The 115,343-nt window shown below is 39.6% G+C and carries 113 protein-coding genes and 2 tRNA genes (2 of these 115 cut by a window edge); 61 read left to right on the forward strand and 54 right to left on the reverse strand.

Annotated elements, in window-relative coordinates; all coding sequences use genetic code 11:
- The 9 genes from BMZ55_RS05635 to ribA form a co-directional block, all read left to right on the forward strand.
- Nucleotides 1-470, forward strand: partial view of a lipopolysaccharide biosynthesis protein gene (locus tag BMZ55_RS05635; RefSeq protein WP_089819495.1) — the final stretch only. The gene continues 955 nt to the left of window position 1, outside the view; 470 of the gene's 1,425 nt are visible here — the last part of the coding sequence; the start codon falls outside the window, past its left edge; the stop codon is at nt 468-470.
- A 1-nt stretch (nt 471) separates the two neighbouring features.
- Complete coding sequence (gene dut, locus BMZ55_RS05640) at nt 472-903, forward strand: dUTP diphosphatase (protein WP_089819496.1); 432 nt, start codon at nt 472-474, stop codon at nt 901-903.
- A 73-nt stretch (nt 904-976) separates the two neighbouring features.
- Nucleotides 977-2,011, forward strand: coding sequence for a sugar phosphate nucleotidyltransferase (locus BMZ55_RS05645; RefSeq protein WP_089819497.1), 1,035 nt, complete (start codon nt 977-979; stop codon nt 2,009-2,011).
- Between the two features lie 68 nt (nt 2,012-2,079).
- Nucleotides 2,080-2,874, forward strand: coding sequence for a lipoprotein insertase outer membrane protein LolB1 (locus BMZ55_RS05650; protein ID WP_089819498.1), 795 nt, complete (start codon nt 2,080-2,082; stop codon nt 2,872-2,874).
- Nucleotides 2,871-4,454 carry a peptidoglycan DD-metalloendopeptidase family protein gene (locus BMZ55_RS05655; protein ID WP_089819499.1) on the forward strand — a complete coding sequence of 528 codons (1,584 nt, stop codon included), beginning with the start codon at nt 2,871-2,873 and terminating at the stop codon, nt 4,452-4,454. The genes BMZ55_RS05650 and BMZ55_RS05655 overlap by 4 nt, the downstream gene beginning before the upstream one ends.
- Before the next feature lie 32 nt (nt 4,455-4,486).
- On the forward strand, nt 4,487-4,690 hold the full coding sequence (locus tag BMZ55_RS05660) for a twin-arginine translocase TatA/TatE family subunit (RefSeq protein ID WP_089819500.1): 204 nt from the start codon (nt 4,487-4,489) through the stop codon (nt 4,688-4,690).
- Nucleotides 4,691-4,702: 12 nt separating this feature from the next.
- Nucleotides 4,703-5,314 carry a DUF4254 domain-containing protein gene (locus tag BMZ55_RS05665; protein WP_089819501.1) on the forward strand — a complete coding sequence of 204 codons (612 nt, stop codon included), beginning with the start codon at nt 4,703-4,705 and terminating at the stop codon, nt 5,312-5,314.
- Nucleotides 5,311-5,775 (forward strand): hypothetical protein, encoded by a 465-nt coding sequence (locus BMZ55_RS05670; protein ID WP_052252071.1) that lies wholly within the window; start codon nt 5,311-5,313, stop codon nt 5,773-5,775. Before BMZ55_RS05665 ends, BMZ55_RS05670 begins: the two co-directional genes overlap by 4 nt.
- Nucleotides 5,776-5,783: 8 nt before the next feature.
- Complete coding sequence (gene ribA / locus BMZ55_RS05675; protein WP_089819502.1) at nt 5,784-6,392, forward strand: GTP cyclohydrolase II; 609 nt, start codon at nt 5,784-5,786, stop codon at nt 6,390-6,392.
- Here the strand turns inward: ribA and deoD are convergent.
- Nucleotides 6,389-7,096, reverse strand: coding sequence for a purine-nucleoside phosphorylase (deoD, locus tag BMZ55_RS05680; RefSeq protein ID WP_089819503.1), 708 nt, complete (start codon nt 7,094-7,096; stop codon nt 6,389-6,391). The two genes, ribA and deoD, sit on opposite strands and share 4 nt — an antisense overlap.
- Nucleotides 7,097-7,204: 108 nt before the next feature.
- Complete coding sequence (locus tag BMZ55_RS05685) at nt 7,205-7,726, reverse strand: hypothetical protein (protein ID WP_089819504.1); 522 nt, start codon at nt 7,724-7,726, stop codon at nt 7,205-7,207.
- Between the two features lie 106 nt (nt 7,727-7,832).
- Here BMZ55_RS05685 and BMZ55_RS05690 point away from each other — a divergent pair, with 106 nt between their 5' ends.
- The 4 genes from BMZ55_RS05690 to BMZ55_RS05705 all read left to right on the forward strand — a co-directional run bounded on the left by BMZ55_RS05690 (nt 7,833) and on the right by BMZ55_RS05705 (nt 13,839).
- Nucleotides 7,833-9,572 (forward strand): glycoside hydrolase family 3 protein, encoded by a 1,740-nt coding sequence (locus BMZ55_RS05690; RefSeq protein ID WP_089819505.1) that lies wholly within the window; start codon nt 7,833-7,835, stop codon nt 9,570-9,572.
- 28 nt (nt 9,573-9,600) lie between these two features.
- Nucleotides 9,601-10,734: an N-acetyl-alpha-D-glucosaminyl L-malate synthase BshA gene (gene bshA / locus BMZ55_RS05695; protein WP_089819909.1), complete on the forward strand. Its 1,134-nt coding sequence runs from the start codon at nt 9,601-9,603 to the stop codon at nt 10,732-10,734.
- Between the two features lie 59 nt (nt 10,735-10,793).
- Entirely contained in the window at nt 10,794-12,074 is a 1,281-nt protein-coding gene (locus tag BMZ55_RS05700) for a DUF2851 family protein (RefSeq protein ID WP_089819506.1), read from the forward strand.
- Nucleotides 12,075-12,150: 76 nt separating this feature from the next.
- Nucleotides 12,151-13,839: a putative transporter gene (locus tag BMZ55_RS05705; protein WP_089819507.1), complete on the forward strand. Its 1,689-nt coding sequence runs from the start codon at nt 12,151-12,153 to the stop codon at nt 13,837-13,839.
- A 49-nt stretch (nt 13,840-13,888) separates the two neighbouring features.
- On the opposite strand, the gene yajC is transcribed toward BMZ55_RS05705, so the two are convergent.
- The 3 genes from yajC to nusB are packed head-to-tail and all read right to left on the reverse strand — an operon-like array spanning nt 13,889 to nt 15,624.
- A complete protein-coding gene (yajC, locus tag BMZ55_RS05710) occupies nt 13,889-14,215 on the reverse strand; it encodes a preprotein translocase subunit YajC (RefSeq protein WP_039341837.1) in 327 nt (108 codons plus the stop codon).
- A 12-nt stretch (nt 14,216-14,227) separates the two neighbouring features.
- Nucleotides 14,228-14,707 (reverse strand): DUF1573 domain-containing protein, encoded by a 480-nt coding sequence (locus BMZ55_RS05715; protein WP_089819508.1) that lies wholly within the window; start codon nt 14,705-14,707, stop codon nt 14,228-14,230.
- Nucleotides 14,708-14,718: 11 nt separating this feature from the next.
- Nucleotides 14,719-15,624, reverse strand: a complete 906-nt coding sequence (gene nusB / locus BMZ55_RS05720; protein WP_089819509.1) for a transcription antitermination factor NusB — start codon at nt 15,622-15,624, stop codon at nt 14,719-14,721.
- Nucleotides 15,625-15,793: 169 nt separating this feature from the next.
- Here nusB and BMZ55_RS05725 point away from each other — a divergent pair, with 169 nt between their 5' ends.
- Nucleotides 15,794-17,455, forward strand: coding sequence for an ABC transporter ATP-binding protein (locus BMZ55_RS05725; protein WP_089819510.1), 1,662 nt, complete (start codon nt 15,794-15,796; stop codon nt 17,453-17,455).
- 113 nt (nt 17,456-17,568) lie between these two features.
- Nucleotides 17,569-17,904 (forward strand): DUF3276 family protein, encoded by a 336-nt coding sequence (locus tag BMZ55_RS05730; RefSeq protein WP_039341849.1) that lies wholly within the window; start codon nt 17,569-17,571, stop codon nt 17,902-17,904.
- 87 nt (nt 17,905-17,991) lie between these two features.
- Here the strand turns inward: BMZ55_RS05730 and BMZ55_RS05735 are convergent.
- The 19 genes from BMZ55_RS05735 to topA all read right to left on the reverse strand — a co-directional run bounded on the left by BMZ55_RS05735 (nt 17,992) and on the right by topA (nt 41,734).
- A tRNA-His gene (locus BMZ55_RS05735) sits at nt 17,992-18,065 on the reverse strand.
- 35 nt (nt 18,066-18,100) lie between these two features.
- Nucleotides 18,101-18,820: a bacillithiol biosynthesis deacetylase BshB1 gene (gene bshB1, locus BMZ55_RS05740; RefSeq protein ID WP_089819511.1), complete on the reverse strand. Its 720-nt coding sequence runs from the start codon at nt 18,818-18,820 to the stop codon at nt 18,101-18,103.
- An 8-nt stretch (nt 18,821-18,828) separates the two neighbouring features.
- Complete coding sequence (locus BMZ55_RS05745; protein ID WP_089819910.1) at nt 18,829-19,503, reverse strand: hypothetical protein; 675 nt, start codon at nt 19,501-19,503, stop codon at nt 18,829-18,831.
- Nucleotides 19,500-20,369, reverse strand: a complete 870-nt coding sequence (gene rfbD / locus BMZ55_RS05750; RefSeq protein ID WP_089819512.1) for a dTDP-4-dehydrorhamnose reductase — start codon at nt 20,367-20,369, stop codon at nt 19,500-19,502. The genes BMZ55_RS05745 and rfbD overlap by 4 nt, the downstream gene beginning before the upstream one ends.
- Nucleotides 20,366-20,857 (reverse strand): acyl-CoA thioesterase, encoded by a 492-nt coding sequence (locus BMZ55_RS05755; RefSeq protein ID WP_089819513.1) that lies wholly within the window; start codon nt 20,855-20,857, stop codon nt 20,366-20,368. The genes rfbD and BMZ55_RS05755 overlap by 4 nt, the downstream gene beginning before the upstream one ends.
- 62 nt (nt 20,858-20,919) lie before the next feature.
- Nucleotides 20,920-21,414 carry an OmpH/Skp family outer membrane protein gene (locus tag BMZ55_RS05760; RefSeq protein WP_089819514.1) on the reverse strand — a complete coding sequence of 165 codons (495 nt, stop codon included), beginning with the start codon at nt 21,412-21,414 and terminating at the stop codon, nt 20,920-20,922.
- Nucleotides 21,415-21,460: 46 nt separating this feature from the next.
- The gene (locus BMZ55_RS05765) at nt 21,461-22,003 is read right to left on the reverse strand and encodes an OmpH/Skp family outer membrane protein (protein ID WP_039341861.1); all 543 of its coding nucleotides are present in this window, start codon (nt 22,001-22,003) and stop codon (nt 21,461-21,463) included.
- A 12-nt stretch (nt 22,004-22,015) separates the two neighbouring features.
- The gene (locus BMZ55_RS05770) at nt 22,016-24,550 is read right to left on the reverse strand and encodes a BamA/OMP85 family outer membrane protein (RefSeq protein WP_089819515.1); all 2,535 of its coding nucleotides are present in this window, start codon (nt 24,548-24,550) and stop codon (nt 22,016-22,018) included.
- A gap of 27 nt (nt 24,551-24,577) precedes the next feature.
- Nucleotides 24,578-25,327, reverse strand: a complete 750-nt coding sequence (locus tag BMZ55_RS05775) for an isoprenyl transferase (protein ID WP_089819516.1) — start codon at nt 25,325-25,327, stop codon at nt 24,578-24,580.
- Between the two features lie 3 nt (nt 25,328-25,330).
- Entirely contained in the window at nt 25,331-26,098 is a 768-nt protein-coding gene (gene porG, locus BMZ55_RS05780) for a type IX secretion system protein PorG (RefSeq protein ID WP_089819517.1), read from the reverse strand.
- Nucleotides 26,099-26,272: 174 nt separating this feature from the next.
- Entirely contained in the window at nt 26,273-28,744 is a 2,472-nt protein-coding gene (locus BMZ55_RS05785) for an exopolysaccharide transport family protein (protein ID WP_089819518.1), read from the reverse strand.
- Nucleotide 28,745: 1 nt separating this feature from the next.
- The gene (locus BMZ55_RS05790) at nt 28,746-29,615 is read right to left on the reverse strand and encodes a polysaccharide biosynthesis/export family protein (protein ID WP_089819519.1); all 870 of its coding nucleotides are present in this window, start codon (nt 29,613-29,615) and stop codon (nt 28,746-28,748) included.
- A 31-nt stretch (nt 29,616-29,646) separates the two neighbouring features.
- The gene (locus BMZ55_RS05795) at nt 29,647-30,768 is read right to left on the reverse strand and encodes a glycosyltransferase family 4 protein (protein WP_089819520.1); all 1,122 of its coding nucleotides are present in this window, start codon (nt 30,766-30,768) and stop codon (nt 29,647-29,649) included.
- A gap of 1 nt (nt 30,769) precedes the next feature.
- Nucleotides 30,770-31,900 (reverse strand): EpsG family protein, encoded by a 1,131-nt coding sequence (locus BMZ55_RS05800; RefSeq protein WP_089819521.1) that lies wholly within the window; start codon nt 31,898-31,900, stop codon nt 30,770-30,772.
- A gap of 19 nt (nt 31,901-31,919) precedes the next feature.
- The gene (locus BMZ55_RS05805; protein WP_233701909.1) at nt 31,920-32,915 is read right to left on the reverse strand and encodes a glycosyltransferase family 2 protein; all 996 of its coding nucleotides are present in this window, start codon (nt 32,913-32,915) and stop codon (nt 31,920-31,922) included.
- On the reverse strand, nt 32,912-34,447 hold the full coding sequence (locus tag BMZ55_RS05810) for a glycosyltransferase family protein (protein ID WP_089819523.1): 1,536 nt from the start codon (nt 34,445-34,447) through the stop codon (nt 32,912-32,914). Before BMZ55_RS05810 ends, BMZ55_RS05805 begins: the two co-directional genes overlap by 4 nt.
- A 60-nt stretch (nt 34,448-34,507) precedes the next feature.
- Nucleotides 34,508-35,584 (reverse strand): arginase family protein, encoded by a 1,077-nt coding sequence (locus BMZ55_RS05815; RefSeq protein WP_089819911.1) that lies wholly within the window; start codon nt 35,582-35,584, stop codon nt 34,508-34,510.
- A 79-nt stretch (nt 35,585-35,663) separates the two neighbouring features.
- Nucleotides 35,664-38,741 carry a T9SS type A sorting domain-containing protein gene (locus BMZ55_RS05820; protein WP_089819524.1) on the reverse strand — a complete coding sequence of 1,026 codons (3,078 nt, stop codon included), beginning with the start codon at nt 38,739-38,741 and terminating at the stop codon, nt 35,664-35,666.
- Between the two features lie 419 nt (nt 38,742-39,160).
- A complete protein-coding gene (gene topA / locus BMZ55_RS05825) occupies nt 39,161-41,734 on the reverse strand; it encodes a type I DNA topoisomerase (protein ID WP_089819525.1) in 2,574 nt (857 codons plus the stop codon).
- A 126-nt stretch (nt 41,735-41,860) separates the two neighbouring features.
- Here topA and BMZ55_RS05830 point away from each other — a divergent pair, with 126 nt between their 5' ends.
- From BMZ55_RS05830 to trpS, 7 genes are all read left to right on the forward strand, one after another.
- Nucleotides 41,861-42,343, forward strand: a complete 483-nt coding sequence (locus BMZ55_RS05830) for a DUF2062 domain-containing protein (RefSeq protein WP_052252073.1) — start codon at nt 41,861-41,863, stop codon at nt 42,341-42,343.
- A gap of 162 nt (nt 42,344-42,505) precedes the next feature.
- Nucleotides 42,506-45,994 carry an isoleucine--tRNA ligase gene (ileS, locus tag BMZ55_RS05835; RefSeq protein WP_089819526.1) on the forward strand — a complete coding sequence of 1,163 codons (3,489 nt, stop codon included), beginning with the start codon at nt 42,506-42,508 and terminating at the stop codon, nt 45,992-45,994.
- Nucleotides 45,995-46,047: 53 nt separating this feature from the next.
- Nucleotides 46,048-46,428, forward strand: coding sequence for a TraR/DksA family transcriptional regulator (locus BMZ55_RS05840; RefSeq protein WP_039341897.1), 381 nt, complete (start codon nt 46,048-46,050; stop codon nt 46,426-46,428).
- Between the two features lie 81 nt (nt 46,429-46,509).
- Nucleotides 46,510-46,758 (forward strand): DUF6576 domain-containing protein, encoded by a 249-nt coding sequence (locus BMZ55_RS05845; protein WP_089819527.1) that lies wholly within the window; start codon nt 46,510-46,512, stop codon nt 46,756-46,758.
- A gap of 2 nt (nt 46,759-46,760) precedes the next feature.
- The gene (locus tag BMZ55_RS05850) at nt 46,761-46,958 is read left to right on the forward strand and encodes a DUF2683 family protein (protein WP_039341903.1); all 198 of its coding nucleotides are present in this window, start codon (nt 46,761-46,763) and stop codon (nt 46,956-46,958) included.
- Complete coding sequence (locus tag BMZ55_RS05855; protein WP_039341906.1) at nt 46,958-47,596, forward strand: lipoprotein signal peptidase; 639 nt, start codon at nt 46,958-46,960, stop codon at nt 47,594-47,596. Before BMZ55_RS05850 ends, BMZ55_RS05855 begins: the two co-directional genes overlap by 1 nt.
- Before the next feature lie 63 nt (nt 47,597-47,659).
- Nucleotides 47,660-48,628: a tryptophan--tRNA ligase gene (gene trpS / locus BMZ55_RS05860; RefSeq protein ID WP_089819528.1), complete on the forward strand. Its 969-nt coding sequence runs from the start codon at nt 47,660-47,662 to the stop codon at nt 48,626-48,628.
- Nucleotides 48,629-48,669: 41 nt separating this feature from the next.
- Here trpS and BMZ55_RS05865 read toward each other — a convergent pair whose 3' ends face one another.
- The 6 genes from BMZ55_RS05865 to BMZ55_RS05885 form a co-directional block, all read right to left on the reverse strand.
- A complete protein-coding gene (locus tag BMZ55_RS05865) occupies nt 48,670-49,365 on the reverse strand; it encodes a YjjG family noncanonical pyrimidine nucleotidase (RefSeq protein ID WP_089819529.1) in 696 nt (231 codons plus the stop codon).
- Between the two features lie 25 nt (nt 49,366-49,390).
- Nucleotides 49,391-49,525 carry a hypothetical protein gene (locus BMZ55_RS11510; RefSeq protein ID WP_262493336.1) on the reverse strand — a complete coding sequence of 45 codons (135 nt, stop codon included), beginning with the start codon at nt 49,523-49,525 and terminating at the stop codon, nt 49,391-49,393.
- A gap of 40 nt (nt 49,526-49,565) precedes the next feature.
- Complete coding sequence (locus tag BMZ55_RS05870) at nt 49,566-50,156, reverse strand: RNA polymerase sigma factor (protein ID WP_039341912.1); 591 nt, start codon at nt 50,154-50,156, stop codon at nt 49,566-49,568.
- Between the two features lie 164 nt (nt 50,157-50,320).
- Complete coding sequence (locus tag BMZ55_RS05875) at nt 50,321-50,809, reverse strand: hypothetical protein (RefSeq protein WP_089819530.1); 489 nt, start codon at nt 50,807-50,809, stop codon at nt 50,321-50,323.
- 74 nt (nt 50,810-50,883) lie between these two features.
- Entirely contained in the window at nt 50,884-52,164 is a 1,281-nt protein-coding gene (gene metK, locus BMZ55_RS05880; protein ID WP_089819531.1) for a methionine adenosyltransferase, read from the reverse strand.
- Nucleotides 52,165-52,350: 186 nt separating this feature from the next.
- Nucleotides 52,351-53,304, reverse strand: a complete 954-nt coding sequence (locus tag BMZ55_RS05885) for a hydrogen peroxide-inducible genes activator (RefSeq protein WP_089819912.1) — start codon at nt 53,302-53,304, stop codon at nt 52,351-52,353.
- A 90-nt stretch (nt 53,305-53,394) separates the two neighbouring features.
- Between BMZ55_RS05885 and BMZ55_RS05890 the strand changes: the two genes are divergently transcribed.
- From BMZ55_RS05890 to BMZ55_RS05915, 6 genes are all read left to right on the forward strand, one after another.
- On the forward strand, nt 53,395-54,816 hold the full coding sequence (locus BMZ55_RS05890) for a catalase (RefSeq protein ID WP_089819532.1): 1,422 nt from the start codon (nt 53,395-53,397) through the stop codon (nt 54,814-54,816).
- 101 nt (nt 54,817-54,917) lie between these two features.
- On the forward strand, nt 54,918-55,685 hold the full coding sequence (locus BMZ55_RS05895) for an enoyl-CoA hydratase-related protein (RefSeq protein WP_089819533.1): 768 nt from the start codon (nt 54,918-54,920) through the stop codon (nt 55,683-55,685).
- Nucleotides 55,686-55,709: 24 nt separating this feature from the next.
- Entirely contained in the window at nt 55,710-56,165 is a 456-nt protein-coding gene (locus BMZ55_RS05900; protein WP_394332629.1) for a deoxycytidylate deaminase, read from the forward strand.
- Nucleotides 56,152-57,057, forward strand: a complete 906-nt coding sequence (gene xerD, locus BMZ55_RS05905) for a site-specific tyrosine recombinase XerD (RefSeq protein WP_039342689.1) — start codon at nt 56,152-56,154, stop codon at nt 57,055-57,057. The genes BMZ55_RS05900 and xerD overlap by 14 nt, the downstream gene beginning before the upstream one ends.
- Complete coding sequence (locus BMZ55_RS05910; protein WP_089819535.1) at nt 57,057-57,572, forward strand: NUDIX domain-containing protein; 516 nt, start codon at nt 57,057-57,059, stop codon at nt 57,570-57,572. Before xerD ends, BMZ55_RS05910 begins: the two co-directional genes overlap by 1 nt.
- Nucleotides 57,573-57,632: 60 nt before the next feature.
- A complete protein-coding gene (locus BMZ55_RS05915) occupies nt 57,633-58,313 on the forward strand; it encodes an RluA family pseudouridine synthase (RefSeq protein ID WP_089819913.1) in 681 nt (226 codons plus the stop codon).
- 37 nt (nt 58,314-58,350) lie between these two features.
- On the opposite strand, the gene BMZ55_RS05920 is transcribed toward BMZ55_RS05915, so the two are convergent.
- Both BMZ55_RS05920 and BMZ55_RS05930 read right to left on the reverse strand, forming a co-directional pair.
- Complete coding sequence (locus BMZ55_RS05920; RefSeq protein ID WP_089819536.1) at nt 58,351-58,905, reverse strand: hypothetical protein; 555 nt, start codon at nt 58,903-58,905, stop codon at nt 58,351-58,353.
- Between the two features lie 253 nt (nt 58,906-59,158).
- Complete coding sequence (locus tag BMZ55_RS05930; RefSeq protein WP_089819538.1) at nt 59,159-61,435, reverse strand: aconitate hydratase; 2,277 nt, start codon at nt 61,433-61,435, stop codon at nt 59,159-59,161.
- 193 nt (nt 61,436-61,628) lie between these two features.
- Here BMZ55_RS05930 and BMZ55_RS11535 point away from each other — a divergent pair, with 193 nt between their 5' ends.
- From BMZ55_RS11535 to BMZ55_RS05975, 9 genes are all read left to right on the forward strand, one after another.
- Nucleotides 61,629-61,970, forward strand: a complete 342-nt coding sequence (locus BMZ55_RS11535) for a DUF2752 domain-containing protein (protein ID WP_394332634.1) — start codon at nt 61,629-61,631, stop codon at nt 61,968-61,970.
- A gap of 38 nt (nt 61,971-62,008) precedes the next feature.
- Nucleotides 62,009-62,755 (forward strand): WG repeat-containing protein, encoded by a 747-nt coding sequence (locus BMZ55_RS05940; RefSeq protein ID WP_089819540.1) that lies wholly within the window; start codon nt 62,009-62,011, stop codon nt 62,753-62,755.
- 220 nt (nt 62,756-62,975) lie between these two features.
- Nucleotides 62,976-65,093 carry a TonB-dependent receptor gene (locus tag BMZ55_RS05945; RefSeq protein ID WP_089819541.1) on the forward strand — a complete coding sequence of 706 codons (2,118 nt, stop codon included), beginning with the start codon at nt 62,976-62,978 and terminating at the stop codon, nt 65,091-65,093.
- A gap of 109 nt (nt 65,094-65,202) precedes the next feature.
- Complete coding sequence (locus BMZ55_RS05950; protein WP_089819542.1) at nt 65,203-65,961, forward strand: HU domain-containing protein; 759 nt, start codon at nt 65,203-65,205, stop codon at nt 65,959-65,961.
- A complete protein-coding gene (locus BMZ55_RS05955; RefSeq protein WP_039341941.1) occupies nt 65,928-66,446 on the forward strand; it encodes an acyl-CoA thioesterase in 519 nt (172 codons plus the stop codon). The genes BMZ55_RS05950 and BMZ55_RS05955 overlap by 34 nt, the downstream gene beginning before the upstream one ends.
- A 9-nt stretch (nt 66,447-66,455) precedes the next feature.
- Nucleotides 66,456-67,391, forward strand: coding sequence for a 2-hydroxyacid dehydrogenase (locus tag BMZ55_RS05960; RefSeq protein WP_089819543.1), 936 nt, complete (start codon nt 66,456-66,458; stop codon nt 67,389-67,391).
- Between the two features lie 83 nt (nt 67,392-67,474).
- Nucleotides 67,475-68,734 carry a serine hydrolase domain-containing protein gene (locus BMZ55_RS05965; protein WP_089819544.1) on the forward strand — a complete coding sequence of 420 codons (1,260 nt, stop codon included), beginning with the start codon at nt 67,475-67,477 and terminating at the stop codon, nt 68,732-68,734.
- A 28-nt stretch (nt 68,735-68,762) separates the two neighbouring features.
- Nucleotides 68,763-70,439, forward strand: coding sequence for an Ig-like domain-containing domain (locus tag BMZ55_RS05970; protein WP_089819545.1), 1,677 nt, complete (start codon nt 68,763-68,765; stop codon nt 70,437-70,439).
- Nucleotides 70,436-70,894: a heme-binding domain-containing protein gene (locus BMZ55_RS05975; protein WP_089819546.1), complete on the forward strand. Its 459-nt coding sequence runs from the start codon at nt 70,436-70,438 to the stop codon at nt 70,892-70,894. Before BMZ55_RS05970 ends, BMZ55_RS05975 begins: the two co-directional genes overlap by 4 nt.
- A 79-nt stretch (nt 70,895-70,973) precedes the next feature.
- Here the strand turns inward: BMZ55_RS05975 and BMZ55_RS05980 are convergent, their stop codons facing one another.
- Genes BMZ55_RS05980 through BMZ55_RS05990 form a run of 3 tightly spaced genes read right to left on the reverse strand, consistent with a single transcriptional unit; the run spans nt 70,974 to nt 72,871 of the window.
- Nucleotides 70,974-71,297 (reverse strand): hypothetical protein, encoded by a 324-nt coding sequence (locus BMZ55_RS05980; RefSeq protein ID WP_233701910.1) that lies wholly within the window; start codon nt 71,295-71,297, stop codon nt 70,974-70,976.
- A gap of 5 nt (nt 71,298-71,302) precedes the next feature.
- On the reverse strand, nt 71,303-72,118 hold the full coding sequence (gene panB / locus BMZ55_RS05985) for a 3-methyl-2-oxobutanoate hydroxymethyltransferase (RefSeq protein WP_089819548.1): 816 nt from the start codon (nt 72,116-72,118) through the stop codon (nt 71,303-71,305).
- 39 nt (nt 72,119-72,157) lie between these two features.
- Nucleotides 72,158-72,871: a Crp/Fnr family transcriptional regulator gene (locus BMZ55_RS05990; protein WP_089819549.1), complete on the reverse strand. Its 714-nt coding sequence runs from the start codon at nt 72,869-72,871 to the stop codon at nt 72,158-72,160.
- 90 nt (nt 72,872-72,961) lie between these two features.
- On the opposite strand from BMZ55_RS05990, the gene BMZ55_RS05995 reads away from it, so the two are divergent.
- The 9 genes from BMZ55_RS05995 (at nt 72,962) to BMZ55_RS06035 (ending at nt 82,669) form a co-directional block, all read left to right on the forward strand.
- Complete coding sequence (locus BMZ55_RS05995) at nt 72,962-75,352, forward strand: heavy metal translocating P-type ATPase (RefSeq protein ID WP_089819550.1); 2,391 nt, start codon at nt 72,962-72,964, stop codon at nt 75,350-75,352.
- A gap of 116 nt (nt 75,353-75,468) precedes the next feature.
- Nucleotides 75,469-75,687 carry a cbb3-type cytochrome oxidase assembly protein CcoS gene (gene ccoS / locus BMZ55_RS06000; protein WP_089819551.1) on the forward strand — a complete coding sequence of 73 codons (219 nt, stop codon included), beginning with the start codon at nt 75,469-75,471 and terminating at the stop codon, nt 75,685-75,687.
- A gap of 1 nt (nt 75,688) precedes the next feature.
- Nucleotides 75,689-77,968 carry a cytochrome-c oxidase, cbb3-type subunit I gene (gene ccoN / locus BMZ55_RS06005; RefSeq protein ID WP_039341976.1) on the forward strand — a complete coding sequence of 760 codons (2,280 nt, stop codon included), beginning with the start codon at nt 75,689-75,691 and terminating at the stop codon, nt 77,966-77,968.
- A gap of 21 nt (nt 77,969-77,989) precedes the next feature.
- A complete protein-coding gene (locus BMZ55_RS06010) occupies nt 77,990-78,181 on the forward strand; it encodes a cbb3-type cytochrome oxidase subunit 3 (RefSeq protein WP_039341979.1) in 192 nt (63 codons plus the stop codon).
- Between the two features lie 15 nt (nt 78,182-78,196).
- Nucleotides 78,197-79,075, forward strand: a complete 879-nt coding sequence (locus BMZ55_RS06015; RefSeq protein WP_089819552.1) for a cbb3-type cytochrome c oxidase N-terminal domain-containing protein — start codon at nt 78,197-78,199, stop codon at nt 79,073-79,075.
- A 92-nt stretch (nt 79,076-79,167) separates the two neighbouring features.
- Complete coding sequence (gene ccoG, locus BMZ55_RS06020) at nt 79,168-80,616, forward strand: cytochrome c oxidase accessory protein CcoG (protein WP_089819553.1); 1,449 nt, start codon at nt 79,168-79,170, stop codon at nt 80,614-80,616.
- An 8-nt stretch (nt 80,617-80,624) separates the two neighbouring features.
- The gene (locus BMZ55_RS06025; protein WP_039341989.1) at nt 80,625-81,080 is read left to right on the forward strand and encodes a FixH family protein; all 456 of its coding nucleotides are present in this window, start codon (nt 80,625-80,627) and stop codon (nt 81,078-81,080) included.
- A complete protein-coding gene (locus BMZ55_RS06030; protein WP_089819554.1) occupies nt 81,071-81,814 on the forward strand; it encodes a sulfite exporter TauE/SafE family protein in 744 nt (247 codons plus the stop codon). The genes BMZ55_RS06025 and BMZ55_RS06030 overlap by 10 nt, the downstream gene beginning before the upstream one ends.
- 75 nt (nt 81,815-81,889) lie before the next feature.
- Nucleotides 81,890-82,669: a hypothetical protein gene (locus BMZ55_RS06035; RefSeq protein WP_143068754.1), complete on the forward strand. Its 780-nt coding sequence runs from the start codon at nt 81,890-81,892 to the stop codon at nt 82,667-82,669.
- A gap of 42 nt (nt 82,670-82,711) precedes the next feature.
- On the opposite strand, the gene serS is transcribed toward BMZ55_RS06035, so the two are convergent.
- The 10 genes from serS to BMZ55_RS06085 form a co-directional block, all read right to left on the reverse strand.
- Nucleotides 82,712-83,980, reverse strand: a complete 1,269-nt coding sequence (serS, locus tag BMZ55_RS06040; RefSeq protein ID WP_089819556.1) for a serine--tRNA ligase — start codon at nt 83,978-83,980, stop codon at nt 82,712-82,714.
- 62 nt (nt 83,981-84,042) lie between these two features.
- Nucleotides 84,043-84,540: a hypothetical protein gene (locus tag BMZ55_RS06045; RefSeq protein ID WP_089819557.1), complete on the reverse strand. Its 498-nt coding sequence runs from the start codon at nt 84,538-84,540 to the stop codon at nt 84,043-84,045.
- Between the two features lie 15 nt (nt 84,541-84,555).
- Entirely contained in the window at nt 84,556-85,803 is a 1,248-nt protein-coding gene (locus tag BMZ55_RS06050) for an oligosaccharide flippase family protein (protein WP_089819558.1), read from the reverse strand.
- Nucleotides 85,804-87,456 carry an asparagine synthase-related protein gene (locus BMZ55_RS06055; protein WP_089819559.1) on the reverse strand — a complete coding sequence of 551 codons (1,653 nt, stop codon included), beginning with the start codon at nt 87,454-87,456 and terminating at the stop codon, nt 85,804-85,806. It lies immediately after the preceding gene.
- 36 nt (nt 87,457-87,492) lie between these two features.
- Entirely contained in the window at nt 87,493-88,620 is a 1,128-nt protein-coding gene (locus BMZ55_RS06060) for a glycosyltransferase (RefSeq protein ID WP_089819560.1), read from the reverse strand.
- Between the two features lie 96 nt (nt 88,621-88,716).
- A complete protein-coding gene (locus BMZ55_RS06065; RefSeq protein ID WP_089819561.1) occupies nt 88,717-89,208 on the reverse strand; it encodes a hypothetical protein in 492 nt (163 codons plus the stop codon).
- Between the two features lie 42 nt (nt 89,209-89,250).
- A complete protein-coding gene (locus tag BMZ55_RS06070; protein WP_089819562.1) occupies nt 89,251-90,033 on the reverse strand; it encodes a (Fe-S)-binding protein in 783 nt (260 codons plus the stop codon).
- A gap of 69 nt (nt 90,034-90,102) precedes the next feature.
- Nucleotides 90,103-91,434 carry a 4Fe-4S dicluster domain-containing protein gene (locus BMZ55_RS06075; RefSeq protein WP_089819563.1) on the reverse strand — a complete coding sequence of 444 codons (1,332 nt, stop codon included), beginning with the start codon at nt 91,432-91,434 and terminating at the stop codon, nt 90,103-90,105.
- Between the two features lie 12 nt (nt 91,435-91,446).
- Complete coding sequence (locus tag BMZ55_RS06080) at nt 91,447-92,397, reverse strand: MlaD family protein (RefSeq protein ID WP_089819914.1); 951 nt, start codon at nt 92,395-92,397, stop codon at nt 91,447-91,449.
- Between the two features lie 119 nt (nt 92,398-92,516).
- Entirely contained in the window at nt 92,517-94,664 is a 2,148-nt protein-coding gene (locus tag BMZ55_RS06085; protein WP_089819564.1) for a peptidylprolyl isomerase, read from the reverse strand.
- A 235-nt stretch (nt 94,665-94,899) separates the two neighbouring features.
- On the opposite strand from BMZ55_RS06085, the gene lon reads away from it, so the two are divergent.
- From lon to BMZ55_RS06125, 8 genes are all read left to right on the forward strand, one after another.
- Nucleotides 94,900-97,302, forward strand: a complete 2,403-nt coding sequence (gene lon, locus BMZ55_RS06090; protein WP_089819565.1) for an endopeptidase La — start codon at nt 94,900-94,902, stop codon at nt 97,300-97,302.
- A gap of 248 nt (nt 97,303-97,550) precedes the next feature.
- The gene (gene pgi / locus BMZ55_RS06095) at nt 97,551-99,191 is read left to right on the forward strand and encodes a glucose-6-phosphate isomerase (protein WP_089819566.1); all 1,641 of its coding nucleotides are present in this window, start codon (nt 97,551-97,553) and stop codon (nt 99,189-99,191) included.
- 29 nt (nt 99,192-99,220) lie between these two features.
- A complete protein-coding gene (locus BMZ55_RS06100) occupies nt 99,221-100,105 on the forward strand; it encodes a bifunctional 5,10-methylenetetrahydrofolate dehydrogenase/5,10-methenyltetrahydrofolate cyclohydrolase (protein WP_089819567.1) in 885 nt (294 codons plus the stop codon).
- The gene (locus tag BMZ55_RS06105) at nt 100,098-100,730 is read left to right on the forward strand and encodes a 7-carboxy-7-deazaguanine synthase QueE (protein ID WP_089819568.1); all 633 of its coding nucleotides are present in this window, start codon (nt 100,098-100,100) and stop codon (nt 100,728-100,730) included. Before BMZ55_RS06100 ends, BMZ55_RS06105 begins: the two co-directional genes overlap by 8 nt.
- A gap of 34 nt (nt 100,731-100,764) precedes the next feature.
- Entirely contained in the window at nt 100,765-102,135 is a 1,371-nt protein-coding gene (locus BMZ55_RS06110) for an exopolysaccharide biosynthesis polyprenyl glycosylphosphotransferase (protein ID WP_089819569.1), read from the forward strand.
- 42 nt (nt 102,136-102,177) lie between these two features.
- A complete protein-coding gene (locus BMZ55_RS06115; RefSeq protein WP_089819570.1) occupies nt 102,178-102,930 on the forward strand; it encodes an MlaE family ABC transporter permease in 753 nt (250 codons plus the stop codon).
- Nucleotides 102,930-103,748, forward strand: a complete 819-nt coding sequence (locus BMZ55_RS06120; protein ID WP_039342041.1) for an ABC transporter ATP-binding protein — start codon at nt 102,930-102,932, stop codon at nt 103,746-103,748. Before BMZ55_RS06115 ends, BMZ55_RS06120 begins: the two co-directional genes overlap by 1 nt.
- Complete coding sequence (locus tag BMZ55_RS06125; RefSeq protein ID WP_089819571.1) at nt 103,732-104,349, forward strand: outer membrane beta-barrel protein; 618 nt, start codon at nt 103,732-103,734, stop codon at nt 104,347-104,349. Before BMZ55_RS06120 ends, BMZ55_RS06125 begins: the two co-directional genes overlap by 17 nt.
- 34 nt (nt 104,350-104,383) lie before the next feature.
- Here the strand turns inward: BMZ55_RS06125 and BMZ55_RS06130 are convergent, their stop codons facing one another.
- Nucleotides 104,384-104,707, reverse strand: a complete 324-nt coding sequence (locus BMZ55_RS06130) for a hypothetical protein (protein WP_089819572.1) — start codon at nt 104,705-104,707, stop codon at nt 104,384-104,386.
- A gap of 74 nt (nt 104,708-104,781) precedes the next feature.
- Entirely contained in the window at nt 104,782-105,591 is an 810-nt protein-coding gene (locus BMZ55_RS06135; RefSeq protein ID WP_089819915.1) for a M48 family metallopeptidase, read from the reverse strand.
- 163 nt (nt 105,592-105,754) lie between these two features.
- Here BMZ55_RS06135 and BMZ55_RS06140 point away from each other — a divergent pair, with 163 nt between their 5' ends.
- Nucleotides 105,755-106,288, forward strand: a complete 534-nt coding sequence (locus tag BMZ55_RS06140; protein ID WP_089819573.1) for a DUF4251 domain-containing protein — start codon at nt 105,755-105,757, stop codon at nt 106,286-106,288.
- On the opposite strand, the gene meaB is transcribed toward BMZ55_RS06140, so the two are convergent.
- Nucleotides 106,285-107,268 carry a methylmalonyl Co-A mutase-associated GTPase MeaB gene (meaB, locus tag BMZ55_RS06145; protein ID WP_089819574.1) on the reverse strand — a complete coding sequence of 328 codons (984 nt, stop codon included), beginning with the start codon at nt 107,266-107,268 and terminating at the stop codon, nt 106,285-106,287. The two genes, BMZ55_RS06140 and meaB, sit on opposite strands and share 4 nt — an antisense overlap.
- A gap of 144 nt (nt 107,269-107,412) precedes the next feature.
- On the opposite strand from meaB, the gene BMZ55_RS06150 reads away from it, so the two are divergent.
- From BMZ55_RS06150 to BMZ55_RS06165, 4 genes are read left to right on the forward strand one after another with little or no spacing between them, the layout of a single operon-like run.
- Nucleotides 107,413-107,733 carry a hypothetical protein gene (locus BMZ55_RS06150; RefSeq protein WP_089819575.1) on the forward strand — a complete coding sequence of 107 codons (321 nt, stop codon included), beginning with the start codon at nt 107,413-107,415 and terminating at the stop codon, nt 107,731-107,733.
- A gap of 5 nt (nt 107,734-107,738) precedes the next feature.
- Nucleotides 107,739-108,080 (forward strand): tRNA-binding protein, encoded by a 342-nt coding sequence (locus tag BMZ55_RS06155; RefSeq protein ID WP_089819576.1) that lies wholly within the window; start codon nt 107,739-107,741, stop codon nt 108,078-108,080.
- Between the two features lie 20 nt (nt 108,081-108,100).
- Nucleotides 108,101-108,799, forward strand: coding sequence for a 3'-5' exonuclease (locus tag BMZ55_RS06160; RefSeq protein WP_089819577.1), 699 nt, complete (start codon nt 108,101-108,103; stop codon nt 108,797-108,799).
- 13 nt (nt 108,800-108,812) lie between these two features.
- Nucleotides 108,813-109,139: an SUF system Fe-S cluster assembly protein gene (locus BMZ55_RS06165; protein WP_039342712.1), complete on the forward strand. Its 327-nt coding sequence runs from the start codon at nt 108,813-108,815 to the stop codon at nt 109,137-109,139.
- Nucleotides 109,140-109,173: 34 nt separating this feature from the next.
- Here BMZ55_RS06165 and BMZ55_RS06170 read toward each other — a convergent pair whose 3' ends face one another.
- From BMZ55_RS06170 to BMZ55_RS06180, 3 genes are all read right to left on the reverse strand, one after another.
- Complete coding sequence (locus BMZ55_RS06170) at nt 109,174-109,581, reverse strand: OsmC family protein (RefSeq protein ID WP_039342057.1); 408 nt, start codon at nt 109,579-109,581, stop codon at nt 109,174-109,176.
- A gap of 126 nt (nt 109,582-109,707) precedes the next feature.
- Nucleotides 109,708-110,115 (reverse strand): OsmC family protein, encoded by a 408-nt coding sequence (locus BMZ55_RS06175; RefSeq protein ID WP_089819578.1) that lies wholly within the window; start codon nt 110,113-110,115, stop codon nt 109,708-109,710.
- A gap of 17 nt (nt 110,116-110,132) precedes the next feature.
- On the reverse strand, nt 110,133-110,981 hold the full coding sequence (locus tag BMZ55_RS06180; RefSeq protein ID WP_089819579.1) for a hydroxymethylglutaryl-CoA lyase: 849 nt from the start codon (nt 110,979-110,981) through the stop codon (nt 110,133-110,135).
- Nucleotides 110,982-111,167: 186 nt separating this feature from the next.
- Between BMZ55_RS06180 and pepT the strand changes: the two genes are divergently transcribed.
- Nucleotides 111,168-112,427, forward strand: coding sequence for a peptidase T (pepT, locus tag BMZ55_RS06185; RefSeq protein WP_089819580.1), 1,260 nt, complete (start codon nt 111,168-111,170; stop codon nt 112,425-112,427).
- A gap of 215 nt (nt 112,428-112,642) precedes the next feature.
- Here the strand turns inward: pepT and BMZ55_RS06190 are convergent.
- The 3 genes from BMZ55_RS06190 to BMZ55_RS06200 form a co-directional block, all read right to left on the reverse strand.
- Nucleotides 112,643-112,716 (reverse strand) — tRNA-Asn (locus tag BMZ55_RS06190).
- Nucleotides 112,717-112,791: 75 nt separating this feature from the next.
- The gene (gene rseP, locus BMZ55_RS06195; RefSeq protein ID WP_089819581.1) at nt 112,792-114,129 is read right to left on the reverse strand and encodes an RIP metalloprotease RseP; all 1,338 of its coding nucleotides are present in this window, start codon (nt 114,127-114,129) and stop codon (nt 112,792-112,794) included.
- A 111-nt stretch (nt 114,130-114,240) separates the two neighbouring features.
- Nucleotides 114,241-114,639, reverse strand: a complete 399-nt coding sequence (locus BMZ55_RS06200; RefSeq protein ID WP_233701911.1) for a DUF6646 family protein — start codon at nt 114,637-114,639, stop codon at nt 114,241-114,243.
- Nucleotides 114,640-114,803: 164 nt separating this feature from the next.
- On the opposite strand from BMZ55_RS06200, the gene BMZ55_RS06205 reads away from it, so the two are divergent.
- On the forward strand, nt 114,804-115,343 hold the 5' portion of the coding sequence (locus BMZ55_RS06205) for an amidohydrolase (protein WP_089819582.1). 219 nt of this gene lie beyond the right edge of the window; only the first 540 of its 759 coding nucleotides appear in the window; it begins with the start codon at nt 114,804-114,806; its stop codon lies off the right edge, out of view.

Below are 115,343 nucleotides of genomic sequence, written 5' to 3' on the forward strand. Positions count from 1 at the left end.
CGCTTTTTATTCCAAATCAATCGTACTGGACGGCGATTGACATTATTCCGATTATCGTGATTGCGAACCTCTTTTTCGGAATTTATTACAACCTTTCCACGTGGTATAAAGTTACGGACCGTACTAAAATGGGAACGGTAATTTCCTGGACGGGCGGCATTATCACCATCGTTTTAAACCTTGTTTTGCTGAAAAAATACGGCTTCATGGTTTCCGCGTGGACGACTTTAGCCGCGTATTTCACGATGATGGTGATGTCTTATTTTCTGGGTCAGAAATATTATCCGATTCCGTACCGAATTAAAAAAATAAGTTTGTGCCTGGTTTTGCTCGTAGTTTTCAGTTTCATTTCGTATCAGGTTTTTGACGCGAATTTCTGGATCGGAAATTTATTTTTCCTTACGTTTGCGGGCATCATCCTTTATTTCGAAAAAGATTTTGTACTGAAAAAATTGAATAAAAAAGCTTAAAATGAAAATAAAAATCATCAATAAATCCAAAAATCCTTTACCGAAATATCAAACCGAACTATCGGCAGGAATGGATATCTCAGCAAATTTAACGGAAAACATTACCTTAAAACCGCTTGAAAGAAAATTAATTCCAACCGGATTATTTCTGGAACTTTCCGAAGGTTTTGAAGCACAAATCCGACCACGCAGCGGCCTTGCTATAAAGAACGGAATCACCGTGCTGAACGCGCCCGGAACGATTGATGCTGATTATCGGGGCGAAATTGGGGTTATTTTAGTAAATTTGTCCGCTGAAGATTTTACCATAAATAGTGGCGACCGCATTGCACAAATGGTTATCGCGAAATACGAAACCGCAGAATGGCAGAATGCTGATGCTCTGAACGAAACCGCACGCGGCGCTGGCGGTTTTGGAAGTACAAAATCTTAAAAATTAAATGATGAGGTTAATGCGAAACCGGTTTTCCGACGACGCTATTAGCTAAATAAAACCAATATATAAAATGAAAATAATAGTTCCAATGGCTGGGCGAGGTTCCAGATTACGCCCTCATACACTTACTGTTCCGAAACCTTTAATCCCGATTGCAGGAAAACCAATCGTACAAAGATTGGTAGAGGATATTGCTAAAGTTGCCGGTGAAGAAATCGATGAAATTGCTTTTATTATCGGAGATTTCGGTGATGATGTTAAGGAATCACTGATTAAAATTGCTGAGAATTTAGGCGCAAAAGGAAGCGTTTACACACAAGACGAACCGCTTGGAACCGCGCACGCGATTAAATGCGCTGAAAACTCCATGCAGGGCGATGTTGTTGTGGCTTTTGCGGATACTTTATTTAAAGCAGATTTCAAGCTCGATAAAAATTCCGATGGTGTTATCTGGGTAAAAAAAGTAGAAGATCCTTCGGCTTTTGGTGTGGTAAAACTGGACGATTACGGTTTCATTACCGACTTTGTTGAAAAACCTCAAACTTTCGTCTCAGATTTAGCGATTATTGGAATTTATTATTTCAGTTCTGCGGAAAAACTAATGAGCGAAATCAACTATATCATGGAAAATGATATTAAGCAAGGTGGTGAATATCAATTGACTACCGCTTTGGAAAATTTGCGGCAAAAAGGGGCAAAATTTTCGTTAGGAAAAGTTGACGACTGGATGGATTGTGGAAATAAAAATGCTACGGTAGAAACCAACGGAAAAGTTTTAGGTTACGAGCGCGAAAATGTTGCGGATTATCCGGCTTCTTCCAGCATCGTAAACTGTTTGATTATTCCGCCGTGCTTTATTGGTGAAAACGTAAAAATTTCGAATTCTAAAATTGGGCCGCGTGTTTCCATCGGGAACAATACCGTTGTCATTAATTCCAATATCGACAATTCATTAATTCAGGAAAATACGGTGATTGACCACGGAAATTTAAGCAATTCCATGATCGGAAACTCTGCACAATATTATGGTGTAGCGCGTGAGATTTCACTTGGCGATTATTCCGTTCTGGATTTTCTTTCGAAAGGTGACAAACATTTAATCTAAAAGAATTTTCCGCAAACGATTTGCGGAAAATTTACGTTCTTTAAGGAATATCTTAAACCGAATTCTGTATGAAAAAGTTTATTTTCCCTCTTTTAATATTGCTTTTAGCAGTTTCCTGTAAAACACGGAACGTTGCTGAAAAACCCATCAGCACAACAACGCCGCTGGAATCGCCGACTGCTTTTTTTAATAAAATTAAAGAAAAAACTGCCTTTGAGCAGCTAAAAATTAATTCAAAAATAACGGTAGAAACGGGTGCTTTTATTCCGCCTTTGGACGCTACAATTTATATTGAAAAAGACCAGAAAGTCTGGATTAATATGATTGCGATTTTCCTGAATGTGGGACGCGGAATTGCAACGCCGGAAGGAATTAAAGGTTATGAAAAATGGAACAAAACGTATATCCAATCGGATTTCACTTATCTGAACAATCTGTTGAATGTAGATTTCATCGATTATAACTCTTTTCAGGATTTGCTGTTGGGAAGAACTTTTATTCCGGTTAATTCCACTGATTTTCAGGTAACGAAAAATGCGCAGGGTTTTACCGTTAAAAGCATTAAAAACCTTCAGTTTAAAACCGACGGAAAAGTTTCCGCGTATATGGCTACACTAGATTACAACGAAAATGCGGATTTAGCAAAAGTTGCTTTGCAAAAAGCAGATGCGCCGGATTATCTGGAAGTGAGTTACGGAAACTGGGAAAATTTCAACAATATAAGATTGCCAAAAAATGTTAAAATTGTAATAAAAGGAAGCAAAAACAGTCAAATTTTAATAGAAAACACGAAATTCGACGATTCTAAAATGCAAACCCCTTATTGCGTACCGGAAAATTATACGAAAACTGAGATCAAATGATTAAAAAAGTAAGCTTTTTTGTAGCAATTTTTCTGTTCAGTTTTTTTTCTGCCCAGAAAAAAGAACAACTTCAAAAGCAGAACGCCGACCTTAAAAAACAAATTGCGGCAATCAATTCGAACTTAGCAAAAACGCAGCAGCAATCGAAACTTTCGATATCTTATCTGACAGAAGTTCAGAAAAAAATACAGCTCCGCGAAAAAGTATATACAAATACTCAAAAAGAAAAGCGTTTGATAGAGGATGAAATTTATCTTCGTCAGCTTGAAATAAACCGCCAGAACCGCGAACTTGCTGTACTCCGTAAAAACTATGCGGAAGTATTGGTAAAAGCGTATAAAAATAAAGGCGTACAAAATAAGGTGACTTTTATTTTATCCTCGAAAAATCTCGGTGAAGCTTTGCGCCGGGTTCAGTATTTAAAAGATTATTCTGATTATCAGGATAAAAAAGCAGCTGAAATCTCGAACGCAGCTAAAGTTTTGGAGCAGAATATTACATTGAAACAGAGATCGGTAAAGGATAAAGAAACCATCCTTTCTAACCAGCAAAAAGATCTTTTGACCATTGCAGCAGAAAAAAAGGCAAAAGAAACTTTGCTTGCTGAATTTAAGAAAAATGAAAGCCAGCTGACCGCAGAACTGAAACAAAAACAGTCGGAATCCAAAGCGCTGGAAGGACAAATCCGGTCTATTATTGCTGAAGAAATCCGGATTGCAAAAGCACAGGCGGAACAGCGGAAAAAAGAAGAAGCAGAAAAAATTCGCCTCGCAAAAATAGCAGCAGAACGCGAAAAAGCAAGAATTGAAGCTGAAAACCGCGCAAAAATGGAAGCTTTAGCTTTAGAAAAGAAAAAAGCCGACGACGAAGCGCGCCGTCTAAAAGAAATTTCGGATAAAAAAGCGGAAGAAGAAGCCAGCCGTGCGAAAATCGCAGCCGCTGCAGATGCGAAAAAAACGGACGATGCGCGAACGACAGCTGATGCTGAAAAAGCTGAAGCACGACGTTTAGCAGCCGCAAAAGATGCTGCTGCCGCTGCCGCAAATGCAAAAGCCGCAGCTGATAAGGCCGCCAACGCCAGAGCAGCGGAAGCCAACATGGCGAAAAAGAACGAAGACGAAAAGAAAGCTGCAGAGACAAAGGCCATGACCAATTATGGAGTCTCCTCAGCAGTTGGAAATAATTTCGCGAGCAACCGCGGAAAAATGGGCATGCCGGCGTACGGTACAATTACGCACCGTTTCGGTCGTCAGCCACACCCGGTTTTTAAAAATATCGTAGAAGAAAATAACGGAATTAAAATTTCCGTAAGTAAAGGCACCGTAGCAAAATGCGTAGCACCAGGAACAGTATCGCGCGTAGTAGCTTCTGCAGACGGCTCGAAAACCGTCATTGTGAAGCATGGCGATTACTTTACCATTTATGCTAACCTCGGAAGTACGATGGTTTCCGCAAATCAGCAGGTTTCTGCGGGCAGCCCAATGGGTGTTGTTGGTGCAGATTTCGACGGCACGTATACCCTTGATTTCCAAATCTGGAACGGCAGCAGCCCGGTTGACCCTTTAGGATGGGTGAATTAAAAAAATACTATAACTTTGTTTAAAATTATATAATGAACACAATAACAATACTAGCGCTTTCGTGGCAACACCTGCTTATCGTAGGTATCATCATTCTCATCTTTTTCGGTGGTCGCAAAATCCCGGAAATGATGCGCGGTTTAGGTTCCGGCATCAAAGAATTTAAAGATGCAGTAAAAGAAGACGATCCGAAAAAGCCGGAAGAACCAAGAAGTAATTCCAGCACGACTCCTTAAAATACAGCGCACATGAATTTTACAGATACTGCATGGAAAATCTTCAACCAATCGATTGATGACTATCACGTAGCAGACAATGTAGAAACTCCAGCAAAAAATCCTTACTCAGGAAATAGTTTGGAACAGCTTTTGTATGCGAAGAACTGGATTGACACCGTTCAATGGCATTTGGAAGATATTATTCGCGATGAAAATATAAATCCTACGGAAGCATTACAACTTAAACGAACGATTGACTCATCGAATCAGAAAAGAACTGATTTGGTTGAGTTTATCGACGGTTGGTTTTTAGACAGATATAAAAACATCACGCCCGCACCCAACGCGAAAATTAACACGGAAACGCCAGCCTGGGCAGTTGACCGTCTTTCCATTTTGGCATTAAAAGTATATCATATGAATTTGGAGACGACCAGAAAATCCGCCACCGAAGAACATAGAAAAACTTGTACAGCAAAGCTGAATGTTTTACTGGAACAAAAAAAAGATCTCACCGAAGCGATAGAAAATTTGCTTTTTGATATCGAGAATGGCGCCATTAAGATGAAGGTTTATAAACAAATGAAGATGTATAACGATGAAAGTCTTAATCCGATCCTTTATCAAAAAACGGAAAAATGATTAAATTAAGCTTCAGCTATATTTTAATTTTTTGCTTATTACTTTCCTGTACAGCAGATAAAATAAACTTATCTCCCGTCGGGAATTCTTTGGAATCCAGGGACTCCAGTGGTTATTCTTTCAGCGACCGCAAAAATCTTATCGTTTATTCTTCCGAAATTACCAATTTAGTTTCCTCCTTTCCTAAGTTCCGCAATGATGCGGTAAATGCGGAGGTGAAAGTCCTAAAATATCATATTAAAGATTACATCGGTGCGATGGAAGCTTATAACATCAATGGTTTAAATATCGCCGAACGAAATTTCGAAAAATCTTATAAAAAACTCCAAAAATTGCGGAAATTTTTAAACGCCGATGAAGATCAGGTTTTAAACCGCTATTTGGTTCGCCTCAAAACCAATATGACTTTGCTCGCAAGTGATATTTCGAAGGACTCCACTTCTATTTCTCCTAAAAACTAAAACTTTCCATGTTAAAAATCCAAGCAGAATCCAATGTGCCAACAGCGTACGGGGAATTCCGTATGATCGCATTTGCCGAGGTTGAAACCGACTGGATGCCACAAATGGCCATTGTTGCAAAAAACACCGACTTTTCTAAGCCTGTCAACGTAAGGTTTCATTCCGAATGCATTACCGGTGAAGTTTTTCATTCCAGAAAATGTGAGTGCGGACAGCAACTGGATGCCGCAATGAAATTCATTTATGAAAATGGCGGAATCATTGTTTATCTGCGTCAGGAAGGACGAAATATCGGCATCATCAACAAACTACGCGCTTATGCGCTTCAGGAACAGGGATTGGATACGGTTGAAGCAAATTTACAATTAGGTTTGCCGGCGGACGACCGCAATTTCAGCAGCGCAATTGAAATTCTGAACATTTTAAACATAAAAGAAGTAAATCTTTTAACCAACAATCCGGAGAAAATAAAAATGGTGGAAGAAAGCAATATCAAGCTGAATAAAAGAATTCCACTTCAGATGGATTCCACCAAAGAAAGCGCGAGTTACCTCAAAGTAAAAAAAGATTATTTCGGGCATCTTCTGGATGATGAAGATACAATTAATCCTTCTTAAATATTAATTGCAGCTTCCAAAGCTAGCTCAATCATTGGTTTCAATGAGCTTTCGCGTTGATCTGCGGAAATAAATTCACCTGTCGGAATTACATCTGAAACAGTAAGAAGTGTTGCTGCATTTTTGCCTAAATACTGGGCATTGGCAAACAAAGCAAATGCTTCCATTTCAACCGCAGAACAGTTATATTTCTTAGCAATTTCCGGAATTCCCGTGTTTTTACGGTAAAAAATATCGCTGGTGTGAATTGCAGTCGGTATTAATTTTAATCCTACAGTTTCTGCAGTTTCATTTAAAAGTGAAAAAATGTGGCCTGGAGGCGGTAAAATTTCTTCTTCAATTTCCCAGGCGTATTTTGCGTACGTAGATTCACTCGCAGCATTATTTACGTTCAGCACATCGAAAACTTTTAAATCTTCGGTATAAGCACCACATGTCCCGATTCTGATAATCGTGTCCACATCAAACTCGGTGAAAAGTTCGTAGGAATAAATTCCGATGCTTGGCGCGCCCATTCCGCTTGCACCAACTGAGACTTCTTTTCCTTTATAAAGTCCGGTAAAATATAAAATACTTCTGGTTTCGCTAACAAGTTTTACATCTTCCAGAAAATTTTCTGCTATATATCTTGCGCGGCGCGGATCGCCGGGTTGCAATACGGTTTTCGCAATTTCACCTTTTTTAGCTGCAATATGAACGCTCATCGTTTTTGATTTTAATTAAAGGTCTAAAGATAGTAATTCCCGAAGAAACGAATTTTCAAAAACAAAAAAAACCACCGTTTTGCGGTGGTTTTTAGAGAAATTGGTTGGTTACAAAGTTTTTACTTTGGAGTCATCAATATTATAAAATTTGATAACGCTATAGTAATCGTTGTAGTTTACACTTGCGTTTTTCATTCCGGACGAAGTTGGCACAAGCACCACACGGAAAGTCTGATTGTTCAGATATTCCGGAGTTGTGCTTACGTCATAATTTCCGTCTGCATAAATCTGAATATCATTTTTGGTAAAATCAAAGTCATAATCTAATTCCCGGCCGTTGCTTAAATAAATCGTACGTGGAATTAGCTGCCAGACTGGTGAACCATCTGTCCCGGTTCCCGCTTTTCTATAAATCAAAACCACATCTGTGTTAAACAAAGGCGATGTAAAATTTCGCGAAATAGTATATTGGTTATTGGCGTCTTTAACAAAATTGGTGGAATTGATGTCGAGAACAACACTGTAAGTATCATTATCCTGTACAAGTACATCATCATTTCTATCCGTACAGCTGGTAAGCGCTCCGAAACTGAAAATTCCCAAAAGCGCAACTAAAAAATATTTTTTCATCGTAGGTCGGTTTTAAATTTGTGAAACGAACAAGACAAGATGTATGCCAAGAAAAGATGAAGTTTAAAAATTAAAATATCGTATTTTTGTTCAACATATTCTTCGAATGAAAAATTTTCCCTGCTGTTTCCCTGTTTTTTTTCTTTTTTTCTCCTGTTTCAGTATCACCGGTTTTGCACAATATCAACCAAAAAATCTGTCCGCCGCAGATTTAAAAAAAGCAAATACCTGGGTTGAAAACTCGTACAACTCTTTAAGTCAGGACGAAAAATTAGGTCAGCTTTTCATCGTGGCGCTTTACACCAATAAAGACGAAAACCATATTGAAGGCGTCAGAAATTTGGTAAAAAACGAGCAGATAGGCGGATTAATTTTAATGCAGGACGATGCAGCGCGGGAAATTAATTTGGTTAATGAATTTCAGGCAAAATCCAAAATACCTCTGATGATCGGCATGGACGCTGAATGGGGACTTTTTCAAAGAATCCCGGCAGCGCACAAATTTCCGTGGGCCATGACTTTAGGCGCTATTCAGGACAAAAGTTTAATTACCGAAATGTCCGCAAAAATCGCGGAAGACAGCAAACGCATGGGCATCAACTGGGATTTCGCGCCTGTAGTTGATGTGAATACGAATCCAAATAACCCAATTATCGGTAACCGAAGTTTCGGTTCGGAAGTTCCGAATGTCGTCGCTTCCGCGCTCGCGTACGCAAATGGTTTACAGGATAACAATATTTTAGCCGCCATCAAGCATTTTCCGGGACATGGCGATACCGACAAAGATTCGCACCTGGATTTGCCTGTGGTTTCTCATTCTTTGAAAAGATTGAACGAAATAGAAATCGCACCGTTTAAAGCTTTGATGGATAAAGGAATTGGTGGCGTAATGGTCGCGCATCTTTACGTGCCGGCTTTGGAACCAACCAAAGGAATTCCGGCTTCAATTTCCAAAAATATCATCACTGGAATTTTAAAAGAACAGTTGGGGTACAAAGGTTTGATCATCACGGATGCGCTGAATATGGGCGCTGTCGCGAATAAATTTAAAGCCGGTGAACTGGATGCATTAGCATTTAAAGCCGGAAATGATATCATGCTTTTTTCGCAGGATGTTGCCACCGGAAAAAAACTCATTCAGCAGGCGATTGACAGCGGCGAAATTTCACAAAAAAGAGTCGAAGAAAGCGTTAAAAAAATACTTTTGACCAAATACTTTTTAGGTTTAAATAAATATCAGCCGCGAAATCCGGAAAACATTAATGAAGATCTAAACAATGAATCTCACCAGAAAATCGTGCAGAAAATGTACGCGAACGCCTTAACTTTGCTGAAAGACGACAAAAAACTTCTGCCGCTGAACTGCAAGGAAACTTATTATTACATTCCGTTGGAAGAAGCGCCGTATCAAACTTTTCTGGATGAACTTAATTTAAGCACAACGGTAATTCTTAAAAAACCCTCAGAAATTGGTGAAATTCCGGCAAATTCAAAAGTGATTGTCGGTTTTCACAAAGACAATTCTACCGCGTATAAACCTTATAAAATTTCTGCGGAAAGCAAAAAAATCCTTTCGGAATTAAGCAAAAAAACAGCCGTTATACTCGATATTTTTGGTTCACCTTACGCCTTGAGCGATGTTGATATTTCCGGAGTTTCCACCGTTTTGGTTTCCTACGAAAATAATGATGATTCCATGAAAGCGACAGCAAAAGCACTTTCCGGCGAAACCAGAATTTGGGGAAAATTACCCGTTTTAGTGACTAATAAATTAAAAGCCGGCGACGGCATTGAACTTAATCCGGCAGTCCGCACTATATACCCGCACGCAGAAAAACAAAACTAAAAATTTAGGTGATTTCAAAAACAAAACTATGAAAATCGGAATTCTATGTTATCCCACCTACGGTGGAAGTGGTATTGTTGCTACAGAACTGGGCATGTCGCTCGCCAACAAGGGCTACGAAGTGCACTTTATAAGTTCTGCTTTGCCCACGCGACTGGACATTACCAACCCGAATATTTTCTTTCATAAAGTGAATGTTCAAACGTATCCGCTTTTCCAGTATCAGCCGTATGATATCGCGCTTTCATCGATGATTTACCGCGTGGTAAATCTTTACAAACTCGATCTTCTGCACGCGCATTACGCAATTCCGTATGCTTACGCAGCTTTCACCGCAAAACAGATGCTGAAAGAAGAAGGTAAAGACGTTCCACTTGTCACCACTTTGCACGGAACCGATATTACTTTGGTTGGTCAGCATCCGAGCTACAAACATGCGGTGGAATTCTCTATCAATCAATCCGATACAATTACTTCGGTTTCTGAAAGTTTGAAAAAAGACACACTTCAGTTTTTTAAAATTACCAAGGAAATTCAGGTCATCACCAATTTTATCGATAACAGCGATTTTATCGGCAGCTCGAGTTGCCAGCGCAAACAATTCGCCGAGGAAGATGAAAAAATCCTGATTCACGTTTCCAATTTACGTCCGGTGAAACGCGTGGAGGAAGTCATGCAGATTTTCAAAAATGTTAATGCGAAGGTAAAATCAAAACTCATAATTATTGGCGAAGGTCCGGACATGGAAAAAATCAACCAGTTTCTGGAAGAAAATCCAAGCTTAATTGGAAAAGTCCGCCTTCTTGGAAAAGTAAATGATTTGTATAAAGTTCTGCAACTTTCCGACGTCTTTTTGCTCCCATCGGAACAGGAAAGTTTCGGCCTTGCGGCACTCGAAGCAATGGCGGCAGAAACGCCGGTTATCAGCTCCAATGCAGGTGGAATTCCGGAAGTGAATATTCAGGGTGAAACCGGCTTTCTGGCAGAAATCGGAAATGTGGAAGCGATGAGCAATTACACCATCAAACTTCTCAGCAACGATGAACTTTTGGCAACCATGAAAAAAAATGCCAAAGAACAGGCCTTAAAATTCGATTTGCGGAATATTTTGCCGCTCTACGAAAAAATGTATCAAGACACGCTGGACAACTTCAAAAAATAGTTATTTCACCTTTTTTATTCAAAAACCACTTTGTTACTTTGTAAGAAAGCGGATTCGGCATGAATGAAAAATTGCTGCAATATTTATGGAATTTTAAAATTTTCAACGATTTTAATTTCATAGATGTGGACGGTAATCCGTTGGAAATTCTTGATTTCGGTAAATGGAATTTCAATTCCGGGCCGGATTTTCTCTTCGCAAAAATTAAGCAAAAAAACCTTGTTTTAGCAGGCAATATTGAGCTTCATGTAAAATCTTCGGACTGGATTTTTCACCAACATTCTGGAAATCCGGAGTTTGAAAATATCATCGCACATGTGGTTTACATTCACGATGTGGAAATAGAAGAATTTACCGCGAAAAAAATACCAACTTTAGAACTGAAAAATTACATCGATGAAAATGTAATTGCGAAATACCAGGTTTTGTTGCAGGAAACGCATTTTATTCCGTGTGAAAAAATCTTTAATCCGGCTTTAGTTCCGTTTTATTTTGTCGAAGAAAACCTGCTGAAAAAGCTCGATGAAAAATCTGAAGAGCACGCGGAAGCTTTACAACTTTGCAAAAATAATTATGAAGAACTGCTGTTTCAGCAGCTTGCCTACGCTTTTGGTTTAAAGGTAAATGCGCACATTTTCAAGCAAATTGCTGAAAGCATCGATTTTTCAATCATCAATAAAATCCGGCAAAACCAGGTTCAGCTTGAAGCATTATTTTTCGGAATTTGTGGTTGGCTCGAAAATCCGGCGGATGAGCAAATGCAAATCTGGAAACGCGAATCCGATTTTATTCAAACTAAATTTTCACAAAAATTTGCCGTTATAACGCCTAAATTTTCACGTTTGCGTCCGCCGAATTTTCCTACACTCAGGTTATCACAACTTGCGGCGCTGTATGCACAACACCAGAATTTATTTTCCAAACTGATTCAGGCAAAAAATACCGAGCAATTATGTCAGATTTTTTCAAATATAAAAGCCAGCGACTATTGGGACGAGCGATTTAATTTTAATAAAATTTCGCCGGTTAAAGGGGAAAAATTTCTAACCAACGATTTCATCGATTTAATTTTAATTAATGCGGTTTTACCTTTAAAATATACGTATCTCAAAAATACGAATTACGCGATTGCAGAGGAAATTTTAGAATTTTACGCCAAAATATCGCCTGAGAACAATACAATTACCGTAGGTTGGAAATCTTTAGATCTAAAAGCGGAAAACGCACTTCAAAGTCAGGCTATGATTTATCATCATAAAAACTTTTGCCGGAAAAAAAACTGCTTAAATTGCGAAATCGGCCTTCAAATCCTAAAAAAAACGACATCGAAAACGTCCTAATTTCCTGTGATATAACTCAGCGGACAAAGATTGTTTTAAGAACTTTATAATCTTAATTTTACCTAAAATAATTTCCATGTTCGATTGGCTCAACACCCTTTTTCTCCCCGCGGAAAATCCTACTGTCACTCAATCAATCGTGGTTTTAATGCTTGCAATTGGCACCGGCGTTTTTTTTGGCCGCCTGAAGCTAGGGAAAATTTCTTTCGGGGTTTCTGCGGTGATGTTTATTGGATTGATTTTGGGACATTTCGGCTATCGGATTCAGGGTGAAATTCTTGATTTCATCCGGGATTTTGGACTTATTCTTTTCGTCTATGGAATTGGTTTGCAAGTGGGACCATCCTTTTTTTCCTCCTTTAGGAATGAAGGTTTAAAATTTAATATTCTTGCGGTTTCTACTGTTCTTTTTGGCGGTTTAATTACCATTATTTTATTCAAATTTACCGGACTGAAAATTGAAAATTTAGTAGGCATAATGAGCGGTTCCGTGACCAATACTCCCGGATTAGGCGCTGGGAAGAGCACCATTGAAGAGATTAAAAATACTTTTCCCAACAAAGTTTTTGATGATCCCACAATTGGTTATGCGATTACCTATCCACTGGGAGTTTTCGGAATTATCGGGACGATTATTTTTTCTAAATTTTTATTAAAAATTGATCCTGATCAGGAAATGCGAAAATTCCGTTTGTCTAAGATAAACTCAGAACTCCCTTTAGTTCACAAAAAATTGCGCGTTACCAATCCTGAATTTTTTGGAAAAACGCTGCGGGAAGTTTTGAAAGAATTCGGGAATGAGATTGTAGTTTCCCGCCTGAAACACAGCGGAGATGTAACGGTGAAATCGCCAACTTCAGATATGGAATTGCGTGACAGAGACGTACTGATGGTTGTTGGATTAGAAAAAAAATTAGACGAATTTATCGCAAAGGTGGGTCGGCTCTCCACCGATATATTCATAGAATCCGACAGTGAAATTCTGAAAAAATATATTTTCGTCACGAAACCTTCTGTGATCCACAAAAATTTGTCCCAACTCGATCTTTTTAACACCTACGATTTAAAGGTCACGCGTGTTTTTCGCGCCGGTCGGGAAATTTTACCCAGACCTTCGTTAGAACTTTTTTATGGAGATAAACTTCGCGTAATTGGTTCCAAAGAAGCCATTAAAGAAGTGGAAGAAATGATGGGGAACTCTGAGAAAAAATTATTAGAGCCCGATTTTCTCTCCTTATTTGGCGGATTATTATTGGGGGTTATTTTGGGTTCCATCCCAATTTTTATTCCATCTTTACCTGTTCCTATAAAACTGGGATTCGCAGCAGGACCGCTAATTGTGGCGCTCTTAATTTCACGATATGGTGGAATTTCGTTTATCCATTCTTACGTGAATAACGGTGCGATTTATTTTATGAAGGATTTTGGGATCTGTCTGTTTTTCGCAGCGGTGGGCATTCATGCAGGAGATGGATTTTACGAAAATTTTGTAAAATATAATGGCTGGATCTGGTTGCTCTACGGTTCTGCAATTACCTTTATACCGCTAATTACCATGGTAATTGTAGGAAGGTTTTTCATGAAAATCAATTACCTGCAACTCGCTGGAATTATGAGCGGAAGTTACACCGATCCCGCTGCATTATCTTTCAGCACGAATTTTTTGGACTCCGATATTCCGATCCAAAGTTATGCGCAAGTTTATCCCCTGGTGACGATTTTCAGGATATTTGTGGCGAGTTTGCTCATCTTGATTTTTAGCTAAAAAAAAGCAATCTCTTTCGGGATTGCTTTAAATATTTTGAACGAAATATTTATTTCGCTTCAGCGGAATTATCTGGAAAACGCTGTTGCGTAAAATCGCGTGAAATCGCAGCTTTTTCAAACTTCAGTTTCCCGCTTAATGTTTCGATAATCACGCCATCTTCCAAAATCTGCGCGATTCTGCCGTGCATTCCGGAAGTGGTTACAATTCTGCTCCCAACTTTAAGCTCTGCCTGGAAGTTTTTTTCCTGCTTTGCTTTTTTCATCTGCGGGCGGATCATCAGGAAATAAAATCCTACGAACATCAGCCCCATCATTACCATTGTTGGCATCATGGAACCTTCGCCGCCGGCCACTTGTAAAAAAATCGTTATCATAGTTTTTGTTTTTTATGGTTGAATATCTGCGGTAAATGTAAGCACAATCGGTGCTTTTTCTACGTTTGCATACACTTCTGCCTGTTTGTTCACCAAACCGTCAAAGCTTGAAGAATCAAATTTCAAAGTAATTTTACCTTTCTGTCCCGGTAAAATCGGTTCTTTTGTATAATCCGGCACAGTACAGCCACATGCAGGTTTCACCTGAGAAATGATCAGCGGGTTTTCGCCGGTATTGGTCACTTCGTACACATGTTCTTTTTGTTCCCCTTTTTTAATTTTACCAAAATCAAACTGCGATTCAGACAGCGCGATATTGGTTAAAGGTTGCGCTGGAGCCGTTTCAGACGTTACTGTTTGCGCATCTACAACCGGTGCTTCCATAGTTGCAGCATCCTGATCGATGACGAGTTGATCAGCTTTTTGATCTTTTGTGCAGCTGCTAAGGGTTAAAACCAAGGCAACAGGCAATACTTTTAAAAAATTTTTCATTTTATTTTCTGTTAGTTTCTATTGATATCTTTGGTGTATTTGTCTAAAATACCATTGATGAAAATATTGGAACGGTCGGTAGAAAACACTTTGGAAATCTCAATATATTCATTGATGATCACGCGCGCAGGCGTGAGCGGGAAATAATCAATCTCCGACATTGCGGTGATGAGGATTATTTTATCCAATAGTGAAATTCTTTCCAAATCCCAGTTTTCAAGCTTTGTTTCGAGCTTTTTTTCGGTTTCTTCCCAATGATTCAAAGTTTCTTTCAAAAGTCTTCGGGCAAAATTGCGGTCCTCTTCGTCTTTAATCATTTTAATTAAAGTGTGGCTCGACTCATTTTCCTTGAAAAAACCAATGGTTTTCTGAATCATGGAATTGGAAATGTGGAAATCATCAGCCCAACTCATTTCTTTTTCTTCCAAATGTTCGTGGAAATCCTCATTTTCCGCGATATAGCGCAAAAACAGTTTCCCGATGAACTTTTGGTCTTCTTCGAACGACGAAGATTCTTCTTTCATAAAATCCTGATACCGTTTTCCGGCGGTCATTCGCTGAAAGGTTTTTACGAGCAATTCATCATAAATATCCCATTTCAGATCCTGGTGCTTCGAGGTAAAAGACAAACGTTCGTCATTTTCTTCCAGCTTCAGCAGAACTTTATTGGTAATGAATTTCTGGTTCGGATTGGTGTCGTTTTCGGATTTAATGTATTTCTTTTTCCCGATTTCAATTTGTCTTTCCGCTAAATCTTTCAGAGCAACCAAAAAATTAAGCTGGTAAATGTACAAATGGTAGATTTTGTCGATTTCCGAGAACATATTTTTCTCCAGAACATCGAACTTTATGGGATTTTGGTGGTAAGAATACAAAGATTCTATAACTTTTTCACGAATTTGTCTTCTTCCTAACATTTCAAAGAGCTTTTATGCGTGCAAAGATAATAAATTATAGGAACTTCGCGTCGCAAGTTTTGCTTACGAGGACAAACTTTGAGACATGTTGGAAATATGCCAAATTTCATTTTCTTATTTTTGCAAAGGTTCTTGAAAGTAGAAAATTGCTGAAAACCGCCGTGAATTTATGAACGCACTAAAAACCCTTAACGTTTATTTCTGGAAACACAGAGTCCTTTTATTTTGGGGATTTTTGTTCATTATAGCAAGTAATTTTTTCAATATTTACAAGGTGCAGTTTGTGGGAAAATCTGTGGACGAAATTTCCAATACCACCAACCTTGGTTTTAACCGCCAGGTTTTAATTTATGTCGGCATCATTGTCGGCTCCTCCCTTCTCACGGGGTTTTTCACTTTTATGATGCGCCAAACCATCATCGTTGCCTCGCGCCGGATTGAATATGAACTGAAAAATAAAATTTACCGCCATTATCAGGAACTCTCCTTAACCGATTTCAAAAAAACAACGATTGGAGATTTGATGAACCGTTTGAGTGAAGACGTCGTCGCGGTTAGGATGTATCTTGGTCCCGGCGTGATGTATGTTGCAAACCTGCTGATTTTGCTGATTATTACTGCGATTTATATGCTGAATACGAATGTTCAGATGACGCTGTGGTCGCTTTTGCCGCTACCGATTTTATCTTTTGTAATTTATAAAGTAAGCTCGATTATTAATCAGAAATCGAAAATTATGCAGAAAAGCCAGTCTGCAATTTCGACTTTTGTTCAGGACAGTTTTTCGGGCATCAGGGTGGTGAAATTTTTTGCGAAAGAAAGCTACATCGAAAAGAATTACGGCACGAAGGTGAAAGATTATCAGGACAAATCGCTGGATCTGGCCAAAACCGAAGCGTATTTTTTCACCATCATTCTGCTGGTTGTTGGTTTGCTGAATGTCATTATTTTATGGATCGGCGGGCAGAAATATATGAACAACGAACTCTCGGTGGGAAAAATCGCAGATTTCTTCCTTTACATCAATATTTTAATTTTTCCGTTTTCAATGGTGGGTTGGGTAACTTCGGTGAATCAAAGAGCGGCAGCATCGATGGCCAGAATTAATGAATTTCTGGATATGAAAACCGATATTATCAGCACAACTTCAGACAAAATTTCAATTAATGGCGACATCGAATTTCGAAACGTGTCTTATATTTACCCAAATACCGGAATTAAAGCGCTGGATAAACTAAGTTTTAAAGTAAAAGCCGGAAAATCCCTCGCCATTATGGGAAAAACCGGAAGCGGAAAATCTACAATCGCTTTATTGCTTTGCCGGTTGATTGACCCTACTGAAGGCGAAATTTTGGTGGACGGCAAAAACCTGAAAGACATCAACCTGAAAAATTACCGCGAATACCTCGGTTTTATTCCGCAGGAAAGTTTTCTGTTTTCGGACACCATTGAGAACAATATTGGATTTTCCATCGATAATCCGTCGCACGAAAAAGTGGTGGAATATGCGAAAAAAGCGGATGTTCATAAAAATATCATCGGTTTTAAGGAACAGTACAAAACCATGGTTGGTGAACGTGGCGTAATGCTTTCCGGCGGGCAGAAACAGCGCATCTGTATAGCCAGAGCTTTAATTAAAGAACCAAAGATTCTTATTTTTGATGATTCGCTTTCTGCTTTGGATACGGAAACTGAAGAGAATATTCTCCAAAACATTGAAAATGAAATTCAAAGCTGTACATCGATAATTATTACACACCGCGAAAGCAGCGCAAAACGTGCGGACCAAATTTTAAATCTCACACCGCTCGATAACGTTTCTTTGAATTAAAATACAAATTCCTTATCGATAATGCATTATTTGCTAAATAATTAAAAATATATTTTGCAATCAAAAGAAATCTTTTATATTTGTTTTAATAAGATATGCAAAAACATCTACAAATGAATGATTACAAGGAAAGGCACGAGAACGAAATTTTTACCAAGGTTCTAAAGGCAGGACGGAGAACTTATTTCTTCGATGTACGCGAGACAAAAGCGGGCGATTATTACCTGACCATTACCGAAAGTAAAAAGAACTTCAGCGAAAATGGTGAAGCAAGCTTCGAAAAACATAAAATTTATCTTTACAAAGAAGATTTTAAAAGTTTCGAAGAAATGTTTAAAGATTCTACAGATTTCATCATAAGCAACAAAGGTGAAGACGTAATTTCGGAAAGACACGATAAAGATTTTAAAACCCGTACCTACACGATTGAATCTGAAGAAGAGATTTAAAAAAATAAGCATTCGGACTGAATGCTTATTTTTTTTGTTTAAATTTTGAAAAAAGAAAAACGCATTGAAAATCAATGCGTTTTTTTGGGTGGATGATGGGTCTCGAACCCACGACCTTCGGTACCACAAACCGACGTTCTAACCAACTGAACTACAACCACCGTTTGAGAGTGCAAATATAAGATTTTTCGATATACTACAAAATAATTCCATCGAAATTTTTGAAGGCCAGAAGCTTTTCTGTTGTAAAGCCTTCCGCGAAGTCTACGCCCGACAATCTGCCCAAATCCTGCGCGCGATATGTAAGACTTTCCAGGAAATCTTTTGTGGCGATCGGTGTTTCCGGTTCCGTAGATTTTGGATCGTAAAACTGGGTTTTATAGGCTAAACAAGCCTCGATTTTTTTCTCCATAAAAGCTGAAATATCCACGACAAAATCCGGCTCTATATTTTTCCACTGAATGTAATGAAAAACATGTTTTGGCCGCCACTGCGTTTGCTTTTCCCCTTCCGATTCAGTTTCTATTTTTACCAAACCCGCTAAAAAACACGCGTCTGAAACCAGTTTTGCAGCTTTTGCGTGGTCGGGATGACGGTCATCAATAGCGTTGGCGAAAACAATTTCTGGCTGGTATTTGCGTATTTTTTTCACAATTTCCAGTTGATATTCCTGAGTGTTCAAAATAAAACCGTCCGGAAATTTTAAATTTTCCCGCGCTGAAAGGCCTAAAATTTCGCTCGCTTCCGCTGCTTCTGCAGCGCGTGTAATATTGGTGCCCCGTGTGCCGAGTTCGCCCTGCGTAAGATCTACCACGGCAACCGTTTTACCTTCTGCAATTAATTTTGCTAAAGTTCCGCCGCAACCCAATTCAACATCGTCCGGATGCGCGCCAATGGCTAAAATATCTACTTTCATCTTAAATTTTATTTCTGAAAAAACTGGTAAATAGTGGTTAAGAATTGTGCGTATGATTTTTCAAGCTTCATAATGTCGCCGGATTTAAAGTGAATTCCGGCGCCTTGATTTGCATTCACCGAAAATCCCGAAAACTGAAAATACTGCACCGGCTGATCGTCCTGCGCTGATAATTTAATGCTGGAACCTAATAATTTTCGGGTGGAAACGGTATAAATTTCACCCGGAATTAATTGAAGCGTTGTATAAGTGCGCGGTGCCAAAACCACGTCTTTGTCGTCAAATGCGATGGTTTGCTTTTTATACGGCGAAGCGATGAAATAAACCAGGTTTTTTTCCTCCGGAAAATCTTTCGGTTCCGCGTAATACAATTCGAGTTTATAATGCATAGGATAAAATGTAGAAACCGTTTCATCGATTTGAACTAAAGGTTTCCAGGCAAAAGCATTAGCACCGATTTCTTTCGCTTTTTTATAAATCATTCCGAAAACTTTCGCATCATCATCAGAAAATCCCTGAACTTCAACTTCACCCAAATAAATTTTGGCGGTAGAATCGGCATTTATTTTATAAAAAACTTTGTCGGTGTTTTTATGGGTTTGCGCGACTTTGCTTAAAGTTACCTTTTGAGCAAAAGTGAAAACTGAAAAGCAAAAGCTTAGAAAGAAAAAAAACTTTTTCATTCCGCAGGTGTTTTTAAAATGTTGATACATTCTTCCAAAGAATTTTCCCAATGTTCAGGTTCCACGGCATAAAATTTTTCAATTTTATCCAAAGCCATCGTGCTACGGTGCGGACGTTTTGCTAAAGTGGGAAAATCTACCGTTTTAATAGCATTTAATTTAATTTTAGATTCAGAAAATTCCGCCATTTTGCTGGCGAAATCATACCAGGAAGTTTCCGGATAATTTGAGAAATGGAAAATTCCAAAAATTTGCCTGTTTGAGCCGATAATTTTCATTACTGCTTTGGCCAGATCATTGGCGTTTGTGGGCTGGCCGAACTGGTCAGCAACAATTCCAAGCTCCTCTTTTTGGTCAAACAGATGCAGCATGGTTTTTACAAAATTCTTGTTGAATTCTGAATACAACCACGAAGTTCTGATGACGATGGTTTTCGGATTATTTTCGAGCGCAAGCTCTTCACCGGCGCGCTTCGATTCCCCGTAAACACCTTGAGGATTAGTGAAATCATCTTCCGAATAAGAAATATTGGTTTCACCATCAAAAACGTAATCCGTAGAAATATGAATTAAAACCGTGTTGGAATTTTTGCAGGCTTCTGCGACATAACCAACTGCCACCGCATTTACCGCAAACGCTTTTTCTTTTTCGTTTTCAGCTAAATCAACGGCGGTATACGCCGCGGCATTTACACAAAAATCTGGTCTTAGATCATCAAAAAAATCGGAAACAGCAGATTCGTCGGTAATATCCAAATCTTCAGAACCTGCGAAATGGAAATCATAATCGCTGCTGTATTCAAAAGCAATTTTTCGAAAACAGTTACCAAGCTGACCATTTCCTCCTAAAATTAATATTTTTTTCATGATCTTAAAGCAATTTTATTTTGTTTTCTAAAGTATGCTACGCGGCTTTTAAAATCGGGTTCTTCCAAATTTACCAAAAACTTCATAAAAAGATTTTTGGTGTCGTCGGGATGAACGTCAGATTTGCGCGTTTTCATGTTGAAATAAATGACTGAAAGCCACAAAACGCTGTGAATTGTTTTGCCGTCTTCACTTTTCATAAGGATTTCAACCTTTGAAAGGCGATCACCAACTTCAATGGTTTTGCTGGAAATCTGGACTCTTGCATTGTAGCGAACTTCTTTTAAGTAGGCAATTTCATTTTGAATGGTAATCCAGGTACAGCCGGTTTTGCGCGTATATTCTTCGTAAGTAAAGCCGTAACCCGCTTCCACGTGGTCTTCACGCGCGTTGAGCATGTATTCCAGATATTTCACATTGTTCAGGTGACCGATGGGGTCGCAATCGCTGAAGCGAATTCGCACAAGACTGGAGATTTCTTTTTGCATGGTACAAAATTAAAAAAACCATCCCGGATAATCGGGATGGTTAGATTGATCAAGGTGATTAATTAAAGTCCGAGTTCTTTTTTCACTGCTGGTGTAGCATCTGGTCCACCTTTGTAGATTAATGCGCTACCGTCAATAATAAAATCGTAACCGTTGGCTTTTGCCACTTTTTCTACGGCTTTGTTTAATTTATCGATGATTGGTTTTACCGCGGCATCTCTTCTTTGAGCTAAATCATTCTGAGCAGTTTGCTGAATTTGTTGCAGGTTTTGTTGTTTTTTCTGAAGATCAGCTTCTTTTGCTGTTCTTTGAGCTTCAGTTAATTTCGCACCTTCTGCCTGATATTGCTGAACTTCTTTTTGAAAAGCTTCAGCTTGTTTTTGTAATTCGTCACCTTTAGTTTTGCTGAAAACATCCAAATCGTTGGTCATTTTTTTAGTTTCCGGCATTGCAGCTAATACAGATTCGTAGTCCATCATCGCCATTTTTTGGGCTTTTGCAACTCCTACAGTTAGAAACATCATTACTGCTGCAAATAATACACTTAATTTTTTCATAATTGGGGTTAAATTTATCGTTCGTTTTTGTTGTTTAAAAATTATTTTATTTCTTCTTTTTTTCTGCCGCTTTTTCGGGGGAATTTTTCAGCAGCAAATCTAAGACTTTATCGGTATAATCGTACTTTTTATCGAGGAAAATTACACTGATGTTGTTGCTTTTATCAAGAACTATGCCCAAGGTGTTTTTCTCTGATACTGTGCGTATTGCATTCCAGATTTGGTCCTGAAAAGGTTTGGTTAGATTGGAGCGCACATTGTTGATTTCACCCATGGCACCGAAACGGTTATTAATCATGGTTTTAATCTTTTTATCCAGATCATCCACTTCTTTCTGACGAAGTTTCAGTTGGTCACCAACGAGTAGAACTCTTTCGTTTTCCAGGGCTTCTTTTTTCTTGTCAAATTCTGTCTGAAGCGTTTGAATTTCATTTTGCCAGTTCGTGATCTGCTCGGTGAGCCGTGCTTCAGCATCTTTGTACTGAGGCAGTTTGTTCAGGATATAATTGGTATCTACGACACCTATTTTCTGTGCGCTTACCGTAAGTGTAAAGGCAAAGAGAAAAATTAACAGCTTAAACTTTTTCATCACTAAAATGATTTAGAGCGATTGATTCATCAGGAAGTGAGTTTTCCAGCCGGAAGGTTCAGAACCTGACAGTGTTTTATCAAAACCGTAGGCAAAATCAAATCCAATCAATCCAAAAGCGCCCATATACACGCGGATACCAAGTCCGGCAGAGCGTTTTAGCTGGAACGGATTATAGCTTCCGAAGGAATTATAAGCGTTTCCACCTTCAAGGAAAGATAAAGCGTAGATTTTCGCGGTTTGGTTCATTGAGATCGGATATCTTAACTCTAACGCGAATCTGTTATAAATTGTTGCACCACCATATGGCGTTACATCATCTATTGATCCACCGGAAGAGGAAGCGTTTTCATATCCACGTAGTGGCACAAGCTCGCGACCATCATATCTGCCTCCCATAAGTCCTGTACCACCAACATAAAATCTTTCAAAAGGCGGTGCTCCCAACTCTTTGTTATAACCGTTCAGGAAGCCCATTTCTGCAGTACTCCTTAATACCAGTTTACCTGCAACCGTGTTGTAAGAATCAGCTTTTAATTTCACTTTATAAAATTCCAGCCATTTGTATTTTTCAATCGGCTCCATGGTAGAATAATCTTTATCGCTGAAAAGACTGTACGGCGGCGTGAATTTTACCGAAGCTTCGATGTTGGAACCCATTGTTGGGAAAATCGGGTCTAAACCAGCAGAATTTCTGCTTAAACCAATATTAAAACTGAAGTTTTTCGCTGATCCATAATATTCCGTGGTGTTCCCAAACTGGAACGGATAATTTTGGAAATCGTAGCTCTGGTACTGGATTCCGGTATATAAAGAGAAATAATCATCCGGCCATCTTAAGAGTCTGTTCAGACCTGCGCTGGCGGAGAAGATATTTAGTTTTTGGGTCAAACCAAATTGGTCGCTATATCTTACCAAAGACTGGTTGACACCAATTGAAAGCGCTGTTGGACGTGTTCCGAATAACCATGGTTCTGTAAACGAAATACCATAGTTCTGGAAATATTGTCCCGCCTGCGCCTGAATTGAAAGCGTTTGCCCGTCTCCCTGCGGAACAGGTTTAAAATCCTTCAATTTCAAGAAATTTCTCAAAGAGAAGTTGTTAAATGTAAGTCCCAGCGTACCGATAAATGAGCCGCCACCGTAACCAGCCTGAAGCTGAACCTGTGAGGAACCTTTTTCAACCAGTGTCCAGTGAACATCAACAGTATTGTCCTGCGGATTTGGATTAATCTGTTGCCCAATTTGCTGCGGATCAAAAAACTGCATTCCGGCTAAATCGAAGTACGTTCTTTTGATATCGCTTTTCGAGAATAAACTTCCCGGTTTTGTACGTAAGGAACGCAGGATTACGTGGTCATGCGTTGTAGTGTTTCCACTCCAGGTTACACGGTTCCAGGTCGCTTTTTCACCTTCATTAATACGGATTTCCAGATTGATTGAATCTCCTACCACCGATTTTTCAATTGGCGTTACGTTGGAGAAAAGATAACCGTTGTTCATGTACAGCGACTTGATGTCTGAATCATCTTCTTTACCGCCGTCTTCACCAACTTTTTTATTAAATCCTACAGCGTCATAAATATCACCGGATTTATAGCCTAAAACTTTCTGCAAATAATCTGTGGAATAAGCCGTATTTCCAAGGAAATTTATATCTCCGATATAATATTTTTTACCTTCGTTCAATTTGACATTGATTTCAAATTGGTTTTGCTGGTTGCGCCACACCGAATCGGACACGATTTTAGCATCGCGGAAACCTAACGAACGGTAATAGTTGATCAGGTTATCTTTATCAGCTTCATACTTTTCCTCGATGAATCTGGAAGGTTTTAAAATACCTTTTATGCTGAAACTTTTCTGCTTTGTATCTTTAAAGGCTTTATTACGCAGTTTTCGGTCGGAAACGCTTTCGTTTCCTTCAAACTCAATATGGCTGATTTTGATTTTTTTACCTTTATCAACCTCAATGGTCCAGTCTACCAAATCAGGATCACCCGCGTTTACTTTATCCTGAATGGAAATTTTCGCATCAGCATAGCCTTTTTTAATATATTCCTGCGGAATATTGGTCTTTAAGGTCGAAATTAAATTCTGTGTGATTTTAGTTCCCGGTTTTAGATTGTTGTCTTTCGCCAGTTTCTCACTTTTTGATTTCCCAATGCCTTTTCCGGTGAATTTTACTTCACCTAATTCTTTAAGATCCTGAAGGTTAAAACGCAGAACTACCTGATCGCCTTCAATGCTTTGAACATAAACTTCAACTACGGAAAAAGATTGTTGATCCCAAAGCTTTTTAATCGCATTACTGATTTTTTGTCCCGGGATTTCCACGCTCTCATTTTTATTAAGACCGGTAAATCTTAAAATCTGAGCAGCGCTGTATTTTTTTACGCCATCTACGACAATGTCTTTCAGGATATAGGTGCCAGCTTCGTTTTGAGCGTAGACAGGATTGTTTTCCTGAGGCTGTTCGGGGGTAACCTGACCATAGAAATGTGCCGATGCCACAAACATGATGATGGGTAGGAATTTAAACTTCATTTTTTATCTTGCTATCTTTCTTTATAATTATTTTTCGTCCAGCTGCTCGCTGATTTTGCCGAATCTTCGCTCTTTACACTGATAATTGTAAACGCAGCGGTAAAAATCTTCCGCAGTAAAATCTGGCCATAAAATGTCTAAAAACTGCAATTCTGCATAAGCGATTTGCCAAAGCAGGAAATTGCTGATTCTAACTTCACCACTGGTTCTGATAAGAAGATCCACCGGTGGAAGGTCCTTGGTGTAAAGATGGTTTTCGAACAGTTCTTCATTGATGTCCTCTTCAGAAATTTCCCCTTCTTTTAGCTTTTTTCCTATTTTTTTTACCGCGTCCAAAATTTCCTTCTGCGAACCGTAGCTCAATGCCAAAACAAGGTTTCCCTTGTCGTTATTTTTGGTCATATCTACCAGCTGCATCATCTGTTCCTGAACGAGTGGCGGTAACTTTTTAATATCACCAATCACGTGCATGCGCAAACCTTTGCTGAAAATTTCTTCACCTTCCAGCAGAAGCGTTTCAGAGATTAAACTCATCAGCGTGTTTACCTCATCATCCGGTCTCTTCCAGTTTTCAGATGAAAAAGTGTAAAGGGTAAGATATGGAATGTGGAGTTCATTACAGGCACTTACGGCGTTCCTAACTGCCTGAATTGCGTGTTTATGACCAAAAGTGCGTTCTTTACCTCGGGATTTTGCCCAACGCCCATTGCCATCCATAATAATGGCGACATGTTTCGGTAAGTGGTCAGGATTTATTTTTTCTTTGATGGATTCCATTATCTAATCGCAATAACACGGCGGTCTGCCAAATGAATAACTAAGCCCAAGAGTGATGGAATTAACCCAATCTTTAGAATTTGGATTTCCTATTTCCCGGTCTTGTATAATGTCAGCTAATTGCTGCTCAGTAAGTGTATTATTGCCTATTTTTATATTTTTATCATCAACGCTGCTATAATCTATGGAGTCAGAAAAAGTTGCGCGGAACATCAGTTCACCAAAAAGTGCCCAATTGTAGTTAAATTTATATTTTAGCCCCGCTCCGAACGGAATTGCTAATGAAAGTGCCGAAACATAAGGGCCGTCCTTATTATCTTCAACGATAAACTGCGGCGTGCTGTGCAGCATTCCGCCCACACCGCCGAAAATGTAGGGACTCACAAGACTTTTGTGCTCCTCATTCACCGGAAAAAAATTATATTCAAACAAAACATCAGCTTCGTAAATCGAATTGCTGCCATCGAGATATCGGTTTCGTCGGTATAATTCTTTTGCGTGCGCATCTGAAAACTGAATATGGCTGTAACCAATATTCAAACGGACGGATTGATACGGATTGAAATTCCTGCGGTACAAAATTCCACCATAAAACGGAATACCAAGTTCGCGGTAATTACCCACAGGTTTTTGCAAAATATAGTTGGTTCTACCGATGTCACCAACCAAATTGCTCATTCCCAACTGAACACCGATTTCATGCCGCTGCCCTTTTACAGAAAACGAAATGAAAAAGAGCACAATAAAAAAGTATATAATTTTCTTTTGCATGAAAATTGGGAATCAAAATTTATAAATTGCTGCAAATATAAAACAATTTTACCTGAATGAAATTCTTAATATTTAGTTAAATAACCTCAAAAAAGCATAATTTTTAACGGCTATTTAAGGCAATTTTTTCGTTTTTTAATATTTAATTTAAAATTTTGCAATGTAGCTAAATCGCTATTTTTTGCCAAAAATGCCCCGAATTTTATTTCGGATTTTAATAATCGTAGGTTCTTCATACGTTGCATCTTCTTCAAAATAGCCGTAACCGTACCCGTAACCGTAGCCGTAGCCATAACCCTGCTTGCCGCCCTGGTAATCGTTATACACCAAACCAAGATTCTGCACCTCATTATTATGATACTTTTCGGTGATCATTTTCAGCATGTGCTTTTCAGTATATTCATGGCGAACCACGTAAATACTCGCGTCTGCGTATTTCATCAGTTCATAAGCATCGGCAACCAAGCCAACCGGCGGCGAATCAATGATGACAAAATCATAATGATTGCGCAATTCCTTGATAAAATTAATGCTTTTTTCACTCATCAGCAATTCCGAAGGATTCGGCGGTATTGGGCCCGAAGTCGCAACATGCAGATTTGGAATAGATGTTTGATTGATGATCTGGTCCATTTCCACTTCACCGGTCAGGTAATTGGAAATCCCGAATTTATTATTGATTTTAAAATCACCAAAAATTTTCGGTTTACGTAAATCCATCCCTAGCAGAATGGTCTTTTTTCCACTAAGACCTAATACCGAAGCGATATTGATGGAAACATAAGTTTTTCCTTCCCCACCAATTGATGAGGTAAGCAGGATAACTTTTGAGGTATCATCTTCTTTGTGCAAAAAGCGCAGATTTGCACGAATTCCGCGGAAGGCTTCAGAAATTGAAGAGCGCGGCTGTTCTAAAACCGTAAGGTTATTGTCATGAGAGTTTCTGCCGATAACACCCAAAAGCGGAATTTTTGTTACCTGCAAAAGTTCTTTGATGTTTCGGATACGGTTGTCGAGAAGTTGGCCAATTGCCAGAAGCAGTAGCGGCAAAAGCACAAGTCCTCCGATGATGATGTATTTTGCTTTTGCAATATTCGGTGCGATTGGTTCCTGACCTAAGTTTTTAGCAGCATCGATCACCGTGATGTCCGATTTATTGGTCGCTACGCGAATTTGTGTTTCGTTCTGTTTGGTTAAAAGCGTGTTATACGTCGCTTCAATCATATTATAGCCGCGTTCAGCATCCAGATATTTTCGCTCTTTCGCCGGATAAGACACCAGGCCAGCAGTGACCTGTGCAAGCTGGCGATCGATTTTTGCCAGTTCGCCAAGGTAAGTATTGTAATAGGTGCGTAAGGAGCCGTTCGAGTTTGTGCGTGCTTCATTAATTAAACGGTTTATTTCGCGCATCGGTTCGGAATTCGGGGTATAAATCAGCGCAAGTTCACGGCGTTTTGCATACAGATTTTTTAGCTCCGAAACTGTTGCGTCAAAAACGCCATCTTGTATGCCGGCCGCACTCATATTGATTAAACGGTCTAAATTCTGAGAAGCAAGTGAATTTTTGATGCTGTTCAGGGAATTAATCCTGGTTATTAGTTCAGCTTTTTTTGCGTCAAGTGCTTTAATTTCGTCCAAAGATTTTTCGTCGCGTTTTTCTACATCGTACAAACCTTCCGTTACTTTCATTTGGTTAAGAACCGTGGCGCTGGAATCTAATTTTTTCCGGATATTATTGAGGTTTTCTACCAAATATTTTTCGGTGTTTTTATCAACAGTATTCCGGTCTATTAAGCGCTTTTTTTGCAATTCATCTACCGAAGTGTTCAGAAAATTTACCGTTCCGTTCAGATTATAACCTTTTTTTGTAATGATCATGATGGAGTTGATTTCCTTGTCAAAATCAACCGTTATCGTGTTGAATAAATTGTTTACCGTTGAATTTACCGTCGATAAATTGACAATTATATTTTCGAACTGAATCGGGCTCGGCTGCTCATTTTTCAACAAACGGAAGCGCAGATTCGGTGCCACATACCATTCATTCAGACCAATGACTTTATTTTCAGGTCTCTTAAAAGGCGAAATAGGGCGGAAACTTTCGGTTTCGTAGGAATAAAGGTTCGTAGATTCACCTTCCGAAGGTAAAACCACTTCATAGCGGTTGCCGCCTTTGGGAATCAGGGTAATCGGATAATCAACCTGCTGCGGATAAGATTTATCGATTTCGAAAAAAACCGGCGAATCATATTTGTCCAGATAAGTTTGTTTAATTAAACCTTTTGTAGAATAGTTGATGTAAAGATCAAGCTGCTGAACCAAATATTCATTGTGCGAACGCGATAGCAGCATTTTTTTTAAATAAATTCCGTCCTGATTGCCGTTTTGCCCCCAAATAAAGTTGATGGACTGGTTCGGCGTAAAATAACTCGCGGTATTATTTGATACGCTTAGAGATAGATTAGATGCGTAAACACGCTGCGCGTAATACTTGCTGTACACCCAGGAAATCCCCAGACCAAGAGCGATCATCAGCACGAACCAATACCAGTTGCGCACAACCCGGCGAATGTAATGTTCTACATCGAAAATTGCGAAAGAGCCAATTTTACTTACGGACTGTGTGGTTTCTTTTTCCGGAATCATCTTACAGTCTGGTTAAAATTAGGTAAATAGACATTGCCGTGGTAATTACAGATACACCTGTGGTAAGCGTTTGAATAGGATCTTTACCAAAACCATTTAGGTTTTTAGAGCGTGTGTTCAGAAATATTTCATCACCGTTTTGCACCCAATAATACGGTGAATTCATGACATCTTCACGGGTAAGATCCACTCTCGCGATTTTTATACCTTCCGGAAGTTTGCGGTGAATCACAATATTAGTACGATCCACGGTTCGGTTTAAACCACCGTTTATTGCAAGTGCTTCCGTTAAAGTCAAGGTATTTTTATGCGCTTTTTTCTCGCCACTGACCTCAATAGTTTCCACATCACCAAGAATGTAATAGGTAATTCCGTCAGTATTCAGGCGAACTTCCGATTTTCCCTGCACGAAATTTTCGTCTACACGGCTTTGAATTTCCTGTGAAATTTCCTCTAAAGTTCGTCCTTCAGCTTTAATATACCCAATTCCGAAAACATTAATATCGCCTTTGGAATCCACTTTTAACCCATTAAAATAGAAATTGATGTTTCCACCGTTGTCTTTTGATTGCTGGTTGGAAACCGACATATTTGTCGGCGATTGCGCATTGGTCCTTCCTGTTCCGTCGCTAACCGTGGCATTCAAGCTGGAATAAAACTGCGCGGCATCACCTTTTGGTGTGGTTACAATGTTCAGGTTCAGCATATCATTTTTGGTGATACGGTAAACCGGAATATTATACGGCACCAAACCTTCTTCGTTAATTACCAAACTCTCGTTGGGCTGCATATACCGTACATCTTTGGACGAAATGCAGGATTGTAAAAAAAGGGCAAAAAAGAGGAGAAAAAACAGTTTAAATATTTTCATTAGCGTAAAAAGTGTTTGCAAAAATAACAAATTAATTAGTTTTCTGTCTGCTTATTAATATTATACGCGGAATACATGCTCCAATGAAACCTAAAGTTACCACAATCAACATTAAAAAATTAACGTTTATATGCCGGAAATAATAAGCGGTTCCCACAATAAATAAATAATACACCAAGATATAAAAGCAGGATCTGCGGTGTGTAAGTCCCAGTTCCACCATTTTGTGGTGAATATGGTTTTTATCAGCCACAAAAATCGACTGTTTGTTCCTAATCCGGATAACGATTACGTGAAGTGTATCGACGATTGGTAAAATTAAAATTGCAACAGCAATCGCGGGCGCCGTCTGCAAATAATATCGCGGAACGTCGGGAAGTTCTTTATCAATGAAAATATCCAGGAAGCAAATAGCGGTAAATGCCAGGAGAAATCCCATAATCATTGAGCCGGTGTCGCCCATGAAGACTTTGTTGTTCCGGTAATTTGACAAATTATAATAAAGAAATCCAATGACCGAGCCGATAATTACTCCGGACAAAACCACGAGCGGATAATTAAATTCGCCGAGGCGGAAATAGCTGATACCGAATAAGGCGCTGCAAATCACCGAATAACCTCCGGAAAGGCCGTCAATGCCGTCAATTAAATTAAAAGCATTGATAAGCAGAATAAAAGTCAGCATGCTGAAAATCACGCTTGCCGTATAGCTCAGTTCATAGATCGCAAAAACACCGAAAAAGCTTCGAATTCTTACATCGGAGCCTAAAACCATTAGCCCTGTAACTATTACCTGTGCCAAAAGTTTTTTATAAGCACGCATCACCACAATATCGTCCATCACACCGATATAAAGCAAAATGACGAGCGAAGCAAAAAGAAATTTATACAGTTCAAAAAGTTCAAAAGCAAAAATAGAAGCGCAAACGGCAAGCGAATAAAAAATAGCAATTCCACCCAAATTCGGGATTTTTCGCAAATGCGAACTTCGGGTTCCAGGTTCGTCCATCAGGTTTTTTCGGCGAGAAATCTTCACGATAGTCGGGATGCTGAAAAACGTCAGCAAAAATGAAAAAACCGTCCCCAGCACGAGCTTTGCCGCGAAGAGAGAAACACCCATGGATGCCAGTAGATCTTTTATCAGTTCATTCATCCTACCAGAGTACGTTTGTATATTTATCTATCGTGAAGGAACCTTTGTCGCCATTTCCTTTACCGAAGTAAAAAAACATTGCGATAAGGTAGGTCATAAATCCAAGATACAGAATTTGCCGGGTTCTGCCGCGTACCGCGTACACAATGCTCGTCATGCAGAACATCGTTACAAAAAACATATAGGCACCCGGAAGTCTTACCGCAAAAATCTCATTGGACCGGAAAAAATAAAACAGAACCAAGCCAAAAACCGCGAGATTCCGCATATATTCATACCACAAAACCTCATCGCAGGCACGTTTATCAAATCTAATTAAAATCGCGATAAAAATAAGTTTTACAATATCATTTAAGCCGGTTTCTACTTCAGTTCCGTAATATCGGTCGTCGAGATAGCCCGTATAGGCGCCGGAAAGATCGTCCGGAGCGATGGAGCTGAATAATCCGCCGCCCAAACGGTACAATTCCAATGGTGAAACCAAAAGCGCAATAATCAAAACCCAGAAAATCCGTTTGCTGTTCATCGGAATTTTTACAATCCAAAACGCCGGAATAAACGCCACCGAAGTTTTGTGAAAACCCAAAGCTATATACATGCAGACCAGAAACATCAGCAGATTTCGGTCTTTAATAAATTTAAATGAAGCAATACACACCGCAATGCCAAGTCCCTGGCGCATTTGCCCGGAATCCTCGAAAAACATAATGGGCATAAAGTAAAAAAGCAGCGCCAGAGCAGGAAACGCTACATTTTTGTAAATGGCGGTAAACTTCAGCGTTACCGCAATTAAGGCACAAATAAATGTGACCACAAAAAACGGCAAACCAAAATCAAAAACAAGTTTATTGATCAGTACGTAAATCCATTCTATTTCTTCCGCGTTCGGGCGGAAAAGTGCTTTGTCAAAAACGTCGTTATACGAGGTGTACAGCGAAAAACCCGCGAAAAGCGTGCGGTAAACCGGATAATCCGCGCCGGCATTCAAGCGCAAACCAACTGCAATGATGATTAAAACACCCGCAATCCAGATAAAAACGCTTTGTTTTTTCTCCAAGCGGAAAATCTCCCAGTAACTCGCAAAGGCAAGAAAGGCAAAGATTATCGCAAAAATCGGGTGTAGAATTGGCATCAAATAAAACAGCGGTTTATTATATTATTTTTTTAAATATCGGATAAAAGCCGGTGAAACAAAGGAAATAGTAGATTTTTTTCTTCAGCGGTAAAGATAGCAGATAATTTCTTCCAAATCTTTTGTAGCGCAAAATTTCTAAAAGCGAAATTTCATGCCTTTTTCTGAAGTTTTTCAACTCAATTTCCAATTGCTTAAAAACCGCGGAATCCTTCACAAAAGCCGTGTACGCAAGGAAAGTATACACACCTTCTAAAATCTGAAAATTTTTAAGTTCAGCTTTCCTCGAAGCATATTTTGAGGTTTTGAAATATTCCGAAACGTCTTCGACCGCGCGTAAAATATCAATTCCGTTTACTGAATGACTTTTAGAAATAGAACCGTTGCGTTCCAAATATTGATAATGAAACTTCTGCGTTTGGGCAATCACCGAACATTCCAAAAGAAGCTGCGGAATAAGCTGAATATCTTCGAAATGAATTCCTGTTTTAAAACGTTTGTTTGTAAAAAGCTCACGCTTATAAATTTTATTACAGGCAAAATAAGACAAATCGGAAAAGACAGAAAAATGCTCCTTTAGCTCGATATTTTCCGGCAGATGCGGAATTTGAATCAAATATTGAAGAACTTTTCCGTTTTCATTTACTTTTTGTAGATTACAAATCACCATTTCGGCGGCGTGCTTTTTTGCTAAACTGTACATTTCTTCAAACATTGTCGGCGAAACTTCATCGTCGCTGTCCACAAAACCGATAAATTCTCCGGTCGCACGATCTAAACCAAAATTTCGCGCGTCGCTTAAACCGCCATTTTCTTTTTGAAAAGCTTTAATTAAAAGCGGGAATTTTTGCTCAAATTCCTCGCTTATTTTTTGCGAACCATCGCTACTTCCATCATTAATAACCAAAATTTCGATGTTTTCTAAAGTTTGGTTGACCAAAGAATTCAGGCATTTGTGCAGATATTTTTCAACCTGATAAACCGGAACAATTATCGAAACAGCCGGCCTCATCATTGGTTTTGATTTTTTCGGTAGAGAAAATAATCCTTGCCAATCGGCCGGATTTTGTAAATCCATCTCAACATCGCCGGCGCTTCTTCATGAATTTTTTTAATCGGATAGATTTTTTCCAGATGATAATTCTGGTTGAAATTTGCGGAATCTTGCGGCTTTAAAGTATAAAAACGCGCGCCAACGTCCGGTTTTCCGGCAATCGTCAAAATATAATCGGGCTTAAAACGCTTAACCGAATTGATCCACCAGAACTTTTCATCTTTCAGCATTTCATCGTTAATTTTCGAATTCACCAAACCAACCTCATCGTAAGTGTAAAGTCCCGTATAGAAAGGAATGATACCCGCAGGTTCCAGAAAAATTGACTGCTCTGCGGCTGTTTTTTCTCGATTTATATCAGCGGCGATTTGCATTCTTTGGCGCTCTTCCATATATCCGATGGTGTACGACTGAATAAACTGGAAAAAATACAAAGCGAAAAAAAATGCCGTTAAAAGGCCAAATTTTAGCGTTTTTGTTTTTGTTTCTAAATGCAGAAAAAAGTACAGAATAACGGCGAATAAAAAGACTCGCGGCAACCAGTAATACCAATCGAAATATGCTTTGAAACCTGAAAAAATCGTGATTTTAATTAAAGCAAAAGCAGTGATGAAAAACAATATAGCTTTAATTAAAGGAGATATTTTTTTGTCACGTTTAATTTTAAACAAAATAAACGCGAGAAAAACCAGAAAAGCGAGGAAAATTAAAAATGTTAGGTAGCTGTATTTTTTAATTAAACCGCCGTAATACGCCCACTGCAGCATCAAAAATTCAAAGCTGTTATTTTGCAGCAGGTTTTTATACGCGATTTTTTTCGCCGTAATGGTGTGGTTGACAATTTCGCCGAAATAAAAATAATTAAAACCTACAACGCTGAAAAGGCCAAAAATTCCGCCTAAAAGCAGGTAAAAATTAAATTTTTTCTTTAAATAAATATCCGCCAAAAAGAAAAGCCCGAGGAAAATTACGGTGTCAATTCTCGTCCATAAAAGCAGAATTGGAAAAATGAAATACGCCCATCTTTTGCCTCGAAAAAGGCCAAAATAAATAAGACCGTTGTAGAGGAAAAATAAAATTCCGTATTCCATTCCCAACAGCGAAGCCGTGAGCGCCGGCGGCGTCATATTAAGAAAAATCACAAACAACACGCGAAAAACTGGCTGATTGCGGAATAAAATTTTAGAAAGCCACCACGAACCGATCGCGAACAGAATACTGCTGAAAATCAGCAGCGGATAAATGAAATTTTCACCAAAAACAACGTTGAAAAGCGCCGAGATAAAAACATAAAAATGGGTCGTAGAGGCGGAAATTTTTTCGTCACCATTAAAACCGATAACGCCGTAATTCACCAAATTTTTCGCGACGCGCCACGTAATAAAAGAATCTTCCTGAATATGTTTTGTGAAAAACATCGGCAGCTTAAAAATTACCGTCAGCAAAATCAGCCAAAAGGGATTTTCGGAAATTTTTGCTAAAATTCTTTTCATATTGGTGTGTTGCGGCAAAAGTAGGAATTTAAAATCATCAATGCGTTAAAGCGTTTTCGCTTATATTTTCAGCAATCTCGGATTAATGAAACCTTTTTTCGCCATTTCGTAATCGGTTTGCGCGCACGGTTTTAAGTTTCCGGCGTTTTCTTCAGTTCCGAAATACCACAGATCTGAAAAAGTTTCGCGCTGAAACGCAAATTTTTCTTCGCCAATCATCACCCAAAAAGTTTCAAAAGCTTTTTCAGTCGGATGTGATTTCTGGATATTAATTCCTTCGATCAAATGCCAGATCATCTGCGCCAAAAGCTGGTGATTCAGCTGGTTTCGCGAGCTGATATTGGCATTAAAAATACCGGCAGCTTTTAAATTCTGGCTCAGGCCAATTTCTTTCATATAAGCACAAATTTCACGGCGGTTCAAGCCGTTCACCTGCGGATTCACCGAGAAACCATCGCCTATACTTTCTACGGCATCGCAGTTTACGGTCACGAGATCAGCCTGGCGAAAAAACGGTTCGGTACGTTCACTGCTTCCCATCATTTCCGCAAGTCGAATCACATCAAAATCAACTTCGCGCATCAGTTTCACCGAATCGTTCGCATTCAAATGTTTTTGATAACCTAAATGGTGATAATTTTTCAGACTGAAATTTTTGGAACTTAAAATTCGGGACAGAAAGTTGGTTTCGGTTAAATTTTCACCGTCGTTATTTAGCGAAACTACATTTGAAATTTGCGTATAAGTAAGATGTTGCTGAAGTGAATTTAAAGTTGAAAAAAGCACGTAAGAAAGTTCGTTGCTGCCACCAACAACGACCGGAACTGCGTTTTTCTGCCGGCACATCGTGATAATTTCACCAAGTACGAAATGCGTATCCTGCTGCGTTCGCCCGGAAACCAAATCGCCCAGATCACAAATGGGAACTTCAAAATCGAGTTTTGAAAGTTTATACAGTTCTCTTCTAATATTTCTGAAATCTGCCATTTCCGCCTCGCCGTCGCTGATGCCGCGATAATCTGAGCAGAAAATCAGCACGATGCTATTTTCTTTTATTTCAGACGAAATTATGCTGCCAAGTTGCCACGGTTCGGCACTGATTTTTTCGGCGGGAATAAAGATATCTTCAAGATTCATAGAAGTTTTTTTGAATGAAAAACAAAAATATAAAAAAAGCACCACCAAAGGCGATGCTTTTCGTTATAAAAAAATTTAACTAACGTTTGATGATCTTTTTGGTAATCACGGAATTGTCTTTCATAACGATTTTCACAATGTATAATCCCGGAAGCAAATTACTTGCATTAACTTTATTGTCTTGAACGGAATTTTTCAAAAGCATCTTGCCGGTCATATCATAAATTTCCACCATCTGGCTGTCTTTATTTTTAATTGAAAACTCTGTGGTAAAAGGATTCGGATAAATCTGAACATCAGTTGTTGTAACCGTTTGCACGGGAGATTCAACTTTTGGCACTGTTACCTGAATTACTTTTTTCACGCGCGGTGTTCCTAATAAGCGCGTCACGTCTTTTGCGCAGCGGACGGACATTGCGGCTTGCGGGTAAACGCCGGTCGCAGTCTGCATTTTATCGTTCTGAAACTGCATCGCCAAAGCAAAACCGGAATTAAAATCTGCCATAGAAGCCGTCCAGACGCCTGAACGTTCAAACTTCAACTGGTTTTCACCAATTTCACCACGAATTCCGTCCGCTGGAAAAGCACCGATGTTAAAAACCGAATTTTCAAATTTCCAACCTTTGGTTCCTTCCACCTTTCCGGAATAATTTTTGGCAATATCCTGCCACTGATCCTGGATTACACCTGGTTTTCCATACGTGTCATTTTGATAACCGTTGTACCACGGCGAGTTTCCTTTGGAACCGGTGTACAGATTGGTAAAGGTTACATCCGGCACACGCCAGCCTTCCGGACACGGATCGAACGGTGATTTTACATCTGCGTGGCCCCATCTTTCAGCAGCTTGCGCACGGCCATCAGCCACCCAGTCACGAACTTCATTTAGATCATTATCATAATGGTTTCCGCCGTTGTAGATTTTACCGGTATTTTTTTGAAACAGAAAAATCAGCGGGTTTTGCACCGAAAATTTTAAATTTTCACTTACCTTTTTATTTTGCACGGAATTTTTGGAACCGTAATCTTGATATGCACTTGAAAAACGGTTTGCATAATCTGCGCTGCTTACTTTAATAAAATTTGCCTCTTCAGCAGCATTTTTTTGCGACGCAACCAAAACCTGGCTTCCATTTGCGAAAGACGGAAGCGGATCTTTTCTTCCCCACTGGTAGTGCAGACCGTTGGCTTTTCCAGACGAGAGATCGCTGCTTAGCGCACCTAAATTCCTGTCCATAAATTCAGTGGTCATTGACGGCAATTTTGTTGTACCTGTATTTTGGATGTTAAATTTAGCCGGAATTTGACTTTCGGTCGTGTATTTCACTGTGTTTTCCGTCGGGTTGTCTTTTGTCACCCAAATATGCCAGCTCCAGTAAACCGGTCCGTCCACGTCCCCGTTGTGAAGTGAAACCACCGCATTACCTTCGGTATTTGCGTTTGTGGTAACTTCAATAACTGAATTTCGAGCATCTGCTGCGTCCGGACGGATATTTACTTTAGAAATTAGGTTTTCGTTTGTTGTCCAAAGAACTTTTGCAACCAATTTATCCGAAGGCAACATTTCGCGCTGCGTCAATAATTGGTTATAAACCGAAAACGCTTTGTTTACGGGAATTTCCAGTTTTTGGTTTCCAGTAAGAATGTAAGAATTCGGGTTATCTAAACCTACACGGTAATTTTCTTTTTTATCAGAGAAATATTGCGTTGCAAAATCGCCGATGACTGCCATATTGGGATCGCGCATACACCGAACAGCGTTTCCGGTTTTTGTTGGGTTGGTTTCATTATTATAAATCGCATGCAAACCAACACTGGTGGAAGTTCGGTAGGGATCCGAAAGTATCGAGAACAGTCTCGCGCCATCATACGCAAAAGTTGCGCTCCACAATCCGCCGTTCGACTGATTATCCTGGAAAGTTACACCAACCGGTGCGCTCGGTGCGTTTGCATTTGGATAATACACGTACGCTCCGGGAACCGGCATGATGCCGATATTTCTTGCACCTTCTTGCGCATTTGTGAAATCCATTCCCAAACCGGGATATACTTTTATGCCTTTTAAACTGGTATTTTCAGCATCCGGGAAAATCTGGCGGTATTGCACATTGGAATCGTCATTTACCCCGCTGTTTTTTCGGCCGAAAAAAGATAGATTATTATTTTGAGTTTCGCGCCCGTAATATGAAGGCACGCGCCAGCCGCTGGGACACGGATCCAATTCAGATTTCAGCTCGTAGGAAGCACTTTCTTTTTTTAAAGTTGTGCTGGAACTGCTGGCGTTGCTGTTCTGTCCTTTCGCGTTATCAGACCATAAATCCCAGGTGACATAATCCGGGCTTGCACCTGCAACTTTATAACGGCTGCTGGAAAACCAGTTTCCGGTGTTATCGGTATTTACAATGTAGGTTAAAGGATTTTTGACGGCATATTCAATGTTTTTTTCAATTTCATCGAAAGGCCGCACTTTTACAGGAATAGAATTTTTCGAATCAACCTGCTTGTGTTTTAAAACACCCACTTCCCCACTGATTTCATAAAAAAAAGAATCTTTGTAAACCAAGGGCGGGAAAGGATCTTTTCTTCCCCACTGGTACATTAATCCGCCGCTTTTCTGCCATTGATCACCCAGAAAGCTACTGCTAGCGGCGCCCAGGTTGCGGTCCATATATTGAATTTCGACGGGATTTCCTTTTATATCAGTTTCGAAACCTTGGGTATACTTCACGCCGTTTTCGGGATTGTCTGTTACCCAAATATGCCAGCTCCAGTAAATGGTTCCGTTCACTTTAAACGCGATAACCGCATTGCCTTTTCCTCGGGCATTGTCTATGGAAACTTTGATTTTAGAAGAAGATGGACCGCCTTGCGAAACTATAGCAACATTCTGCACCAAACCCGGTACATCTTCCCAGTAGAGAGAAGCAGTTTGTGTACCTGCAGGAATTGGTGTGGAAATATTGTTAGCTTTTAGAAATTCGTAATCAGACCACATATCGTAGGCCTTTTTCACGGGGATTTCTATACCGCTAAAACCTTGCTGCTGTGCAAGATCAATATCGTAAATGTAACTGTTCGGGCCTTTCGCGGCGCTGGAAGTCTGAGCTGTTAGAACATGAGCAAAAAAACAAAATATTATTAAGGGATATTTTATCATCGTTAAAATAATTATTACAATTTAATTGTGCTAATTTTTTAACATCGTTTGTGTGTTTTAATAGAACATTTTGTTTTTTTTCATTTTTTGTGCGGGTCAAATATATAAATATTGGTAAAATATTAACACTATAAAAAAGAAGAAAAATGTTGTTTGAAGTTTGCTGTAAAAAGCAAATTGTCGATAGCTCCGATATAAGGTCTACAGCGCAAGAAATAGTGTGTTAAAGAAAAATTGGAAAAAGTTTTTGTTTAAATTTATTTAACCGAAATTAAACAAGCATTTGTGAATAAAGTCTAATTTTCACCAGCTAATAATCTAAAAAATAACGAGTTAAAAGCATGAAATTTTTAATTTCAAAAAAAATCTTCTGAAACAATCGCTTCAGAAGATTAAATTTTCGGCCTTAAAAGTGCATTTTATTTCTTTTTAGCTGCGGGCTTTTTAGCTGCGGGCTTTTTAGCAGCAGGTTTTTTAGCCGAGGGCTTTTTTGCGGGCGCTTTTTTAGCTTTGGTTTTGAAAGCGTTTTTATCTTGTGCGGTGATCCATTTTTTCACTTCATCCAAAGGAATTTCTGCTAATTCTTCAGCAGTATATTTTTCGTCTTTTTTGGTTTTCGGAATTTTAAACATTGCTTTTCCAAACTTAATAAAAGGTCCCCATCTTCCGTTTTCCAGGGAAATTTTCTCCTCCGGCCATTGCTGAATGTAGCGGTTCGCTTCTTTTTCCAGTTTTGCTTCAATCAGCTCCTTAATATCGTTTTGCGAAAGATTTTCGAAATCATAGCGTTTCGGAACGTTAATGAAAATCGACTGGTATTTAATAAACGGACCAAATCTTCCCGTTCCTTTCGTTACCGGTTCGCCTTTATAACTCGCAATTGGTGCATCGGCAATTTTCTTTTCTTCGATGATTTCTTCAGCTCTTTCCTGCGTAATTGAAAGCGGATCTTCACTACGCGGAATGCTGATAAAAGTTTCGCCCCATTTCACATACGGACCAAATCGTCCAACACCAATCGTCACGGTTTGTCCGTCGTACTCCTTTAGATCAAATGGAATTTTGAAAAGTTCCAGCGCTTCTTCCAAAGTGATGGTCGCGATATTCTGGTTGGCCATTAAGCTTGCGAAAATCGGTTTTTCTTCATCGTCCTGTTCCCCGATCTGAACCATCGGACCAAATCTGCCAATTCTGGTAAGCACATTTTTGCCGGTTTTCGGGTCTTTCCCTAAAATTCTTTCGCCGGTTGCGCGGTCAGCATTTTCTTCTACATCTTCTATTTTCGGATGGAAATCTTTATAGAAACCCTGCAAAACTTCTTTCCATTTTTCTTCGCCGTTTGCGATAAGGTCGAAATCTTGCTCCACTTTTGCGGTAAAACCATAATCCAGGATTTCAGCAAAGTTTTGGGTTAAAAATTCATTAACGACTTCACCAATATCTGTGGGTACAAATTTATTTTTATCACCTCCAAATTTTTCTGTTAAAATTTCCTTTTTCAGCTCGGTTTTTTCTAAAGTCATCTTTAAAATTTCCCGCTCCTGAGGCAAAATTTCACGTTTATCTACGTACTCGCGATTCTGAATGGTTTGGATGGTCGGCGCGTAAGTTGAAGGTCGTCCGATTCCCAATTCTTCCAGTTTTTTTACCAGGCCGGCTTCCGTGTAGCGCGTCGCCGGTCGCGTAAACTTTTCGGTGGCTTCTATTTTTCGGAAATTCAGCGCTTCGCCAATAGAAACTTTCGGCAATAATTTTTCATTGTTTTCTTCGTCGTCTTCCTCGGTTTTTAAAATTCCGTAGGCTTTCAAGAAACCATCAAAAATAATGACCTCACCTTGCGCCTCGAAATGATGTGGCAACTTTTGGTCACCGATTTCAATAACCGTTTTTTCAATTTTGGCATTCGTCATCTGCGATGCCAAAGTTCTTCTGTAAATAAGTTGGTACAATTTATTCAACTGAACATCTCCGATGGTTTTTACGGAAAAATCGGTGGGGCGGATTGCTTCGTGAGCTTCCTGCGCTGATGATGATTTGGTGGTATAATTTCTTGGGTTCGAATATTTTTCGCCATATTCGGCCAAAATTTGTGCTTTTGCCCCGTTAATTGCTTCCTGAGAAAGATTCACGGAATCGGTTCTCATATAAGTAATGTATCCTTCTTCGTACAGTCTTTGTGCAACGCGCATGGTCGCCGTAACGCCATAACCGAGTCTGTTGCTGGCTTCCTGCTGTAAAGTGGATGTCGTAAACGGTGCTGATGCGGTGCGCGTTCCCGGTTTTGTTTCAACATTCAGAACTTTAAAATCGGTTTGTTGACATTGCTTTAAAAATTCTTCAGCGTCGGCTTCTTTAGCAAAATCTTTTTTCAGCTTGGCTGCGATTTCCTGCTTTTCAGCATTCAGGAAAATTCCGTCAAATTTAAAGGTAGATTTTGGGGTAAAACCACGGATTTCCAGTTCGCGCTCCACAACCAAACGTACAGCTACAGATTGTACACGCCCTGCAGAAAGTCCCGTTTTTACTTTTTTCCAGAGAACCGGCGACATTTCAAAACCTACAATCCGGTCTAAAATTCTCCTTGCCTGTTGTGCATTCACCAAATTCTGGTCGATATTTCGGGGATTTTCTATCGCTTTTAAAATAGCGTTTTTCGTAATTTCGTGGAAAACAATTCGTCGTGTGTTGTCGTCTTTTAATTTCAGCTCTTGTGCAAGATGCCACGCGATGGCTTCACCTTCGCGATCTTCATCGGAGGCGAGCCAGACAATATCTGCCTTTTTTACAGCGGCTTTCAATTCAGCAACGAGCTTCTTTTTATCAGCAGAAACTTCGTAATCCGGGGTAAAAGTTTCCAGATTGATGCCCATGCCTTTTTTAGGCAAATCGCGGATGTGGCCGAAACTGGATTTGACCTCGAAATCCTTCCCCAAATATTTTTGAATCGTTTTAGCTTTCGCCGGTGATTCTACAATCACTAAATTTTTTGACATCCTCGAAATTTTTGCAAAAGTAGAAGTTTTTTTTTAATGACAATTTTTCCGACCCAGTTTCAGGCCAATGAAAACCAAAGTGGAAGTCCGAAAACCCTTACATTTGTTTCGAAGTTCGAGTTCTAATTGAAAAAATTCATCCAAAATACCATTCAAAGCCAGAAAATATTTTACCGGTATTTCCGGCGAAAAGGCCTAAAACGCTTTCTAAAAGAAAACGTTCTGGAAACCGATGGAACAAATGAAGTTAAAGCCAAATCTGTGGCACTGGGAATTTTCATCGGGCTTTCACCGTTTTGGGGTTTGCATTCATTTCTAGCGATTTCGCTTTCGGTTTATTTTAAAATGAATAAAATGCTGACTTTCATGTCATCGCAGATTACTTTTCCACCGCTTATTCCTTTAATTATTTTCGCTTCGATGATGGTTGGCGCGCCTTTCGTAGAAAACGGCACTTCGCTGGAAAACCAGACTTTTGACATGGATTTCATTAAAAATAATCTGGTGCAATACCTTATTGGAAGTTTCATCCTCGCGATTTGCTGTTCATTAATATTAGGATTTCTCTCCTATATATTTCTTCAAAAATTTAAACCACAGAAGAAATAAAACCGCAATTATGTAAAACGAAAAAATTTGCCCTTAAAGCAGCGAATTTTTTCGGCTTTCAAGCTCAAAATTTTAGTTTTCTCATCTACGAAAAATTTCCGCGAAAATCCTTATATTCGCAGACTTAATTAATGAGCTTCCAACGCTTTGAATAGACTGAAAATGAAGAAGTTTACCGAATATAAAAATTTAGATTTAACAGCTGTTGCCGAGAATATTACAAAATTCTGGGCAGAAAATCAGACTTTTAAAAAATCCGTTGAGATCCGTGACGGGCGGCCGGAATACGTTTTTTATGAAGGTCCGCCTTCGGCGAACGGGATGCCTGGAATTCACCACGTGATGGCGCGCGCGCTGAAAGATATTTTCTGCCGCTACCAAACTCAAAACGGAAAACAGGTTTTCCGGAAAGCAGGTTGGGACACGCACGGTTTACCTATTGAACTGGGCGTAGAAAAAGAACTCGGAATCACCAAAGAAGATATCGGCAAAACCATCTCTGTGGAAGCTTACAATCAGGCGTGTAGAAATGCCGTGATGCGCTACACCGATGTTTGGAATGATTTGACAGAAAAAATCGGCTATTGGGTGGATCTGGAAAATCCCTACATCACCTACGAACCGAAATATATGGAAACGGTTTGGTGGCTTTTGAAGCAGCTTTACGACAAAAATCTTTTGTACAAAGGTTACACCATTCAGCCCTATTCGCCGGCTGCCGGCACGGGACTTTCTTCGCACGAACTGAATCAGCCTGGAACTTACCGCGATGTTTCCGACACGACTGTAGTGGCGCAATTCAAAGTGAAAAAATTTGCCGATAAAGCGGCTAAAAAAGTTCCTTTCCTGAAAGCGGAAAGTTCAATCGATGCAGAAGAAATTGCAGGAGCTTCCTGTGGCGGCGCGTTGCATTGGGCGGAATTTGACACTAAAAAAACTTTAGTCGACACCTACTTTCTTGCCTGGACGACAACTCCATGGACTTTGCCTTCAAATACTGCTTTAGCGGTCGGAAGAGATATTGAATATGTTTTGGTGAAAACATTTAATCAATATACTTTCGAGCCCATCAACATCGTTTTGGCGAAAGTGCTTTTGCAGAAAAATTTTGGTAAAAAATATGCGGAAGGAAGCGAAGAAGATTTAAAAAACTACACTTCGGAAGCGAAAGTAATTCCGTACCAGATTTTAGCTGAATTTACCGGAGAAGAATTGGTAGGCTCGGAATACGAGCAGCTTATTCCGTGGTTTTTACCGGCTGAAAATCCGGAAGATGCTTTCCGCGTAATTTTGGGAGATTTTGTCACCACCGAAGACGGAACGGGAATTGTGCATATTTCGCCCACTTTTGGTGCTGATGACGCGCGCGTTGCGAAAGAAAGCGGCATTCCGCCGATGCTGGTAAAAGACGAAAATGAAAATCTGGTTCCTTTGGTAGACTTACAAGGCAGATTTGTAAAAGGCGGAAAAACACCGAAATTATTTGCCGGAAAATTCATTAAAAATGAATATTATGACAGCGGTTCCGCGCCGGAAAAATCCTGGGATGTAGAACTTGCAATTCTTTTAAAAACAGAAAATAAGGCCTTTAAGGTCGAAAAATATGTGCACAGTTATCCGCACTGCTGGCGAACCGACAAGCCTGTTCTGTATTATCCGTTGGATTCCTGGTTCGTGAAAATGACCGCGGTGAAAAACCGTTTGGTGGAACTGAATGAAACCATCAATTGGAAACCGAAATCCACCGGTGAAGGCCGTTTTGCAAACTGGCTGGAAAACGTAAACGACTGGAATCTTTCGCGCTCCCGATATTGGGGAATTCCTTTGCCGATCTGGCGTACCGATGATTTGAAAGAGGAAATCATCATCGGTTCTGTGGAAGAACTGATGGCGGAAATAGAAAAAGCAAAAAAAGCCGGTATTATGACCGAAAATCCTTTCGCAGGATTTGAAACCGGAAATATGTCGGATGAAAATTACGCGCTAATCGATTTGCATAAAAATATCGTTGACCAGATAATTTTGGTTTCGCCGTCCGGAAAACCGATGAAAAGAGAATCCGACCTCATCGACGTTTGGTTCGATTCGGGTTCGATGCCGTACGCGCAGCTGCATTATCCGTTTGAAAATCGCGAAATGATCGACGAAAGAAAAGCTTTTCCGGCAGATTTCATCGCGGAAGGTGTAGATCAAACGCGAGGCTGGTTTTATACGCTGCACGCAATTGCGACGGCGGTTTTCGATTCGGTAGCGTACAAAAACGTGATGTCGAACGGTTTGGTTTTGGATAAAAATGGCCAGAAAATGTCGAAAAGACTTGGTAACGCCGTTGATCCGTTCACCACTTTAGAAAAATACGGTCCTGACGCGACGCGCTGGTACATGATTTCAAACGCGAATCCGTGGGAAAATTTAAAATTTGACTTGGAAGGAATTGATGAAGTTCGCCGAAAATTCTTCGGAACTTTATACAATACCTACTCCTTTTTTGCGCTGTATGCGAATGTAGACGGTTTTAAATATTCCGAAAAAAACATCGAATTGCGCCCAGAAATTGACCGCTGGATTTTGTCTGAACTCAATTTACTGGTTAAAGATGTTACGGCGTTTTACGAAGATTACGAGCCGACAAAAGTTGCGCGCGCGATTAACAATTTCGTTAATGACAACTTAAGCAACTGGTATGTAAGACTTTGCCGACGCAGATTCTGGAAAGGCGAATATTCTGATGACAAAATTTCGGCTTACCAAACCTTATATATTTGCCTTGAAACCATAGCAAAAATTTCGGCGCCAATTGCACCATTTTTTATGGATCAGCTTTACCAGGATTTAAATAAAATTACCGGGAAAGAAGAAGCTGCATCGGTACATTTAACCGATTTCCCGACAGCCGATGAAAGTTTGATCGATCAGGATTTGGTGGAAAAAACGCATCTGGCGCAGCAAATCACATCGATGGTATTTTCACTACGAAAAAAAGAAAACATCAAAGTAAGACAGCCGCTTCAAAAAGTGATGATTCCGGTTTTGGATAAAAAAACAGAAGCGCAGATTTTGGCGGTTTCAGATTTGGTTAAACAGGAAGTAAACGTGAAAGAACTTCAACTCATCAATGCTGATGACGCCGCGGAGCTGATTGTAAAGCAAATCAAGCCGAACTTTAAAACACTCGGCGCAAGACTTGGAAAAGACATGAAAACGGTGGCAGCAGAAATAACCAAGTTTTCCGCGGAAGATATTTCAGCTTTAGAAAAAACCGGAAAAATTGCCGTTTTAGGCCATGAAATTTCTCTTGATGATGTTGAAATTTCCACGAAGGATATTCCGGGTTGGACGGTCGCCAGTGAAGGAAAACTCACCGTAGCGCTGGATTTAACTTTAACCGAAGAATTAAAAGCGGAAGGAATTGCGCGCGAATTTATTAACCGCGTTCAGAATTTAAGAAAAGACAAAAATTTCGAGTTAACAGACAGAATTTCAATTGAATTGCAAGACGATTGCCCGTTTAAGCGGGAAATAATGAACAATAAAGCATATATTTCTACTGAAGTATTGTCAGATAGAATAGAAATTGTAAATTCACTTTCAAATTTTGACGAAATAGAGATTGACGAGGTCACTTTCAAGGTTCAGGTTCAAAAAATTTAATATTTTTTACGGTGAAAACTTCAAATCACATAAACACAAATAAAAATAAAGCTATGACTGAGGACAGACAAAGATATAACGACGCTGATTTACAGGAATTTAAAGTATTAATTCAGGGGAAAATCGATAAAGCAGAAAAAGATTTAATGCTGATTCGCGAAAGCTTCATCAACGACCAGAATAACGGTACCGATGACACTTCGCCAACTTTTAAAGCTTTTGAAGAAGGCGCTGAAACTTTAAGCAAAGAACAGAATGCGATTCTTGCCGGAAGACAGGAGAAATTTGTGCGCGACCTGAAAAACGCCCTCATCCGCATTGAAAACAAAACCTACGGAATCTGCAGAGTTACCGGAAAATTAATTCCGAAAGAAAGGCTGCTTGCCGTACCACATGCGACCCTCAGCATCGAAGCTAAAAATATGCAACGGTAAAATTTATCATTTATAAAAAATGATGTACAAAGTACAATGTATTTCTATGCATAAAACTTTGTACATTTTTATTTAAAAATCATGGACACGGTTTTTATTTTGCTCGCTGTAGCGGTAATTTTTCTTTATTTCTTCCGGAAAAAAATCAAGGAAAAGTTCGTTCCGAACAAAGAAAAATATTACACCATTGATGACCGTTATAACGCAGAGAAAAAGCAGAGACAGGACGAAATTGATGCGATACTGAGCAAAATCGGTAAAAATGGTTTAGATGATTTGTCGGCCGCTGACAAAAACCGTCTCGACGAACTTTCAAAAAAAATAAATTAAAAATGGAATCTCTGATTGTACATCCGAAAAACCAAATGGAGCTGAATGCGCTGAAAAGCGTGATGAAGGAAATGGGAATTAAATTTGAAAAATTCCACACCAGAAATCTTAAAAATTTGCCCGAAAAGCCGGTAAAAAATTCGGTTCCGAAAAAAGAAAACAGCCCAACTTCCGCCAGAAAATATCCTAAGAAAGACTAATGAAGAAGATTGCCTTAATAACCATCATCATTTTATTAATAGACCAAATTTCTAAGTTTTACATCAAAACCAATTTCAGTTTGGGCGAAAGTGTAAGCGTTTTACCGGGCTTTAAACTGACTTTTGTGGAAAATCCGGGCATGGCTTATGGTTTTCATTTCGGTGGACTTCTCGGCAAATACATTCTTGTCATCATCCGCATTTTTCTTATCGGCGGCATGGTTTATCTCTTCAGCAAATGGCTGAAAGAAGGCACCAACAACTATTTGCTTATTCCGATGTCGATGATTTTTGCGGGCGCAATCGGAAATTTAATTGACGGAATGTTCTACGGAATGATCTTCGACAGCGGAACTTTTTATGATGAAAGCATCGGGCGCTGGATTGAATACGGCGGTGTTTCCAAGGTCGTACCTTTTGGTCAAGGCTATTCCACTTTCATGAAAGGCTGCGTGGTAGACATGCTGCATTTCCCGTTGGTGGACTGGAACGTGCCGGAAAGTTGGCCTTTGATCGGCGGAAAACATATTGAGTTTTTCAAATATATCTTTAATGTTGCAGATTCAGCAATTACTGCCGGCGCTGCTTTATTACTTATCTTCCGCAAAAAAGCGCTGCCAAACGGTTTGGATTTTTAGCGGCTAAATTGCCCAAAATTTCCGTTTTAGCTATTTTTGTTTTTACCATTTTAAACTTATTTCATGTCCAGAATACTAACCGGAATACAGGCCACGGGAACTCCACATTTGGGGAATTTACTTGGCGCCATTATTCCAGCCATCGAATTATCAAAAAAGGAAGAAAACGAATCTTTCCTCTTTATTGCAAATCTGCATTCTTTAACCCAAATAAAAGATGCTGCAGAACTGAAAAGAAACACCTATGAAATTGCCGCGGCGTGGCTTGCCTGCGGACTTGACACCAATAAAACTTTTTTTTACAGACAAAGCGATATCGCCGAAGTTTGCGAACTTTCCTGGTACTTGTCCTGCTTTTTTCCGTATCAAAGGCTGACTTTAGCACATTCCTTTAAAGATAAAGCAGACCGTGTAGAAGACGTGAACGCGGGACTTTTCACCTATCCGGTTTTAATGGCTGCAGATATTTTACTCTATAATGCTGAAGTTGTTCCGGTTGGGAAAGATCAGCTACAACACCTGGAAATGGCGCGCGACATGGGCGCACGTTTTAACCATCAAATGGGTGAAGTTTTCGTTTTGCCAAAAGCTGAGTTGCAGGAAGACACGAAATATGTTCCGGGAACTGACGGTAATAAAATGTCGAAATCCCGCGGAAACATCATTAATATATTTTTACCCGAAAAAGAGCTGAAAAAACAGATTATGGGAATTGAAACTGATTCCAAATCTCTTGAAGAACCGAAAGATCCGGAAACCGACAAGGTTTTTGCTTTGTTTGAACTTATTGCAAAACCGGAAGAAACCGCCGTTTTACGGGAAAAATATCTCACCGGAAACTTTGGTTACGGTCACGCTAAAAACGAATTGTTGCAGTTAATTTTAAAACGTTTTGAGCGCGAGCGCGAACTCTTCAATTATTATATGAACAATTTGCCGGAACTCGAACAAAAACTACAGGAGGGCGCGGCAAAAACGAAAGTGATCGCTGCTGAAACATTGCAGAAAGTCCGTATAAGTTTGGGCGTTTAGCAGCAAAAAAAGTCCTTTCCAAAAGCGGAAAGGATTTCTTTTTATAAAATTGATTTAATTTCGTGCAGTTGGCGTATCGTTTTTACGCCTTCGGCGGTGTATTTATCATCGAATACATCGAAGTAAATCACTTTTAAGCCGAAAGATTTTCCACCTTCAATATCGGCAATCCAGTCATCACCAATCATTATGGATTCCTCGATTTGCGCACTCGCTTTCTTCAGCGCATAATCATAAATTTCCGGTTTTGGTTTCCGAATGTTGATTTCATCGGCGCTTGTGATGGTTTTAAAATAGTTTTTAATACCGGAAAGTTCACATTTTTTCGCGGTTACCTCCTGAAAGCCGTTAGATAAAATATGCAGCGTATAACCTTTGTCGTGAAGATATTCCAAAAGATCAAAAGCGCCTTCTACCAGATCGTTGTAGTTGAGGATTTCATCTAAAAAATTATTTTCAAAAGTCTGTGCTAATGGAAAATCATCAATTCCAAAGAAAAGAAAAGAATCAAAAAAACGGTGTTTTCGCAGGTAATTTTTGTCGATTTCACCGTCGCGAATCTGTGCCCATAATCTTTCATTAATGGTAAAATATTCGCGGTGAAAGTCCTCAAAATTAAGATTATATTTTTCCTGAACCTCTTCTTTCTTAAATATCGCTTTCAGGGTAAGATAAGCGTTTGCGCGGTGATCCCAAAGTGTATTATCGAGATCAAAAAAAATGTGCTGAATTTTCATACAGCACAAATTTAAGGAAAATAGGTTAGTTTTTGGATACGATACGAATTTTAGAGACCGTTTTTAAAACCTGAAGGTTTTTAGAATATCTCAGTAAAAATTCAACGGTCATCTGTTTTGGTTTCAAAAGTTTTCCGTTTAAAGTGTAATCGTTTTTCATAGGCTTAAGTTTCACTAAAAACGCAGATTATTTCACTTTATTATCTGGTCAAACTTATTTGGTGTTCTTCCATTATTTTTCGCAGGTTGATGAGTGCGTAACGCACCCGGCCTAAAGTGGTATTGATGCTGGTATCAGTTTGTTCCGCTATTTCTTTGAAGGAAAGCGAATCGAAAAAGCGGAGTTTTACCACTTCCTGCTGATTTGGCGGGAGAAAGTCCAGAATTTTACGCAAATCATCCTGAATCTGACGAGAAATCAGCTGCTCTTCAATATTTTCTTCGTCAATGCTGATGAGATCGAAAATTGAATATTCTTCATTTTCGAAAGACGTTTCCGAAACTTTGTTGTGTTTGGCTTTCAGGCGGTAATGATCGATGATGAGGTTGTGTGCAATTCTCTTTGCCCAAAGCACAAATTTTCCCTCTTCATTGTACCGGCCTTCTTTCAGCGTTACAATAATTTTCATGAAAGTATCCTGGAAAACGTCGTTTGCCACGGTGTCATCCATTACTTTGTAGAAAATATAGGAGAAAATATCTTTCTGGTGGCGATCAATGAGAACCGCCAGGGCCTTTTCATTGCCATTTTTATATGCAGAAATCAGCCAACTGTCTGTATGTGTATTCATAACTCGTAACTAAAAATTTATGAATGATCGCAAACCTAAAAATATCAGGTTGGCTTTCTTCGTTATTAAAAAATCAGTAGAGTTATTTTACCATACTTTAGGTGTAAAAGTGAAGAGCTAATTTAAGCAAAAAGTTAATACTTTGTTAAAAAATTAAAAAATTTTTATTTTAACAGATCGTGAATCATTACAATAGGCACATTTACCGTAAAATTGATGTTTAAGCCTTCTAATTTTTTACCGTTAATTCCGTTTTTATCGAACGGAAAAGCATAACCTCCGGTTAAATCAATCAAACCAAACAGCGTAACACCAATTTTCGGTGCAATGTATTTGGTTGTTGCTTCAGCACCTGCTAAAAAATAATAAGCATGGTAAAGATCTACATTCCGCTCAAAATTTAGCAAAATATCACCCTGGATTTTCGGCAGCGCGGCAAATTTTCCATTGGCAACTCCGAACATTCCGGCTGCGCCAAGGCGAAAAATCATGTCATCGTTCTCCAAAAACAGCAGCCGTCCACCGAGTTCCGCAAAGCTCGTATTCTGGTAAACATAACCGGCGTGAACCATTTTATGTACCGTAAGCTGTGCTTTAACACTGCCCGCAAAAGCTGCTAACAAAAAAAAAGGGAGCAAAAATCTCTTCAACATTGGTTATGATTTTATATTGTGCATAAAGTTAAAAAAAATGCCTTAACATTTTTGTTAAAGCATTTTATATGATTTTATAAATTGAATTCCTTCTTTATTTCTTCTACTTTATCCAGTTTTTCCCAGGTAAAAAACTCCAGATCTTTTACGATTAAATCTTCACCGTTGGCACGTTTAAAAATTTTATCAGCAATATAATGCTCGCGTCCCATGTGGCCGTAGGAAGCGGTTTCCTGATAAATTGGATTTCTGAGTTTCAAATTCTGTTCGATTGCATAAGGTCTTAAATCGAAAATTTTCTGGATTTTGCCGGCAATTTCTCCGTCGTGCAAATCAACTTTTGAAGTTCCATAGGTATTTACATACAGTCCGCAAGGTTCTGCAACACCAATTGCGTAGGAAACCTGCACCAAAATTTCGTCAGCAACACCTGCCGCCACAAGATTTTTAGCAATGTGTCGCACGGCATAAGCCGCACTTCTATCAACTTTTGACGGATCTTTTCCGGAAAAAGCACCACCACCGTGCGCACCTTTACCACCGTAAGTATCTACAATAATTTTTCGGCCGGTTAAACCCGTATCACCGTGTGGTCCACCGATTACAAACTTCCCAGTAGGATTGATGTGATAGGTAATCTGATCATTGAAAAGCTCCTGAATAGCTCTCGGCTGCATGGCTTTAACCTTCGGAATAAGAATTTCGATAATATCTTTTCGGATTTTAGCAAGCATTGCTTCTTCGCTGCCAAAATCATCGTGCTGTGTAGAAACTACTATAGAATCAATTCTGATTGGTTTGTGATCATCCGAATATTCAATGGTAACCTGCGATTTCGCATCAGGACGCAGATATTTTATCGCATTGTTTTCTCGCCGCAAATTCGCCAGTTCTTTTAATATTACATGCGCTAAATCCAGCGCAAGCGGCATATAATTTTCGGTTTCATTGGTAGCGTAACCGAACATCATTCCTTGGTCCCCTGCTCCCTGCGAATTTGCACGGCTTTCGAAATCGTCGTTTTCAGAAACACGGTCCACACCTTGGTTGATATCGGGAGATTGTTCATGAATAGCGGAAATCACACCACACGAATCACCATTAAACATATATTCCCCTTTCGTATAGCCGATTTTGTTGATGACTTTACGCGCGATATCTTGCACGTCAAGGTATGCTGATGATTTCACCTCACCCGCCAAAACTACCTGGCCAGTAGTTACCAAGGTTTCACAGGCTACTTTAGAGGTTGGATCGTTTGCGAGAAAATTATCGATTAATGCGTCGGAAATCTGGTCGGCCACTTTATCCGGATGCCCTTCGGAAACCGATTCAGACGTAAATAAATAAGACATATTTCTTTTGTTTTTTTAATTAAAAAGTACGGGAAAAATACCTGGAATGATTGCAAAAGAAACTAAAAGAAAATCGGTTTTAGCATTTTTTACTGAGGTTGCAATCAATACAAATTTTTCCTCCTAATTGTGGCGCAAATTTACTCACTATTTACCGAAGCGCAAAATTTATCCGGATGTTAAAAATCATTGTGGCTTGATGACGGTAAATTCTTCAGGATTTTCATTGAAGCTCAGTTTTGACTTCAGAGATTCGGCGATGAACTGAATCATTTCATCTAAAATTTTCTGCTTATACGTCGGTTTGTAATAAATCATCGAAATTTCGCGGTACGGAAAAGGCTTGCGGAAACGTTTTACTTTTTCTTTTTGCTTGTCGGAAAGCTGCTCTACAGCAAGTTCCGGTAAAATGCTGATGCCGCCCAATTTATCAACTAGTTGTACCAAAGTCGTAATATTTGAGGCTACAAACTCCAGATTTTTGGGTGTCACCGTATTTTCTCGCAATTCACAAATATTTTCAAACTGCGTCCGCAGGCAGTTTCCTTCTTCCAAGAGCCAAACTTTGTGCACATCTATTTTTTCCGGAATTACAAAACTGTCTTCTTTCTGTTCTTCACTTATTTCGGCGGAATAAAGCATCAGTTCTTCATTGAAAAGAAAATCGTGGTAAAATTCGTCAGCTGCGGAGTACGGCGTTGAAATAATTCCCGCGTCCAGTTCTCCGGATTTCAAAGCTTTAATAATATTGTCCGTCGTCATTTCTTTTACATTGAGCTGAATTTTCGGATGATTTTTCAAAAAATCAAAGATTTCAGACGGTAAAATCGAGCCGGAAACTGTTGGAATAATGCCGAGGTTTAACTTTCCTGCCAGCACATTATTAAGGTCGTTCGCTTTGGTTTTTAGTTCATTAATGGCATCTACCACTTTTTTCGCTTCGATGATAAGCTGCACACCAACATCTGTGGTACGGATTGGATGCGTGGTACGGTCGAAAATTTTCACATCCAGTTCTTCTTCGAATTTCTGAATCATCGCACTCAAAGTCGGCTGCGTAATAAAACACGCCTGCGCCGCATTTCCAAAATGCTTAAATTTATCTACAGCGATAAGATATTCCAATTGCTGAATGTTCATACCATTAATTTTATCTATGCCAAATATACTGAGTTTTTGCCGGAATCCCATTAATTTTAGATAAATTTGAAGGCTACAATATTGCAAATTATGAGTATCAAGAAAATGGGCAATATAGCCCAGAATCCTTTCTACGACACCATCGACAGATCACGGAATATTCAGGACAATCCGATGAATGCTGCATCTAGTTTCCAAGAGCAGGACTTTCCGCAAATCTTACGCGGAACTATTCCGGAACGTGCACTTTTTACAAAAGGTACCGGCGCCTACGGAACTTTCACGGTTACCAACGATATCACTCAGTTTACCAATGCCAATTTATTTTCCTCGGTTGGAAAAATTTGCCGCTGTTTTGCCCGATTTTCTGATTTTACAAGTGAAAAAGGCAGCGCGGACACCAACAGGGATTCAAGAGGTTTTGCGCTGAAATTTTATACCGAAGACGGAATCTGGGATTTGGTCGGCAGCAACAGCCCGGTTTTTTTCATCAAAGAGCCCGCAAAATTTCCGGAATTTGTGCGAACTCAGCAGCGCTCGCCAATAACGAATTTAAAAAGCACCACCGAAATGTGGAATTTCTGCTGTGCAAATCCCGAAACGCTGCACCATTTGCTCATGTACTTTTCCGGCCGTGGAACGCCGAAAGGTTTTCGCCATTTGAACGGGTATGGTTCGCACACCTATTCGATGATTAATGCTGAAAACGAGCGCGTCTGGGTGAAATATCATATTAAAACCAACCAAGGCATTAAAAATCTCGTTCCAACACAAGCTGCTCAGCTAAAAAGCACGAACCCGGATTTTGCGCAGGAAGATTTCATCAATGCTCTGCAAAACGGTGATTTCCCGATATGGACACTTTATATTCAGGTAATGACGGAAGATCAGGCGAAAAACTTCCGCTGGAATCCGTTCGATGTTACGAAGGTTTGGTTTCACGATGAATTTCCGCTGATTGAAGTTGGTGAAATCGAGCTTAATGAAATTCCGTCTGATTATCAGTCGAATGTTGAAGAAGTTGCCTTTTCGCCGGCAAATTTCGTTCAGGGTTTAGGACTTTCGCCTGACCCAATTTTACAGGCCAGAATTGCTACTTACGGTGAAGCGCAACAGCACAGACTTGGCAGACACGCCAATTTGCTTGAAGTGAACCGCTGCCCGTTTTCACCGGAAAAAGACAAATCAGAAAAAAACGACCAAACAGCCCGGAATTTTTCTGAATTCGATAAGGAAGATGCTTTTCCCGAAAGCTTTTACAGCGAAAATGAAGATGATCACTTTACGCAGCCCGGTTTATTTTACACAAAAGCACTTCAGGATTATGACCGAATAGAACTTGTTCGAAATATTATCGAATCAATTAACGAAATCTCCGGCCTGGATCGCGAAGAAATAATAAACCGACAAATTTGTCATTTTTTCCGCGCAAATATTGAACTTGGAATGAAAATCGCAATGGGGTTGCAGATCAACATCGATGCTAATATGATGAACCACGCTGGAAGTTAAAAAAATTAACATAAATTATCATTTCGGTAATGATAACGCCTTCATTAAATACACTTTATTAAAAAATATTGTTTAATTTGCGAAAAACTCTTAATAACGCCATGTCCTACCAAAATATTAATGTAGAAACGGATCAAAAAACCGCCGTAATCACCATTAACAGACCGCAGAGCCTAAATGCGCTGAACGCCTTAACAATCACAGAATTAAGCAAAGCTTTAGACGAAATTGAACAGGATTCGAAGTTCAGAGTGGTAATTATCATCGGAAGTGGTGAAAAATCCTTTGTTGCAGGCGCTGATATTAAAGAATTTTCGGATTTCGGAACAAGCGCAGCTGAAGATTTAGCAAGAAACGGCCAGAACATTTTATTCAATAAAATTGAAAACCTCAGCAAACCCGTAATTGCCGCTGTTAACGGCTTTGCATTAGGTGGAGGTTTAGAGCTTGCCATGGCGTGTCACATTCGCTATGCCTCAGAAAACGCGAAACTTGGCTTGCCGGAAGTAACTTTAGGTTTAATTCCAGGTTACGGCGGAACGCAAAGATTGCCGAAACTGGTTGGAAAAGGTTTGGCAAACGAGATGATATTTTCAGCGAAAATGATTCCGGCGCAACGTGCAAAAGAAATTGGGCTTGTAAACGATGTTTTTTCTTTAGACGAACTTCTAGCGAAAGCAAAAGAATTAGCAAACCAAATCGCACAGAATTCACCCATGGGAATTGCAAAAGCAATTGAAGCGGTAAATAAATCAGACGGTGAAAACGGCTTCGAAACCGAGATTAAATCTTTCGGTGAACTCTTTGAAATGGCTGATAAAAAAGAAGGTGTTACTGCGTTTTTAGAAAAGAGAAAACCTTCATTTTAAGTAAAAAATTTAAAAGTTATACGTTTGGACGTAACAAAATTTGATTTAGCATATCTGGAAATGGCCGCGGTATGGTCTAGACTTTCCTACTGCAAACGAAAGCAGGTAGGCGCGCTGATTGTGAAAGACCGAATGATTATTTCCGATGGTTATAACGGAACACCTTCGGGATTCGAAAACTGTTGCGAAGACGACAACGGGAAAACCCAATGGTTTGTGCTTCATGCAGAAGCCAACGCGATATTGAAACTCGCCGGCTCTACGCAGTCGGCAAAAGGCGCCACATTATATCTTACGCTATCGCCTTGTAAAGAATGCAGCAAACTTATTTTACAGGCCGGAATACGAAAAGTGGTATATATTGACGAATATTCCGACGAAGACGGTATAGAATTTTTAAAAAATCATGGAATCGAGCTTTTAAGAGTGTCACATGATATTTTAAAGCAAAAAACACAAAAAAATGATTACCTGGGATGACAAAATCAAAGATTTCGAAACATTTTTAAAATTTGAACGAAATTTTTCAGAGAATACTGTAGATGCTTATTTGCGTGACCTGCGCAAGCTTCAGAATTATGCAGAATTTGACCTTGAAGGTGTTGGACCACTGCAGATTAGTTACGAAAACATTCAGGAATACCTTTATCAGTTTTCCAAAAAGAAATTCAGCGAAAGAACGCAGGCGCGTTGGGTTTCATCCATAAAAGCTTTCTTTAAATATCTTCTTGATGATGAAGTGCGTGCGGATAATCCCGCAACACTGATTGAAGGTCCAAAATTAGGACTTTATTTACCCGACACTTTAAGTTTTGTTGATGTTGAGCGAATTATAAAAGCCATCGACGTTACTACAGAACTCGGCAAACGAAACCAGTGTATGATCGAAGTTTTATACGGCTGCGGTCTGCGCGTTTCCGAACTTATCGATCTTAAAATTTCAAACATCAACTTTAAAGAATTATATCTGAAGGTTGAAGGCAAAGGAAACAAAACCCGTTTTGTGCCACTTGCTCGTTACACCGCCGACCTCATCAAAGATTATCACGAAAATGTGCGGTCGAAATATAAGGTTAATAAAAAATGCGAGGACATTCTCTTCCTCAACAGCCGCGGTTCTTCGATGTCGCGCGTTATTGTTTTCATCATCATTAAAGAATTAACCGAAAAAGCCGGCATCAGCAAGAAAATTTCGCCACACACATTCCGCCATTCTTTTGCCACGCATTTATTGCAAAACGGCGCCGATCTGCGCTATATCCAAGAAATGCTCGGCCATTCCAGCATTACAACCACCGAAATTTACACGCATTTGAAAAACGAAGAACTGCGTGAAGTGATCCTTAATTACCATCCGCGAAATATTTCCTGATGCAAAAGCTGAATTTTTGCCCAAAATGCGGCGAAAAAACCTTGCTTTGGGACGGTGAAAAAAAATGGAGCTGCTCTAACTGCGATTATGTGCTCTATCACAATGTTGCAGGTGCTGTTGCGGTAATTGTTTCACACAAAGACGAGATTCTTTTCACAAGGCGAAATCAGGAACCTAAAAAAGGCAAGCTCGATTTGGCGGGCGGTTTCGTGGATCCAAAAGAAAGTGCCGAAGAAACCTGTGTTCGCGAGCTTTTTGAAGAAATGAAAATTAAAGTAAATATTTCGGAGCTAAAGTATCTCGGAAGTTTGCCCAATGTTTACCATTATAAAAACATTGCTTATAATACTTTGGACCTCTTTTTCCGCTACGAAGTTTCCGAAAAATTCGATGTTAAGCTTGAAGAATCAGAAATTTCTGAGGTTATTTGGCTGAAAAAAACCGATTTGGATTTAAATGAAATTGCATTTGATTCACAAAGAGCATTTCTTGATAATTATTTTTTTACCGCTTAGACGGCATTTTTTTTACTTGTTGGTTTAGCGTAAATTTGAAAATTCCAAATGTTCATTTTTATGCAGGACCAAATCGTTTTCGAAGACAACCATCTTTTAGTCATTAACAAGAAAACCGGACAGCTCGTTCAGGGCGATAAAACCGGTGATCTTTCGTTACTGGACCTGCTTAAAAATTTCCTGAAAAAAAGAGACCAAAAACCCGGAAATGTTTTCCTCGGGCTGGTTCACCGCATCGACCGCCCAACTTCGGGTTTGGTGATTTACGCAAAAACTTCGAAAGCACTTTCCCGATTAACCCAGATGGTGAAAAACCGCGAAATAAAAAAAACGTATTGGGCAGTTGTACCGAAAGTTGAAATTCCGAAGGCACAAAGACTCGTGCATTACCTACAGAAAAACGAAAAAAACAACAAGGCAACGGTTTTTCCGAAGGTTACGCAAGGCGCTAAAGAAGCGATTTTGAACTACGAAATCATCAAAGTTTTAGATAATTTTCAACTTTTGGAAATCGATTTAGAGACCGGCCGTCATCATCAGATTCGTGCGCAACTTGCGAAAATCGGTGCGCCTATAAAAGGTGATTTAAAATACGGTTCACCACGCTCCAATCCAGACGGCGGAATTCATCTGCACGCTCGAAAACTGGAATTTCACCATCCCGTAACCAAAGAAAATATTACGATTACCGCGCCGGTTCCGGACAACGATGCCGTTTGGAAAGCTAGCGAAGAAAACTAAAAATTTACCGTTTTAGCGGCAAATTTTTCAGAATTAATTAATCGTATTGGGCTGCTAAAACCATGAGATCGCGGTAAAGCGGCTCCGAAGAATCGTAAAACAAACGGATCAGTTTTCGCATATGGTCCGCGCTCGGGCTTGGTGTTAAAAACACTTTCGCATACTGCGTATCTTTTTTGGTAAGCTCGTCGTGGTCTGCCTGATAACCTTCGATATAATCACCATCTTTGTCATAGTACAGCGTGAAATTATCAGGAATATAGCCGCTGTCTCCCTTAAGGATTCTTGCAGTTTCTGCAGCTTTTATGTTTACTACCAAATTATCGCTGTCCTTTGCTTTATCATACGTGAATTTGGCATCAAACTCCGCGATTTTGTAGGTAACGCCACCATCCATCGAGTAACGCACGCGAACAAGCGCCGCCACGTCGGTACGCATTGCAACTAATTTTTCCGATAACAAAACAAACTGGTAGTGCGTTCCGCTATTGGAAGTCCAGTTGTAAAAATCGGCGATATCAACCTTTTTCAGTTGCGCTGGAAATAAAGAAAAAGTCAGAAATAAGAGACCGAAGAGTAAAGTTTTCATCATATAATTATTAATTGCACCAAATGTATAAAAAAATGCAAATTACTGTGTAAATAAATTAAAATTAATTTTAATTCTGAATTTGAAAAAATTCGGCCCTTTAATGGCAAATTTTTTCGCTTTATTATTTCGAAAAGCTTGCTTTCCGAATACAATATTTCAGAAAAATTCGGTGTTTTAAGGGCAAATATTTTCAAAATCAAGACAAAAAAAACCGCCCAATTTCTTAGGAGGTTTTTAATATTTAAATATAAATTTAAGCTTGTCTAGCAGCTTCTGCAGCAATCAGATTTAAAGCGGAACCTGCGCGGAACCAGTCAATCTGCTGAGCATTGTAAGTGTGGTTCGTGACGATGAGGTCTTTAGAACCATCCGCGTGTAAGAATTCCAACGTTAAAGTTTTGCCTGGCGCAAACTGATCCAAATCAAGGAAATTAACGGTGTCATCTTCCTGAATTTTGTCGTAATCCGCTTCATTGGCGAAAGTAAGACCAAGCATACCCTGTTTTTTCAAATTCGTTTCATGGATTCTGGCGAAAGATTTCACCAAAACGGCTTTCACACCAAGATGTCTCGGCTCCATCGCTGCGTGTTCTCTGGAAGAACCTTCACCGTAGTTTTGGTCACCAACCACGATCGTAGGAATTCCGGCAGCTTTGTAAGCGCGCGCTACAGCAGGAACCTCTCCGTACGTGCCATTCAACGCATTTTTCACCGTATTGGTCTCCATGTTATACGCGTTGATCGCACCGATTAACATATTATTCGAAATATTATCAAGGTGTCCGCGGTATTTTAACCACGGTCCAGCCATTGAAATATGATCAGTTGTACATTTTCCGAAAGCTTTAATTAAAACTTTAGCACCGGAAATATTTTCACCATCCCAAGGTTCAAACGGAGTTAAAAGCTGTAGCCTTCCAGAGTCTGGACTAACCGCAATTTGAACGGAAGAACCGTCATCGGACGGCGCCTGATAACCGTTGTCACCAACATCAAAACCTTTTGCAGGTAATTCAAATCCTTTCGGTTCATCTAATTTAATCTGCTCGCCGGCGGCGTTTGTTAAAGTATCTGTAATCGGGTTGAAATCAAGTCTTCCCGCGATTGCAACGGCGGCAACCATTTCCGGTGACGCAACAAATGCGTGCGTATTAGGATTTCCGTCAGCTCTTTTCGCAAAGTTTCGGTTAAAAGAGTGGATAATGGAGTTTTTCTCGCCTTTTTCCGAACCTTCTCTGTCCCACTGACCGATACATGGTCCGCAGGCGTTGGTGAAAATTCTGGCTGATTCAAACTTTCGGAAAGAATCTAAAAATCCGTCTCTTTCAGCGGTAAATTTTACCTGTTCAGAACCCGGATTAATTCCTAAAATTGCGCGTGGTTTTACTCCTTTAGCAAAAGCATCTTCCACAATTGATGCTGCACGCGATAAATCTTCGTAAGATGAGTTGGTACAGGAACCGATCAATGCCCATTCTACTTCAATTGGCCAACCATTCGCTACGGCTTTTTCGTGGAAATCTGCAACAGGCGTTGCCAAATCCGGCGTGAAAGGACCGTTTAAATGTGGCGAAAGCACATCAAGATTGATTTCGATAACCTGATCGAAATACTGTTCAGGATTTGCATAAACTTCCGCATCACCAGTTAGATGATCAGCGATTTGGTCAGCAGCGTCCACGATATCCTGTCTTCCGGTTGCGGATAAATATCTGCGCATGGAATCATCATAACCGAAAGTTGAAGTGGTCGCTCCAATTTCAGCGCCCATATTACAGATCGTTCCTTTTCCAGTTGCAGAAAGAGATTGCGCGCCTTCACCAAAATATTCAACGATACATCCGGTTCCACCTTTTACGGTAAGGATTCCGGCAACTTTCAGGATAATATCTTTTGCAGACGTCCAGCCGCTTAATTTTCCGGTTAATTTAATACCGATTAATTTCGGCATTTTCAGTTCCCACGGCATTCCGGCCATTACATCAACCGCATCAGCACCACCAACACCAATAGCGACCATTCCGAGTCCGCCCGCGTTTACGGTGTGAGAATCTGTTCCGATCATCATTCCACCTGGGAAAGCATAATTTTCCAAAACTACCTGGTGAATAATCCCGGCGCCCGGTTTCCAGAAACCGATTCCGTATTTATCACACACGGAACTTAAAAAATTGAAAACTTCCGAGTTTTTATTGATACCTTCCTGCAAATCCGCTTCTGCGCCAACTCTCGCCTGAATCAAGTGATCGGCGTGAACAGTTGAAGGAACGGCAACTTTCGGTTTCCCGGCCTGCATAAACTGCAACAGCGCCATTTGCGCTGTCGCATCCTGCATGGCTACACGGTCCGGAGCAAAATCCACGTAGGAATTTCCTCTTTCAAAACTTTGTGTAGCGTCGCCTTCCCAAAGGTGTGTATAAAGAATTTTTTCAGCAAGTGTTAATGGCTTTCCCACCGCTTTTCTCGCAGCTTCGACCCGTGACGGATACCGCTCGTACACTTTCTTGATCATATCAATGTCGAAAGTCATATTGTATATTTTTATTGTAAAATTTTGAAGCTCAAATTTACAAAATTTTTAATGTATGGCGGCGCAAAGTCATTTAGAATAAATATAAATAAAATCTTTCTTTTCTATCTTTGAATTTTTAGCGAAATTTATTCACATTAAAAAATCAAAAAAAATGGCCGTTTTGCTCCAAAAAAATTTAAAACTGATCTTTATGCTCGTCGGCATTTTGCTGATAAGTTCGGTTTTCTATTTTTTTGCGCCTTCGGAAGATAGTTTTTATCCAAGCTGTGCTTTCAAAAATATTTCCGGCTTAAGTTGTCCCGGTTGTGGATCACAGCGGGCTTTTCACGAACTTTTGCATTTTAATTTTAAAGCAGCTTTCACTTTTAATCCGCTTTTTGTATTGGGAATTCCGTACGGTTTGGCGCTTTTAATTTCAGCAAAAATCGAAAACGAAAATGCAAGAAAAATTTTTAAAATTTTAACGGGTAAAAGGGCATTTTTTTTAATTTCGACGGTAATAATTGCTTATTTCATCTGGAGAAATTTATAATTGATTATTTTTGGTCGCTTATTTGCAAAAGCACAGCAATGACAAAATATTTTCTTTTCCTTTTTCTTACTTTTTCGGTGGCATTTTCAGCACAGAAAAATGTTATTCAAAGCAAAAAAATTGCCCCAAAAAGCACCGAAAAAATAAATGCTGACCGCGATCTTGCAAAAATTAATGATTCGGTAGCGGCTTTAATTCCGTACAAAAAAGATGGAAAGTTTGGTTTTGTTTCTCAATCCGGAAAAGTAATTATTGCGCCGGTTTACAGCAACGTTGGTTTTTTTACCGAAGACTGTAATCTACTGAATTCTCCAAATGAAAAAATCAGAAAATATGGTTCGGCGGAATACGCTTCGGTTCGGTTTAACGATAAGGATTACCGGATAAATAAGCACGGAAAACGCGTTTATTTCTTCAAAGAAGAAGATTTGGGTAAATGCCAGGCTGACTATAAGAAACAGCTTTTCCACGCTTTTATCATGAATTACGCCTACGGCATCATCGAGGACGCAAAGTTTAGAAATCCGGGCAATTACAACGATTTTACCATTTATCCGCAGTACGATTATCTACACATTCTGGAAGGCGACGACCTGAAAAATCCGATGATCATCGCGTCGCGGAATAATAAGTTCGGCATCATCGATGTTAATAACAACATCATCGTTCCGTTTCATTACAGCGACATCAAGAGAAATTACAGCTGGAAACTTGCGCGCCTCTTCGAAGTAACCACCGACGGTAAAAATTATTTCTACATCGACATTAACCAAAAGGAATATTGATTTTATTTCGTAGTTTTGCAGGAGAAATTTAAGGGGTGCTGTAAAAAGCTGAGATTATACCCAATGAACCTGGAACAGGTAATGCTGTTTAGGGAAATTACATGAGCTAATTTGGAATTTGAAAAAGTGGTAATTACCATTTTCGAATTAAAAAAATTTCAAATTAACACATTTTTTAATCGCCCCTTTTATTCCATTTAATCTTCAAAAAATTAATAGAATGAAAGGATTTATTTTTTTAGGACTTCTTACAAGTTCCTTTTACTCAGCACAAACCACCGTGCAGGATTCGCTGAAAACACACGACATTGAAAGCATTAACTTTCTGAAACGTCTGCCCGTCACCAAAGAAATCATCAACGTTGAAAAAGATTTAGCCACAAAAAATCTGGGGCAGGATTTGCCGATTTTGCTGAAAAATCAAATGTCGGTTATTTCAACCTCAGATGCCGGAAATGGCGTGGGCTACACCGGATTCCGAATTCGTGGCGTTGGCGGAACAGCAATTAATGTGATGATGAATGGCGTGCCGTACAACGATTCAGAAAGTCAGGGAACATTTTTCGTCGATGTGCCGGATTTGGCGAGTTCGGCGTCGCAAATTATCATTCAGCGAGGCGTGGGAACTTCTTCAAATGGCGTTTCCGCTTTTGGCGCAAGCGTGAATGTGATTTCGAAAAATCCGGAGGAAAAATTTTATGTGAAATCTGATAATTCTTACGGCTCTTTCAATACTTACAAATATTCCGCGGAAGTTGGCAGCGGAAAATTCTGGAAAAATCGCCTTTCGTTGATGGGCCGCTATACCAAAATCCATTCAGACGGTTATATCGACCGTGCATTTTCTGATTTAGATTCCTATAATTTTTCGGGGTTATTTGAGGAAAAAAAGACGAAAATCCGATTGCTGGCTTTTGGTGGAAAAGAACAAACGTATCAGGCCTGGAACGGAATCGACAAAAACACCTGGGAAACGACTCCGAAATTTAATTATTCCGGCGCTATTTACGATGAAAACTGGGAAAACATCGTTGGTTTTTACGACAATGAAACCGACAATTACCGCCAGAATCATTACCAGCTTTTGTGGCAGCAAAATTTTAATCCAAACTGGAATCTGGAAACCACTTTCCATTACACCAAAGGCAAAGGTTATTACGAAAATTACAAACAGGATGCGAAGTTTTCAAAATACAATTTACCGGATTTAACAGCTGATAATCAAACCGTTAAAAGAACTGATTTCATCCGTAAAAAATGGCTTGACAATGATTTTTATGGTGCAGTTTCTACGCTTTACGGTAAATTCGATCATTTGAATGTGAATTTTGGACTTGTGGGAAATCAATACGACGGCGAGCATTTTGGAAATGTCACCGGCGTTTTTTATCCGCAAATTTCCGAGCATGAATATTATCGAAATTCTTCGGTGAAAAATGAAGTTGCGGGTTTTGCAAAAGCGATTTTAAAGCTGAACCTTGTGGAATTGTACGGCGATTTGCAGCTTCGAAACATTAATTATGACACCAAAATCATACAGCAAGGTGATGATGAAGGCGTGGATTTAAATAAAAATTGGCTGTTTTTCAACCCAAAATTTGGAATTAATTACAAGCTCAATTCCGGCAAAATTTTCTTCTCTTACGCGCATGCACATCGCGAACCGAACAGAGATGATCTTTTTGCAAACCCGGAAATTCAGGCGGAAAAACTGCACGATTTTGAAGCAGGTTTGGAAAAAACGCTTGGTGCAGTTTCTTTCACCACGAACCTATATTATATGAATTACGAAAATCAGCTGGTTTTGAATGGAGAAATAAATGACATCGGTGAATTTATTCGCGTAAATTCGGGAAAAAGCTATAGAATGGGAATTGAACTGGGCGCGCTTGCAAAACTTTCAAAACAGTGGAATGTTTCGGGAAACCTCACTTTAAGCAAAAACGAAAACATCGATTTTAAAACCGAAACAGCAAACGGTTTTGAGAACCTTGGAAATACACCGATTTCTTTTTCACCGAACTTTATGGGAAATGTTTTAATCAATTTTTTACCAAGCAATAATTTCACTGTATCACTTCAAAATCAATATGTTGGCGAACAATATCTGGACAACACCAATAATAAAAATAACCGGTTAAACGGCTATTTTTTGACGGATTTCAATGCGAAATATTCCTTAGATTTAAAACGTACAGAAGTTGATTTTAAACTTTTGGTGAATAATATTTTCAACCAGAAATATGTGAACAACGGCTTTGTGTATGACGGAGCGCCGTATTATTTCGCGCAAGCGGGCACGAATTTCATGTTCGGTATGTCCTTCAAGTTAAAGTAAATACCAAAACGCAATTGCTGAAAGATAATTTTTTCGGTGCTAAAGACCGCCTTTTTCGCGGTTTTTTTTATTTGCATTACATTGTTCAAAAAACATAAATTTGCCCGATATGAATTTTTCCCAGCTTCTTCTCGAATTTTTAAAGAAAAATGGCAGCGTTTCTCTCACGGGTTTCGGTACGTTTTTTCTGCAAACAAGCAATGCAGCTCTCGACGAAGAGGAAAAAAACCTTTTGCCACCAGGAACTGAAATCGCATTCAATGCTTCAAAAAGTGAAAATCCGGAAAAATTCATCCGTTTTTTAGCAGCTGAAAAAAACATCAGCGAAAGTGCTGCGGAAGAAGAAATTTCGAAGCAAGTTGTCTATTGGAATTCTGCATTGGAAAAAAATGAAACGCTGAAAATAGAAAATATCGGCACTTTTTATCTTGAAGACAGCAAGCTTCATTTTTCCGGAAACCGGCTGGAAAATCTTTCACCGGCTTTTTTTGGTTTAGAAGAAATCAATATTTCAAAAATTAAAAAAGGCTTCCGAAGCGGCAAAAAACCGTACGCATTCGTGAGAACAATTGCGTGGCTTTTACCTTTAATACTTATCGTTTCGGGACTTACCTACATGGGAATTGAAAAGCCCGACATGATTTTCGGTAAAAAATCTGATCTCACCAATCCGCCAAAAAAGGACGTTTTAACCGTTAAAAAAAATAAACCGAAAGTTGATTCGGTTGCACCGGTTTTGGTACAAGATTCAACTTTAGCAGATTCCACAAAAACGATTGTTGCGCCCGTAAAACCGGCAAAAAAGTGGACTTCGAAATCAAACAAAAACTCTAAATGGAAAAAATCAAAAAAGCGTCAGAATCCTTAACGGTCATGACCAATATAGTTTTGCCGAATGAAACCAATTCTTTAAGAAATTTATTCGGTGGTGAACTTCTGGCAAAAATGGACCGTTGCGCGTCGATCTCCGCGGCGCGACACTGCGAAAGACGCGTGGTTACGGCTTCTGTAAATCACGTTTCTTTTGATTATCCAATTCCCGAAGGTGGTATTGTGGTTTTAGAGTCAAAAGTTTCGCGCGCTTTTTCCACTTCAATGGAAATTTATGTAGACGTTTGGCTGGACGATCCGATTAATCAGAAAAAAATTCACACCAATTCCGGTATTTACACTTTTGTTGCGGTAGACGAATTTAACCGTCCGATTCCAATTCCAAAGATGGAACCGGAAACTGAAATTGAAGTGGAAAGATTTAATGCTGCATTGCGTAGAAAAGAACTTTCCCTGATTCTCTCCGGCCGAATGAAGGCTGCTGATTCAATAGAATTAAAAAAACTTTTCGCTTCAAATTAAAATTTCCGCATGAAAATCCTGCTTTTAGACAAAAACCATCCACTGATTACGGAACAGCTTTCCCAAAATGGTTTTGCTCTGGAAGAAGATTTTTCCTCAACTTACGACGAAGTTTCAGCAAAAATTTCGGGCTACGACGGCATTATTATCCGCAGCAGAATTCCGCTGGACGCCAATATTTTAAAGCACGCGACCAAACTCAAATTTATTGCGAGAGTTGGCGCCGGAATGGAAAATATTGACGGTGATTTTGCCCAAAAAAATAATATTGCACTCATCAGTTCACCCGAAGGAAACCGCGACGCCGTTGCTGAACAGGTTCTTGGAATGCTGTTGGTTTTAATGAACCGATTATTTATCGCTTCAGAAGAGGTAAAAAACGGAATCTGGAAACGTGAAGAAAACCGCGGCGAAGAATTGCTCGGCAAAACTGTAGGACTTATGGGCTACGGAAACATGGGAAAAGCTGTAGCCAAAAGACTTTCGGGTTTTGGCTGCAAGGTGATATTTTACGATATATTGCCAAATATCGGCGATGAATTTGCGACGCAGGTAAGTTTGGAAGAATTACAAAATGAAGCGGACATCATCAGCCTTCACCTACCGATTACAGAAAAGACGCATTATATAATTGATGAAAATTTCATCAAAAAGGTCAGAAAAAATTTCTACCTCGTCAATACCGCACGCGGGAAAAATGTAAAAACTAAAGATTTAGTTTCGGCTATAAAATCAGGGAAGATAAAAGGCGCCGCGATGGATGTTCTGGAATTTGAAAAGTCTTCATTTGAAAATCTGGAAGCTCAAAATCCGGACTTAGATTTCCTGCTTCACTCCGAAAAAGTTTTACTTACACCGCACATTGCCGGCTGGACCATAGAAAGCAAAGAAAAACTTGCGCAGGTAATTGTTGACAAAATCTTAGCGCAGTTTCCGCGACCTTAACAAATGTTTATGATTTGGGTCTTAAGCAATTTTGGTAAAATCTCTTATCTTGCGGTGATTTTTTAAAGCAAAATCCTTTTTTAATGAAATTTTTCCGCCTTTTTTTCTGTTTTTTTCTTTTTTCTACCGTCGTAATTTCCTGTAATAAAGAAGGTTCAGATTCTCAAACTCAAGAAACTTCCCTACCCAACTTCGGAAATGTAGAGCTGGACAACATTTTCGAAGGAAAAGACAATAAGCTTGAGAATAAAGATTCTGTCGTCGCGGTTCTAGACCGATACTACAAAAAAGTGTGGGAAGAGGGTGGTTTATGGGGCGGTTTTTTGGTGGCAAAAGGCGATGAAATTCTGTATGAAGGTTACCGCGGATTTGCACAAGCCAATAATACAGAACCAATTAATGATACAGTCGCGTTGCATGTGGCTTCGGTTTCTAAAACCATCACGGCAATGGCGGCGCTAAAGTTGGTGGAAGCGGGCAAAATTAAGCTACAGGATCCGCTCACCAAATTCTTCCCGGGTTTTCCCTATCCAAAAGTTACCGTTTTCACTTTGCTGAGCCAGCGCAGCGGACTACCGAAATACGAGTATTTTATTGACAAAATTCAGCCTGCGCCAGCGGAAATGTCCAAGGAATATCTTTCAAATCAGGACATTTTAAATATGCTGATTAAATATAAACCCGATCTCGCGCGCGATACCGATACCGGTTTTATGTATTGCAACACCAATTTCGCACTGCTCGCGCTTCTGATTGAAAAAGTCACCCAAACTCCGTTTCCACAGGCGATGGATGAAATGATTTTTGAACCGTTAAAAATGAATCATTCCTATATTTTAAAGGAAAAGTATATGGATAAAGCGGCCAAATCTTTCTACCAACGCGGCCCGAGAGTCTATCCGTATGACCGGCTTGATTTGATCTACGGTGATAAAAATGTGTACACCACGCCGCGCGATTTGCTAAATTTCTCAAAAGCCTTATTTGCGAAAAATTTCCTTCGACCGGATTTAAAGGATCTGATTTTTGAGCCGTACAGCAACGAAAGACCTGGCGTAAACAATTACGGTTTGGGGTTCCGCATGAAAGTTTTCAATGAAGACGAAAAACTTACTTACCATAACGGTTGGTGGCACGGTACGAACTCGGTTTTCGGACATTTATTGAAGTCCCAGGTTACGATTATCGCCATTGGTAATAAATATTCGAGCAAAGTTTATACAGCGTTGGCGCTTTCAGGACTTTTTGAAAATTTCCCGTTTGAAAAGGCAAAAATTCAAAAAGAAATAAATGAGACCGACACTACCGCGGAAAAACTGAGCAACGCGGTGTACAGTGAATAAATTTAGTAATTTTGCAGAAATCCGTTACATGAAAAGATTTCTCTTTCTCTTACTTTTTGGTTTTCTTTTCACGTCGTGTGCCCGCGTGGGTTCGCCGGTTGGTGGTTCTCGGGACAGCATTCCGCCACAGGTAATCGGGAGTAATATTGACAGTCCGCGCACCAATGTATCGCGCAACATCAAAGAACTGCGCATTGATTTCGATGAATACATCAATTTAAAAGAAATCAGCCGCCAGCTTATTATTTCTCCACCGATCAAAAAAATTACCAAGATTTTACCTTCCGGTATCGCGAATAAATTTCTGCTCATTAAATGGGACGATACTTTACAGGAAAATACCACGTATAATTTCAATTTCGGAAATGCTATTGTAGATAATAACGAGGGAAACGCGCTCGGATATTACAATTTTGCCTTTTCTACCGGCGAAAAAATCGACAGTTTGTTCATCAGCGGAGATGTAAAAAAACTTTTAACCGACACCGAAAAAGGTGGTGAATCGAAAAATATTGTGGTCGGATTGTATCAGCAAAAAGACTCCATGGACTTCCGCCAAAAACCCTATTACATCACAATGGCTGATCCGGACGGCTATTTTGAACTGAATTATCTGGCGCCAGGAAAATATAGAGTTTTAGCCTTCGAAGACAGCAACGCGAATTCCGTGTACGATCCGGGGAAAGAGCAGGTCGGTTTTTTGGCTGAAAATATTAATCTGGACAAAAGCATTTCCGGGCTTCAACTAAGTTTGGTTCCTTCCCAGAAAAGCAACAAATATTTGGAAATGAAGGAAGTTCCGGGCGGAATTTTAATGACTTTTGAAGGAAATCCGGAGAAAGTGGATGTTTTATCTTTGAACGAAAAGCTCAAAGACTATAAAATAACGCACGCGCCAAAATCCGATTCGGTTTTTGTCTGGTTCGATGCAAATCAGCAAAATATTGGCATTGAAAGCAATGAAAATTTAAAATTCAGTTATGACAACGGAATAAAGCAGGACACGGTTTCGGTTTTCTACCGTTACAACACGAAAAACGAAATGTTGCTGAGCAACGCGCGCGGTAATCTCTTACCGCCGCAAAAAGATTTCATCATCCGCAGCAATTATTACATTAATGAAATTGCAGCTGAAAAATGGACGTTAGCCTTAGACAGTATTCAGCAGGATTTTACAGCGGAAATATCCAAAGAAAATCCGTTTGAAATACACGTAAAATCCAATTTTGCTGAAGGAAAAAAATATTCACTTTCCATTCCGAAAGAAACCGTTTCATCCTATTACGAAAGCTTAGCAAAATCATATCGTTTTGATTTTGAATCTGATAAGACCGAAAATTACGGTTCATTTTCTTTAACAATTATAAATGGGCCGGCGAAAAAATTCTGGACACAACTTATAAGTGCAAATGGCGAAGTAGCTTATTCAAAATACGGAACTGATCCAAATATCAATTTTTCGGGCTTAAAACCGGAAAAATATCAGCTTCGGATTTTGGTTGACGAAAATGAAAACGGCGTTTGGGACAGAGCAAATTTTGCTGAAAATATTTTCGCAGAACCTGTTTACACTTTCGAAAAAGCTGTGGAAATCCGGCCACTTTGGGAAATAAAAGAAACCTGGACATTGCCGACAAGCAGCGAAACATCAACTTCAGAAATTCCGGAAAAAATGCCAGAAAAGCCGGTAATAAATAAACCATGAAAGTTTTCCTCAACATCATTTATTGGTTTTTAATTGTAATCGCGCTGATACAGTTTATTCCGGTAAACCGCGTAAATAAACCTGTAGATGCGAAAGCTGATTTTGTTAAAATTTACAATACGCCGAAAAACGTGACGCAGATTCTAAAAAAAGCGTGCTACGACTGTCATTCCAACGAAACGGTTTATCCGGATTACGCGTACATCGCGCCCATTTCCTGGTCGATAAAAAATCATGTGGATGAAGGACGCGAACATTTAAACCTTTCAGAATGGGGAAACATCAATAAAGATTTGAAAAAAGATATGCTTGAAAATTCGGTTCATTCGGTGAAAGGTTACACCATGCCGATGCCGGGATACATTTCAAAACATCCGGAAGCCAACCTTACAAAAGCTGAGCGCACTTTGGTTGCAAACTATTTTGAGCAGATTTTAAAAACAAAAAACTATTAATCTTTAAAAGAAAAATAGTTTTTAAGTAAATTTATTTGCCGCTAAAAGCGGCAAATTTTTCGTTTTTATTAAACTGAATTTATCCGCGTGTTATTTTCGGTCTTGAGAAGATCGACATTAAAACACCGCCAAATAATCCGATGGTTTTAATAACCGCAACCTGAGAATCCGGACGCATAAAAGCGCCTACAATACAAAGTCCGGCGGCGATATACATCGGATAAATTAAATTTTTATTGGTTAAAGTCGGCGCTTGAAGGACAAAACTTGCCCCGATCAGCACGTAAAAAAGTCGGTGATACAGAAAATCATTGATATTCTGAGGGAACAGGTTAAAAAACCCGATGACGATACAGATTAACGCACCGATTGATAAAATACCCTGAAGGGTTGTAGTGTTCATGTTCATTAGTAACTTTCGTTTTGGTTAGGGAAATCTCCGGTTTTCACATCTTTTACAAAGCTGGAGACTGCGCCTGTAATTTCGGTATATAAATCGAGATATCGGCGGAGGAATTTGGGTGAAAAACCTTTGTTCATGCCGACCATATCGTGGTAAACGAGAACCTGACCATCGCAGCCCGCGCCGGCGCCAATTCCGATGGTTGGAATTGAAATGCTGTCTGAAACTTTTTGGGCCAAATCTGCCGGAATTTTTTCCAAAACCAAGGCGAAGCAACCCAATTCTTCAAGCAATTTCGCATCATTGATGAGCTTTTCTGCTTCTTCATCTTCTTTCGCGCGAACTTTGTAAGTCCCAAATTGGTAAATGGATTGAGGCGTTAAGCCGAGATGTCCCATAACAGGAATTCCCGCGTTTACGATTTTTGAAATTTCCTGTTCCATTTCTTTGCCGCCTTCAATTTTGACGGCGTGTGCGCCGCCTTCCTTCATCATCCGCACGGCAGATTCCAGCGCTTTTTCGGGATTGCTTTGATAACTGCCGAAAGGCAAATCGGCAACAATCAAAGCGCGTTCAATACCCCGCGTAACGCATTGCGTATGATAAATCATTTGGTCCAGCGTAATGGGCAAAGTGGTTTCGTGACCTGCCATTACATTTGCTGCGGAATCACCAATTAAAACCGCATCTACCCCGCCCGCATCCACCATTTTTGCAGTGGTGAAGTCGTACGCGGTAAGCATGCTGATTTTTTCTTTGTCGAATTTCATTTTTCGCAAAGTTTCAGTGGTGATTTTTTTTATTTCTGAGTGTACAGACATAATTTTCGTAATTGCAGGTTGAGTAACTTGCTGTAGTTTTTATAAAGTAACGTGACCAAGACGAACCAGTTTTTCGTGGTTCAAAATTTTAATATTCCGGCCTTCAACTTCGATTAATTTATCCTGTTTAAACTCCGAAATCAAACGGATGGCGCTTTCTGTAGCCGTTCCGATGATGTTCGCAATTTCTTCGCGCGTCAATGAAATTTTAATAAAACCTTCCGGATCTGTGCCTAATTTCTGCTCCAACAAAAGCAGAATTTCAGCAAGTCTTTCGCGAACTGTTTTCTGTGCTAAAAAGGTAACGGTATTTGAAGATTCTCCGAGCTCAAAGGCTATTTTTTGCAACATTACAAAAGACAGCGCGGGCATTACTTCCAATAAATGAAGAAACAGGTCCGAAGGTAAAAAAGTGGCTTCGATGTCGGTCATCGCTTCGGCGGCAGCCTGGAAATTTTCACCACAAAGAATGGCGCGGTAACCAATCATGTCGCCTTCTTTGATAAAGCGTAAAATCTGGTCCTTTCCGTAAACGCCCTGTTTAGATAATTTTGCGGTTCCTTTGTTCAGAAAATAAACGCCATCCGGTATTTCGCCGTCTTCAAAAAGGATCCCGCCTTTATGGAAATTAAGGGTCTTTTTTTGGGTTAAATAAGCGTTAAAATCTTCCGGTGATAAAGATTCTTTAAAGGTTTGATCATTAAAGACTTGCCGAAGCCGCTCCTCGATCATTGTATGTTTCTCTAAGGACATAGTTATATGACATTTATCAGCAAAAATAGGGTATTTAAGTGCCAGACCCAAATATAATTTTATAATTTTGCACCCCTAATAAAGATTACATTGTCAGAAAACTGTTTTCACTGCGGTCAGACGATTGACAGGGAGCGCATCACCTTCGATAACAAAGCCTTTTGCTGCAACGGGTGCAAATCGGTATTTGATATTCTGAATATGAACGATTTATGCAACTTTTATGAAATGAATAAAAGTTCCGGAATCCGGCCGAATGATGAAAATATCGCACAGTTTGATTATCTGGACACGCCCGAAGTTTTCACCAAAGTCACCGATTTTTCTGAAGGTAATACAACCTTGGTAACTTTTAAAATTCCGGTTATCCATTGTTCATCGTGCATTTGGCTGCTGGAGAGTCTTCAGACTTTGAACAACAACATTAACTATTCGCAGGTAAATTTTACCCGCAAAAACGTGCAAATTTCCTTTAATCATAATGAGCTGAAATTAAGCGACCTCGCAAAATTTCTGACCAATCTCGGTTATAAACCGGTTGTTAATTTAGAAACTGCAGAGAAAAAGGAGGAATTTTTAGATAAAACTTTGATTGTAAAACTCGCGATTGCAGGTTTTGCTTTTGGAAACGGAATGTTCCTGAGTTATCCGGAATACGCCGAACAGGTCATGGGAACTACCGATTTCTGGATGGAAACGTACAAAAATCTTTTCCGCTTTATCATGTTCCTGTTAGCGACGCCGGTCGTGTTTTATTCAGCTTCAGATTATTTTAAATCAGCCTGGTTTGGCTTGAAAAATAAAATTGTAAACATTGATGTTCCGATTGTTTTGGGAATTTTAATGCTTTACGGCCGAAGTATTTACGAAGTTTTAACCGACTACGGACCGGGATATTTCGATACGCTGTGCGGACTGTTATTTTTCATGCTTTTGGGCAAACTTTTTCAGAAAAGAACCTACAGCGCTTTGTCGTATGACCGCGATTACAAATCTTTTTATCCCATTGCGGTTACGAAAATCGATTTTAATGGAGAACAGAAAAATATCCTGCTAAACGAGCTAAAAATTGGTGATCGCATCATGGTGCGAAACCAGGAAATTATTCCGGTGGATGTGATTCTTATTAAAGGTGAAGGAAACATCGATAACAGTTTTATTACCGGTGAAAGTGCCTCCATTCCTAAAGAACCAGGCGATAAAATTTTTGCGGGCGGAAAACAAATCGGTTCTGTTCTGGAACTGGAGGTGATAAAAACCGTGAACCAAAGTTACCTTACACAGCTTTGGAATAAAGAAGCTTTCAAAAAGTTTGAAACCGGACTGGACACCATTACGAACGATATCAGCAAATATTTCACTTTTATCATTCTGGGAATTACTTTGCTTGCAGGCATTTATTGGGCGCAGGTTGATTTCGAAAAAATGTTTCAGGTTGTGGCTGCGATTTTAATTGTGGCTTGTCCGTGTGCGCTTGCGCTTTCGGCACCATTTACTTTAGGCCATATTATGCGGATTTTAGGCCGGAATAAATTCTACGTAAAGGATACGCTGACTATTGAAAAACTGGCAAAAATCGACACGCTAGTTTTTGATAAAACCGGAACAATTACGCACAATAAAGAAGCTAATATCAGCTATGAAGGGGAAACGATTTCAGAATTTGATCTGATTAACCTGAAAAGTCTATTGAAAAACTCAAACCATCCGCTTTCGAAAACTTTATACCAGCATTTGGAAGTGGTTGAAGAATATCTGCCGGTTGAAAATTTTGTGGAAACAGCCGGAAAAGGTTATTCCGGAACTGTTCGCGGAGAAATTTATAAAGTTGGTTCGGCGTCGTTTAATAATCAACCTTCAAAAAACCTGGAAACAGCGGTCTATATTTCAAAAAAAGACCGTTTTATGGGGAAATTTATTTTCACCAATGAATACCGTGAAAATATGTCGGAAATGTTCGCGCAGCTGAAAAATTTTCCGGTTCATATTTTAAGTGGTGATAATGCTTCTGAAGAAAGTTCGCTAAAAAGTTTAGTGCCGAATATCGCGGGAATGAAATTCAACCAAAGCCCGGAAAACAAGCTGAATTATATTAAAGAACTTCAGGAAGAAAGTAGAAAAGTGGCGATGTTGGGCGACGGTCTGAATGACGCCGGCGCGCTGAAACAAAGTAATGTAGGAATAGCTGTGGCAGACGATACGCATTCATTCACGCCGTCGTCGGACGTGATTATGGCTGGAGAAAAAATGCGCTTTTTAAAGGATTATTTTGATTTGTCCAAGGACGCAATAAAAATCGTAAAATTTACGTTTGGAATAAGCTTCTTTTACAATATCATCGGTTTGAGCTTCGCAGTAACGGGTCATCTTTCACCTTTGGTGGCAGCTATTCTGATGCCGATCAGTTCGATTACAGTGGTAATTTTCACCTCAGTTGCAACGTGGACGCGTTCCGGTAAGTACTTTAAAACCAATAAATAACCCGGAAAAAAAGCAGTTATTTAGAAGGAATTTAAATTAACAAAACTTAACATCAGGTGAGGAATATCATAATTTTTAAGTAAATTTGACCGACATATTGCCTAAATTTGCAGGAAATGGAAATATTGTATTTAATGATTCTTTGCAGCGTTACACTTGCTGTAATTTTTCTAATCATTTTTATAATAAGTGCAAGAAAAGGGCAGTTTGAGGATGATGAATCGCCGGCGGTACGAATACTGCTAGAGTCGGAAATCATAAAAGAAAACGGAGAAAAAGAGAAATCTCAGCCGGAAAAAGAAAATAAAAATATAGAAGAAAAAGAGATTAGTTAATATGGAGACACAAAAGTTTAGTTATGATAATAACATTGTGCGGGCCTTTCTTTATGCAACCGTAGTCTTCGGGATTATTGGTTTTTTGCTGGGACTTACCGCCGCTTTAATGTTATTTTACCCCGAACTTCCTGAGTATTTCTTTGGGACAGATGATGCTACCATCGTCAGTTTACAAAGCGGTAATCTTCAGGGTTTAATTAATACCCATGGCGCTTTCGGTTTCGGCCGTATCAGAATGCTGCACACCAGTGCTGTAATTTTTGCCTTTGTTTGTAACGGCTTTTTCGCCGGTGCATATTACTCTTTGCAGAGATTATTGAAAACCAGAATGTACAGCGACACTCTTTCCTGGATTCACTTCTGGGGATGGCAGTTGATGATCGTAGCAGTGGTTATTACATTCTTAATGGGGATCAACACTTCAAAAGAATATGCAGAGCACGAGTGGCCAATTGATATTTTAATTACTGTTATCTGGGTTGTTTTCGGAATTAACATGTTCGGAACAATCATCAAAAGAAGAGTTAGACACTTATACGTTGCTATTTGGTTCTATTTAGGGACCTGGGTGGCAATTGCGATGCTTCACATTTTCAACAACTTAGAAGTTCCTTTATCTTTCGCAGGTTGGAAATCTTACTCAGCTTACGCAGGTGTTAAAGATGCTTTGGTTCAGTGGTGGTACGGCCACAATGCGGTAGCGTTTGTATTGACAACGCCAATCCTTGGTCTAATGTATTATTTCTTACCAAAAGCAGCAGACAGACCCGTATTTTCATATAAACTGTCGATTATCCACTTCTGGTCGCTTATCTTCGTTTATATCTGGGCAGGACCACACCACTTACAGTATACTGCAATTCCTGGTTGGGCTCAGGCTTTAGCAACCGGTTTCTCCATCATGCTTATTGCACCGTCTTGGGGTGGTATGCTTAACGGACTTCTTACATTAAGAGGTGCGTGGGATAAAGTAAGAGAAAACCCTGTATTAAAATTCTTCGTAGTAGCAATTACCTGTTATGGTATGGCGACTTTCGAAGGACCTTTATTGGCTACAAAAACATTAAATAAAATTGGTCACTATACCGATTGGGTTATTGGTCACGTTCATGTCGGAGCTTTAGGCTGGAACGGTTTCATGACTTTCGGGATGATTTATTACCTCCTGCCAATTATGTGGAGAACCAAACTGTGGTCAGTAAAATTAGCTAACTGGCATTTCTGGCTAGGTACTTTAGGAATTATTTTCTATGCCGTGCCTTTATATATCGCTGGATTTACGCAAGGTTTAATGTGGAAACAGTTTAACCCAGACGGAACTTTAGTTTACAAAAACTGGTTAGATACTGTAACAGCGATTATCCCTTACTATCAAATGCGATTTGTGGGTGGTTTCCTTTACATTTCCGGAGCGATCCTGATGTGTGTGAACCTTGTTGCTACCGTAAGAAGCGGATCATTCCAGAAAGAAGTTCCTGCAGAAGCACCAGCTTTAGCAAAAATCAGCAATAAAAGAAAAGAAGGCGAAGGACTTCACCTTTGGATTGAAAGAATGCCGACTTTGCTTACAGTACTTTCATTTATTGCCGTTGCAATCGGAGGTTTCCTGGAAATTGTACCGACACTTACCATTAAAGAAAACGTACCGACTATAGCCGCGGTAAAACCTTATTCACCACTTGAACTGGAAGGTCGTGATTTATATATCCGCGAAGGCTGTAACTCTTGCCACTCGCAGATGATCAGACCATTCCGAGACGAGGTTGTCAGATTCAACGGTAAAAACGGGCAATATTCCAAAGCAGGAGAATTTGTTTATGACAGACCTTTCCTTTGGGGTTCTAAAAGAACAGGTCCGGATTTGCACCGTGAAGGTGGTAAAAACCCAAGTTCATGGCACTATAAGCACATGTTGAACCCTAGAGTAACTTCTGCAGGTTCCATCATGCCAAGATATCCATGGTTGATTTCTCGTGACCTTGACCGCAGCCAGATGGTAGCTAAAGTTGAGTTGATGAAGAATACATTTGATGTTCCGTACACACAGGCACAAATTGATTCCGCTGACTCATGGGCTGATAACCAGGCAAGCGCTATTGTGAAAGAAATTTATTCTGAAGCAGCTGACGTTAAAAAAGCTTATGAAGATAAAAAAGCCGCTGAAGGAGCCAATTTTACTCCTTTGGAGAAGAAAGAAATCGTAGCCTTGATTGCTTATCTGCAAAGACTTGGTACGGATATTAAAACAACAGAGATTAAAACGGCTAGCACCAATTAATATCAATTAAACTGCATTGTCATGATACCGCAGAGTGTAAAAGATATATTAGCAAACGGCGATAATGTTGGTCTTTACCAGACCATCGCCATGATATTGTTTATCATATTTTTCTTAGGTATTGTGTTCTACGTTTTTTCCAGACCGAAGAAATACTACGAAGAAGAAGAGAATGCACCTTTAAACGATGATATTGAAGATAAAGATCTTTAGAAAAACTAAACTATTATGAAACAAAGAACACCCGTATACATTACCATACTTGTAATTCTTGTGATTTTATTCATCATTTATTACATGTTTGTGCAGGACTCCTCTTTCCTTTCGTCACCATATTTTTGGGGAACGGTAGCGATTGCAATCATCTTATCCATGATTCACAACACCATTGGAGATTTGATAGAGAATGACATGTTCAAAAAGCTGACGCTGGATCAAAAGACAGAATATCTTTCGGTTAAGAAGCAACCTTACTTCAAAACTTTGTATGAAAGTGCCTTTAAAAAGCAATCGAATACTCAGGAGCAGGACATCTTAATTGACCATGGTTTTGACGGAATTATGGAGTTGGACAATCAACTTCCAAAATGGTGGTTAGGATTATTTTATGCAGGTTGCATTTATTGTGTAATTTATATGGTTTCATACTGGACAACAGATTTTGCACATCAGGTGCCGGAATACGACAGAGAATACATTGCGCAAACTGCAAGTATTGAAGAGTACATGAAAAACACTCCACCGCCAACAATAGAAAATGCAGTTTTCTCTCCGGATAATATTGCAGCCGGTGAAGAAGTATATAAAACCAACTGTGTATCTTGTCACAGTGACGGTGGAAAAGGAGGAATTGGACCAAACTTAACCGATAACAACTGGATTAACCAACCGGAGAAAACTTTATTTAAAAATGTCTTCCACATGGTGGAAAATGGAAGTCCGAATAATCCGGCGATGCAGGCCTTCGGTAAAAACGGTGTACTTACAGGATTTGATATCCAGAATGTAGCCGCTTATGTTTATCATATTAACCAGGAGCAATCACCTATTACACCTGCACAAGGTGGCGCAGCTCCACAGGGAACTACCGCCAACTGGGAGAAATAAACATCAAACAAAAACAACACTACTATGAAAACATAATTTGTTATCTTATACAACGGGATAGCGGATTATGTTTTTTTTAATTTGAGAAAAAAATGTCAGAAGAAAAACACTATAGAGGTGGACAGGGGCAAGTTGTAGAAGCTGAAACTTTCAGAGATTCAGTAGGTACAATGGAGCAGTCTGGTAAGCGGAAATGGGTTTTCCCACGAAAACCTAAAGGCCGCTATACCGACTACCGAACCTTAGTAGCCGTAATTTTATTATCATTATTTTTCGCCATTCCGTTTATTAAAATTAATGGCAACCCTTTATTATTACTAAATATCTTAGATCGCCAGTTTTTTATCGCTGGTCAGCCATTTTATCCTCAGGATTTTTTCATCCTGGCGATGGGCGCTATAACTTCTATCGTCTTTATCATACTTTTTACGGTGGTATTCGGGCGTATTTTTTGTGGATGGATCTGTCCGCAAACAATATTCTTGGAAATGATTTTCCGTAAGATAGATTATCTGATAGAAGGTGACAGAAACAAGCAGATGAAGCTGGACCGCCAGGAATGGAATGCGGAAAAAATAGGCAAAAGAGGCCTAAAATATTTTATTTTCGTAATCATCTCGCTGATCATTACTCACTGGATGTTTATGTACATCGTAGGACATCAGGAAGTTTTGAACATCATGCAGCAGGGACCGTTCGCTAACTTTTCGAACTTTTTGGTAATGATTCTTTTCACCGCTGCATTCTATTTTACATTTGCGTGGTTCCGCGAGCAGGTTTGTACTTTGGTCTGTCCTTACGGAAGACTTCAGGGCGTCTTGATAGACAAGCAGACTATCAATGTTTACTATGATTTTAAAAGAGGTGAAAACCGTTCAAAATGGAGAAAAGGTGAAGACCGCGCTGCCGAAGGTAAAGGCGACTGTATCGACTGTAACCAATGTGTAGTAGTTTGTCCAACCGGAATTGATATCCGCGACGGGCAACAGCTGGAATGTGTAAACTGTACCGCTTGTATCGACGCTTGTGACGAGGTAATGGTAAAAGTTGGTTTACCGAAAGGGCTTATCCGCTACGCAACCGAAGATGAGATTGAAAAGGAAGTGCCTTTCAAATTCACCAACAGAATGAAAGCCTACTCCGCTGTTTTAATTTTAATGGTCGGATTCCTTGGTTTTCTTTTAAGTAACCGCGGCGAAATGGAAGCGAAATTCATTAAACCTGCCGGCTCATCTTATTTTGTGCGTGACGGAAACATCACCAATATTTATAACTATACTTTCCTGAATAAATCTACAAAAGATCAGATTGTGACTGTTAAAATTATTGAACCTAAACACGGAAAAGTTACCTTGAGTGGAGAAGACAAAATAATGCTCAAAAAGGACCAAATAACCAAAGGGACAGTAAACATCAGTTTCCCCGAAAAAGAAGTCCAGGTTTCAAAACAAAAAGTAAAAATCGGCGTTTATGATACGTCAGGCAAATTATTGGATTCTTTCGACACGTATTTCGAAGGTCCATTTAAAATTCAATTTTAAGCAAAAAAATGTTCAAAAAATTCAGCTGGGGTCACGGCATTGTCGTGGCATTAGCATCATTCATAGCGTTCATCTTATTTATGATTCTTATTTTTCCGGAAGGACAGCAAAATTCAGAGCTGGTTTCCGACGATTATTATCAGGATGAATTAAGTTATCAGACCGTCATCGATTCTAAAAAAAATGCCGATTTACTGGCAGAAAAACCAAGTTTTCAGCAATCGCCAGCGGGAATTAAAATTTTGTTTCCTGAAACGCTTACACCGGAAAACGGTAAAGTAAATTTTGAATTATACCGCACGGATGATTCCAACCTCGACGTGAAAAAAGAACTTTCCCTGGACGCAGCTCACGCCATTTTAATTCCTGCAAAAGTAATTTCGAAAGGTTCCTACACTTTAAAAATCAAATGGCAGCAGGATAAAAAACCGTATCAGGTAGATTACGACGTGTTATGGAACTAGCGCTAATACTTTCGGCATTGGGGCTGGGCTTCGCCTCGGGTTTTCACTGCATTGGTATGTGTGGCCCGATTGCGTTGTCGATGGGATTGACCAAAAAACAGTCTACCAATTTCTACCTTCAAAATCTTACGTATCAATTTGGCAGAATTACCACCTATTCTATTTTAGGCGGAGTTTTGGGAATAATCGGTGAAGGATTTGAAATGGTTGGCTTCCAGCAATATCTTACCATCGCGGTGGGAATTCTTCTCATTTTAATGGCTGTTTTTTCCTTCGGCGGAAAAGATTTTGCTTCAAAATTGCCCTTTTTATCCGAATTTTTATTCAAAGTAAAAATGAAACTTTCCAAACTGCTTCAAAAAGCAGATTACCGTTCGCGTTACGCCACTGGTTTGCTGAACGGACTTTTACCTTGCGGAATGGTTTATATGGCATTAACCGCAAGTCTCGCTGCTGGTGGAATTTTACAGAGCGCAGGCTTTATGGCGCTTTTCGGACTCGGCACTTTACCGTTTATGTTTTTGGTGGTTTTAGTCGGGAATTTAATGACCAGTGCGCTGCGCCTGAAAATCTTAAAAATTGTGCCTGTAATGATGATTATTTTAGGAGGTTTATTTATCCTTCGCGGCATGGAACTCGGCATTCCGTACGTTTCGCCACAAAAAGCATCAATGCAGGTTATCCACAACAATTCTATCGAACATCAGCACGGCAACCACGAAAGTTGTCATTAAACTTCTGAATTTTAACCTGTTCCGTATTTTGGTATCTATTTTGAAGCTCAAATAAATAGATATAAAATCATGATGATGAAAAAAATAGGGCTTTGGCTTTCTGCAGTTGGTCTCATCGCGCTTCAATCCTGCTCCGTTAACACAGAAACTACATATTACAAAGATTCGGCGTCCAGCATGGAGTCGAATATTCTTATGGATAAAGGCATGCTCTCGATGATGAATATGATGAGCGGCGACCAGTCTAAACCTGCAGCTTTATCAAAGCTTTCCACGGACTGGAAAAGCTTTTACGATATACAAAAAGACAACCTTTTAACGCTGAATAAAGATTCCACCAAAGTTTTGCAGAAGATGTTTGTAAAACTTAACAAAGACAAAGGCGAAATCTACGGTGTTTCATTAAAATACGATAAACTTTTGCCACAGGAAGTGACATCGCTTTTAAGCCAAAGTAAAGAACTGAAAAGACTACCGCTCCAAAATATCGCGAAATGGAACGGCAACACATTAACCATTGATACCGATAAATTTAATTCTGCCTCATTTTTAAATACCATCGAAGAAAACGCAGAACAAAAAGAAATTAAAAATCCGAAAACAAAAAGCGATTCCATTGAAGCTTACGGCAGACAAATGGCGCAAAGTGTAATGGGGATGATGAAAATGTTTCCGGTAAATTTTTCCAGCACAATCAAATTTCAGAAACCGATAAAATCAATAGTTGGGAAGCACGATTTCGTTAAACAAATCGATAAGAAAACCATTCAGATCAACGTCCGCAGCGACGATTTGCTGGATGATGGCAAAAAACTCACCAACAAAGACAAAAAAATAATCGTCACAACAGAATAAAAAAAACCGCCTTATTAGGCGGTTTTTTTGATTTTATAAATTTTAGCTGATAAGGTCAAAACGCGCATATTCCGCGATTTTTGCCGGAATTTTTATTCCGCCTTCAACCTGATTATTTTCCAGAATCGCCGCCATAATTCTCGGCAACGCAAGTGCAGAACCATTTAATGTATGAACCAACTGCGTTTTTCCATCGCTTTTAAATCTGCATTTCAGGCGGTTTGCCTGAAAGTTTTCGAAATTCGAAACCGAAGAAACTTCAAGCCATTTTTCCTGAGCTGCGCTCCAAACTTCAAAATCGTAAGTCATCGCTGAAGTGAAGCCCATATCACCACCACATAACCTTAAAATACGGTACGGAAGCTCTAATTCTTCCAAAAGCGACTGCACATGTTTCACCATTTCTTCCAGTGCTGCGTAGGAATTTTCCGGTTTTTCCAAACGTACGATTTCTACTTTTTCAAACTGATGAAGACGGTTCAAACCACGGACGTGCGCGCCATAACTTCCGGCTTCACGGCGGTAACATTGTGAAAAAGCCGTGTTCTTTAACGGTAAATCTTTCTCCTCCAGAATTACATCCCGATAAATATTCGTCACCGGAACTTCCGCAGTCGGAATCAGATACAAATTATCTTCAGCCGCAAAATACATCTGACCTTCTTTGTCAGGCAATTGTCCCGTTCCGTACGCCGACGCTTCATTCACAACATGTGGCGGATTTACTTCCATATAACCTGCGTCCACATTTTTATCTAAAAAATACTGAACCAATGCTCTTTGCAAGCGAGCACCTTTATCCAAATAAACCGGAAAACCGGCACCCGCTATTTTTACACCAAGTTCAAAATCTATTAAATTATATTTTTTTGCCAATTCCCAGTGCGGAATTGCACCTTCGCCCAAACCTTCAACCTCGTGAGATTGGTAAATAATTTCGTTGTCGTCCGCAGAACTTCCGGCTTTCACCTTTTCGTACGGGATATTCGGAATTAAATATAAAATTTCCAGCAGCTGATTTTCTACATCTTTCAGTTTTTGCTGTAATTCCTGCGAATTTTCTTTGTACGCCGCGGTTTTAGATTTCGCTTTTTCAGCTTCCTCTTTTTTACCTTCTTTCATCAAAATCCCGATTTCTTTCGAAATTTTGTTCATTTCCGCTAAATTTTGGTCAAGTTCAAACTGAAGTTTTTTGCGCTGATCGTCCGCAGCAATTGCTTCATCTACCAATTCAGGTTGTTTGAAATTTCGTTTTTGCAAACCAGCAAGAACGCGGTCTTTACTTTCGCGTAAAAAATTTACTTGTAACATAAGCTAAAAAAAATTGAGTTCTAAAACGGAAAAAAACCGTCAGTAAGCGGCAAATTTACGTATTATTTGGAGATTTTTACCACATTCAGCGGCTGATCGGTTTTGGTAAATTTCAGCACGTTGTTATACCAGATTTTTGAAACCTGAAAAATTTCCGGCGTTGACTGATATTGAATTTTAAGCGTGTCGTTGGTAACAAAACTCGTGGAATCATTTATTTTTTTCGTGAGTTCCAGCGCAAGCTTCGATTCATAAATTTGAAATGCTGCGCTTGAATCGATGGTGATGCGTTTTGCATCAGCAATATATTCCAGGTAAGTTACCGTGTCTGCATCTTTTTTCAATGAAACACTAACCGGCGCGGTGTCGGTAACGCCATAAACATCATTTATTTTGATTTCGGTATAGGAACCGGGAATTTTCGAATTCAGCATGTCCTGTCCCGACGAATCAATATAAAGCTGAATAACCTGATCAATTCGCTGAATATTTTCGTCCTCATTCCGGCACGATAATACAGCAAAACCGCCAATCATCAGAATAAAAAAAAGATTTTTCATTACCACAAAGATAATTTATTTTAAATCCTTCCAGTAAAGATAGAAGCTAAAAGTTAGCAGAAATCCGCCAATCAGCATGCTTAAAGTCAAGCTTACCGCCATTCCCATCACGCCAAATTTCCCAACCAGAAAGAATGAAAAAATCAGCAGCAAAAGCAGCGTAAAAAATGAAATTACCGTATTGGCTTTCATTAAACCAACCGCAGAAAGCAGGTTTCCGTACAGGTTCCGGAAAAGGAGGTTCAGACAAAAGCCTGTGAGCAAAACGAAAAAAACAGGCGAATTAGCAGCATATTTTTCATTAAAAAATAAATTTACAATTTCGTGTCGGAAAACATATCCGACCAGTAAAATTCCTGCGCTTACCGGAATAAAAATTTTGTAATAATTGGTGATATAATTTTGAAGAAAGCTTTTGTTCCGAAAGTTTTTTGCAAGAAGCGGAAAATCACTCTGCATAAAAGCGAGCGCTAAAAATGTAATGTTTGCGGGAATTAAAATAGCAACTTTATAATTTGCGACTGCAACAGCATTCATCAGGAAACTTAAAAGCAAAACGTCAGCGGAAAAAAGCGTATCCGAAAGCAGCGCCGTGCCCGCTGAAAACAGGCCGTACCTGCTCATTTCCTTATTTTTAAATTTTGCCGAAGGCAATTTTAAAACAAAATTTTCACGCCTGAAATAAAAAAGTGCCACAAACGGTGTAAAAGCTATGGAAAAAAGATAACCGCGAATTCCAAAAAAATAGGTCAGAAACAGCAAAAAAATCAGTCCGACAATATTTACCGTATTTGTTAGTTGTGCAAACCGCATATTATTTCCGAAAATCCGCGCTTCCGACTGCAGATGATTCAAAAAATAAAAACCAATTAAGCGGATGGTAAAAAAGAGAAAAAACACCAGAATATCGTCGTATTTTTCAACGTAAATAAAAGCAACACCAAGAAAAATCACGCTCAAGAAAAGCTGCCGGTAAAAACCTTCTTTCAGCAAAAACGTGGAAAGCTGCTGCTTATCGAAGTCATTTTCCTGCAAAGAGCCGTAACGGAGAAGACTTTGCTGACTTCCGAAACCGCTGAAAGGTAAAAAAATAGCGAAAACCGAAGCCACAATGCTGATCATTCCGAACTCGTTTTCGGGTAATAATTTGATAATCACAAGCGAGCCTGCAAAAGCGCAAATTTTGGCAACCAAAAGCGATAAAAAAACGTGCTGTCCTTTATTTTTAAAAAAATCGCTGATAAAGAGTTGCAGACTTTCCACTTAAAAAAAGAGTTTGAAAATGGCCAGAATATTTACAGCTTGTGATTTTGAAAAAAAATCGCGCTGCGCGAAAAGTTCGGTAACATCCTTTTCCAGCTCCGGAAAACCGCTTAAACGGTGAATATTATTTTGAAAATATTCCGCATAATAACGCTGAATTTCCGGCTGCGAATCATAATAAAACTGATACGGATACATGCTGGATTTTGCTGGTGTTTTGAGCACTTTTTCATTTAAAATTTTAAAGCCGCGCTTTACAAAACGGTCGCCAAATTTCGTTTTCCAACGCGCATCGGGTTTTAGCAAAGTTCTTTCCCAGCGGTACTTTACGGCTTCGGGACAATATTTATTCAGCCATTCGAGATAGAAATTCTGATTATATTTCCATTTTTCCGGCAGCGAAATAGCAGTTTCCAGAAAATCTTTGGTCATAAACGGCGAAGTTTGATAGGCTTTTTGCTGAAAAACGTGCGCGCCAAAAATTGTTCGGTTAAAAGCTATGTTGCGGATCAAAAAAAGTTCTTCAGTTTCATAATTTTTCAGCGTTTCATGAAGCGAATTTTTGATTTTTGGCAGAAATTTTCGGTTTACCACCAATTTAAAATCCGAAGGTTTTTTGCGGAACGGAGCGGAATTAAAACCGCCCAAAACGCCATCGCCAATCTGCCCGCTATGAAATAAACCGAAGTTTTGATATTTTAAATTTTCCATCGCGTGCTGCACGTGAATGGCGCCGGTGTACAAAACCATTCCTTCCGACAGCGCCGTCAACTCATCGATTTTTTTTAAAAAACTTCCGCCATCTAGAGGAACAAATTCATAATTTATTTGCTGCTCCTGGGCTATTTTTTTCGAAATCGTGTGATCAAAATATTTTGATTGTGAAAAGCAGAAGGCGCGGTCAGGTTTCCGGTGATTTTTCAAGGCATAAAACATCGCAATGCGACTGTCCAAACCCCCACTTAAAAGACAGAGATGATTTTTACCAAGCTCGCTATCTTTTTCATATTCCAACCGAACGGATTCTGAGAAAACCTCGTGAATCCTTTCCAGCGCCTGTTCTTTGCTGCCGCTGAAAGCCGGAATTTTGGCTAAACTGAAATATTCGCGTTCGACAAGTGAAGTTTCGGAAAAATCGATTTCCAGAAAATAGCCATCCAGAAGTTTTTTTACCTGCTTTACGGGCGTTTTTCCTTCAGTTAGATTGGTGAAACACAGCAGCTGATACAGCGACTCAACATCAGGTTCGACATTAAAATGGGAATTTTTTAATGATAATGTCAGCCGCTTTAAATCGGTATCGATGAAGATCTGATTGTTTAAAAAAATGTAGAAAACACGCTGCGTAGAAGTGATATTGGTAAAAACCAAAAGTTTTTTCCTTTTTTTATCAAAAAGAAAACCACGAAACTCACCTTCAAAAACTGAAAAAAAATGCTCTTTTTGCCCGGAATAAATGTTGTGGATGAGCGCCTCAAAATCTTTTGCGGCAAATTGCTGAAAAAGCTTTCTCCTATTCAGCAGAACACCATCAAAAAGAAAATCAAAAGCCTCGGCTTGAAAGTAAAAATCGTCATAATTACCACCTAAAAAAGAGCTGATTTGGATATTTTGCGGAGCAACAGAAATGGAAAAACCTTTCGCCATGAACATTTTTGAAAGATAAATTTAAATCAATTTTTCTATGTTTCAGCGGCCCTGCAGAATTTTCCGGTAAACTTCATCAAATTTGCGCGAAATGGTTTCCATTGAAAAGCAATGCTCAATGTATTGGTGTAAAATTTCCGGTTTATCGAAGTCGATTTTGTTCAGAAGTACGCTTTTCATCGCATCGTATAATGCGTCTTCCGAATTTTTAATCAGAATACCATTTCTTCCATTTACAATCTCTTTAATACCGCCGACATTTGTCGCAATAACAGGCGTTCCAGAAGATAAAGATTCCAAAAGGACGCACGGAAAATTTTCGTAATCGCTGAAAAGTACAAAGCAACTGCTTTCGCGCATTTTCCGCGCAACTTCTTCAATTTTTAAAGTAGAAAAAGTTTTTACAAAGTCTCCGGCTTTATGCCTTGAAATAATTCTGTTTAAATTTTCCACCTCTCCGTCACCACCGATGTGCATTTCGAAATTGGTAAATTCCTTACGGAGCTTTAAAGCTGCTGCCAGAATTTTTTCCGGGTTTTTCAGTTGTATTAAATTTGAAATGTGGAGAAAAGTAAATTTCTGCGGATGATGTTTTTTCGGCGGAAAAACATTCATATTTACCACATTTTCCACCACATGAGAACAGCGCGTAAATCCCAAAATTTTCATATCATTTTGCAAACTTTTGCTTACCGGCAAAATTGCTGAGGCATTTTTTGCAATTTGGTGTGCCAGAAAAACTTTTAATTTCGACCTTTTAGCACGGTTAATTTCTAAAAATCCGGACCAGTGTTCGCTAACAACGAAAGGAATATGATGTTTCCGTTTAAGATAAACGGCAAAAAGCATGGAATTGAAAAGGACATTAGCATGCACCAAATCCGGTTTTTGCATCTGGGAAAAACCTCTTTGGTAAGCTTTCATGCGCCGGAAAAAATTCCGGGCTGGATTGATGGATTTTTTGTAATAAATAATCAGCGTACGGATGCCGTTAACCTGCTGATCATCAATAATATAACGTTCTTTTTGCGCACAATCACCGATAGCATGCAAAACTTCCACGTCGTGCCGAAGCGCGACTGCTTCTGCATGTCTTTGCACAAAATTTCCATTTGTAGGTTCCAGCTTATTTGGAAACCAGGAGGAAATAAATAGAATTTTATGGCGCATAGCACAACTTCTAACGTAAATTTAAGCAATTAATTGCACAAAAAACCCTTTGGACAACTTTATGTCAAAGGGTTTCAGCTTTATTTTTTTAAATGTTTAATCTACATAGATTCCGGCCCAACTCCTTTTCAGCGGCAAAAGAAAATCGCTTAAAAAAGCCACATAGGTATTTTTGGAAAAATCGAAAACCTGAATGTTCTGAGAAATTGTACCGGTTTTTAAACCTGTTCTAAAATCCTGGAGTTTCAGGGTCTGAATTTCACCATTCTCCACAAAACTTGCTTTCATTCGGTCGAATAAGCCGAGGTTAAATTCCGCATCGATTTCGCGCATTACACCGCCCAACTCATCGATAGAACAGCCTGAAGCGGCTTCTTTTTCTTCATCTACAGAAACAACGATAAACTGATTTTTTTCGATTTTAAACGAAGCGGACAAAGGTTTGCCGTGCGCAGCCCAGGTTGCAAGAAAATCAAAAAGTTTTTCAGTGATTAATTTGCTTTCTTTTGCGGTCAGCTGTCGTGACGCGGGATAAATTATAATTCGGTAATCGTTGGTTTCAACGATATTGGATTCTTCTATTTTCATTTCTTTTGATTTAAAAAATTAGCCGTTATAACGCCCGATTTTTTATAAATCTTCAGCTTCAGCTAAAAGTTCGGCGATGTCTTTAACCTGAACTTCGGTGTTGTTAAAGTGCTTTACACCGTCGGTAATCATGGTGTTGCAGAACGGGCAGCCAGTCGCAATAATATTCGGTTGTTCAGCTAAAGCTTCTTCGGTTCTTTCCACATTGATGTCTTTATCGCCTTTTTCGGGCTCTTTAAACATTTGCGCACCACCGGCGCCACAGCACAATCCATTGGATTTGCATCTTTTCATTTCCACCAACTCCGAATCGAGTTTTTGCAGCAACTGACGCGGTGCTTCGTATTCACCATTTCCGCGACCAAGATAACACGGATCGTGGAAGGTAATTTTTTTACCAGCGAATGTTCCTCCTTCAATTTTTAGACGGCCTTCTTCCATTAATTTTCGAAGAAACTGCGTGTGGTGCATCACTTCGTAATTTCCGCCGAGACCCGGATATTCGTTTTTGATGATATTAAAACAATGCGGACAAGCGGTAACAATTTTTTTCACGCCGTAACCGTTCAAAATTTCGATGTTGGTTAAAGCCATCATCTGGAAAATAAATTCGTTGCCGGCACGTTTTGCAGGATCTCCGTTGCAGGATTCCTCCTGTCCGAGAACCGCAAATTCTACCCCTACTTTGTGCAAAATTTTGCATAATGCCTTGGTTACTTTTTTCGCGCGGTCATCAAAGCTTCCCATGCAGCCCACGAAAAATAAGACTTCCGGAGCTTTACCTTCGGCAGCATATTCTGCCATTGTTTTTATTGTGAAATCCATGTTATAGTTTACCAGTTTTCAGCACGTGAAAAGCGAGGATTTTTTCGGTGCTATTTTCTAAGATTTTTGTTAATTATCATTTGCCCAGTTCAGGCGGTCGGCTTGATTATACTGCCACGGCGCGGCATTATTTTCAATGTTTGTCATCATCAGGTTCAGTTCCTGCGGCGCGGCGGACTGTTCCATTACCAAAAAGCGACGCAATTCCACAATAATTGATAACGGGTCGATAAGCACCGGACAGGCTTCAACACACGCGTTGCAGGTTGTACAGGCCCAGATTTCTTCGCGCTGAATATGATCGTCTAATAATTTTTTACCGTCATCGACAAACTTCCCGTTTTTATTGATGTTTTTACCGACTTCTTCAATACGGTCGCGCGTATCCATCATAATTTTTCGCGGCGAAAGTTTTTTTCCGGTAATATTTGCCGGACAAACCGCGGTGCATCTGCCACATTCCGTGCAGGAATACGCGTTGAGAAGCTGAACTTTATGCAAATCGAAAATATCACTTGCTCCGAATTTTTCCGGAACCGCATTCGCATCTTCTTCTGCAGGTGCGGCGTAAGGATCCGCATTTGGATCCATCATTAATTTAATTTCCTTGGTTACGGAATCTAAATTATTGAATCTTCCAAGCGGACCGAGTTTCGCATACCAGGTATTCGGGAAGGCCAAAAGAATATGAAGATGTTTGGAATAATACAGATAGTTCATGAAGAACAAAATGCCGATGAAGTGAAACCACCACGCGCCACGTTCTAAAAACATCAACGCTGAATCGCTAAAATTTGCCAAAAGAGGGGCGAAAAAAGATGAAGAAACGGGGAAGCTTCCGTGTGCGGCATAAGCGTTGCGCTGCTGTAAAAGCCAATCTGAAGAATTCATGGTGAAAAATGCCATCATCAAAGCAAATTCAATAATTAGAATCCAGTTGGCGTCGTTTTTCGGCCAGCCGAAAAGTTCTTTCATTGTTAATCTTCGTACTCCATAGAAATTTCTTCTAATGAAAAATATTACCACGGCAATAATCACCAAAAGTGCTAAAATTTCTAAAGTTGCCGTAAAAGCAGAATAGAAAGAATTGCCCATTATACCGGCTAAAAAACGGTGTGTACCGAAAATACCATCGATAATGATTTCCAGAAGTTCAATATTGATAATGACAAAACCTACATATACGATGACATGTAGGATTCCCGCAATTGGACGTTTGGTCATTTTGCTTTGTCCCAGTGCTACGCGCGCCATGGTTTCCCACCGTCTTGGCTTTTGGTCGCTTCGGTCTATTTCCCTGCCTAACTGAATATTTCGATAAATTTCTTTTAAACTTTTAAAGAAAAGTCCGAAGCCAACAACAAGTGCGACAAAAAAAAGAATATTGTCAATATATTCCATAGGAAAAAGGTTTTAGTCTTTTGTATTCTTACCGAAAACCGAAAAGTTCAGATATCTTTTTGGATTTGCTTTTAAATCTTCCACCAATAAATTGAGATTTTCAGCAGTTTTATTTAGGTTCTGGTAAAGTTGCTCATCTTTTGCCAATTTACCAAGACTTCCTTCACCATTTTGTATGCCGCTAATAACACCGTTTAATTTATCCGCCGTTGTGCTGAGTTTATCGATGGTGTTGTTTAGTTTTTGAACGTCTACCGCATCGGCAACCTGACCGTATTTATCGATTGCTGTTTTCGCACTGATAGTTGCTAAATTCGCGTTATCCAACATTTTTTGGATGCGTGGATCGTTATTCGCTAAAAGTGCATTGGTCTGCTGCGAAGTTCTTTCAAAAGCCGTCACCGTTCTATTAAGATTGGTTAAAAGTGCATTAATTTGCTGACGGTTTTGATCATCAACGAGTTGGTTAGCATTTGTGACTAAAGAATCTACTCTTTTCAACACGACCTGCACCTGATCTTTCACCGGACCTACCTGTGAGGAAATGCTGTTCAGCATAGAAAGTTTGAATTCGCCGGCTAAAGTATCACCATCTTTTGCCATCTCTCCGCCATAAGCTAAATTCACGCGCATTTGCTTGCCAGACATTAATCCGGGTTCGAAAATTTCCAAGGTAGATTTCTTGGAAAACTCAAAACTGTCGTCAACGAGGACTTCAACTACGAAGTGTATCTTCCCGTCGGCTTCCGTAATGGGAATGATGTTATCCACCTGCCCAACTTTCAAACCGTTAATAGAAACGGGGTTTGAGGCTTCTAAACCTTCGACATTATCAAATTTTGCGTAGAAAATATTATCGGTGGTAAAAAGACTTTTACCTTTCATAAACTGGAACAAAAAGACAAAGCCAACAATGGCGAGAAGTGCGATGAGACCAGCTTTTATTTCTTTTGTGAATTTCACTTTTGTGTATTTTTTATGCGACAAATATAGCATATTTTAAATAAAGTGCTGTGAAAACCATAGGTTCTAAAAACACAAAAAGCGACCGTAAAGTCGCTTCCTATGTATGTTACAAAGTCTTACTGTTGAGCTGAACGGTTGTAAAGTTCAATTCTGTAATCTTTAATCTTCGCATTGTCCTGTAGGCTTTTCAGGAAAAACTGTCCAAATTGCTGGGAATTTTGTCCTGCGATCGCTTCAGCCATTTGCTTCACGTCGCCCGGTTGTTTGTTGATGCTTTCACCTTTTTTCCAAACTACATAAACTCCGGTTAAACCTTCAACTGGTTTGGATAATTTATTTTTAGCTACACCAAACGCGGCGCCGGCAACTTTCGGCTCCATTGCACCGTTCACCTGAGGATTCAGCATATTTACCTGTGCAGACTGTTTGCTGGCTCCGAAAAGTTTTGCGATCTGGTCTAAACTTGAAGCATTAGCGTTGTTAATTTTTTCGGTAATTTTCTTAGCCAATAACTGGTTTCTGATAATTGGTTCCACCTGGTCGCGCACTGCTTCCGGATCTGCAGAACCTGCGTCCTGAATTCCGTTTACATAAGCTACAACTCTATCTCCTGTTCCTTCGACAGTGAAAATATCTGTATCACCTTTTTTTGTGTTTTTGTTAAATGCCCACGCGATGATATCTTCGTCTTTGTCCGTTCCAAGTCCCTGCAAAGTTCCCTGGAATCTGCCAACCTCTTTTGGATTGGTGAACATATAATTATTTTTCTTCGCTAAATTGGCGAATTCATTAAAGCTTTTACCCTGAACCTGCTGAATGAATTTCGTGGCTTTGGTATATACTTCGTTTTCCGTTTTATCCGATGGTTTGATGGCCTTAACAAGGTTTGCCACTTTATAACCCATGGCACCACTTTTCTTATCTTCGATATTGATGATGTGGTAACCGTATTGTGTTTCTACAACTGCTGTTGCACCTTTACCGTTTGTTGCTAAAAAGTTCAGATATTCCGGCACGAATGGCGTTTCCGGAGTTGTCCAGCCCACGCTTCCACCTTGAGCGGCAGAACCCGGATCAGCTGAATATTTCAGGAACTGTGCAAATTTTGACGGATCAGCTTTTACTGCATTTCCGATAGAATCAGCTAATTTTTTCGCTTCTTCTTTTGAACGTGTTTCTGTACCACCCGCCTGGTTTCCTTTATAAGTCACCAAAATATGTCTTGAAAGTGTAGAATCCGAAGGTTTTTTATCTAAAAGTTTAGATACTACATAAAAATTCTGCTCTTTATATGGACCAAAAGTTGTCCCGATCGCTGCGGTTGCAACTTTATCTTTAATTGCTGCCGGCAATTGTGCTGCAGGGAAATATTGTGGGTTGAAAGGCAAATCTGAATTCAAAGCAATGAACATTGAATCGTTTTTCGTGTTCACGAAATTTTCATTTCCTTCGCTTGTAGGGCTTCCAACGGTCATCAATTTGTTCATTTCCGCCTGCATCGCTGCGTCATCTGCTGCGCTTGGCGCTGCCGGGAAATACACTACACCAATGTTTCTGCTTGCATCTCTTTTAAATACAGTCGGGTGAAGTTTAATATAATCCGAAATATCTTTAGAGGTTACTTTAACAGGATTTTTCTGCGCGAAAGCTTCATAATCTACTTTTACAAAATCGATATCAGCAAGCTGATCTCTTTCTTTCATAATCTGCTCTGCTTCTTTTTTGCTTACGGTAATTCCGCTGCTTACATTAGCAAAAAGCTGGCGCGCCATCATTCTGTATTCGATGGATTTTCTGGTTTTTAACCAGTTATTGTATAATTCAACATTACTGGATTTCAGCTGCGTAACCTGATTTTTAATTTCCTGAATTTTAAAGTTTCCTTTTTCGTCAAAATTGTCTTTATTCTGGGCAAATAAAGGATCGAACTGAAGCTGGTTCCAGAACATATCTTCAGTAAGGGTAAGACCCATTTTTTTGAATTGCTGCTCGATCAGTTTAGACTGAACTAACATTTGCCAAGCCTGCTCTTCCAAACCTTTGGTAGGCTGACCTTGCTGCTGTGCCTGCTGCTGAAGCATGAAAAGCTGATCATCAAAATCTTCTTTAGAAATCTCCTGGCCGTTTACTTTACCATAAATTCCGGGTTGTGCACCGAATAATTTTTCCAGACTGTCCGGGTTCACCACGAAAGCCAACATTGCTACCGCTATAATTCCCATTAAAAGCCAAGGTCTATTTCTAATTTCTCCTAAAATTGCCATCTTTTTTTGTATAATTTTATCAGTGTGCGAAAATACACATTTTTAGCAGATTAGAAAAAAAATAAACTATTTATTTAAAAGCCCCAATCTTTCCTGTGCCAAATTTGTCTGCGTTTTTACGTGGCATAAACCTTGTCAAAATAAGGAAACCTTTTCGAAGGCCGAATTTTCTACCTCCGACGTAGAAGAAACTCCTATAAATTCTATTAAAAATGACAATTTGTCATTCAACCATATGACAGACTTTGAAGAAATGAAACTTGACGAAATTTTAGAAGACGGCTTCAGCATTGTAACTGAGGAAATAAATATAGCAGACATCGCCACCACCGAAGAAGAAGAAAACCAGCTGGTTTTCCCGATTTTGCCAGTACGAAATATGGTGATGTTCCCGAAAGTGATCATTCCGATAACAGCAGGACGGGAAATGTCCATCAAGCTTTTGGAAGAAGCCCAGAAAAACAATAAGCTCATCGGGATTTTAAGCCAGAATAATTCGGGTATCGAAAATCCGGAAACTACAGATTTGTACGAAATCGGGACTTTAGCGAAAATCATTAAAATCATTAAACTTCCCGAAGGAAATATTACCGCCATTACACGCGGTTTTCAGCGTTTTAAAGTAAAAAAATTCACGGCTAAAAGGCCATATTTTTTAGCGGAAATAGAAAAGCTGAAAGACGTTCCCACCAAAAAGAAAGAAGAGTACGAAGCTTTGCTTGAAAATATTAAAGCGCTTGCGCTGAAAATTATTGAGCTTGATCCAAACATACCGAACGCCGCGAATTTTGCGATAAGCAATATGTCGGATAATGAAGATTTATTAAATTTTATCTGCTGTAATGCCAATTTTTTGTCAAATCAAAAACAGAAGCTTTTGGAAGAAAAAAGCCTGCTGATACGTGCCGAAAAATGTTACACGCTGATGCACGACGAATTTCGCAAGCTGGAATTGCGCAGCCAGATTCACCAAAAAACCTCGAAAGATCTAGACAAACAGCAACGCGAATATTTTCTGAATCAGCAAATTCGCACGATTCAGGAAGAACTGGGCGGCGGTCCGGAATCTGACGTTGAAGAATTGCTGGACAAAGCCAAAAAAATAAAATGGAGCGAGGAAGTTGAAGAGCATTTCAAAAAAGAAATTAACCGTTTGCAGCGCCAAAATCCGAATTCTCCGGATTACAACGTGCAGCGAAATTATCTGGATTTTTTTACCGATTTACCTTGGAATAATTACTCGAAAGACATTTTTGATATCGCTAAAGCCGAAAAAGTGCTCGATAAAGCGCATTACGGTTTAGAGGACATTAAAAAAAGAATTTTGGAACACATGGCTGTTCTGAAATTGAAAAATAATATGAAATCGCCGATTTTATGTTTGGTCGGTCCTCCCGGCGTCGGAAAAACCTCACTCGGCAAATCGGTTGCGGATGCTTTGGGTAGAAAATATGTAAGATTATCGCTCGGCGGACTTCATGACGAATCTGAAATCCGTGGTCACCGGAAAACTTATATCGGTGCAATGGCGGGACGAATTTTGCAGTCCATTAAAAAAGCGGGAACCTCCAATCCGGTAATTGTTCTGGATGAAATCGATAAAATAGCGACCGGAATTCACGGTGATCCAAGCTCAGCTTTGCTTGAAGTTTTAGATCCGGAGCAAAACAATTCCTTCTACGACAACTTCCTGGAACTCGGTTATGATTTATCGAAAGTAATGTTCATTGCCACCGCAAACTCTTTATCTACCGTGCAGCGTCCGCTTTTGGACCGAATGGAAATCATTCAGATTGCCGGCTACACTTTAGAGGAAAAAGTAGAAATTGCAAAACGCCATTTAATTAAAAAACAGCAGGAAGAAAACGGTTTAGACACCAAATCATTTAAACTCGGAAATGCCGAGTTGAAACATATTATTGATGCACATACGTCTGAAAGTGGCGTGCGAAGATTGGAAAAACAAATCGCGTCAATAGCCCGCTGGGTTGCCTTGCAAACCGCAATGGAAAAAGAGTACAATGCAAAAATTTCCATAGAAAAAGTGGACGAAATTCTCGGCGTTCCGCGGCCCCGAAGTTTGGCGGAAATCTCCGATGTTCCCGGTGTCGTAACCGGATTAGCCTGGACGGAAGTAGGCGGCGACATCCTTTTCATTGAAAGTATTTTAAGCGAAGGCAAAGGAAATCTCACCATGACCGGAAATCTTGGGAATGTTATGAAAGAATCGGCGACTATCGCGTTGGAATACATTAAAGCAAAACACGACAAACTCGGCATTTCTGCAGAAGATATTCAGAAAAAAAACATCCACGTTCACGTTCCGGAAGGCGCGACACCAAAAGACGGGCCGTCTGCGGGAATCGCGATGTTAACCTCGATTGTTTCCAGCTTTAAAAATCAAAAAGTAAAACCTCATCTTGCAATGACCGGCGAAATTACCTTGCGTGGAAAAGTGTTACCTGTCGGTGGAATTAAAGAAAAACTTTTAGCCGCTGCACGCGCCGGAATTAAAGAAATCATCCTGTGTGAAGCCAATCGCAAAGATGTGGAAGAAATTAAAAAAGATTATCTGAAAGACCTCAAAATAAATTACGTAAAAACCATGAGCGAAGTCGTGGATTTAGCTTTAAAGTAAAAAAGAAAAAATGCCCTTTTTAGGGCGTTTTTTTATTTCAAAAATGAACTTTTTGGAGATAAAAATTACGGAAATGCAAAAGCTTAAAAATTTGCCGTTTTAGCACCGAAAAATTTAATTCTACATTTTTAGCAGAAGTAAAATGATAGAAAATCTCAGAACGTATTTTTTCCCGAGGTTTTATTTTTCCTTAAATTTGCACGACTTTATAATTCGCCGGGCTTTAATCACCATTAAAATTTAAAAAAATGTTGCCTAAAATAAATCCAACGCACACCACTGCCTGGAAAAATCTCACCAAACACTTTGCTGAAACCGATTTCGACCTTAGAACTATGTTCCAGGAAAATCCTGAAAGGTTTAAAGATTTTTCCGTTCAAAGAGAAAATTACCTTTTTGATTATTCAAAGAATTTAATTGATCAGGAAACCTTTGGATTTTTGCAGGATTTAGCTGAAGAATGCGACCTGAAATCTGCAATAAATGCCATGTTTAGCGGCGAAAAAATAAACGAAACCGAAGGCCGCGCTGTTTTGCACACCGCGCTTCGGGATTTTTCAGATAACGAAATACTGGTTGACAGCGAAAACATCAAACCTGCAATCAGAAAGGTTTTGGATCAGATGAAAACCTTTTCGGAAAAAATTATCTCGGGTGAACACACCGGATTTTCAGGACAGGAAATCACCGACGTGGTCAATATCGGAATTGGCGGTTCAGATTTAGGTCCGGTGATGGTTTGTTCGGCTTTAAAACATTTTAAAACACGGCTAAACGCGCATTTTGTTTCGAATGTAGACGGAAATCATATCGCTGAAGTGCTTAAAAATCTAAATCCGGAAACAACGCTTTTCATCATTGCTTCCAAAACTTTTACCACGCAGGAAACCATGACCAATGCAGAATCTGCAAAATCCTGGTTTTTAAAAAGCGGAAAAGAAACAGATGTTGAAAAACATTTTGTGGCACTTTCCACCAACGTAGAGGCGGTAAAAAAATTCGGCATTGCAGAGGAAAATATTTTCGAATTCTGGGATTGGGTTGGCGGCAGATATTCACTTTGGAGCGCGATTGGTTTAAGCATCGTGCTTTTCGTGGGATACGAAAATTTCGAACAGCTCCTAAAAGGGGCACACGAAACCGATACACATTTCCGAACAGCAGATTTTAAAGAAAATGTGCCGGTTTTAATGGCACTTAGCGGAATTTGGTACCGCAACTTTTTTGATGCCGGAACGTACGCGATTTTGCCTTATTCCCAGTATTTAGACCGTTTTCCGGCATATCTTCAGCAAGGCGATATGGAAAGCAACGGAAAATGTGTTGACAGAAATGGCGATTTTGTAGATTATGAAACCGGACCGGTAATTTGGGGCGAACCCGGAACTAACGGCCAGCACGCCTTTTACCAGCTGATTCATCAGGGAACGCAGCTGATTCCGGCAGATTTTATTGCTTATGCAAAATCGTGCAACGTAATTTCCGATCATCAGGAAAAATTATTGGCGAACTTTTTTGCGCAAACTGAAGCTTTAGCTTTTGGAAAAACGCCGGATGAAGTTCGGGCAGAATTAGAAAAAACGGGCATTTCAGGAGAAGAAATTGAGGAACTGGTAAACTTTAAAGTTTTTCAGGGAAATACACCGACGAATTCCTTTATTTTCGAGGAATTAACACCGTTTTCACTTGGCCAATTAATCGCGCTGTACGAACATAAAATTTTCGTGCAAGGTGTAATTTGGAATATTTTCAGTTTCGATCAGTTCGGTGTGGAATTGGGAAAAGTGCTTGCCGGAAAAATTTTAGCAGAATTGAAAAGTTCCGAGCGGGTAAATTCACATGATTCTTCTACCAACGGACTCATGAAATATTTTAAAGCGAAAAAATAAAGTTCTCATAAAAAACTAAAAGTAAAACCATGGCACAAATTCTCGACGGACTGAAAGTTTCCAAAGAAATAAAAGAAGAAATCCGCATCGAAGTTGAAAAAATCGTTGAAAACCGCAGACGTCCGCCACATTTAGTCGCTATTTTGGTCGGCAAAAACGGCGCGAGTATGACGTATGTAAATAATAAGATTAAGGACTGCCACGACGTGGGTTTCCGGTCTTCATTGGTGGAATTTCCGAGCACGGTTTCTGAAGCCGAACTGTTAGAAAAAATAGATGAGCTGAATAAATCCAAAGATGTAGACGGTTTCATCGTTCAACTGCCTTTGCCACAGCAAATCGATCAGGAAAAAATCATCATGGCAATTGATCCACGAAAGGATGTGGATGGTTTTCACCCGGAAAATTTCGGAAAAATGGCGCTTGAAATGGATACTTTTTTGCCCGCCACGCCGTTTGGAATTTTGACTTTACTTGAAAGATATCAAATCGATACCAAAGGAAAACATTGCGTGATCATCGGCAGAAGCAGAATTGTCGGAAAACCGATGAGCATTTTGATGGGAAGAAAAGATTTCCCAGGAAATTCTACCGTGACTTTAACGCATTCTTACACACCGCACATTGAACAATACACGCTGAAAGCTGATATCGTAATTACCGCGCTGGGCGATCCGAACTTCCTGAAAGGAAATATGATTAAAGAAGGCGCTGTTATCGTTGACGTGGGAATTACGCGCGTGGAAGACCAATCCGCAAAAGGTTACACGCTTGTTGGCGACGTAGATTTTGAAAGCTGTAATGACAAAGCAAGCTGGATTACACCAGTGCCGGGTGGCGTAGGCCCGATGACCAGAGCCATGTTAATGAAAAACACGCTGCTGGCTTACAAAACCTCAGTTTATAATGACTAAAGAAGAAGAAAATATTTTATTGAAAGAAGGTAAAATGCTCCCCGTGATGGAGCACTTTTATACCATTCAGGGCGAAGGCGCGCACACCGGAAAAGCCGCATATTTCATCCGTCTTGGCGGCTGTGACGTGGGATGTCACTGGTGCGACGTGAAAGAAAGCTGGGACCCAAATCTGCACCCGCTATTAAATACGGAAGAAATTGCCCAAACAGCGGCAAGAAATTGTAAAACTATCGTGTTGACAGGCGGTGAACCGCTGATGTACAATTTGGAATATTTAACCCGAAGATTGAAAGAGCTTGGCTGCGACATCCACATCGAAACTTCCGGAGCGTATGAAATGAGTGGACATCTGGACTGGATTACGCTTTCACCAAAAAAAACCGGCTTGCCAAAACCAGCGATTTACGAAAAAGCCAGCGAGCTGAAAATGATTATTTTCAACAATAACGATTTTAAATTTGCTGAAGAACAAGCCGCGAAAGTTTCGGAAAGCTGCGAACTTTATTTACAAAGTGAATGGAGCAAACGAAATGAAATGTACCCAAAAATCACGGATTATATTTTAGCAAACCCGAAATGGCGGGCTTCTGTGCAAACGCATAAATATTTGAATATTCCGTAAATTATAGTAGATTTACGAGTAGCTTTCGTTTGCAATGCAGAAAATCCGGTACTCGAGATATTTCCGACTTGTCTTTATACTGCTCGACATCCTGGTGATTTCGGCGGTTTTTATTTATTTCTATTTAAAAAATTACCGTGAATTATTTGCAGAATTCACATCGGAACAAAATATTCTTTCAATCACTCTACTGATTTTATTCTGGATTTTACTCAGTGGGCGCACCAAGCTGTATTCCGTACCGCGAACCATAACGTACACGCTTTATTTAGAAAGACTCGTAACGCATATATTACTCTTCATTTTCGGGGTGGTTTTGCTGGCAAAAGTCAGCAATAACGATTTTCTGAAACAGGACCGCGCGTGGATGGGACTGAGTCTGTTTTTCATTTTATTCTTTCTTAAATCAGCCATTTTTTTCGCTTTAAAATACATCCGAACTTTAGGCTGGAATTACCGGAACATTATGTTTCTAGTGGATGACACTTCGGCTAAAATGCTCAAAACCATTTTAAATGAGAGAAAAGATTACGGTTTTAGAAACTGGGAATATCCGCCGAGGGAAAATATAAACCTGCAAAATCTGGTCAGTTTCTGGCGAAAAAACGGGATTCACACCATGTATCTTTCCGCGGAATCCGCGGAATTATACCGCGATAAGGAAGATGAAATTTATGAACTTGCGGAAAAATATCAGGTTCGTATCAGCTTGATTCCGAGTGTCATCAATAATTTTTTTGAGTTTGACCTCAGCTATATCGAAACGCAGCCAGTTTTCGTACGGGTAAAATTCCCACTTGATAATCTGGTGAACAGTCTGATAAAAAGAACATTCGACCTGCTTTTTTCGGCGCTTGTTTTGTTATTTATCTGCAGCTGGCTTTTTCCTATCATTGCTGTTATGATAAAAATGGGCGATAAAGGCCCGATTTTTTTTGTTCAGAAAAGATACGGTTTTCATGACCGCATTTTTAACTGTATAAAGTTCCGCTCGATGCGCGTGAACGGCGAATGTACCACGAAAACCACCGCGCCGGATGATGACAGAATTACCAAAATCGGCAGATTTTTGCGCAGAACAAGCTTGGACGAAATGCCGCAGTTTTTCAATGTTTTAAAAGGTGAAATGTCTGTCGTAGGACCGCGGCCACACATGCTTTTAATTGATGATTTTTACAAACCGAAAATCGGTCGCTATTCCGTTCGAAGTTTGGTAAAACCCGGAATTTCCGGTCTGGCACAGGTGAACGGTTTGCGCGGCGACAATGGCGATATGGAAATTGCCATGCAAAAACGGATTTTGGCAGATAACTTCTACGTGAAAAAATGGACGATGAGTCTGGACATTGTAATCATCATCAAAACCATTATTTTGCTGATTGCCGGCGACAAGAACGCTCGCTAGAATTGATGAAATAAAAAAAATAAAAAACACTAATTTAGCCAAATGTTAAAAAATCTGTTCAGCCAAGTTGGCGCGTACTTTATACTTTTAGGAAAAACCCTGAAAAGACCTCAAAAGTCTTCGGTATTTTTCAAACTTTTGATGCGTGAGATTTACGATTTGGGCGTAAATTCTTTTGGTTTAACGTTGTTTACTTCCACGTTTGTTGGCGCAGTTGTCGCGATTCAGATGTATAATAACTTTTCCGCCTCCACATTTCCGATTCCGAATTCTTTTATCGGATACGCTACGAAAGTCGTTTTGATTCTGGAATTTGCACCCACGATTATTTCCGTAATTCTGGCGGGAAAAGTAGGTTCTTATATTGCTTCAAGTATTGGAACAATGCGTGTTACGGAGCAAATTGATGCTTTAGATATTATGGGCGTTAATTCACCCAATTTTTTGATTTTCCCAAAAATTTTAGCCAGCGTAATCTTCAATCCTTTACTGATCGCCATTAGTATCGTTTTCGGTATTTGGGGCGGTTATCTTGCCGGTCTCGCGACAGGAAGCTGGAGTAAAGCCGATTATATCACAGGAATCCAAATGTATATGCCCCAGCATTTTATTTGGTATGCGTTTTTCAAGACTGCAGTTTTTGCCTTTTTAATTGCGACAATTCCGGCCTATTTTGGTTATAATGTGAAAGGCGGCTCGCTGGAAGTAGGCCGTGCGAGTACGCAAGCCGTAGTATGGACGATTGTAGCGATCATCGTTATGAATTTAATTTTAACACAAATGTTCCTCAGCTAATGATTGAAGTAAAAGACCTAAAAAAGCAGTTTGATGAGGTAGAAGTTTTAAAAGGCGTTACTACAACTTTCGAAACGGGAAAAGTAAACCTCATCATCGGACAGAGTGGTTCCGGTAAAACCGTTTTCCTGAAGAGTTTGCTGAATGTTTATCAGCCGACGTCAGGTGAAATATTGTTTGACGGGCGTAACATCAATAAAATGTCGCGCGATGAAAAACAGTTGTTGCGTGCAGAAATTGGTACGGTTTTTCAGGGAAGTGCGCTTTTCGATTCAATGACCGTGGAAGAAAATATCACTTTTCCGCTGGATATGTTTACGAACCTTTCATTTCGTGAAAAAAAACGCCGCGCTTTCGAGGTAATTGGCCGCGTGCATCTGGAAAAAGCCAACCGTAAATTCCCGTCGGAAATTTCAGGTGGAATGCAGAAACGTGTCGCAATTGCGCGCGCAATAGTGAACAATCCGAAATATCTGTTCTGTGATGAACCGAATTCCGGCTTGGATCCTTACACTTCCAATATTATTGATGATTTGTTGCTCGAAATTACCAAAGAATATAAAACCACGACCATTATCAATTCGCACGATATGAATTCGGTGATGACGATTGGCGAGAAAATTGTATATCTGCGAAATGGTCTTAAGGAATGGGAAGGAGACAAAGATATCCTTATCAATGCAGGCAATAAAAATCTGATTGATTTCGTTTACTCTTCAGAATTATTTAAAGAGTTACGGGACTATTTCCTGGAAACCAACAAAACCTCTATTGAAAACGTTATAACAAAACCTCAAACAAATGAAAAAAATTCTTAGTACTGTTCTTGTTGGCGCTAGCCTTCTGAGCACTGCACAGGTAACATTCGCGGGAAAAGCAAACTTGCTTTTTAAAACGGACTCGCCAAGCTGGAAAAATATAAAAAGCAGCGCGGTATCTGCATACGACCAATCTGGTAAAAACAATGTTGGATTTAACGTAGGACTTTCAGCGAAAATAGATTTGCCAGCGTCGCTTTTTGTGATGCCGGAAATTTATTACACCACATTTAAAAACGAATTCACTGTTCCGGAAACTTCAACTACTATTGAAGCAAAAAGTAACCGCGTGGATGTGCCGGTGCTTTTAGGTTACCGACTTTTAGGTGATAATTTAGGCGTATTTATTGGGCCGGTTGCTTCATACAATCTTTCTTCAGACAACCAATACAACGATTTTAAAGAAAATGCACTAAAAGATTTCACTTTAGGTTACCAGTTTGGTGCACAGGTACAAATTCAGAAATTGATATTGAACGCGAGATATGAAGGCGCTTTTACTGAAGATCAAAGAGAGTTCATCAACAGCACGAATAACGAAGTAATTCGTTATGACAGCCGTCCGAGCTTATTTATGGTCGGAATTGGTTACCAATTATAGAATACCTGCTTTTATGCGGGAAAGATCCTCTGAATTAATAATTCGGAGGATTTTTGTTATCATCAGTAACGTAAGTTACATTTTGTTTTTTTGCCTGTTCAGCGGCTAATTTTTCTAGTTCTTCTTTTTCTTTCCGAAGCTGTCTCAGTTCGCGGCGCTTTTCTTCAGCTCGCAGCGCAGCGCCTTTGCTCACGTAACCTACAATTCCACCGATAATTAAACCAATACCAATTCCGGCGAGAATTCCCATTAAACTCATTGGTTCGAAAAGTTTTACCGCGGAAAAATCGGGCAACATGTAGTAAAGCAAAAATGCCAAACCTAAAAGCAACAAACCGATAAAAGATAAATTTTTCATAGCTGGATTTTAAAAGACCTTCCCAAATTTAGTAAAATTATGGGAAGGTCTGTTTATAAATGAATGTGTGATTTTTAAATTTTTCCGCCTGCAGCTTTATAATATTGTAAAGCTTTCGGCATGTGTTTCTCTAAATCTGCTCTTCGTGTATCCGGATTCGGGTGAGTTGAAAGGAATTCCGGTGGTCTGCTGCCGCTGGAAGCGCTTTCCATACGCTGCCAGAAAGGCTGAGCTTCGCGTGGATCATATCCCGCCATCGCCATCAGGTAAAGCCCCATTTCATCAGCTTCTAGCTCTTGGCTTCGTCCGTATTTCAAAAGGGCAACCTGCGCACCGATCGGATAAGCCTGTTGGAAAATTGCCGCCAGTTGTCCGTTAGAAATTGTACTTCCTAAAATTGCTCCACCATATTGAGCAACCATTGCCTGCGAAATTCTTTCGTTACCGTGACCTGCCAGGGCGTGAGAAATTTCATGACCTAATACCACCGCTAAACCTGTGTCAGTTTTGGTAATCGGGAAAATTCCGGTATAAACTGCCACTTTTCCGCCTGGCATTGCCCAGGCATTAATTGCTTTATCATCGATGAGGTTAAATTCCCACTGATAATTCGCGATATCTGCTTCACGACCGATACCACGGTAATAATTAGTCGCTGCATTTTTAATTCTTAATCCTACATTAGTTACGCTTTTCGCCTGACTTGTGCCCGAAACAACTTTAGCTTTAGAAAGCGTTTCGCGATATTGTTGTAAAGCCATCGCCTGGATTTCCTGATCGTTGGCTAACTGAAGAGTTTTTCTGCCGGTAATCGGGTTCGTAGTACACGCAAACATCATCACAGATACAATGCTGAGCCCGATGAATTTATTTAATTTTTTCATAGTGGTAATTGTTGATTTGTTTCCTTTAAACAATTTTTATTCCAAATGAAAATTAATAGAATTATTGCATAATTTTTGCTACCTGCTAATTTAAACGGCAAATACGCATAATTGCCGTAAAATATTGGAAAAACCAATACCTTTAAAACAAAAATATTCTCCTATGAAAAATTTAATTACAATCCTCAGCTCTCTATTTATATTTATTTTCTTAAGTTCGTGCGGTACACAAAGCACCATTCCTTCGGAAAAAGTGCAGAGTTTGGTGGAAAGCGGCGAGTTTACCTTTATGGCAGAACACGCAAATCCCACAAATTATGACGTAATCAAGATCATGAATTCCTTCCCGACCGGCGGTTCTTCGCAAATGTTGTCTTTGGACGCAGGCTACACCATCGAACTGAAAAAAAATGAAGTGGATGTCGTGATGCCTTATTTCGGCAGAATGTACACCTCATCGATGAAAAGCGATAATTCCTTTAGATTTACTTCGAAAGAATTTACGGTAAACCGTGCGGAGGGCTCCAAAGGCAGTTCTGTCTTTGTCATCATGCCTACCGACCAGCAAATCGTCACAAAGATTGTGATGGAAGTTTTCAAAAACGGAAAAACTTACGTTGCAATCCAGTCAACCGACCGACAACCGATAACCTACGACGGTTACATTACGGCGAACACGACTACAGCTGCTGATTAATTCTTCAGCAGCGTGTCCACAAATAATTTTGCTTCTGAACTTGGGTTGACTTCCAGTTCGGAAGCCTTTTTTTTATGCGAATCATACAACATTTCGCCGTCGTTGCCGGATTTTGTTTTCTGAAGAATAAATTGTTTTACCCAATAATCAAAACGTTTTTCCGCCTGTTTTTTCCGGGTTGCTAAAAACGAAAAATTTGCCATTTTAAGGGCAATAAATTCCTGAATCTTTTCATAGACCGATTCCAAACCTTTGTTTTCCAGCGCGGAACCAAGCAAAACGGGAACTTTCCAGTTTTTCTCTTTTTCGGGCATGAAATGTAAAGCGCGTAGCAGTTCTATTTTGGTGTTTTTAGCAATTTGATGGTTTTGGTCTTCAACTTTATTAATGAAAATCATATCCACCATTTCCATAACGCCGCGCTTAATTCCCTGCAGTTCATCGCCGCCGCCTACAATTTTCAGAAAGACAAAAACATCGGTAATGTCCGAAACCAAAACTTCGCTTTGCCCCACGCCCACGGTTTCAATCAAAATATAATCGTAGCCGGCAGCTTCACATAAAAGCATACTTTCAAAAGTTGCGTTGGCGATTCCGCCTAAATATCCGGAAGTTGGACTCGGACGGATAAAAGCGTTTTTTTCGCGCGCCAATTCTTCCATCCGTGTTTTATCACCGAGAATTGAACCTTTATTCAGCGAAGAACTTGGATCGATGGCGAGCACGGCAACTTTTTTACCTGCTTTAATGGCAATTTTTCCGAAATTTTCAATAAAAGTAGATTTTCCAGCGCCCGGCACGCCCGTAATTCCCACACGGACGGAATTGCCGGTAAACGGCATTATTGCCGTCAAAATTTCTTCCGCCTGATCCCGATGTTCCGGCTTTTTACTTTCAACCAAAGTGATGGCTTTGGCGAGCAATCTTTTGTCGCCAGCACCCAAACCGTCGATTAATTGGGAAGTAGAAAAGGTTTTCATCTACTTCAAAAATACAAATTCTTTTCAGAAGAAATCGGGCAGTTTTGGTTTTCAAAATATTTTAAATGTTTGTTCAGTACTTCAAAAATTTAATTTAAAATGAAAATCGCTATTTTTGAAAGACTGATAACATAAAATCTAAAAATGAATAACATTAATAATTTAAAAAAAAACACCTTTAAACCGGCAATTTTTTTAGCTTTTGCTTTTGCTGTAACCGCAACTACCATTTCGTGTACGCCGAAAGTCCAGGCTGAAGAGGACCGAAAATTTTCCACGGAATATTTAGCGCAGGGACAAACGATTTTTCAGAATTCCTGTGCAAAATGCCACGATTTACCAGATCCTTCGGAACATTCTGCCGAAGCCTGGACCGGAATTTTAGCTGAAATGGCACCGAAAGCAAAACTCAATGCAACTCAACACGAAATGGTGTACAATTATATTATTTCCGCAAGAAATTAAAAAAAATGACCAAACCTGAAATCACCTGGGCAGATTTTGAAAAACTGGACATCCGAACGGGCACCATTACGGCGGTCGCGGATTTTCCGTTGGCGAAAAATCCGGCTTATCAGCTTGAAATTGATTTCGGCGAGTTGGGAATTAAAAAATCTTCAGCACAGATTACGGAACTTTATACCAAAGAAAATCTCATCGGAACACAAATTCTTGCTGTGGTGAACTTTCCGAAAAAACAAATCGCGAATTTTATGAGCGAATGTCTGGTGCTCGGGATTTATGGTAAAAACAAAGAAGTTATTTTGGTTTCACCAGCACAAAAAGTTGGAAACGGCTTGTCTCTCGGATAAAATATTAAAAAACGCAGATTATGATTCAAAATATTCCTTTAGAAAAGATTCTATTTTTAGATATTGAAACCGTGCCGCAGGTTGGCCATTGGGACGAGCTGCACGAAACTGACCAATATCTTTGGGACAAAAAAACGCGTTTCCAGCGGAAAGAAGAGTTTTCTCCTGCGGAATTTTACCACGAAAGAGGCGGAATTATGGCGGAATTCGGAAAAATTATCTGCATTTCGGTGGGAATTTTAGAAAAAAGCGAAAGACTTCTGATCAAAAGTTTCTACGGCGACGATGAAAAAAAGCTGCTGGAAGAATTCGGTGAAATTTTCAACCGACCAAAATTGCGTGACGTGGTTTTATGCGCACACAATGGTAAAGAGTTTGACTTTCCGTGGATAGCGCGTCGCTTTTTAATCAACGGAATGCAGCCGCCGACACCATTTCAGCTTTACGGCAAAAAACCCTGGGAAATTCCGCATCTGGACACGATGGAACTGTGGAAGTTTGGTGATTACAAATCTTTTGTCTCGCTGGAACTTTTAGCACATATTTTCGGAATTCCAACACCGAAAGATGACATCGACGGTTCACAGGTTTCCTCAATTTACCATATAGAAAAAGACTTATTTAGAATCGTTCAATATTGTGAAAAAGATGTCTTAACTTTGGCAAATGTTTTCCGGCGCATGCGTCAGGAAGATTTATTAGACAAAATTGGAAGCTAAAGTTGAAATAAGAATGAAATATACAGACGACCAGATAGCCGAAATTGGCGAAAATATTATTGTAAATCTTAAAACCGTGTACGACCCGGAAATTCCGGTGGACATTTATGAACTGGGACTTATCTACGACGTACAGATTTCCGATGAAGGCGCCGTAAAAGTCATTATGACTTTAACAACACCAAACTGTCCGGTAGCGGAAAGTTTACCGGCTGAAGTAAGGGAAAAAGTCTCCGAGGTTGAAGGTGTGAAAGAAGTTGACCTCGACCTTACTTTCGAACCAGCCTGGAACAAAGATATGATGAGTGAAGAAGCCCGCTTCGAACTTGGAATGATTTAAAAAAAAAGCCGCTAAAAGCGGCTTTTTTTGTGATTTATAAATGTCCGTATTCAAACAGAACAGTTCGTTGAACATTCGGGTGAATGGAAAGCGCCACCGGGCAATTTAAGGCCGTTTCTTCGATGAATTTCTTTTCATTCTCCGTATAATTTCCAGGAAAACGCACGATGCAGAAAATGGTGCCGATTCTTTTCGGTTGCGGATGCGTAGATTTTTTCAAGTCGCATTTCGCGCCGGTGATATCAATGCCACGTTCTTTTCCCAAAACAGCCACTGCCATCAGCATGGACTGTCCCAGCGAAATACCAAATAAATCCGAAGGTGAGAACATTTCAGAAGTTCCGCCTTCCCGCACGGGCGCACAGGTAATGATTTCGGCGCCGGATTTTTCATGTTTCGAAACGATTTTTTTATCGCCCAAATAAGTAATTGTTGATGTCATAGCAGTGTTTTTTGTTCTTATAAAGATACCAAAATAAAACACGCTTTGTTCTAAGAATCACCTAATTAATATCATAAAACCGAAAAATCTGCCGCTTTAAGGGCAAATTTTTTAATTTTAAAAATCTCAGCTGTCGTAGGTGAAACTGATGGTTTTCTTTAAATCTGAACTCAGCGACAAAGCCACCGGGCAGTTGTACGCTGTTTCTTCGAGGAATTTTTTCTCATCCTCGCTGAAATTTCCTTTTATGTGAACATCGCAAACGATTTCTGCAATTTTTCGCGGCTTCGGGTTCATATTTTTCTGAACTTCCGCATAAGAACCATCGATTGAAATTCCGCGGTCTTTACCTAAAATCGCAATGGTTGTCAGCATACATTGCGCTAAAGAAGTCGCGCAAAGATCGGTTGGTGAAAACGCTTCACCTTTTCCGTGGTTATCTGTCGGCGCATCAGTATAAATGATGGTTCCGGACTGTAAATGTTCGGATTCGCAGCGTAAATCGCCGGAATAAATAACTTTTGAAGTTGCCATAATTTTAAAAAATTTGGTTAAAAATGGAAGATATTTTTGGCTCTGTTAAAAGCGCTTTCAAAATTGAGCAAATTCAGCGAATGATCAATCTTTTCGGAGGCCATAAAATTAATGATTTGCTCAGTCGGCATATTTCCTACGAGTTCGTCATTTGCCATGGGACAGCCGCCGATTCCTTTAATTGCTGAATCAAAACGGCGACAGCCATTATCGTAAGCGGCTTTTAATTTTGAGTAAGAATCCTGATATCGGTTATGGAAATGCGCACCGAAATCGATGTGCGGATATTTTTTTGGAATTAATGAAAAAAGCTGTGCAATTTGCTCGGCAGTTCCCGTTCCCGTAGTGTCGGAAAGCAAAATATTTTTAATGCCGATATCGCTGAAACGCTGCGCCCATTTATCAATCTCTTCCGCGGTCCAAACATCGCCGTACGGATTCCCGAAAGCCATTGAAAAATAAACGTTTAAAATTCGGCCGTCTTTTTCCAGAAGCGCCGTAATCTTTTTGATTTCATTAAAGGCTTCTTCGCGGCTTTTATTGGTGTTTCTGTGTTGAAAAGTTTCGGAAAGTGAAAACGGAAAACCCAAAATATCTACGGATTGATGTTTCAAGGCCTTTTCGGCGCCGCGAAAATTTGCCACAATCACCGAAAGTTTGGTGTTGGAAATGCTTTTATCGATTCTGTCCAAGACCACACCGGAATCCGCCATTTGCGGAATGCTTTTCGGCGAGACAAAACTGCCGCAGTCCAGCACATCAAAACCAACCGCCATCAGCGCATTAATATAGTCGATTTTGGTATCGGTCGGTATAAAATCTGGCCAACCTTGCATGGCGTCGCGCGGACATTCGGTTAAAAACATTTTTCCTTTTTGGTTTTCTCAAATATACCAAAACTTTAAAAAACGGCTAAAAAAACCCGGAAAAAATTTTAATAAGCTGAGGATGTATATTTTAGGAAAGAAATACGCTGAAGCGCAGCAAAAATAATTCCTAAATCTTGGGCGGGGCTCAACCTAAAATTTTAACTTTGTTAAAAATACTTTATAATGACAAGCATCGATTTTAATCTTGACTGGAAACTGAAGCTGCAAAACCGCTTTATCACTTATGCAAAAATATATTCTACCAGCGATCCGGAGAGCGAATTCACGCCATCAACTCCGCAACAGTGGGACATTGCGAACTATATTTTTGAAGAACTGAAAACCCTTGGTTTAAGCGATGTTTCGATTGATGAAAACGGTTATATTTATGCCTATGTTCCTTCAAATCTTGAAAATGATGATGAACCTGTCGTAGGTTTTATCTCGCATTATGACACCTCACCAGACTTTAATGGAAAAGATGTAAAACCGCAAATTTGGGACGATTACGACGGAAAAGATCTGGTTTTAAATAAAGAAACCGGTTTTACTCTTTCACCATCAAAATTTGAAACGTTAAAAGATTATATAGGGAAAACATTAATTACCACCGACGGAACTTCATTGCTTGGCGCTGATGACAAGGCCGGTATTGCCGAAATTGTAACCGCCGCGGAATTTTTGCTTGCACATCCGGAAATTAAGCACGGAAAAATCGCTATTGGTTTCACACCGGACGAGGAAATCGGGCGTGGCGCGCATAAATTTGATGTTGAAAAATTTGGTGCTGAATGGGCGTATACCATGGACGGTTCTGAAGTTGGTGAGCTGGAATATGAAAACTTTAATGCTGCCGGCGCGGTGGTGAAAATTCACGGACTGAGCGTTCATCCGGGATACGCTTATGGTAAAATGGTAAATTCCGCCCTTTTAGCGGCGGATTTTATTAAGATGTTGCCGGAAAATGAAACACCGGGAACTACGAGAGAATTTGAAGGTTTCTACCATTTAATGGAAGTGAAAGCGGACATTTCTGAAGCGAAACTTCAGTACATCATCCGCGATCATGACAGCGAAAAGTTTGAAGCACGAAAAAAATTCATCACCGATCAGGTAGCAGAATTTAATAAAAAATTCGGTGAAGGAACGGCAGAAATTGAGATTAAAGAGCAATACCGAAATATGAAGCAGCAGTTTGAAGGAAAAATGCACATCATTGATATTGCAGAACAGGCTTTGAAAGACGCGAACATCGAACCTAAGATCAAAGCTATTCGCGGCGGTACAGACGGCGCACAGCTATCTTATATGGGTTTACCTTGCCCGAATATTTTCGCGGGTGGCATGAACTTCCACGGACCATACGAATATGTGGCGCTGGAATCCATGGAAAAGGCGGTGAAAGTGATCATCAACATCGCGAAAGCGGTAAAGAAGAAATAATTTTAAATAATATCTTCATGGGGAAACCTTCACCTTTTGGTGGAGGTTTTTTTGCCTTAAAAACATTCTTTTTCAACCACAAAAGGCACGAAGAGTAATTTTCAGGCTGCCTAAGAGAAGAACAAAACGGTTCGCGCAAAAGAACTTAAAGCTTTTAATTTGGCAGTTTAAAAGTATATAAAACAAAAAGCCATCACATTTCTGTGATGGCTTTGCTCCTCTTCTTGGGCTCGAACCAAGGACCCTCTGATTAACAGTCAGATGCTCTAACCAACTGAGCTAAAGAGGAGTGTTTCTCTTTGCTGTAAGCGTTTGCAAATATAAAAACTTTTTTAATTCTGCCAAAATTATTTCAGATAATTTTTTAGAATTTTCCGGTAATCCATTTTAAAATGTCATTTCCAAAAATTAGCACCATTAAGCCCAGTAAAAATATCACGCCGATCATTTGCGCGTTTTCCAGAACTTTCTGCGGTACAGGCTTGCCCGTGATCATTTCCCAAAGCGTAAACATCACATGCCCGCCATCTAATCCCGGAATCGGAATTAAGTTAAGGAACGCCAACCAAACTGAAAACATGGCAGTAAAACTCCAGAAAAACTCCCAATTGATGGTTTCCGGCATCTGCTTGATGATCCCGATCGGTCCCGAAACTTTCTTATAACCTTCGGTTTTGGTATTAAAGACAATTTTAAACTGCTTGATCTGCATAGTAAGCACATCAATTGTTCTGGTTAATCCGCGCGGAATTGCTTCTGCCCAGGTATATTCTTTTTTAACGCGTGTTTTTTCGAATTCCTGCTGGATGATCGAGCTGTCTGCACCAAAACCTAATTCACCTTTTGCATCGACTTTTAAATCGATGTTTTGCTTCGCGTTGTTTCGTTCAATATTTAATTCAACATTCTGATTTTTATGCTGGGAAAGCTCAGAAACCAGTTGGTCGAAATACTGAACCGATTTACCGTTAACTCCAACAATTTTATCACCTTTCAGCAATCCAGAGTTTTTCGCTGCACCATTTGGTAATAAAGAATCTACAACAACCGGAAATCTTGGTCCGAAATAGGCTTTTGCTTCGTTATCAGCCAAAATTTCGGCAACGCCGTCTTCATTTACCGGAAAAGTAACTTCTTTGCCATCGCGCAAAACTGTCACTTCATTGGCAAAAAGCATATTTATTGTGGAGGTTTCCATTCGGTCTGCCTTCTTTCCGTCAATTTTTAAAATTTTATCGCCGGTTTGCAAACCCATTTTTTTGGCAGCCGGAGAGACTGAAATTCCGTTTTCAAATTTAGAATTTTGGTGGAAAGTTTCGCCTTTAAAATAACTTAAAGAAGAATAGATCAGCCACGCCAGAAAAAAGTTTACGGTAACACCACCCAGCATGATGATCAGTCGCTGCCATGCCGGTTTACTGCGGAATTCCCAAGGTTCTGCTGGTTTTTTCAGCTGCTCGGTATCCATACTTTCGTCCACCATTCCCGCGATTTTCACGTAACCGCCAAAGGGCAACCAGCCTATACCGTATTCGGTACCGCGGATTTTAATTTTTGCGAGGGAAAACCAGGGATCAAAAAAAAGATAGAATTTTTCCACCTTGGTTTTAAAAAGTTTGGCCGGGATAAAATGTCCTAATTCATGAAGGACCACCAGAATTGAAATACTGAGTATAAATTGAAATAACTGAATTAATGTCATTGATAATTTTTAATAATATGTAAAGATTGCGAAGGTACGAATTCTCAAAAGTATGCCAAAAGAAAAAGGCTCTCAAAATGAGAACCTTTTGTCTGAATTATCGTGCGTTTGCTATAAGTTAAACGAAACCCCAATGCTTCCGTTATTTCCAGCTTCAAGATAAAGACCGAAATTGTCGTTGAAGAAATATCTTACCCCCACGTGAGCACCAAAGTAAGTACCGCTTTTACCTAAAAGACCTAAATCAATACCTGGATAAATGTCCCAGTTTTCCGGTAAACCAAGTGGCTCCTGTAGGTGAAAGTTCAAACGACCGAATACACCGAAATCATCATCTGCATACTTATCGTTGTTATGATCGAAAAAGAAATTCGCACCAGCTCCCAAAGAAATGATGTTAGACAATCCATAATCGTAAGTTCCCGTAATACCAGTACCATAGCCCCAACCGTTAAAACCTACCTGGATTTTTTGGTCGCCTCTACCGTTCCACGCTTGTGCGAATGCCATTTGCCCCATTAGGAGCATAGCGCATACTAAGACTAGCTTTTTCATAATTTCTAAATTTTTAATGTTATTAATGATGATTTTCCTTATTCAAAAATAAGACCACTTTATGATTTTCTTAACTTTTTAACTTAAAAAATCGTATATTTAGTTGAAATTGTACTGTCGTGAATAATCTTAAAATATCCGCTCCGCACTTCGATATCATCTGGAAAGACAAAAATGCCAACTTCCGGAACATCGAAGAAAAATTCGCTGCTATTCAGGCAGATATTTTGGTTTTACCTGAAATGTTTTCAACCGGATTTTATATGCAGGCTGAAGAAATTGCGGATCAAAAAGAAGAGACCCTCAACTGGATGCGCAGCTTTGCGAAAGAAAAAAATATTGCCGTGTGTGGAAGTGCTTCGGTGAAAGAAAACAAGCGTTTTGTGAACCGTTTTTATTTTGTGGAACCTTCGGGCGAATACCAGTATTACGACAAACGCCATCTTTTTTCCTATTCCGGCGAAGACAAGACCTATTCCGCAGGCAGCGAAAGAATCATTGTAAGTTATAACGGCTGGCGAATCCTTCTCCAGGTTTGCTACGATTTGCGGTTTCCGGTTTTTTCCAGAAATAACGGCGATTATGATGCAATTTTTTACGTCGCCAATTGGCCTTCCACAAGAATTGACGCCTGGAAAACTTTATTGAAAGCGCGCGCT

It is taken from the genome of Kaistella treverensis (assembly GCF_900114045.1).
In the GTDB taxonomy this organism is placed as follows: domain Bacteria; phylum Bacteroidota; class Bacteroidia; order Flavobacteriales; family Weeksellaceae; genus Kaistella; species Kaistella treverensis.

Excerpts from the sequence above, each read along its gene's own strand:
- dut (WP_089819496.1), top strand. The coding sequence starts at position 472 with ATGAAAATAAAAATCATCAATAAATCCAAAAATCCTTTACCGAAATAT.
- BMZ55_RS05645 (WP_089819497.1), top strand. The coding sequence starts at position 977 with ATGAAAATAATAGTTCCAATGGCTGGGCGAGGTTCCAGATTACGCCCT.
- BMZ55_RS05650 (WP_089819498.1), top strand. The coding sequence starts at position 2,080 with ATGAAAAAGTTTATTTTCCCTCTTTTAATATTGCTTTTAGCAGTTTCC.
- BMZ55_RS05655 (WP_089819499.1), top strand. The coding sequence starts at position 2,871 with ATGATTAAAAAAGTAAGCTTTTTTGTAGCAATTTTTCTGTTCAGTTTT.
- BMZ55_RS05660 (WP_089819500.1), top strand. The coding sequence starts at position 4,487 with ATGAACACAATAACAATACTAGCGCTTTCGTGGCAACACCTGCTTATC.
- BMZ55_RS05665 (WP_089819501.1), top strand. The coding sequence starts at position 4,703 with ATGAATTTTACAGATACTGCATGGAAAATCTTCAACCAATCGATTGAT.
- BMZ55_RS05670 (WP_052252071.1), top strand. The coding sequence starts at position 5,311 with ATGATTAAATTAAGCTTCAGCTATATTTTAATTTTTTGCTTATTACTT.
- ribA (WP_089819502.1), top strand. The coding sequence starts at position 5,784 with ATGTTAAAAATCCAAGCAGAATCCAATGTGCCAACAGCGTACGGGGAA.
- deoD (WP_089819503.1), bottom strand. The coding sequence starts at position 7,096 with ATGAGCGTTCATATTGCAGCTAAAAAAGGTGAAATTGCGAAAACCGTA.
- BMZ55_RS05685 (WP_089819504.1), bottom strand. The coding sequence starts at position 7,726 with ATGAAAAAATATTTTTTAGTTGCGCTTTTGGGAATTTTCAGTTTCGGA.
- BMZ55_RS05690 (WP_089819505.1), top strand. The coding sequence starts at position 7,833 with ATGAAAAATTTTCCCTGCTGTTTCCCTGTTTTTTTTCTTTTTTTCTCC.
- bshA (WP_089819909.1), top strand. The coding sequence starts at position 9,601 with ATGAAAATCGGAATTCTATGTTATCCCACCTACGGTGGAAGTGGTATT.
- BMZ55_RS05700 (WP_089819506.1), top strand. The coding sequence starts at position 10,794 with ATGAATGAAAAATTGCTGCAATATTTATGGAATTTTAAAATTTTCAAC.
- BMZ55_RS05705 (WP_089819507.1), top strand. The coding sequence starts at position 12,151 with ATGTTCGATTGGCTCAACACCCTTTTTCTCCCCGCGGAAAATCCTACT.
- yajC (WP_039341837.1), bottom strand. The coding sequence starts at position 14,215 with ATGATAACGATTTTTTTACAAGTGGCCGGCGGCGAAGGTTCCATGATG.
- BMZ55_RS05715 (WP_089819508.1), bottom strand. The coding sequence starts at position 14,707 with ATGAAAAATTTTTTAAAAGTATTGCCTGTTGCCTTGGTTTTAACCCTT.
- nusB (WP_089819509.1), bottom strand. The coding sequence starts at position 15,624 with ATGTTAGGAAGAAGACAAATTCGTGAAAAAGTTATAGAATCTTTGTAT.
- BMZ55_RS05725 (WP_089819510.1), top strand. The coding sequence starts at position 15,794 with ATGAACGCACTAAAAACCCTTAACGTTTATTTCTGGAAACACAGAGTC.
- BMZ55_RS05730 (WP_039341849.1), top strand. The coding sequence starts at position 17,569 with ATGAATGATTACAAGGAAAGGCACGAGAACGAAATTTTTACCAAGGTT.
- bshB1 (WP_089819511.1), bottom strand. The coding sequence starts at position 18,820 with ATGAAAGTAGATATTTTAGCCATTGGCGCGCATCCGGACGATGTTGAA.
- BMZ55_RS05745 (WP_089819910.1), bottom strand. The coding sequence starts at position 19,503 with ATGAAAAAGTTTTTTTTCTTTCTAAGCTTTTGCTTTTCAGTTTTCACT.
- rfbD (WP_089819512.1), bottom strand. The coding sequence starts at position 20,369 with ATGAAAAAAATATTAATTTTAGGAGGAAATGGTCAGCTTGGTAACTGT.
- BMZ55_RS05755 (WP_089819513.1), bottom strand. The coding sequence starts at position 20,857 with ATGCAAAAAGAAATCTCCAGTCTTGTGCGAATTCGCTTCAGCGATTGC.
- BMZ55_RS05760 (WP_089819514.1), bottom strand. The coding sequence starts at position 21,414 with ATGAAAAAATTAAGTGTATTATTTGCAGCAGTAATGATGTTTCTAACT.
- BMZ55_RS05765 (WP_039341861.1), bottom strand. The coding sequence starts at position 22,003 with ATGAAAAAGTTTAAGCTGTTAATTTTTCTCTTTGCCTTTACACTTACG.
- BMZ55_RS05770 (WP_089819515.1), bottom strand. The coding sequence starts at position 24,550 with ATGAAGTTTAAATTCCTACCCATCATCATGTTTGTGGCATCGGCACAT.
- BMZ55_RS05775 (WP_089819516.1), bottom strand. The coding sequence starts at position 25,327 with ATGGAATCCATCAAAGAAAAAATAAATCCTGACCACTTACCGAAACAT.
- porG (WP_089819517.1), bottom strand. The coding sequence starts at position 26,098 with ATGCAAAAGAAAATTATATACTTTTTTATTGTGCTCTTTTTCATTTCG.
- BMZ55_RS05785 (WP_089819518.1), bottom strand. The coding sequence starts at position 28,744 with ATGATTCCGGAAAAAGAAACCACACAGTCCGTAAGTAAAATTGGCTCT.
- BMZ55_RS05790 (WP_089819519.1), bottom strand. The coding sequence starts at position 29,615 with ATGAAAATATTTAAACTGTTTTTTCTCCTCTTTTTTGCCCTTTTTTTA.
- BMZ55_RS05795 (WP_089819520.1), bottom strand. The coding sequence starts at position 30,768 with ATGAATGAACTGATAAAAGATCTACTGGCATCCATGGGTGTTTCTCTC.
- BMZ55_RS05800 (WP_089819521.1), bottom strand. The coding sequence starts at position 31,900 with ATGCCAATTCTACACCCGATTTTTGCGATAATCTTTGCCTTTCTTGCC.
- BMZ55_RS05805 (WP_233701909.1), bottom strand. The coding sequence starts at position 32,915 with ATGATGAGGCCGGCTGTTTCGATAATTGTTCCGGTTTATCAGGTTGAA.
- BMZ55_RS05810 (WP_089819523.1), bottom strand. The coding sequence starts at position 34,447 with ATGAAAAGAATTTTAGCAAAAATTTCCGAAAATCCCTTTTGGCTGATT.
- BMZ55_RS05815 (WP_089819911.1), bottom strand. The coding sequence starts at position 35,584 with ATGAATCTTGAAGATATCTTTATTCCCGCCGAAAAAATCAGTGCCGAA.
- BMZ55_RS05820 (WP_089819524.1), bottom strand. The coding sequence starts at position 38,741 with ATGATAAAATATCCCTTAATAATATTTTGTTTTTTTGCTCATGTTCTA.
- topA (WP_089819525.1), bottom strand. The coding sequence starts at position 41,734 with ATGTCAAAAAATTTAGTGATTGTAGAATCACCGGCGAAAGCTAAAACG.
- ileS (WP_089819526.1), top strand. The coding sequence starts at position 42,506 with ATGAAGAAGTTTACCGAATATAAAAATTTAGATTTAACAGCTGTTGCC.
- BMZ55_RS05840 (WP_039341897.1), top strand. The coding sequence starts at position 46,048 with ATGACTGAGGACAGACAAAGATATAACGACGCTGATTTACAGGAATTT.
- BMZ55_RS05845 (WP_089819527.1), top strand. The coding sequence starts at position 46,510 with ATGGACACGGTTTTTATTTTGCTCGCTGTAGCGGTAATTTTTCTTTAT.
- BMZ55_RS05850 (WP_039341903.1), top strand. The coding sequence starts at position 46,761 with ATGGAATCTCTGATTGTACATCCGAAAAACCAAATGGAGCTGAATGCG.
- BMZ55_RS05855 (WP_039341906.1), top strand. The coding sequence starts at position 46,958 with ATGAAGAAGATTGCCTTAATAACCATCATCATTTTATTAATAGACCAA.
- trpS (WP_089819528.1), top strand. The coding sequence starts at position 47,660 with ATGTCCAGAATACTAACCGGAATACAGGCCACGGGAACTCCACATTTG.
- BMZ55_RS05865 (WP_089819529.1), bottom strand. The coding sequence starts at position 49,365 with ATGAAAATTCAGCACATTTTTTTTGATCTCGATAATACACTTTGGGAT.
- BMZ55_RS11510 (WP_262493336.1), bottom strand. The coding sequence starts at position 49,525 with ATGAAAAACGATTACACTTTAAACGGAAAACTTTTGAAACCAAAACAG.
- BMZ55_RS05870 (WP_039341912.1), bottom strand. The coding sequence starts at position 50,156 with ATGAATACACATACAGACAGTTGGCTGATTTCTGCATATAAAAATGGC.
- BMZ55_RS05875 (WP_089819530.1), bottom strand. The coding sequence starts at position 50,809 with ATGTTGAAGAGATTTTTGCTCCCTTTTTTTTTGTTAGCAGCTTTTGCG.
- metK (WP_089819531.1), bottom strand. The coding sequence starts at position 52,164 with ATGTCTTATTTATTTACGTCTGAATCGGTTTCCGAAGGGCATCCGGAT.
- BMZ55_RS05885 (WP_089819912.1), bottom strand. The coding sequence starts at position 53,304 with ATGAACATTCAGCAATTGGAATATCTTATCGCTGTAGATAAATTTAAG.
- BMZ55_RS05890 (WP_089819532.1), top strand. The coding sequence starts at position 53,395 with ATGAGTATCAAGAAAATGGGCAATATAGCCCAGAATCCTTTCTACGAC.
- BMZ55_RS05895 (WP_089819533.1), top strand. The coding sequence starts at position 54,918 with ATGTCCTACCAAAATATTAATGTAGAAACGGATCAAAAAACCGCCGTA.
- BMZ55_RS05910 (WP_089819535.1), top strand. The coding sequence starts at position 57,057 with ATGCAAAAGCTGAATTTTTGCCCAAAATGCGGCGAAAAAACCTTGCTT.
- BMZ55_RS05915 (WP_089819913.1), top strand. The coding sequence starts at position 57,633 with ATGCAGGACCAAATCGTTTTCGAAGACAACCATCTTTTAGTCATTAAC.
- BMZ55_RS05920 (WP_089819536.1), bottom strand. The coding sequence starts at position 58,905 with ATGATGAAAACTTTACTCTTCGGTCTCTTATTTCTGACTTTTTCTTTA.
- BMZ55_RS05930 (WP_089819538.1), bottom strand. The coding sequence starts at position 61,435 with ATGACTTTCGACATTGATATGATCAAGAAAGTGTACGAGCGGTATCCG.
- BMZ55_RS11535 (WP_394332634.1), top strand. The coding sequence starts at position 61,629 with ATGCTCGTCGGCATTTTGCTGATAAGTTCGGTTTTCTATTTTTTTGCG.
- BMZ55_RS05940 (WP_089819540.1), top strand. The coding sequence starts at position 62,009 with ATGACAAAATATTTTCTTTTCCTTTTTCTTACTTTTTCGGTGGCATTT.
- BMZ55_RS05945 (WP_089819541.1), top strand. The coding sequence starts at position 62,976 with ATGAAAGGATTTATTTTTTTAGGACTTCTTACAAGTTCCTTTTACTCA.
- BMZ55_RS05950 (WP_089819542.1), top strand. The coding sequence starts at position 65,203 with ATGAATTTTTCCCAGCTTCTTCTCGAATTTTTAAAGAAAAATGGCAGC.
- BMZ55_RS05955 (WP_039341941.1), top strand. The coding sequence starts at position 65,928 with ATGGAAAAAATCAAAAAAGCGTCAGAATCCTTAACGGTCATGACCAAT.
- BMZ55_RS05960 (WP_089819543.1), top strand. The coding sequence starts at position 66,456 with ATGAAAATCCTGCTTTTAGACAAAAACCATCCACTGATTACGGAACAG.
- BMZ55_RS05965 (WP_089819544.1), top strand. The coding sequence starts at position 67,475 with ATGAAATTTTTCCGCCTTTTTTTCTGTTTTTTTCTTTTTTCTACCGTC.
- BMZ55_RS05970 (WP_089819545.1), top strand. The coding sequence starts at position 68,763 with ATGAAAAGATTTCTCTTTCTCTTACTTTTTGGTTTTCTTTTCACGTCG.
- BMZ55_RS05975 (WP_089819546.1), top strand. The coding sequence starts at position 70,436 with ATGAAAGTTTTCCTCAACATCATTTATTGGTTTTTAATTGTAATCGCG.
- BMZ55_RS05980 (WP_233701910.1), bottom strand. The coding sequence starts at position 71,297 with ATGAACACTACAACCCTTCAGGGTATTTTATCAATCGGTGCGTTAATC.
- panB (WP_089819548.1), bottom strand. The coding sequence starts at position 72,118 with ATGTCTGTACACTCAGAAATAAAAAAAATCACCACTGAAACTTTGCGA.
- BMZ55_RS05990 (WP_089819549.1), bottom strand. The coding sequence starts at position 72,871 with ATGTCCTTAGAGAAACATACAATGATCGAGGAGCGGCTTCGGCAAGTC.
- ccoS (WP_089819551.1), top strand. The coding sequence starts at position 75,469 with ATGGAAATATTGTATTTAATGATTCTTTGCAGCGTTACACTTGCTGTA.
- ccoN (WP_039341976.1), top strand. The coding sequence starts at position 75,689 with ATGGAGACACAAAAGTTTAGTTATGATAATAACATTGTGCGGGCCTTT.
- BMZ55_RS06010 (WP_039341979.1), top strand. The coding sequence starts at position 77,990 with ATGATACCGCAGAGTGTAAAAGATATATTAGCAAACGGCGATAATGTT.
- BMZ55_RS06015 (WP_089819552.1), top strand. The coding sequence starts at position 78,197 with ATGAAACAAAGAACACCCGTATACATTACCATACTTGTAATTCTTGTG.
- ccoG (WP_089819553.1), top strand. The coding sequence starts at position 79,168 with ATGTCAGAAGAAAAACACTATAGAGGTGGACAGGGGCAAGTTGTAGAA.
- BMZ55_RS06025 (WP_039341989.1), top strand. The coding sequence starts at position 80,625 with ATGTTCAAAAAATTCAGCTGGGGTCACGGCATTGTCGTGGCATTAGCA.
- BMZ55_RS06030 (WP_089819554.1), top strand. The coding sequence starts at position 81,071 with ATGGAACTAGCGCTAATACTTTCGGCATTGGGGCTGGGCTTCGCCTCG.
- BMZ55_RS06035 (WP_143068754.1), top strand. The coding sequence starts at position 81,890 with ATGAAAAAAATAGGGCTTTGGCTTTCTGCAGTTGGTCTCATCGCGCTT.
- serS (WP_089819556.1), bottom strand. The coding sequence starts at position 83,980 with ATGTTACAAGTAAATTTTTTACGCGAAAGTAAAGACCGCGTTCTTGCT.
- BMZ55_RS06045 (WP_089819557.1), bottom strand. The coding sequence starts at position 84,540 with ATGAAAAATCTTTTTTTTATTCTGATGATTGGCGGTTTTGCTGTATTA.
- BMZ55_RS06055 (WP_089819559.1), bottom strand. The coding sequence starts at position 87,456 with ATGTTCATGGCGAAAGGTTTTTCCATTTCTGTTGCTCCGCAAAATATC.
- BMZ55_RS06060 (WP_089819560.1), bottom strand. The coding sequence starts at position 88,620 with ATGCGCCATAAAATTCTATTTATTTCCTCCTGGTTTCCAAATAAGCTG.
- BMZ55_RS06065 (WP_089819561.1), bottom strand. The coding sequence starts at position 89,208 with ATGAAAATAGAAGAATCCAATATCGTTGAAACCAACGATTACCGAATT.
- BMZ55_RS06070 (WP_089819562.1), bottom strand. The coding sequence starts at position 90,033 with ATGGATTTCACAATAAAAACAATGGCAGAATATGCTGCCGAAGGTAAA.
- BMZ55_RS06075 (WP_089819563.1), bottom strand. The coding sequence starts at position 91,434 with ATGGAATATATTGACAATATTCTTTTTTTTGTCGCACTTGTTGTTGGC.
- BMZ55_RS06085 (WP_089819564.1), bottom strand. The coding sequence starts at position 94,664 with ATGGCAATTTTAGGAGAAATTAGAAATAGACCTTGGCTTTTAATGGGA.
- lon (WP_089819565.1), top strand. The coding sequence starts at position 94,900 with ATGACAGACTTTGAAGAAATGAAACTTGACGAAATTTTAGAAGACGGC.
- pgi (WP_089819566.1), top strand. The coding sequence starts at position 97,551 with ATGTTGCCTAAAATAAATCCAACGCACACCACTGCCTGGAAAAATCTC.
- BMZ55_RS06100 (WP_089819567.1), top strand. The coding sequence starts at position 99,221 with ATGGCACAAATTCTCGACGGACTGAAAGTTTCCAAAGAAATAAAAGAA.
- BMZ55_RS06105 (WP_089819568.1), top strand. The coding sequence starts at position 100,098 with ATGACTAAAGAAGAAGAAAATATTTTATTGAAAGAAGGTAAAATGCTC.
- BMZ55_RS06110 (WP_089819569.1), top strand. The coding sequence starts at position 100,765 with ATGCAGAAAATCCGGTACTCGAGATATTTCCGACTTGTCTTTATACTG.
- BMZ55_RS06115 (WP_089819570.1), top strand. The coding sequence starts at position 102,178 with ATGTTAAAAAATCTGTTCAGCCAAGTTGGCGCGTACTTTATACTTTTA.
- BMZ55_RS06120 (WP_039342041.1), top strand. The coding sequence starts at position 102,930 with ATGATTGAAGTAAAAGACCTAAAAAAGCAGTTTGATGAGGTAGAAGTT.
- BMZ55_RS06125 (WP_089819571.1), top strand. The coding sequence starts at position 103,732 with ATGAAAAAAATTCTTAGTACTGTTCTTGTTGGCGCTAGCCTTCTGAGC.
- BMZ55_RS06130 (WP_089819572.1), bottom strand. The coding sequence starts at position 104,707 with ATGAAAAATTTATCTTTTATCGGTTTGTTGCTTTTAGGTTTGGCATTT.
- BMZ55_RS06135 (WP_089819915.1), bottom strand. The coding sequence starts at position 105,591 with ATGAAAAAATTAAATAAATTCATCGGGCTCAGCATTGTATCTGTGATG.
- BMZ55_RS06140 (WP_089819573.1), top strand. The coding sequence starts at position 105,755 with ATGAAAAATTTAATTACAATCCTCAGCTCTCTATTTATATTTATTTTC.
- meaB (WP_089819574.1), bottom strand. The coding sequence starts at position 107,268 with ATGAAAACCTTTTCTACTTCCCAATTAATCGACGGTTTGGGTGCTGGC.
- BMZ55_RS06150 (WP_089819575.1), top strand. The coding sequence starts at position 107,413 with ATGAATAACATTAATAATTTAAAAAAAAACACCTTTAAACCGGCAATT.
- BMZ55_RS06155 (WP_089819576.1), top strand. The coding sequence starts at position 107,739 with ATGACCAAACCTGAAATCACCTGGGCAGATTTTGAAAAACTGGACATC.
- BMZ55_RS06160 (WP_089819577.1), top strand. The coding sequence starts at position 108,101 with ATGATTCAAAATATTCCTTTAGAAAAGATTCTATTTTTAGATATTGAA.
- BMZ55_RS06165 (WP_039342712.1), top strand. The coding sequence starts at position 108,813 with ATGAAATATACAGACGACCAGATAGCCGAAATTGGCGAAAATATTATT.
- BMZ55_RS06170 (WP_039342057.1), bottom strand. The coding sequence starts at position 109,581 with ATGACATCAACAATTACTTATTTGGGCGATAAAAAAATCGTTTCGAAA.
- BMZ55_RS06175 (WP_089819578.1), bottom strand. The coding sequence starts at position 110,115 with ATGGCAACTTCAAAAGTTATTTATTCCGGCGATTTACGCTGCGAATCC.
- BMZ55_RS06180 (WP_089819579.1), bottom strand. The coding sequence starts at position 110,981 with ATGTTTTTAACCGAATGTCCGCGCGACGCCATGCAAGGTTGGCCAGAT.
- pepT (WP_089819580.1), top strand. The coding sequence starts at position 111,168 with ATGACAAGCATCGATTTTAATCTTGACTGGAAACTGAAGCTGCAAAAC.
- rseP (WP_089819581.1), bottom strand. The coding sequence starts at position 114,129 with ATGACATTAATTCAGTTATTTCAATTTATACTCAGTATTTCAATTCTG.
- BMZ55_RS06200 (WP_233701911.1), bottom strand. The coding sequence starts at position 114,639 with ATGGCATTCGCACAAGCGTGGAACGGTAGAGGCGACCAAAAAATCCAG.